Source organism: Curtobacterium luteum (assembly GCF_014646995.1).
In the GTDB taxonomy this organism is placed as follows: domain Bacteria; phylum Actinomycetota; class Actinomycetes; order Actinomycetales; family Microbacteriaceae; genus Curtobacterium; species Curtobacterium luteum.
The window spans coordinates 1-113,327 of record NZ_BMOI01000007.1 but is presented as its reverse complement, the minus strand read 5'-3'; the positions used below and the strand labels follow the sequence as shown (position 1 = coordinate 113,327).

Genomic DNA, 113,327 nt, shown 5'->3' with positions numbered 1-113,327 from the left:
CGACCTTCACGATGGTCAGCCACTTCGGCACACCCAGAGCGTACGAGGCTTCGCGGAGCTCCATCGGGACGATCTTCAGCACCTCTTCGGTGGAGCGCACGACGATCGGGATCATCAGCACGCTCAGGGCGATCGAGCCGACGAGGCCGAAGCGGGCGCCGGGGCCGAGGAAGAGGGCGAAGAGCGAGTAGGCGAACAGACCCGCGACGATCGAGGGGATGCCCGTCATGACGTCGACGAAGAACGTGATGCCCTTCGCGAGCGCGCCCTTGCCGTACTCGACGAGGTAGATCGAGGTGAGCAGGCCGATCGGCACCGAGATGAGGGCCGCGAACAGCGTGATCTCGAGCGTGCCGACGAGCGCGTGCACGGCGCCGCCGCCCTCCGAGATGACGCCGCGCATCGAGTACGAGAAGAACTCCGCGTCGAAACGCGCGAGGCCGTCGGCGAGGACCGTCCAGAGCAGGGAGACCAGCGGCAGCACCGCGATCACGAACGCCGTGACGACGAGCGAGGTGACGAGGCGGTCGACCGCCTTGCGGCCACCTTCGACGATCCGCGAGACGACCACGATGAGGACGTCGAACAGGACCGTGCCGAGGAACAGCGCGGCGACGACGTTGAAGTCCTTCACGGCACCGCCGGCGTTGAGCAGCGCGAAGACGGCGATCAGCGCGACCCACGAGCCGATGAGGAGCAGCCACGGCACCGACTTGTGGAGCTTGCCGTTGGCGTAGGCGTTGCCGGCCATGCCGGACTGACGGAGGGCGAGGGACATCGGGCCGTACCTCTCAGCTCACTCGCTTGCGGACGATGTACCGCGCGAGCATGTTGATGACCAGGGTGATGACGAAGAGGACCAGGCCCGACGCGACGAGGGCGTTCAGGGCGGTGCCGGAGGCCTCGGCGAACTGCAGGGCGATGTTCGCGGCGATGGTCGAGGGGTTGAGCGACGTGAGCACTTGGAGGGTCACGTTCGTCGACACCGACAGCACGAGGGCAACGGCCATCGTCTCGCCGAGCGCACGACCCAGGCCGAGCATGATCGCGGACACGATGCCGGACTTCGCGAACGGCAGGACGGACAGGCGGATCATCTCCCACCGGGTCGCGCCGAGGGCCAGGGCGGCCTCCTCGTTCAGGGTCGGCGCCTGCAGGAAGATCTCGCGCATGACGGCGGTCATGATCGGGATCGCCATCACGGCGAGCACGATCGACGCCGTGAGGATGGTGCGGCCGGTGCCGGTCACCTGTCCGGAGAAGAGCGGGAACCAACCGAAGTACGTGTTGAGGAAGACGTAGAACGGCTTCACGAACGGCGCGAGGACGACGATGCCCCACAGGCCGTAGACGACCGACGGCACCGCTGCCAGCAGGTCGACGACGTAGCCGAGCACCGGGGCGAGCCGCCGCGGTGCGTAGTGCGAGATGAAGAGCGCGATGCCGAGCGCCAGCGGGACGGAGATCACGAGCGCGATGAGCGCGGACCACACCGTGCCGAAGACGAGCGGGCCGACGTAGTCCCAGAAGTTGGCGGAACCGTTCGGCAGCGTGCCGGCCTTGGCGACGAGCGCCGGGATGCTCTGCCAGACGAGGAACGCGGCGACGAGCACGAGGACGACGAGGATGAGGCCGCCGGAGATGACCGAGGCGGCGGAGAACACCCGGTCGCCGATGCGGACGACGGCCTTGGGCTTCGGGATGACGGTGGCCCCTTCGCGGGCCGGTGCGGTCGTCATGGGACTCCTGTCGGAGGATCGCCCGGGAACGGGAGAGCGGGGGAGGTGGGGAGGTGGTGCCGTGACGGGCGAGTGCCCGGACGCCGGTCGAGATGGGTGGGACCGGCGTCCGGGCGCTCAGCGGGCGTTACTTGATGGAGGCGACGGCCTTCGCGGCCTTCTCCGAGAGGTCGCTCGAGAGGGCGGCCGACTTGGCCTCCTTCGCGGCGGCGTCCTGCGCGTCCTTCGACACGACGTAGTCGAGGTAGCCCTTCACGAGCTCACCCGTCGCCGAGTCCTTGTACTCCTGGCACGCGATGGCGTAGGAGACGAGCACCAGCGGCCACGCGTTGTCGGCGGTGTCGGTGCGGTTGATGTCGATCGCGAGGTCGTTGTCCGCGCGGCCCGAGACCGTCTCGGAGTCCGCGACGACGGTGGCGGCACCCTCGGCCGAGATCGTGGTGGCCTTGTCGCCGACCATGAGCTTCGCCTTGTCGAGCGAGCCCGCGCCCGAGTCGTCGATGTAGGTGATGGCGTTCGAGGCGCTGGCCATCGAGGAGGCGACACCCGAGGTCTTCGCGGCGGCGTCACCGACCTGGTACGGGAAGGTCTGGCTCGGCTCCTTGCCCCAGACGTCCTTCGCGTTCGCGTCGAGGTACTCGGAGAAGTTCTCGGTCGTGCCCGAGTCGTCCGAGCGGTGCACGACGGTGATGTTCGCGTCGGGGAGCGAGGCGTCCTTGTTCAGGTCCTTGATCTCCGAGTCGTTCCACTTGGTGATCTTGCCGGAGAAGATGCCCGCGATGGTCTTCGCGTCGAGCGTGAGGTCCTTGACGCCGTCGACCTTGTAGGCGATCGCGATCGGGGAGATGTAGACCGGGATGTCGATGGCCTTGGAGTCCGCGGCGCACTTGGCGAACGAGCCCGAGAGCTCGTCGTCCGAGAGGGCGGCGTCGGAGCCGGCGAAGTCGGCGGCACCCGAGATGAAGTTCTTGCGGCCGGCGCCCGAGCCGTCGGGCGAGTAGTTGACCGTGACGCCGGAAGCGACGTTCTGGAACCCGGCGGTCCACGTGGCCTGCGCGGTCTGCTGCGCGGACGAGCCCGAGCCGGTCAGGGTGCCGGAGAGCTTCGAGTAGTCCGTGCCCGAGCTCGACGAGCCGGAGGCGTTGTCGCCCGCGCCGCCCTCGTTCGAGGCGCAGGAGGACAGCGCGACGGCGCCGACGATCGCGATCGCCGCGACCGTGCCGATTCGCTTGATGTTCACAGGGGTCCCTTCGGGAATGTCAGTGCAGGTGGGACCGCTGCGGGTCCCGCGGGCCGGTGCTGACCCGGGAGCGACTGTAGGGACGAGAGGTGACCCGGGAGGTGCCCGGGGGTGAACGGGAGGTGAACGAGGGCTTGCCCCGCTCGCGGCGCGTGGACGCGCAGGCCGGTGCGGGTGCAGGATCGGGCCACTGCGCCCGCGCGCGGCGCATGCGTTCGCATGCTCGGCGGTGTCGGCCGGGAGGCACGGATCACCGCCGCCGCGAGGCCTCCGGCGACGGGCCGGTCGGCCTGGGAAGGCGTTGTCCGAGGCCTACGAGGCGATGGTGTTCCGGTGCGTCTCGACGGCGACGAGCTTGCCGCCGGCGATGTGCATCACGGCGAAGTCGCCGACGGAGAGCATCGCTGCCCGACGGAGGTCGAAGTGTCGGCTGCCGTCGGCCGTCGCGCCGGCGATGCGGGCGATGATGTCGGGCAGGACGGGCCCGTGCGAGCACAGGACGGTCGACTTCGCCTTGTCGACCCGACGCAGCACGACGCCCTTGACGTTGGCGGCGCCGCGGTCGTGGGCGTCCTGGCTGATGTCCGGGGTCGACGAGACGCCGACCTTCGTCCGTGCGGAGAGGGGCTCGACGGTCGCGAGGCACCGCGCCGCCGTGCTCGAGACGATCTTCTTCGGGCCGAACGCCGCGACCGGTGCGACGACCGCCCGGGCCTGCGAGCGGCCGACCGGCAGCAGTGGCCGGGTGGCGTCCGGTCCGTCCCAGTCCGAGCCGGGGACGGTCTTCGCGTGCCGGAGTGCGATGAGGGCGAAGGTCTTGTGCTCGCCGGCGGCGGCGCGGTCGGCGAACCGGTCGAGGACCTCGACGTCGCGCTCGTAGGTCAGCCGGCCGCGGGCGTCGTCGATCGACACCCACTCGACCGCGGCGACCTCGTCGTTCGGCCGGAACGTCCCGGCGCGTTCGAACTCCTTGTTCGACACCCGGGCGGACCAGTAGTGCACGACCTTGTCGCGGCCGTTCGGCAGGACGTACTCGGCGGTGCCGAGCGGCGCCCCGAGGTGGACCCGGTAGCCGGTCTCCTCGTCGATCTCGCGGACCGCGGTCGTCGGGACGCTCTCGCCCGGGTCGACCTTGCCCTTCGGGAAGGAGACGTCGTGGTGGTGCCCGCGGTGGATGAGCAGCACGAGCGGCCGCCCGTCCTGCTCACGCCAGACGACGGCTCCGGCTGCGACGACGGGACCCGCGGGACCGCCGCTCACCGAGTGGAGCGCTTCCGGGCCGAGATCTTGCGCATGAGGACATTCTGCACGTCCGCGAGGGGGCGCCCGTCCGCATCGGTCGAGTGGCGTGTCCACTCGCCGTCGGACTCCAGGTGCCACGAGCTCGTCGTGTCGGCCATCGCGAGGTCGAACATGTCCTGGACCTCGGCCACGTGGGCGGGGTCGGACAGGCGCACGAGGGCCTCGACGCGCCGGTCGAGGTTGCGGTGCATCATGTCCGCGGAGCCGATGAACACGACCGGGTCGCCGTCGTTGTGGAACGCGAACGCCCGCGAGTGCTCGAGGTACCGGCCGACGACGCTCCGGACCCGGATGGTCTCCGAGACGCCTTCCATCCCCGGCTTGAGCGAGCAGATGCCGCGCACCCAGACGTCGACGGGCACGCCGGCCTGGCTGGCGAGGTACAGCGCGTCGATGATCTGCTCGTCGACCATCGAGTTGACCTTGATCCGGATGCCCGAGGGCTTGCCCGCGCGGGCGTTGTCGGCCTCGGCCTGGATGCGCTTGATCAGTCCCTTGCGCAGGTGCAGCGGGGCGACGAGCAGCCGCTTGAACTTCTTCTCGATGGCGTAGCCGGACAGCTCGTTGAAGAGGCGGGTCAGGTCCTTGCCCACGGTGTCGTCGGCGGTGAACAGGCCCATGTCCTCGTAGATGCGCGAGGTCTTGGGGTTGTAGTTGCCGGTGCCGATGTGGCTGTAGTGCCGGAGCGTCCCGCCTTCCTGACGGATGACGAGGACGAGCTTCGAGTGCGTCTTCAGCCCGACGAGGCCGTAGACGACGTGCACGCCGGCCTTCTCGAGCTTGCGCGCCCAGCCGATGTTGTTCTGCTCGTCGAAGCGCGCCTTGATCTCGACGAGGGCGAGCACCTGCTTGCCTGCGGCGGCGGCGTCGATGAGGGCCTCGACGATGGGGCTGTCGCCCGAGGTGCGGTAGAGCGTCTGCTTGATCGCGAGGACGTTCGGGTCGGCAGCCGCCTGTTCGAGGAACGCCTGCACGCTCGTCGCGAAGGACTCGTACGGGTGGTGCACGAGGACGTCCGACCGGCCGATCGCCCGGAACAGGTCCGGCTTCGTGTTCGGCTCGCCCGGCTGGAACTGCACGGGCGTGGTCGGCACGTGCTTGGGGTAGTGCAGGTCCGGTCGGCTGATCTTCGCGATCTCGAACAGGCCGCCGAGGTCGAGCGGCGACGGGAGGCGGTAGACCTCTTGCTCCGTGATGTCGAGCTCGCGGACGAGCAGGTCGAGCGTCACCGGGTCCATGTCCTCGGTGATCTCGAGGCGGATGGGCGGTCCGAACCGACGGCGGAGGAGCTCGCGCTCGAGGGCCTGGATGAGGTTCTCGGCCTCGTCCTCCTCGATCTCGACGTCCTCGTTTCGGGTCACGCGGAACACGTGGTGCTCGAGCACCTCCATCCCGGGGAAGAGGTCGTCGAGGTGGTTCGCGATGAGGTCCTCGAGCGGGATGTACCGCTGCCGCCCGGAGCCGTCGTCGGGCAGGGCGATGAACCGCGAGAAGTTCTGCGGGACCTTGAGGCGCGCGAACTCCTGCCGCTGCGACTTCGGGTTCCGCACCCGCACGGCCAGGTTGAGCGACAGCCCCGAGATGTAGGGGAACGGGTGTGCCGGGTCGACCGCGAGCGGCATGAGCACCGGGAAGATCTGCTCGTTGAAGTACTCGCGCATGCGCAGCCGGTCGGCTTCGTCGAGGTCGGACCAGTGCTCGATGTGGATGCCCGCGGCGTCGAGGTCGGGCTTCAGCGAGTCGATGAACGCCGCTGCGTGGCGGTCCTGCAGCTCGTGGGCCTTCTGGGCGATGTCGCGGAGGACGTCGCTCGGGGCGCGCCCGACGTTCGTCGGCACGGCGATGCCGGTGTCGATGCGGCGCTTGAGCCCGGCGACGCGGACCATGAAGAACTCGTCGAGGTTGGACGCGAAGATGGCGAGGAAGTTCGCCCGCTCCAGCAGCGGCTGCATGCGGTCCTCACCGAGCTCGAGCACCCGCTGGTTGAACCGGAGCCAGCTGAGCTCGCGGTCGAAGTAGCGGTCCGAGGGCAGCGACTCGTGTTCCACCTCGACGACCTCGTCGAAGTCGTCGAGGTCCGGTGCGACGGATTCGCCGTCGAGCTGCGGTTCGGTGTCCATGCCCACATCCTGCCACCCGCGGCCTCCGCGACGAGGGCCGTTCGTGACGGCTGTGGAAACGCGGCGTGAACGGACCCGCTGTGCAGGGGTCAGGCGGCCGCGTACTGGACGTCGATCGCGTGCTGCGTGAACCCGGACCGCCGGTAGAGCGCCAGCGCGGGCTCGTTGTCGCCCTCGACGTACAGCGCGGCGGCGGTGAGGCCGCGCCCGACCAGTCGCCCCCACCCGGCGCGCATGAGCACCCCGCCGAGTCCCTGTCCTTGCAGGTCGGGCCGGACGGCCACGGCGTAGAACTCGCCCGTGCCGTCCTCGACCTTGAGCCAGCAGGACCCGGCGAGCCGGCCGGTCGCATCCCGCACGAGCAGGAGGTCGTCCCCGGAGAACCAGGGGTCGGCCTCGCGGGCACGGAGGTCGTCGAGCGTCATCCGGCCCTGCTCGGGGTGGTGCGCGAAGGCGGCGGCGTTGAGTTCGAGCCAGGCGGCCTCGTCCTCCGGGTCACCGGCCCGGAACGCCGCGAGCGAGGAGCCGTCCGGCAGCGCCACGTCCGGCGCGACCGACGGCACCGGCGCCCGGAGCTGGAGCAGCGTGCGGACGGCACGCCAGCCGAACCGCGCCGCGAGCGCCCGTGCAGCCGGGTGGTCCCCGTGCGCCCACGCGAGCCGCGGAGCACGCGACGACGCGCCGGGCGCCCCGTCGCCCAGGGCGAGCGCCTGCGTGACGAGGGCGGTCCCGAGGCCGCGCCCACGGGCCTCCAGGGCGACCGCCACCTCGAGTTCCCCGTCGCGCACGACGGCGACCCCGTGCTCGTCGCCGAGCACCGTCGCGCGCCCGGCTCGGACGTCCACCAGCGTCTGGTCGGAGAACGGCCGTGGCTCGCCCGCGACCGTGAACGCGTCGAGCGCGATCGTCACTGTCCGGCCAGTCGCTCGGCCTCGTCCTCGTAGACGTTGAAGCGGTAGCCGACGTTCCGGACCGTGCCGATGAGCGACTCGAGGTCACCGAGCTTGGCGCGGAGCCGTCGCACGTGCACGTCGACCGTGCGCGTGCCGCCGAAGTAGTCGTAGCCCCAGACCTCGCTGAGCAGCTGCTCGCGGGTGAACACGCGCGAGGGATGCGTCGCGAAGAAGCGGAGGAGCTCGAACTCCTTGAAGGTGAGGTCGAGCGGCCGTCCGCGGACCTTCGCCGAGTAGCTGGCCTCGTCGATGACGACGCCGGACGCCTGGATCTTGGTGCTGGCCGGCTGCTTCGCCGCACGTCCGGCGGCGAGCCGGATGCGGGCGTCGACCTCGGCCGGACCGGCCGACTCGAGCACGACGTCGTCCACGTTCCACTCGCTGTTCACCGCGGTCAGGCCGCCCTCGGTGACGACGAGGACGATCGGCGTCGGCGACCCGCTGGTGACGAGGATCTTGCACAGGGCCTTGGCGCCGACGAGGTCGACCCGGGCGTCGACGAAGACCAGGTCGCTCTGCGGCGCGTTCACGAGCTGCGCCGCCTCGGCGGGGACGTGGCGGATCCGGTGGCTCAGGAGACCGAGGCTCGGCAGGACGTCGCCGGGCGCGGCCGAGGTGAGTACCAGGAGCTGGGCCACAGGACCTCCAGAGCGTGGGGGACGACGTGGACACATCCTAGTGATGCTCGGGAAGCGGCCCGCCGTCCGGGCGGACGGTGCGCCCGCGGATGCGGACGCGGCCGCGGACGCTGGCGCGGTACCCAGCGGGCGCGGGCGGCCCGGCCCGCGACCGGGCCCGCCCCACCGCCGCCCCGCCCGGCGCCCGGACACCCTCTGTCATGATGGGGCGCGTGACCGAGCCCGTGCCGCCCGCCGACCAGCGTCGCCTCAAGCTGACGTCCGTGCTCCCCGTGTGGCTGCTCGCGGTCGTCGGCGCCGTCCTCGTGATCACGCTCGCGCAGAAGGACTCGTTCGCCTGGCTCCTCCTCGTCTTCGTGCTCTGCGTGCTCGTCAGCTTCGTGCTGCAGCTCATCACGGCGACGAAGGACGGCCTGGTCGAACGGATCAGCATCGCCTCGTCCGGCGCGTTCGTCGTCGTGCTCGTCACCGCCGTGGTGCTCCTGGCGCGTTGAGCCGCGCCGCGTAGACTCGGGGCATGGATTCGCTGCTTGCGCTCGAGCTCTTCTACGTGGGCCTCCTCGGCTTGGCGTCGCTCGCGATCGCGTTCATCTCGGTGACCGTCGTCGTGAAGCTGTTCAAGGGTCAGCGTTGATCGAACTGCCGGAGGGCCTCGCACCCGAACTCGTGCCGCTGTCCTGGCTCGTCGGCGTCTGGGAGGGCACCGGCGTCGTCGAGTACCCCGTCGGCGACGAGGACGAGCCCCGGAAGTACGACTTCGGCCAGCGCGTGAGCTTCAGCCACGACGGCCTGCCCTACCTCAACTACTCGTCCACGACGTGGCTGCTCGACGACGAGCACACCCCGCTCGCGGCCGAGATGGGCTACTGGCGGCTCGACCGGCCGCACGAGCCCGGCGACCGCGGCCCGGCGATGCTCCTGGGCGACGGGCCGACCCCGTTCAGCACGACCCAGAGCGTCGAGACCCTGCGCAACGCGACCGACGGCTTCGACGTCGAGGCGGCGATCGTGCACCCGACGGGCGTGAACGAGCTCTACGTCGGACGGGTGGCGAAGGGTCGGATCGACCTCGCGACCGACACCGTCGTGCGCTCGCCGAACGCGAAGGAGTACTCCGCGGCGACGCGGCTGTACGGCCTCGTCGAGGGCAAGCTGTTCTGGGCGTGGGACATCGCGGCGCTCGGACGGGAGCTGACCTCGCACGCCTCGGGGCAGCTCGCGAAGGTCGACTGATGCCGACGCCGTTCGCGTCGCGGCCGGGCTTCGTGGCCGCCGACACGGGTGTGGCCGCGCACTACGGCAACCCGCTCGCCGAGCAGCGACTCCTCGATCGGGGTCGCGCGGTCGTCGAACTCGGGCTCGGCGTCGTGACCGTCACCGGCCCCGACCGGCTCTCGTGGCTCAACTCGATCACCTCGCAGCTCCTGCTCGGTCTCGTGCCCGGGGTCTCCAGGGAGACGCTCGTCCTGGACGCCTCCGGCCGGGTCGAGCACGCCGCCCGCGTCGTCGACGACGGCACGGCCACCTGGTTGCTCACCGAGCCCGCCGACGCCGCGCCGCTCGCCGCGTGGCTCGACACGATGCGGTTCATGCTGCGCGTCGAGGTCGCCGACCGCTCCGCCGACTTCGTCACCCTCGGTCGGTTCGACGGTGCCGTCGGCCCCGCCGACGCGGCGGTCGAGTGGGTCGACCCGTGGTCGGAGGTCGCGCCCGGCGGTTGGGGCTACGCCGCCCTGGAGGCCCACCCCGCGTCCGACTGGACCCTCCGGATCGCGGTGGTCGAGCCCGGCACCGCGGCCGCGATCGCTGCGTCCGACGTGGCCGCCGCGGGCCTCCTCGCGTACGAAGCCCTGCGGATCGCCGCCTGGCGTCCGTCGCTCTCCGACGTCGACGAGCGCACGATCCCGCACGAGCTCGACTGGCTCCGGTCCGCCGTGCACCTGTCGAAGGGCTGCTACCGCGGTCAGGAGACGGTCGCGAAGGTCCACAACCTAGGGCACCCGCCGCGTCGTGCGGTGCTGCTCCACCTCGACGGGTCGGACGCGGTGCTGCCGGTGCCGGGGACGCCGGTGCTGCTCGGGGAGAACGAGGTCGGCCGTCTCGCCGCCTCGGCCGTGCACCACGAGCTCGGGCCGATCGGGCTCGCGGTCGTGAAGCGGTCCCTCGACCCGGACGCGACGCTGACCCTGCACGCGGACGACGTGGTCGTGACCGCGGCGCAGCAGGTCATCGTGCCGCCGGGTGCCGGGGCGACGGCGAACGTGCCGCGGCTGCCACGGCTCGGCGCGGTCCGCCGCTCGTAGCGCGCCGACGCCCGCGGTGGCTCGCGCGCTCGGCCGCTGAGCCGCTCGGCCGCTCGGTGCGGGGTTTCCCACACGGTGCGGCGTTGCAACCTCGCACCGTGTGGACAACGTCGCACCGTGCGACGTCGCACCGTGCGACGTCCCACCGTGCGACGTCCCCACCGTGCGACCTCGCACCGCGCGACGCGGGCGACCCCGGCGTCAGTCGGCCGGGGCCACGGCCTCCCACGGGACGGTGAGCTCGCCGAGGCGCCACCGCGAGCCCCCGTGCAGCACCGGCCAGCCGCGGTCCCGCAGGCCCCCGACGGCCGCGAGCCACCGCTGCCTCGGGCCGTAGGTGCCGAGCGGTGCCGCGACCGCCCAGGCCAGGTCGAGGTCGCGGAGGAAGTCGTTCACGCGTTCCCCGGGGACGTTCCGGTGGATGAGCGCCTTCGGCAGTCGTTCCGCCACCACCGAGGGCACCTCGAGCCCGGCCAACCGGAGCGACACCGTGAAGGTCCGCGGCGCGACGTCGTCGAGCGTCACCCACGAGGCCACCCGTCCGACCTCGTTGCACGTGCCCTCGACGAGCGCGCCGCCGGGCTGCAGGCGGTCCTGCATGATCCGCCAGGAGTCGACGACGGCCGACTCGTCGTACTGCCGCAGGACGTTGAACGCCCGGATCACCGCGGGACGACGACCCCCTGGCGTCGGGGTCTCGAAGCCGCCGAGCCGGAAGGTCACACCGTCCCGCGTGCCGGCGTTCGCGAGCGCCACCCGCTCGGGTTCGATCTCGATGCCGGTCACCTCGACGTCCGGGCGGACGCGGGCGAGCCGGTCGCGCATCTCGAGCGTCGTGGTCGGGCGGGCGCCGTACCCGACGTCGGCCACGAGCGGGTCGGCGGTCCGGCGGAGGACCGGGAGCGCGGCGATCCACCGGTCGACGCGGCGGAGCCGGTTGACCCCGGTCGTCCCGCGCGTGACGTTCCCGATGGGCATGGCCCCAGGGTAGCGAGGCGCACCCGCTCGGTAGACTCGGGTGCATGACCTCCACGCTCGTCCTGCTCCGTCACGGCAACAGTGACTGGAACCAGAAGAACCTGTTCACCGGTTGGGTCGACGTCCGACTCAGCGAGCTGGGCGAGAAGGAGGCGAAGCGCGCCGGCGAGCTCATCGCCGGGTCGGGCATCGTGCCGGACGTCCTGTACACCTCGCTCCTGACCCGCGCGATCCAGACCGCCGACATCGCCCTGCTCGAGGCCGACCTCGCCTGGCTCCCGGTGAAGCGCGACTGGCGGCTCAACGAGCGCCACTACGGCGACCTGCAGGGCAAGGACAAGGCCCAGACGCTCGAGCAGTACGGCGAGCAGCAGTTCATGGAGTGGCGTCGCTCGTTCGACGTGCCGCCGCCCCCCATCGCCGACGACGCCGAGTGGTCGCAGGCCGGGGACCGCCGCTACGCCGACCTCGGCGACCAGCTGCCCCGCACCGAGTCGCTCAAGCTCGTGATCGACCGTCTCCTGCCGTACTGGGAGTCGGACATCACGAAGGACCTCGCCGCCGGCAAGACCGTCCTCGTCACCGCGCACGGCAACTCGCTCCGCGCGCTCGTCAAGCACCTCGACGGCATCTCCGACGACGACATCGCCGGGCTCAACATCCCGACGGGCATCCCGCTCGTGTACGAGCTCGACGACGACTTCCGTCCGACGAAGCCCTCGTACTACCTCGACCCCGAGGCCGCCGCGGCGGGTGCCGCTGCCGTCGCCGCCCAGGGCGCCAAGAAGTAGCACCCCGTCCCACGACGAACGCCTCGCCGACACCGGCGGGGCGTTCGTGCGTCAGACGAAGTGCGCGGCGATCTCCTGCACGAGGGCGCCGACGTCGTAGGGCTTCGCGGTGTCGACCCGGACGACCGGGGCGCCGGGCAGGCCGACCGGCCCCGCCGTGGGACCGTGCTCGTCCCAGAACGCGAGCACCGAGGCGAGGTCGCCGTGCACGTCGTGCCGGACCGGGAGCGTGCCCGGCTCGTAGCGCTCCCGCAGCCGCTCGTCGGCGGTCGCGCGGTCGACGTCGCACCACACCTCGACGACGCGAGGGGACCCTGCGGAGGCGAGCCCTGCCTCCAGGAGGGCGCGGTCACGTGACGGGAGCCAGACGGCGTCGAGGACGACCCCGTTCTCGACGGCCCGCGCCATCGACCACATCGTGTCCATCGCGATCGCGCCGAGGTCGCGCGAGGCGATCATCGGGCCGGCGATGTCGGCCAAGGGCTCCTTGATCCGGTCCTTCGACAGGAACGGGCAGCCGAGGACCTCCGCGAGGGCGGCGCCCACGGTGCTCTTGCCCGAACCGGGCATCCCGTTGACGACGATCGCGACCTGAGCCATGCCACGATCCTCCCGTCCGAGCGGGGAGACCGCAAAACGGGAGTCGGCCCGCACCACGCGTACGCGCGGTGCGGGCCGACTCCCGTCGTGCAGTGCCGACTCAGGCCGGGGAGACCGTCACCGAGGACGCGCCTGCCCAGTCGCCCGTCGCCAGGTACTCGACCTTCTTCGCGATCGAGACCGCGTGGTCGGCGAAGCGCTCGTGGTAGCGGGACGCCAGGGTCGCGTCGACCGTGTCGATCGGGTTGCCCTTCCACGTCTCGCCGAGCACGAAGTCGAAGACGCTCGCGTGGAGCTCGTCGACGGCGTCGTCCTCGTCGCGGATCTCCGCCGAGAGCGCGATGTCCTCGGTCGCGAGCAGGCGCGTCAGCTTCTGCGCCATGGCGACGTCGTGGGCGCCCATCTTCTTGAACGTGCCGCGGAGGCCCTTCGGCACGACCTTCTCCGGGAAGCGCTGGCGGGCGAGCTGCGCGATGTGCTCGGCCATGTCGCCCATGCGCTCGAGCGAGGAGCTGACCCGGAGCGCGGTCACGACGACGCGGAGGTCGCGGGCCACGGGGGCCTGGCGAGCGAGGATGTCGATCGCGATCTCGTCGAGGCTGTTCGCGGCCTCGTCGATCTTCGCGTCGTCCGCGATGACCTCCTCGGCGAGGGCGACGTCGGAGTCGCTGAACGCCTGGGTGGCGCGGGTGATGGCGGACTCGACGAGCCCGGCGATCTCGGTCAGTCGCTCCTGGACGTCCTGGAGCTCCTGCTGGAAGACTTCGCGCATGGGGGCGTGCCTCTCTCTGCGGTACCGGACGAGTGTCGTCACCCGAGGTGAACGAACGGTGACGTGCGGTTGAACGTCTCGTCGGACGGCGCCGGAACCGCGCGGGAGGGCGGTGAACGGTGTCCGAACCGCGCGTGACCATCCCTACACTGGCGCCATGGACAACGCGTGGCTCGTGCCACTGTCGATGCTCCTCGGCGGGGTGTTCGGCGCGGGCGTCGTGGTGCTGATCATCACCGCCGAGCGCACGGCGCGTGCAGCCGACGTCGCGGAGCGGACGCTCCCGGACGGTGTGGCAGCGGTGATCGCCACGATGCACAACCCCGCCGTGGTCGTCGACCCCTCGAACACCGTCGTGGCCGCCTCGCCGCAGGCGCTCACGGTCGGCCTGGTCGTGCGCCGACGGCTCGTGCACAAGGAACTCCGCGACCTCGTGGACCGGGTACGCGCGAGCGGGGAGATGGGCTCCGAGGACATGGAGCTGCCCCGCGGCCGACGCGGTGAGCTGATCGGCTACCTGAGCTTCCGGGCCGCGCAGCTCGGCAACCGGTACGTCCTCGTCACCGCGGACGACCTCACCGAGAGCCGGCGCATCGACGAGGTCCGGCGGGACTTCGTCGCGAACATCTCCCACGAGCTGAAGACCCCGATCGGCGCGATCGGCCTGCTGTCCGAGACGCTCGTGGCCGCGGCGGACTCGCCCGAGCACGTGCGGAAGTTCGCCGCCCAGCTCGTCACCGAGTCGGAGCGGCTCGGGGCGCTCACGAAGGACATCATCGAGCTGTCCCGTCTGCAGTCCGTCGACGCGCTCGAGTCCAGCGAGGAGACGTCGATCGACCGCATCGTGCAGGCCGCCGTCGACGCCAACGAGGTCGTCGCCAGCGCCCGCGACATCGACATCGTCCGCGCGAAGAAGACGAAGCTCATGGTGATGGGCGACCCGGGCCTGCTGCAGGTGGCGGTGTCGAACCTCATCGCCAACGCCGTGAAGTACTCGCCGGACGGCACCCGTGTCGGCGTGGGCGTCCGCAGCACGAAGGGCTTCGTGGAGATCGCCGTCACCGACCAGGGCGTCGGCATCCCGGAGGCCGACCTCGACCGCGTGTTCGAACGGTTCTACCGCGTGGACCCCGCCCGGTCGCGGGCCACCGGCGGTACCGGCCTCGGGCTCGCCATCGTCAAGCACGTCGTCGGCAACCACGGCGGCGACGTGCGCGTGTGGTCGCAGCCCGGCAAGGGCTCGACCTTCACCATCCGCCTGCCCGAGGCGGACACCGACCTGACCACCGCACTCGAAGAGCAACTGGAAGAGCAGCCATCGTGACCAAGATCCTCATCGTCGACGACGAGCCGGCCCTGAGCGAGCCCCTGGAGTTCCTGCTGCAGCGCGAGGGGTACGAGACCTCCGTCGCTGCCGACGGCGTGACGGCGCTGTCGAAGTTCGACGCGGAGAACCCCGACCTCGTGCTGCTCGACCTGATGCTGCCGGGGCTGTCCGGCACCGAGGTCTGCCGGCAGATCCGGACCCGGTCGAACGCACCGATCATCATGCTCACGGCGAAGGACTCCGAGGTGGACATCGTGGTCGGGCTCGAACTCGGCGCCGACGACTACGTCACGAAGCCGTACTCGACCCGGGAACTCCTCGCGCGCATCCGAGCCGTGCTCCGTCGTCGGACCGAGGACGACCCGGGCGACTCCGGCATCCTCCAGGCCGGCGGCATCCGGATGGACGTGGAGCGCCACACGGTGTCGGTCGACGGTTCCGAGACGCCGATGCCCCTCAAGGAGTTCGAGCTCCTGGAGCTGCTCCTCCGCAACGCCGGTCGGGTGCTCACGCGCGGGCAGCTCATCGACCGGGTGTGGGGCTCCGACTACTTCGGGGACACCAAGACCCTCGACGTGCACATCAAGCGGCTCCGGTCGAAGATCGAGCGGGTGCCGAGTGCGCCGGAGATCCTCGTCACGGTCCGCGGCCTCGGATACCGCATCGAGGCGTAGCCGCAACGCACCGGAGGCGCGGTGCCGGTCTCGGGGACCGGCGCCGCGCCTCCAGGCGGTTGCGTCGTGCGCTGCGCGCTGTGCGCTACGGGTTGATCGGGGTGTCCGTCGCGTCGCCGGTCGCCTCGCCGGTGGCCTCGCCGCTGGTCGTCTCGCCGCTGGGGGTCTCGGACGCCGCGGGCGTCGGGGCGAGCGTCGTGTACTCCTCCTGCGAGGTGGTCAGGACCGGCACGTTGAGCGAGACGCCCTCGGAGCCCGAGTACGAGAAGTAGACCTTGACGAGCGAGCCCGGCGTGACGTCGGCCTGCTCGAACACGACGTCGTCGCCGGCGGCCGGGGTCGTGCCCTGGGTGCGGTCGCCGTTCGTCTCGGCGCCGCGCGTCGGGGTCGGCGTCGACGCGGCGCTCGGGGCGGCCAGGTCGACGCGGGAGTTCGCCGGCACGTCGACGGTCTGGGTGTCGCCACCGACCTCGATCGAGAGCGTGGCGTCGTCCGAGTCGGAGCTGTTCACGAGCGTGCCGATGAACCGAGCCTGCTCGCCGTCGTCCGAGATGAGCAGCGCGTTCCGGATGTCGATCGAGCCCGTGCGGCCGTTGACGCCGTCGGTGACCTGCTGGATCTCCGCCGTGCCGACCGGCGAGACGAACTCGCAGCCGGTGGCGCCGAGCGCGATGGTTGCCGCAACGGCGACGGACACGAGTACCCGAGCTCGCAAGAGAATCCTCCGGAAGATCACGTTTGGGGACCGGACGGTCCGACCCCATCCTAGCGATCACCTGGGAGGGCGAGTGCCCAGCGGCCCCATACCCGAACACCCCTTGTGGTAAACTGGGCGTCTCGGAACGGAGCCTGATACATGCAATTCGAGGTCGGCGAGACCGTGGTCTACCCCCATCACGGGGCGGCAACCATCTCTGAAGTGAAGACGCGCGTCATCAAGGGCGAGGAAAAGGTCTACCTGAAGCTGCGTGTGACGCAGGGTGACCTGACGATCGAGGTCCCGGCGGACAACGTCGACCTGGTCGGCGTGCGCGACGTGATCGGCAAGGAAGGGCTCGACAAGGTGTTCGAGGTCCTCCGCGCACCGTTCACCGAGGAACCCACCAACTGGTCGCGCCGGTACAAGGCGAACCTCGAGAAGCTCGCCTCCGGCGACGTGATCAAGGTCTCCGAGGTCGTCCGCGACCTCTGGCGCCGCGACCAGGACCGCGGGCTCTCCGCGGGCGAGAAGCGCATGCTCGCGAAGGCCCGGCAGATCCTGATCTCCGAACTCGCGCTGGCCGAGAAGACCGACGAGGACAAGGCATCGACCGTCCTCGACGAGGTCCTCGCCTCCTAGCGCGTCCGGACCACTGGACACCACGACGACCGCTCTGCTCCCCTCCGGGGTGAGCAGGGCGGTCGTCGTCGTCGCGGCCGGGTCCGGGACGCGCCTGGGCATCGGCACGGCGAAGGCGTTCGTGCCGGTCGCCGGCTCGCTCATGCTCGCGCGTGCCCTCGAGCCGCTCTTCACCCTGGCGCTGCCGACCCTCGTCGTGGTGGTCGCCCCTGCGGACCGCCTCGACGAGTGCCGTCAGGTGGTCGCCACGGCCGCCGGGGCCGCGGTGCCGTACACGGCGGTCGTCCCGGGAGGCACGGATCGCCACGCGTCGGTACAGGCCGGCCTGGCAGCGCTGCCCGACTCCGTCGACGTCGTGCTGGTGCACGACGCCGCACGCTGCCTGACGCCCGCGTCGCAGTTCGAGCGCGTGTTCGACGCCGTGGAGACGTCGGGTGACGGCGTCGTCCCGGCGCTGCCGGTCGTGGACACCGTGAAGCGCGTCGACGGAGACGTCGTGCGCGAGACGGTCGACCGCTCGGCGCTCGTCGGTGTCCAGACCCCGCAGGGCTTCCCGCTCGCGGCGCTCCGGCAGGCGTACGCGGTCTCGGCGCGGTCCGAGACCGACGACGCCGGGGTGTTCCAGGCGGCCGGACGCACGGTCCGGTCCGTCCCGGGCGACGCGGACGCGTTCAAGGTCACCACCCGCTGGGACCTCGGCCGGGCCGAGTCGATCGTCCGGGCACGGAACGGCGCCGACGGCCCCGCCGTGCGGATCGGCCTCGGGGTCGACGTGCACGCGTTCGACGCGGGGTCACCGTGCCGCGTCGGGCTGCTCGACTTCCCGGGCGAACCCGGCCTCTCGGGGCACAGCGACGGCGACGCGGTGGCGCACGCCGTGTGCGACGCCCTGCTCTCCGCCGGCGGCCTGGGCGACATCGGCGGCCGCTTCGGCACCGCCGACCCGCGGTACGCCGGAGCCGCCGGAGGCGTCTTCGTGCGGGGTGCGGTGTCGCTGCTCGCCGAGGCCGGACTCGCACCCGTGTCCGTGACCGTGCAGGTCGTCGGGAACCGCCCGCGCATCGGCGCTCGGCGCACGGAGATGCAGGACGCACTGGCCGCCGTCGTCGGAGCGCCGGTCGCGGTGTCCGGCACGACCACCGACGGCCTCGGGTTCACCGGCCGCGGGGAGGGGCTCGCGGCGATCGCGACCGCCGTCGTCCGGCCGGTCTGACGGACCGCGGCACCGGCCGCGCCCTAGTCTTGGAGCGTGACCGTTCGCCTCTACGACTCCCGCGCCGCCGCCGTCGTCGACCTCGTGCCCCTGGTCGACGGACACGTGAGCGTCTACGTCTGTGGTCCCACGGTGCAGTCGTCGCCGCACATCGGCCACCTGCGCTCGGCGCTCGTCTACGACGTCTGGCGTCGGTGGCTGACGTACCGCGGCTACTCGGTCACCCTCGTCCGGAACGTCACCGACATCGACGACAAGGTGCTCGACCTGGCCGCGGGCACCGACGAGGCGTGGTTCGCCCGTGCGTACCGCGTCGAGCTCGAGTTCACGGCCGCCTACCGCGCGCTCGGGATCCTGCCGCCGACCTACGAACCCCGGGCGACCGCGAGCGTGCCGCAGATGCACGAGATCATCGAGCGCCTGATCGAGCGCGGCCACGCCTACGCCGCACAGGACGGCTCCGGGGACGTCTACTTCGACACCGGCAGCTGGGAGTCCTACGGCACCCTCACCCGGCAGCGCCGCGAGGACATGGTCGACGCTGCCGACGCCGACCCCCGCGGCAAGCGGGACCCGCGCGACTTCGCGCTCTGGAAGGGCCGCAAGACCGGCGAGCCCGACACCGCCGTGTGGGACAGCCCGTGGGGTCCCGGTCGACCGGGCTGGCACATCGAGTGCTCGGCGATGAGCCGGCGCTACCTCGGTCCGGCGTTCGACATCCACGGTGGCGGCCTCGACCTCCGGTTCCCGCACCACGAGAACGAGCTCGCGCAGTCGACCGCCGCTGGTGACGCGTTCGCGACGTACTGGCTGCACAACGGACTCGTGACCGTCGACGGTCAGAAGATGTCGAAGTCGCTCGGCAACTCGATCTTCGCGGCGGACTTCCTCGGTTCCGCGCGACCCGAGGTCGTGCGGTACTTCCTCGGCGCGGCGCACTACCGCTCGTCGATCGACCACCACGCCGGCTCCCTGGCCGAGGCCGAGGCGGCGTACGACCGCATCGAGGGCTTCCTGACCCGTGCGGAACCCCGGCTCGAGGGGATCCCGCTCCGCGACGCCCCCGCCGTCCCCGAGACCTTCGCGGCCGCGATGGACGACGACCTCTCGGTGCCCCAGGCGCTCGCCGTGCTGCACGAGACGGTCCGCGCCGGGAACGCCGCCCTCGACGCCGACGATGCGGAAGCGCTCGGTCTCGCGTACCATCAGGTGGCCGCGATGGTGGAGGTGCTCGGCATCGACCCGCGAGCGGCCCACTGGTCGAGCGGCGGTCAGGACCCCTCGGCCGCCCCGCTCGCAGCCCTCGTCGAACGCCTCGTGCAGGAGCGCGCCGACGCCCGGGCCGCACGGGACTTCGCGACGGCCGACCGCGTGCGTGACGACCTCGCCGCCGCGGGCATCACCATCGAGGACACCGCAGCGGGTACACGCTGGAGCATCGCCTGACCACGGCCGTGCCGAACAGGAGCTGAGCATGAAGAACGTTTCCGGGAGCAAGAAGGGCCGTCCGGGCGCCGTCCGGTCCGGCCGCAAGGGCAACAAGCAGGTCGGCTCCGGCGGACAGGGCGCCCAGGCGCTCGAGGGGCGCAAGCCCACCCCGAAGGCCGAGGACCGTCCGTACCACCCGGCCGGCAAGCGCAAGGCCGCCAAGGAGCGGCTCGAGGCGGCCCGTGGTCGTCACGGTGCCTCGAGCGCCCCGCAGCAGCGGACCGGTCGTCCGCCGCAGCGCAAGAGCGACGACTCCGAGCTCGTCACCGGGCGCAACTCCGTGCTCGAGGCGCTGCGCACGAAGACGCCGTCGACGACGCTCTACATCGCGTCCCGCATCGAGGTCGACGACCGCGTCAAGGAGATCCTCGCGCTCGCCAACCACCGCGGCGTGCCCATCATCGAGCTGATGCGGCCGGAGCTGGACCGCATCACCGGGCACGACAGCGTGCACCAGGGCGTCGCGCTCAAGGTCCCCGCGTACGAGTACGCGGTGTCCGAGGACATCGTCGAGCGGGCGTTCGCGAAGGACGAGGTCCCGCTCATGGTCGCCCTCGACGGCATCACCGACCCGCGCAACCTCGGTGCCATCATCCGCTCCACCGCGGCGTTCGGCGGGCACGGCGTCATCGTGCCCCAGCGTCGTTCGGTCGGTGTGACCGCGAGCGCGTGGAAGACCTCCGCCGGTGCCGCGGCCCGCACCCCGGTCGCGATGGCGCCGAACCTGACCCAGACGCTCAAGTCGCTCAAGTCGATGGGGCTGTTCGTCCTCGGGCTCGACGGCGACGGCGACGTGGAGCTCGACGGCCTCGAGCTCGCCGACCGCCCGATCGTGATCGTCGTCGGCTCGGAGGGCAAGGGGCTGTCGCGCCTGGTCACCGAGACCTGCGACGCCATCGTGTCGATCCCGATCTCGAGCGCGACCGAGTCGCTCAACGCGGGCATCGCGGCGAGCGTGACCCTGTGGGAGGTCGCGCGGCGTCGTCGCGCCGCGTAGCGACCCGCACGGAGCCGGCGGGGTCACGACACGTCGGATGCTGCCCGCCGCACGGTCGCGAATCGTCGCTGCGCCACCCCGCAGGCGACGGTTCGTGACCGGCGGACGTGCGTCTGTCGGGGTGTTGCGACCGCTCGACGTCCGACATCACCACCGGCGGTGGAGGCGTGGCGGTCCGGACGGCCGGCGCCGGTCTCCGGGACGCCCCCCGGGCCTCCAAGGCGGTCGCACTCCCGAACCCCTCGGGTCACGACCCGTCGGCCGGTGTCGGTCGTGTGGTCACGAGGCGTGCGCTGAGCGACGCCGCAGGCGACGGTCGTGAGCGGTCCGCGGCCACCCGGCGGGGTGCCGTGACCGACCGGGGACCGCGTCAGACGCCCGCGCGCCAGTCCTCGACGTCCTCGTCCGCGTCGACGTCGTCGTCGAGCGCGACGGGCAGCGTCATCGAGGAGGTCGGCGGGTTGATGAGCAGCCGCTCGTCCCGCCGGTGCCGCAGCACGTCGTTGATGTAGGCGGTCGTGGCCTCGGGCAGCGACACCGACCGTTCCTCGGCCTGCGACATGAACCAGCGGTGTTCGAGCAGCTCGTGGAAGACCTCGGCGGGCTCCAGCCGTCCGCGGAGGTCCCGCGGGATCGACCGGACGACGGGCTCGAACACCCGCGAGACCCACTCGTGCGCGACCATCTCCTCGTCGAGGGCCTCGCGGCCGTTGCGTGCACGGTACGAGTCGAGGTCGTTGAGCAGGCGCCGGGCCTGGTTCTCACCGGCGTCGAGACCGGTGAGGCGGAGCAGCCGTCGCTGGTGGTGCCCGGCGTCCACCACCTTGGGCTGGATGCGCACCTGCGAACCGCCCTCGGTCGTGTGGATCGAGAGCTCCTCGATGTCGAAGCCGAGGGCGTTGAGCCGCTCGACCCGGTCGTTGATGCGCCAGCGCTCCTTGATGTCGAACTGCTCGGTACCCGTCAGCTCCTTCCAGAGCGTCCGGTACTGCGCCACGATCCGGTTCGAGACGTCGACCGCGTCGGCGTTCTCGTCGAGGCGACCACCGGCCTCGAGGTCCAGCAGCTCGCCGGCGATGTTGACGCGGGCGACCTCGAGGTCGTTCTCGCGCTGCCCGTTCGACAGGCCGCCGGGGTAGAGCTTGCCGGTCTCGGCGTCGACGAGGTACGCGGCGAAGGCCCCGGCGTCGCGGCGGAAGAGCGTGTTCGAGAGCGAGACGTCGCCCCAGTAGAACCCGATGACGTGCAGGCGCACGAGCAGCAGGGCGAGGGCGTCGACGAGTCGGGTCGCGGTCTCCGGGCGGAGCGTCTGGGAGTAGAGCGCGCGGTACGGCAGCGAGAAGCGGAGGTGCCGGGTGACGAGCACCGGGTGCAGGGGTTCGCCGTCCGCGTCGACGCGGTTCGTGATGACCGCGACCGGGTCCACGCACGGGACGTCCATGCGCTGCAGCGTGCGGAGCATCTCGTACTCGGCGCGCGCGACCTCTTCCCCGGTCTCCTTCACCGCGGCGACGTACCCGCTGAGGTGCACGAAACGCACCAGGTGTCGCGAGATGCCCTTCGGCAGCGCGACGATCACGTCGTCCGGCCAGTCCTCGAGCGGTTGGTCCCACGGCAGGTCGAGGAGGCCCGGGTCGACGGTGGCTGCGGTGATGGCGAGGGAGTCGGGCACGGTTGGCTCCTGGTCGTGCGGTGGCTGCGTCGGTTCGGCGGGCTGCGTCGGTCCCGCAGACTGCGTCGGTCCGGCACTGCGTCGGTCCGGCACGTTGCGTCGGTCGCGCAGTCTGCTTCCGTTCGGCAGTCTGACAGACGGGAGGCGCGGTGCCAGCTGGCACCGCGCCTCCTGTTCGTCTGTTCCAGCGTCAGGCGCTGACGACGGCCTTGTCGTCGAGGCGGTCGCCCGACTCGGTGTCGAAGGCGTGGACGTGGCCCTGCTTCGGCGAGATGACGATCGTGTCGCCGATCGAGGGGTGCGAACGACCGTCGACGCGCGCGACGATGTCGGTGCGCTGGCCGTTCACGTCGGCGTGACCGTACAGGTAGCCGTCGGCGCCGAGCTCCTCGACGACGTCGACCGTGACCGGCAGCCCTTCACCCGAGCTCGAGACGATGACGTCCTCGGGGCGGATGCCGACCGTGATGTTGCCGGAGCGGGCGTTCGACAGCGTGTCGCGGTCGATCGGGTGGTTCAGCGTGCCGAACTTGATGCCACCCTCGACCACGTCGGCCGGCAGCAGGTTCATGGCCGGCGAGCCGATGAAGCCGGCGACGAACACGTTGTTCGGCTTCTCGTAGAGGTCGCGCGGGGAGCCGACCTGCTGGAGGATGCCGTCCTTGAGCACCGCGATGCGGTCACCCATGGTGAGGGCCTCGGTCTGGTCGTGCGTGACGTAGACCGTGGTGACACCGAGGCGGCGCTGCAGCGAGGCGATCTGGGTGCGGGTCTGGACGCGGAGCTTGGCGTCGAGGTTCGACAGCGGCTCGTCCATGAGGAACACCTGCGGCTGACGGACGATCGCGCGGCCCATCGCGACGCGCTGACGCTGACCACCGGAGAGCGCCTTCGGCTTGCGGCCGAGGTACTGCTCGAGGTCGAGGAGCTTCGCAGCCTCCTGCACGCGGGTGGCGCGCTCTTCCTTGCCGACACCGGCGATCTTGAGCGCGAAGCCCATGTTCTCGGCGACGGTCATGTGCGGGTACAGCGCGTAGTTCTGGAAGACCATCGCGATGTCGCGGTCCTTCGGCGGGACGTCGGTGACGTCGCGCTCGCCGATGCGGATCGCGCCGGAGTTGACCTCCTCGAGCCCCGCGAGCATGCGGAGCGAGGTCGACTTGCCACAGCCCGACGGGCCGACGAGGACGAGGAACTCGCCGTCGGCGACGTCCAGGTCGAGGGAGTCGACCGCGGGGCGGGTGCCCCCGGGGTAGAGACGGGTTGCCTTGTCGTAGGTGACGGACGCCATGAGCGTTCGATCCTTCCTTCACCGGCAGGTACGTGCCGGACGATCCGTAGTGAAGCGGTTGCCCGTGGGGGCCCCGGATGGTCGCCGTCGACCATCGGTGCTCATACAACACGACTTCCCCGTGGAGCGCCAGTGGTTCCCGGCTGGTTGGGTGGTTCCCAGAGCAGCCCACTACAATCGCCGGGTCCGTCCGCCGAGTGGGGACGCGGAGCGTGCGGACACCCGATCAGGAGGACTCCACACCGATGACCAACCGCCCCGAGGGTGACGCCCGCCCCGAGCGTGCAGCCGCTGATCGTGCCGCGCGGGCAGCCGCCGGTCGGAACCACCGCCGCGAGGCTGCCCGGCAGCGCGCGCAGCGGCACCGCACCCGGCAGAAGCGTCGGCAGCGCGGGACGAGGCTCGGCATCCAGATCGGCATCGGCGTCGTGCTCCTCGCCGCGGCCACCATCGTCACGCTCGTCCTCGTCGATTCGGCACGGCCGGCAGGCCCCGGGCCGTCGAACATGTCGCAGGGCGGCATCACGATCGGGCAGGGCCTGAAGGCGCAGACCACCGGCGCCACCCCGTCCGCATCGTCGTCGGACGGCTCCGGCACGGTGCACATCACGACCTACATCGACTACCTCTGCCCGACGTGCGGGCAGTTCGAGAAGGCGAACGGCGAGTACATCCAGGGCCTCGTCGACTCCGGTGCCGCCACGGTCGACATCCACCCGGTGGCGATCCTGGCGAACCGCTCGCAGGGCACGAAGTACTCGCTCCGGGCCGCGAACGCGGCCGCGTGCGTCGCGGACCGTTCGCCGGACCAGTTCTTCGCGTTCAACACCGCCCTGTTCGCCGAGCAGCCCGAGGAGGGCACCGCGGGCCTCAGCGACGCCGACCTCGTGAGCGTCGTCCGCAGCGTCGACGGCGTGCGCGACCAGCGGGCGATCGCCGACTGCATCCGCGACCAGACCTACGCGCGCTGGGTGACCGAGCGCACGAACGACGTCTCCGACGGGAAGATCCCGGGGACCGACCTGACGAGCTTCCCGGGCACGCCGCTCGTGCTCGTGAACGGGCAGCAGTACCAGCTCACCGACCCGATCACGAACGACGACTTCCGGACGTTCGTGCTCAGCGCGGCCGGGTCGACCGACGCCACCGCGACGCCGACCCCGACGCCGACGCCGACCCCGTCGGCCAGCGCCAGCTCCGACTGACCGCCGGGCTCAGCGGGCCGAACCAGGCACGGTCAGAGGGCCGAGCCGGGCACGCTGAGGGTGTCGCACGACGTCGCGCCCTGCTGGTAGCCGCGGAGGAACCACCGCTGGCGCTGCTCGCTCGACCCGTGCGTGAACGAGTCGGGGTCCACCGAGCCGGTCGCCCGCCGCTGGATGCTGTCGTCGCCCACGGCGCTCGCCGCGGACAGCGCGTCGTCGATCTGTGACCGGGTGATCGGCTCGAAGAAGGTCTGCCCGTTCGCGTCCTCGGTGTTCGCAGCATCGCCGACCCAAGCGCCCGCGTAGCAGTCGGCTTGGAGCTCGACGCGGACACTGCCCGAGGTCGCGCCGGTGCCCGACCGGTCCGTGTCGGCGAACGTGCCCTGCAGCTGCTGCACGTGGTGGCCCCACTCGTGCGCGACGACGTACATCTGCGCGAGCGGTCCGCCCGACGACCCGTACCGCGACTGGAGCTCGTCGTAGAACGACGTGTCGACGTACAGCGCGCGGTCCGGCGGGCAGTAGAACGGCCCGGTCGCGGACGACGCCGTCCCGCAGCCCGTGTCGGTCGAGTCCTGGAAGAGGTAGAAGTCCGGCCTCGTGTACGAGGCCCCGAGCTTCGGCGCCTCCGCCGACCAGTAGGCGTCGAGCGACTCGGCGGCCCCCTCCATCCGGCACTCCACCGAAGCGTTCGCGTCCCGGCCGGTCCGGCACTCGGGCGCGGCGTCCACGGTGTCGCCGCCCTGCTGGATCGTCGTGACGCCGCTGCCGTCGCCGAGCACCCCGGACAGGTCCACCCCGGTGAACTGCGCGATCAGGAACACCACGATCGCGCCGACACCGAGCGCCCCGCCACCCACCGCGGCCGTGCGCCCGCGCCGCTTGACCCTGCCGCCGGACAGCTGCGAGTCGTCGTTGAACGTCATGCCCCGAATGTACGGACGGCGGCAGCGCGGTGCTCACACCGGGCGGGGTGCGCCCACTGGGCGGGCATCGAGGGGTCGCGAGCAGCATGGCGGCATGGCCGACCTCGACGAACAGCACCCCCTCTTCCTCCTCGCGATGGACCAGCGGTCCTCGCTCCTGGAGCACACCTACGGCGACGATTCCGGCGAGCCCGCCGACGAGGCCGACGCCGAACGCGTCCGGGCCGGCAAGCAGCTCGTCTACCGCGGTCTCCTCGGCGCCCTCGCCGCCGGGGCGTCACGGGACCGGACCGGCGTCCTCGTGGACGAGCGGTACGGCGCCGACGTCGCCCGGCTCGTCCGGGAGGCAGGGCTCCAGCTCGCCATGCCGATCGAGCGCTCCGGCCGCGACTGGTTCGAGCTCGAGTACGGCGACGACTGGACCGCGCACGTCGACGCGTTCGACCCCGACTTCGTGAAGGTCCTCGTCCGGGACAACCCCGCGTTCGACGCCGACGACCGTGCGGCGCAGGCGGAGCGTCTCGCCGAGGTCTCCCGCACCCTGCACGGGGCCGGTCGGGCGTTCCTGGTCGAGCTGCTCGTGCCGGGCACCGACGAACAGCAGGCAGCCGCGGACGACTACGACCGCGACGTTCGCCCCGGGCTCGTCGTCGAGGTCGTCGGGTACCTGCAGGAGCACGGCGTCGAGCCGGACGTGTGGAAGCTCGAGGGTCTCGACCGCTCCGAGGACGCCGAGCGCGTCGTCGCCGCGGTCCGGGCCGGTGGGCGCGACGGCGTGCAGTGCATCGTGCTCGGACGGGACGCCCCCGAGGAGCAGCTCGACCACTGGCTCCGGGTCGCGGCGCCGGTCGACGGCTTCGTCGGCTTCGCCATCGGCCGGAGCAACTGGCAGGACGCGCTCGACGACGTCGTGCAGCAAGGGCTCGACCACGAGGCGGCCGAGCGGCTCATCGCGGCGAACTACCGGCACTTCGTCGACACCTGGCTCGAGGCTCGCCCCGACGTGGTGCACGGAGTGGACGCCGGCGCCTCCTGACCGTCCGGGTCAGGTACGGACCAGTGGCTCCACGGTCGCGAGGTCCGCGGCGATCCCGACGTCGACGAGCTCGATCCGGCCGGCGAGGGTCGCGGCGGGGCCGACCAACAGCCCTGCCTTGACCCCGCCGAAGGTGACGGTCACGTCGGCGTGCAGCACGTGCTCGTCCGCGACACCGCCCGTGTCGACGTCGATGCCGCTCGGCACGTCGACGGCCACGACGAACGGGGCCCGCTGGTCGCGGGCGAGTTCCCGCAGCGCGTCCACGACCTCGCGGGCGGGGGAGCGCAGGGGACCGGACGCCCCGATGCCCAGGATCCCGTCGAGCACGAGGTCGGCGTCGAGCGCCGCCTCCGCGGCGACCGCCGCGAGGCGGCCGCCCTCGTCCGGCACCGCGGCGCGCAGGATGTCCGCAGCACCCGCGTCCGTCCCGGTGGGTCCGCTGTCACCGGGACCGGCCAGGGCCCACGCCGCCGGTTCCGGAGCGACGCGCCAGCGGCGGTCCGGCCGTGCCGGTGGGGCGAGGCGCGCCCCCGGCGTCCAGCGCCGCTGCCAGGCCCGCCTCGTGGACCCGTGAGCCGACGCGCAGCACCGCCACGCGCCTCCCGGCCGACGCCAGCCGCGCACCCGCGAACAGCGCGTCACCGCCGTTGTCGCCGCTCCCGACCAGCAGCAGGACCGAACCCGGTCCGTCACCCGGTCGCACGGCGGGGTCGTCGAGGAGGTCCGCGACGACCCGGGCGAGCCCGTCGGCCGCGCGCTGCATGAGGGGTTCGCCCGCGTCGAGGTGCGGCCGCTCCGCCGCCCGGATCTGGTCCGCTCCGTAGCCGTCCATGGCGACCACAGTGCCCCGCTAGCCTGGGGTCGCCATGTCACTCGTCCCCGAAGCGCCCCGTCCCCGTGCAGTGATGTCCCCGGACGGCCTCCCGATCGCCACGTACGACTTCGGGGACCCGGACGCTCCGGTCGTCGTCGCGGTGCACGGGTTCGCGTCCGGCGCCCTGCTCAACTGGCACGCGTCGGGCTGGACCCGCGACCTGCTCCGCGCCGGGTACCGCGTCGTCGCGCTCGACCAGCGCGGGCACGGCGCGTCCGCGAAGCCGCACGACCCCGACGCGTACTCGATGGAGCTCCTCGTCGCGGACGTCGTCAGTGTCATCGACACCTACCTGCTCGACGACGTCGCCTACCTCGGCTACTCGCTCGGGGCACGCGTCGGCTGGCACACCGCCGAGCAGCTGCCCGACCGGGTCTCCCGGGCCGTGTTCGGCGGCATCCCGGACGCCGACCCGATGCGTCGCGTCGCGGTCGACCAGGCGAAGGCGTTCCTCGCGGACGGCACCCCGATCGAGGACCGCGTGACGAACGGGTACCTCACGATGGCGTCGGGCGTCGAGGGGAACGACCTCCGGGCCCTCGTCGCGATGGTCGAGGGGATGCGGGACAGCATCGAGCCGACGCCGGCGAACGCCCCGTCGCAGCCGCTGCTCATGGCGGCGGGCAGCGAGGACGGCATCAAGGACAGCGCGGTGCGGCTCGCTGCGGCAGCACCGGACGCGCGGTTCTTCGAGATCCCGGGGCGCAACCACTTCAACGCCCCGACGTCGCGGGACTTCCGGCAGGCGGCGATCGCGTTCCTGTCCGAGGGCCGCTGACAGGTACTCGTGGATCCCCTCGGTCCACGCGCTCCGGGCGTAGCGTCCCGGCCATGGACTACAGACTCCTCGGCAACAGCGGGACATCGGTGTCGACGCTGACCCTCGGCACCATGACGTTCGGCAGCGAAGCCGACGAACCCACCTCCCACCAGATGCTCGACACGTTCGTCGCGGCCGGCGGCACGCTCGTCGACACCGCCGACGTGTACTCGGGCAACGAGTCCGAGCGCATCATCGGGCGCTGGCTCACGGCGCACCCCACCGAGGCGCAGCAGGTCGTCCTCGCGACCAAGGGCCGCTTCCCCCAGGGCGACGGGCCGAACGACGTCGGTCTCTCCCGCCGCCACCTCTCCCGCGCGCTCGACGCCTCGCTCGACCGGCTCGGCGTCGAGACGATCGACCTGTACCAGATGCACGCGTGGGACGCCCTCACCCCGATCGAGGAGACCCTGCGCTTCCTCGACGACGCCGTGTCCGCCGGCAAGATCGGGTCCTACGGGTTCTCGAACTACCTCGGCTACCAGATCACCAAGGCCGTGTACGAGGCCCGCGGCCACGGGTGGGCGCCGCCCGTGACGCTCCAGCCGCAGTACAACCTCCTCGTCCGCGACATCGAGCACGAGGTCGTCCCCGCCTGCCTCGACGCCGGCATCGGCCTGCTGCCGTGGTCGCCCCTCGCCGGCGGTTGGCTGTCCGGGAAGTACCAGCGCGACGAGGCCCCGACCGGCGCGACCCGCCTCGGCGAGAACCCGCAGCGCGGCATGGAGGCCTGGGAAGCCCGCAACGGCGACGAGCGCACCTGGGCCGTCCTCGACGCGGTGTCCGCCGTCGCCGACGCGCACGGCGCCTCGAAGTCGCAGGTCGCCCTCGCCTGGCTGCTCGCCCAGCCCGCCGTCACGAGCGTCATCCTCGGCGCCCGGACGGTCTCGCAGCTCGAGGACAACCTCGGTGCCGCCGACCTCGTCCTCGACGAGTCCGAACTCCGCAGGCTGACCGATGCCAGCGCTCCCCGGATCGACGACTACCCGTACGGAACCGCAGGTGTGGCGCAGCGCGAACGGAAGATCACGGGAGGCCGCTGACCGCCCGCTGCGACGTCCATGCGGAAAGCCGCGCAATCGGCACGCGAGTGTGGACTTCCGTTTCGGTGCGGTGTCATCCTCTTCTCACGACCGGCTGGTTACCGTGTCGAGCGATGAGGAACACCCCCTGATCCGTGTTCCACGTACGCCGGAGGCCCGGGCGATCACTCGCCCGGGCCTCCGTCTTCCCGGCGATCACGCGCGGCCAGCATCGTCGGTGCAGAGGGCCGGCAGCGGGACTCGAACCCGCAACCCCCGTATTACAAGTACGGTGCGCTACCAATTGCGCCATGCCGGCTGACGCGCCCACTCTAGCGGGACGCGTCGGGACTCACTCGGACGCCGAGAAGTTCAGCGACAGCGAGTTCATGCAGTAGCGGTCGCCGGTCGGCGTGCCGAACCCGTCCGGGAACACGTGCCCCAGGTGGGACCCGCAGTTCGCGCAGCGGACCTCGGTGCGCTGCATCCCGAGCGAGTTGTCCTCGATGAGCTGCACGGCCTCGGGCCGCACCGACTCGTAGAACGACGGCCAGCCGCAGCCGGAGTCGAACTTCGTCCCGCTCTTGAACAGCTCCGCGCCGCACGCCGCACACGTGTAGACGCCGGCGCGCTCCTCGTCGAGGAGCTCACCGGTCCACGGCCGCTCGGTGCCGGCTTGACGCAGGACGGCGTACTGGTCCGGGGAGAGCTCCTCGCGCCACTGGGCGTCGGACTTGTCGACGTTGTATGCCATGTGTTCCTCCTGCTCCTGTCGCCGCTGTGGACGGCCACCTTCAGTAAACTCGCGCCGATGTCCGAGCATTCCGTGCACCGCGCCCGCTGGGGCCGTCTGACGACGGACGAACTGTACGGCATCGTGGTGCTCCGGAACCGCGTCTTCGCCCTCGAGCAGCGGGTCACCGCCGAGGACTTCGACGGCCGTGACCGCCACGCGGACACCGAGCACTGGTGGTTCGGAACCGACACCCGAGCGGTGGGGTACCTCCGGCTGGTCCGACCCGCCCCTGGCGAGCCGCACCCGGACGGCGCCGTCCCGCCGGCGTGGGTGATCGGCCGGGTCGCGACGGACCCGGCGCACCGCGGGCGGGGGATCGCCGGGCGCCTCGTCGCCGCGGTCCTCGACGAGCACGGCGACGAGCCCTTCGTGCTGCACGCCCAGGAGTACGTCGCCGGACTGTACGAGCGTCACGGCTTCGTCCGGTTCGGCGAGCCCTACGAGGAGGCCGGCATCCGGCACGTGGGGATGCACCGGCCGTGACCACCCGTGACCGCTACAGCGCGTACGCGGACCGCATCGCCGGGGTGTCCCCGACGTACGCCGCGTGGGCACGGTCACTCGACGACGGCCTCGTCGCGCTCCTCGACGAGGTCCCCGAGCAGCAGCGGCAGCCGGAGCTGGTCTTCGCGGTCGCCCGGCGGCTGGGCGCCGACCCGACGGATCCGGACGCGCTCCGCGCACTCGGCCGGGAGGCACGACCCGCCCTGGTCGAGCATCTCCGGTCCGCCACGGTGCAGGCCAACGACCCACGTCGGCTCGCCCCGGTCGTCCCGCTCGTCGCGGCGCTGGCCGCGCGGATCGGGCGTCCGCTCGGCCTCGTGGACGCGGGTGCCGCGGCGGGGCTCTGCTCGATCCCGGACCGCGTGACGCTCGACTACGTCGTCCCCGGACGGCCCGACGGCGCCGAGCTCCGCGCCCCCGGGCGCGCACCGCGGCCCGGTGTGCGGGGCCGCGACATCCGTGCGGGGGCGCGGTCCGACCGAGTCCGGATGCACACCGCCGTCGGAACTCCCGCCGTCGACATCGTCGCCGAGGCCACCGGGACGGTCCCGGCGCCGGCGGACCGCCCGATCGTCATCGGCGCGCGGGTCGCACTCGACCCGAACCCGATCGACCTCGCCGCGCCGGGCGCGTTCGACCGACTCGTCGAGGCCGTTCCGCCCGAGGCGACGGACCGCACCGCCCTGATGCGCGAGGCGGCGTCGGCGGCGCTCGCCGTGCCTCCCGTCCGGCTGCGGGGGAGCCTGCCCGGTGACCTGGACCGCGCACTCGACCACCTGCCGGTCCACTGCGAACCGGTGGTGCTGACCACGGGGACGCTCGTGTACGTGCCTGGCGCGGACCGGCAGCGCGTCGTCGACCGCATCGAGGAGCGTGGCGTGCACTGGATCGCGCTGGAGCGCACCGGCATCCTGTCCGGCGTCGCGGCGACGCTGCCCGCCGGCGTCGGCCCGGCCGACCCGGACGCGTTCGCGACGGCCTCGCTGGACGGCGTGGCCATGGCCGTCTCGGACCCGTTCGGCACCCGGGTGCGGTGGCTCCGCGACCCGAACCTGTGACCCGGGTTCGCGACAGTCCAGCACCGTGCCAGGGTCCGGCAGGACCGCACCCCTACGATGACCGAGACCCGTGCCCAGCCCCGCGATCGGACCCGCAGTGACCGCCACCCCCGCAGACGCGCTCAGCGAGCTCGACCTGCACGTGCTCACCTTCGAGCACGACCGCGCGCGGCACGACCGGACCAAGGAAGCGGAGATCCGGGTCGAGTTCGACATGTCGCCCGCGCGCTACTACCAGGTGCTCGACCGCGTGATCGACTCACCGGCGGCGCTCGCGTACGACCCGCAGCTGGTCACCCGGCTGCAACGACTCCGGCACGCCCGTGTCACGGCGCGGGCGGGGCGCAGCTTCGCGCTCCCCGGAGGCGCACCAGAACCCCGCGAAGAGGACCGATGACCGAGAGATTCCCCCGAGACCGGTTCGACGACGTCACCGACGGGCCGCGCGTCGGCGCGCACCGCGGCCCCCAGCGTCGGGGCCGCGGCTGGATCGTCTTCGCGTGGGCTGCGCTCGCCACGGGGGTCCTCGTCGGGATCGGCGTGCTCGCGCTCGGGCTCGCGACCGGTGGGGACTCCTTCGACAGCACGTCGGGCACCACCACCACGTCGTCGCCGACGGCTTCCGCGTCGGGCCGGCCGTCCTCGTCGCCGTCCTCGTCCTCGTCGTCCTCGTCCTCCGCCGGCACCGGATCGTCCTCCGGTGCCACCGCGGCGACGCCGGCGCAGCAGGGCACCACCACGGTCGTCGTGCTCAACGGCACGAACACGACCGGCCTCGCCGGTCGCGCGAGCACCGCGCTCAGCGGCGCCGGGTGGAGGATCACCTCGACGGGCGACGCCGGGACCACCGGGACGACCCAGACGATCGTCTACTACCGTTCGGCCGCGTCCGCCGCGGTCGCGCAGGGCATCGCGAAGTCGCTCGGGACGACCGCGGTACAGCAGTCCGCGGCCTTCCCGAACGCCGACGTGAGCGTCGTCCTGGGGGCCGACTACACCGGCTGACACGCATTCCGGCGTGCATTCGTGACGAACGTGTTTCCGGCTCGTTGCAATTGCACGGAACGGGCGTGAAACAACGTCACACCCCTTGTCGAAACCGATTCCGTGCGCGAGAGTCGCTGGCGAGGTGCCGCACCGACGGCGCCGCCGATCGCAGCAGCACCACCGCAGGGAGCAACAATCATGGCCAACGGAACGGTCAAGTGGTTCAACGCCGAGAAGGGCTTCGGCTTCATCACCGTCGATGGGGGTGGCCAGGACGTGTTCGTGCACTACTCGGCCATCGACATGTCGGGCTGCAAGGTCCTCGAGGAGGGGCAGGCGGTCACGTTCGACGTCGGCACCGGCTCGAAGGGTCCGCAGGCAGAGAGCGTCCGCCCCGCCTGAACCACTGCACTCCGCAGAACGCGCCGTCCCCGCCGGGGGCGGCGCGTTCGTCGTGTGGTGTGGGGCCCGCGTGACGGGGCATGACCCGGGAAGACGAGCCGAGCCTCCCGGCTGTGTTGCACTCGCACCCGCCGAGTGCCAGAATCGGCGTTGGCACTCGCTCACGCTGAGTGCCAGCACGACCCCCATGACGACGTCCGGGAGGGACGAGAAACTCACATGGCTAAGATCATTGCTTTCGACGAGGAGGCCCGTCGCGGCCTCGAGCGCGGCCTGAACACCCTGGCCGACGCCGTGAAGGTGACGCTCGGCCCGCGCGGCCGCAACGTCGTCCTCGAGAAGAAGTGGGGCGCCCCCACGATCACGAACGACGGTGTCTCCATCGCCAAGGAGATCGAGCTCGACGACCCGTACGAGAAGATCGGCGCCGAGCTCGTCAAGGAGGTCGCGAAGAAGACCGACGACGTCGCCGGTGACGGTACGACGACCGCGACCGTGCTCGCCCAGGCGCTCGTCCGCGAGGGCCTCCGCAACGTCGCCGCCGGTGCCGACCCCGTGTCGCTCAAGCGCGGCATCGAGAAGGCCGTCGCCGCCGTCTCCGACCAGCTCCTCGCCAACGCGAAGGACATCGAGACCAAGGACCAGATCGCCGCGACCGCGTCGATCTCGGCCGCCGACACCACCATCGGCGAGCTCATCGCCGAGGCGATCGACAAGGTCGGCAAGGAAGGCGTCGTCACCGTCGAGGAGTCGAACACCTTCGGCACCGAGCTCGAGCTCACCGAGGGCATGCGCTTCGACAAGGGCTACCTGTCGCAGTACTTCGTCACGGACCCGGAGCGCCAGGAGGCCGTCTTCGAGGACCCGTACATCCTCATCGTCAACTCGAAGATCTCGAACATCAAGGACCTGCTCCCGGTCGTCGACAAGGTGATCCAGGCGGGCAAGCAGCTCCTCATCATCGCCGAGGACGTCGACGGCGAAGCCCTCGCGACCCTCGTCGTGAACAAGATCCGCGGCATCTTCAAGTCCGTCGCCGTCAAGGCCCCGGGCTTCGGCGACCGCCGCAAGGCCATGCTGCAGGACATCGCGATCCTCACCGGCGGCCAGGTCATCTCGGAAGAGGTCGGCCTCAAGCTCGAGAACGCGACGCTCGACCTGCTGGGCAAGGCCCGCAAGGTGATCATCACCAAGGACGAGACCACGATCATCGAGGGCGCCGGCGACGACGAGCAGATCGCGGGCCGCGTCCGTCAGATCCGCTCCGAGATCGAGGCGACCGACTCCGACTACGACCGCGAGAAGCTCCAGGAGCGCCTCGCGAAGCTCGCCGGTGGCGTGGCGGTCATCAAGGCCGGTGCCGCGACCGAGGTCGAGCTCAAGGAGCGCAAACACCGCATCGAGGACGCCGTCCGCAACGCGAAGGCCGCTGTCGAGGAGGGCATCGTCGCCGGTGGTGGCGTCGCCCTCATCCAGGCGTCCGTCGCGCTCGACTCGCTCTCCCTCGAGGGTGACGAGGCGACCGGTGCGAACATCGTCCGCGTCGCGATCGACGCGCCGCTCAAGCAGATCGCGCTGAACGCCGGTCTCGAGCCGGGCGTCGTCGCCGCCAAGGTCCGCGAGCTCGAGTCGGGTCACGGCCTCAACGCCGCGACCGGCGAGTACGTCGACCTCGTCGCCGCGGGCATCATCGACCCGGCCAAGGTCACGCGCTCGGCGCTGCAGAACGCTGCGTCGATCGCCGGTCTGTTCCTCACGACCGAGGTCGTCGTCGCCGACAAGCCCGAGAAGGCCCCGGCCATGCCGGCCGGCGACCCCACGGGTGGCATGGACTTCTGATCCGGTCCTGACACGGAAGGGCCCCGCACGCAAGCGCGTGCGGGGCCCTTCCGCGTGCGGGGGGGGGGGCGGCGTGCGGCGCGGGCGGGCCGTGGCGGCCGCGTGCGAGCGGCGGAAGGTCACGACACCCCGTACGCCTTCCGCCGTCGGTCACGAAGTGTCGGTATCGCGCGCCCCGAGAGACTGTTCGTGACCGAGCGACACGATCCACCCGGGGAGTCGTGACCCCGTGCTGGCGGCCAGAACTCGGGCACCAAGCAGTCTGGCTCCTGCACATCCCTGAGAAGCACGGTCGTTCTCCACATCGGGAGGCACGCACGCTCGACTGGTCGGCGAACTCGTGAGCATCGGAACATGCGCCGAGCTCGACAACTCCCACCAGAATTCGATGCGACAGTCTTCCGCACCGGTGACGCCCTCGCCGCGGGCGTGAACAGTGAACGTCTCCGGCGATCAGACCTCGAGCGGCCGACTCGGGGTGTCCGCGCGCCCGCCGGCTCCGACGACTTCGTATCGGCGATCGCGATCGTCATGCGAGACGATCAGCACTTCAGCCACGTCACCGCGGCACGACTGTGGGGTGCTCCGCTCCCGCGCGCGGCGCAGGACGATCGGCGCGTGCACGTGACGACCGTCGGGACCCTCCGGATGCGGCGCCCCGGTGTCGTCGCGCATCGAGCTGTGTCCGCGGAGGTGCGTGTTCTGAACGGCCTCCGTCTGAGCGCTCCCGCGTCCGCGTGGTTCGAGTGTGCTGGCGTGATCGATCGCATGGCGCTGGTCGCGGTCGGCGATCACATGGTCGGACGAGCGGGCTTGGCCACGATCGACGACCTCCGACGCGCGATCCGTCCGGGGAGCCCGCACGCTGTCGCGGCTCGACGTGCGGTCGAACTGGTGCGGGTGGGCTGCGAGTCGCCGATGGAGACATGGATGCGGATCGCTGTCATCGATGCAGGCTTCCCCGAGCCGGAACTCAACATCGACGTGCACGACGCCACGGGTGCTTTCCTCGGACGAGTCGACCTCGCCTGGCCGCGACTCAGGATCGCGCTCGAGTACGACGGCGAGCATCATCGCGAGCGGGACGTCTTCCAGCACGATCAGCGGCGGGACAACGGGTTCGTCGTGAACGACTGGACCGTCATCCACGCGACGGCGGCCGATGCGGTCCGGCCCGCGGTGTTGTTCGAACGACTACGGCAGGCGTTCGTCGCGAAGGGTGCCGCCCTGTGATCGAGATCGCTTGCCGTTCTGCAGCGGTCACGACGCACCGCGTGGCAGCGGGCAGGAGGTCACGTTCGGTCGCTTCGGCTCATCCACAGCGACGATTCGTGACCGCGCGGCGGTTCGGCGCGGGGTGTCGTGACCGCTCGGGCGGCGGTGCCGGCAGCGCGGCGCCGCGCCGGCAGCGGGCGGCGGCAGCGCGGCCGCGGCAGCGCAGCGCGGCAGCGCGTCAGGCGGCGGGGGCGGCGTCCTCGGGCGCCGGGGGCTTCCAGTCGCGGGGGAGCAGGGGGAGCCACACCCGGAAGGTGGCGCCGCCGCCCTCGGTGTCGAACACCTCGACCGACCCGTGGTGCGCCTGCACGATGCCCGACACGATCGCGAGCCCCAGCCCAGAGCCGCCGGTGTCCCGCGCCCGCGAGGTGTCCGCCCGCCAGAACCGCTGGAAGATCTTGTCGCGGAGCTGCGGGGGGATGCCCTCCCCGTGGTCGATGACGTCGATGTTCGCCATCCCGCGCTCCTCGTCGACCCCGATGCCGAGCTCGATGGGGTCGTCCGACGGCGTGAAGCGCATCGCGTTGCCCATGAGGTTGGTGACGACCTGCCGGATCTTGTTCTCCTCGGCGAGGACGATCGGCGGGCGCTTCGGCAGCACGACCGTGGGCAGCGGTGTCGTCTCGTCGCTCGGTGCCGCGTCGAAGCTCATGGCCCGGCTGCGTCGAGCCCGGAGTCGCGCGATCGTCTGGCGGGAGAACGCGATCGGACCGGTCGTGTTCGCGGAGCTCGGCCCCGAGGCCTCCGGGACCTCCCCGGTCTCCCCGAACGGCGAGCCCGGGGACGTGGGTGCCGGCCGGACCACCTGCGGCACGCTCTCGCCGGTCACGCTGTCCTCGACGAGCACCTGGATCTCGCGGTCGGGGTTCGACGCCATGGTGTCGAGTGCCGAGTCGCGGGCGATCGACACGAGGTCGACCGGACCGAGCTCCAGCGGCTTCGACTCGTCGATGCGCGCGAGCTGCAGGAGGTCCTGCACGAGGAGCCCCATGCGCTGGGCCTCCTTCTCGATGCGCTCCATCGCCTGCGCCACGTCCTCTTCCTTGCGGAGGGCGCCCATGCGGTACAGCTCGGCGTACCCGCGGAGGGACACCAGGGGCGTCCGGAGCTCGTGCGAGGCGTCCCCGACGAACCGACGCATCTGGTCGATCGTGCGCTCGCGGTCCTCGAACGCGGTGTCGATGCGCTCGAGCATGGCGTTCAGGGAGCGGTTGAGACGCCCGACCTCGGTGTTCGGGGTGTCCGCCTCGAGGCGCTGGTTGAAGTCGCCGGCCGCGAAGCGCGCAGCGGTGTCCTCGACGTCGCGCAAGGGGTCGAACGTCGCGGTGACGAGCAGGCGCGTGAGCATCGCGCCGAGCAGGATCACCGCGATGCCGAAGAACAGGAAGATGACCGTGAAGCGGAGGATCGTCTGGTCTGCCGTGGCGCTCGACACCGCCACGAGCACGTAGCCGGTGTTCGTGACGCCGTCCGAGCGGTTCTGCAGCGACGCCGGGATGACCTGCGCGCGCCACTCGTGGTCGTGTTGGGCGTCGTAGAGGGTGATGCGGTCCGAGCTCTGCGCGGCCCGGGCGAGCTCCGACCCGGTGATCGCCGGCCGGCTCGACGCCTTCGTCTGGCAGATCTGGTTGCCGGAGTCGTCGAACGCGGCCACGTACACGCTCTGCGACAGCACGACCGAGACCTTGCAGTACTGCTCGCCGTCGCTGATGTTCTGACCCTCGAGCTGCTCCGTCGTCTGCTTGACGCTGTTGTCGAGCTGGAGCATGAGGTAGGTCGAGAGCACGGTCATCGTGCCGAGCCCCGCGACGAGCAGCCCGAGCGCGACCAGGAGCACCGTGATCCCGGTGATCTTGGTGCGGAGGGAGATCCCGTCCCACCAGCGGCTCATTCGCGTGTGCATGCTGCCCCAACGATAGACAGCGACCGCCCGGTGAAACCGGACGGCCGCCGTGAAGAACTGCGCCTACGAGGCCTTGGCTGCCTTGAGCATGTAGCCGAACCCGCGCTTGGTCTGGATGACCGGCTCGGCCGAGTACTGGTCGAGCTTGCGGCGGAGGTACGAGATGTAGGACTCGACGATGCCCGCGTCGCCGTTGAAGTCGTACTCCCACACGTGGTCGAGGATCTGCGCCTTGGAGAGCACCCGGTTCGGGTTGAGCATGAGGTAGCGGAGCAGCTTGAACTCGGTCGGCGAGAGCTCGATCTGCGCGTCGCCGATCGTGACCTCGTGCGTGTCCTGGTCCATGGTGAGCTCGCCGGCGCGGATGATCGCGTCCTCTTCGTCGTTCATGGTGCGACGGAGGATGGCCTTGATCCGGGCGACGATCTCGTCGAGCGAGAACGGCTTGGTGACGTAGTCGTCGCCGCCGACCGTGAGGCCGGTGATCTTGTCCTCGGTGTCGTCCTTCGCGGTGAGGAACAGGATCGGCGAGGTGTAGCCTGACGAGCGGAGGCGCTTGGTGACGCCGAAGCCGTTCATGTCCGGGAGCATGACGTCGAGGATGATGAGGTCCGGCTCTTCCTCGAGCACGGCGGAGATGGCCTGCGCACCGTTGCCCACGGCACGCACGGCGAAACCGGCGAAGCGCAGGGAGGTCGTCAGCAGGTCGCGGATGTTCGGCTCGTCATCGACGATCAGGATCTTGGGGCCATCGCTCATGAGCCCATCTTCTGACCGTTCCTTGTGGCTTTGCTGTGAGCGGTGCGTACGTGAGCACGGGGCGGCCTGGAGGCGCGGTGCGGGCTCGCACCGCGCCTCCGGGCCGTCGATCGATCGCCGTCGCGACGTGGCCGCTACGCGGCCGCAGCGACCTGGTCGGCGTCGAGGATCGTGTACGAGTAGCCCTGCTCGGCGAGGAACCGCTGTCGGTTCTGCGCGAAGTCCTGGTCGACGGTGTCCCGCGTGACGAGCGTGTAGAACGACGCAGGCAGGCCGTCCTTGTTCGGCCGGAGGAGTCGCCCGAGGCGCTGTGCCTCTTCCTGCCGGGAGCCGAACGGCCCCGACACCTGGATCGCCACCGTCGCATCGGGCAGGTCGACCGAGAAGTTCGCCACCTTCGACACGACGAGCACGTCGATCGCCCCGGTGCGGAACGCCTGGAAGAGCCGCTCGCGCTCGTCGACCGGGGTCGCTCCGGTGATCTCGGCCGCGTCCAGGGACTCGGCGAGCGAGTCGAGCTGGTCGATGTACTGGCCGATCACGAGGATCTGCTCGCCGCGGTGCTTCTCGATGAGCTCACGGACGACCGGGGTCTTCGCCGGGGTCGTCGCGGCGAGCCGGTACCGCTCGTCGTCGCCGGACGCCGCGTACTCAAGCCGATCGCCGTGCGGGAGGTCGATGCGCACCTCGAAGCACGAGGCGGGGGAGATGTAGCCCTGCGCCTCGATCTCCTTCCACGGGGCGTCGTACCGCTTCGGGCCGATGAGCGAGAAGACGTCGCCCTCCCGCCCGTCCTCGCGGACGAGGGTGGCGGTCAGCCCGAGGCGGCGGCGGGCCTGCAGGTCCGCGGTCAGCTTGAACACCGGCGCGGGCAGCAGGTGGACCTCGTCGTACACGATGAGGCCCCAGTCGAGGGCGTCGAGCAGCGACAGGTGGGTGTACTCGCCCTTCCGGCGCGCGGTGAGGATCTGGTAGGTCGCGATCGTGACCGGGCGGATCTCCTTCACCGAGCCGGAGTACTCGCCGATCTCGTCCTCGGTGAGGGTGGTGCGGCGGAGCAGCTCCGAGCGCCACTGCCGCGCCGACACGGTGTTCGTGACGAGGATGAGCGTGGTGGCCTTGACGGTCGCCATCGCCCCGGCGCCGACCAGCGTCTTGCCGGCACCACAGGGGAGCACGACGACGCCGGAGCCCTGCGCGAAGAACGTGTCGACCGCCTGCTCCTGGTACGGCCGCAGGTGCCAGTCGGCGGTCTCGAGGTCGATCGCGTGCGGCTGCCCGGGGGTGTAGCCGGCGAGGTCCTCCGCGGGCCAGCCGAGCTTCACGAGCTCCTGCTTCACCTGTCCGCGGGCCCACGGTTGCAGCTCGATCTCGTTCGGGGAGCGCTGGTCGCCGAGGAGCGGCTTGATGCGCTTGGACCGGGTGACCTCGGCGAGGATCGTCGGGTCGGTCGCCGTGAGGAGCAACATCGGCTGGCGCTCGAGCTCCTCGCCCGGGGAGTTCGCGATCGCCGGGGCGTCCGGTCGTTCCTCGCGGCGGATGACGAGTCGCCCGTACCGCGAGACGGTGTCGCGGATGTCGACCGTGACGCTCTGCGGGACCGGGAACTTCGCGAACCGCTCGAGCGTGTCGATCATCGCCTCGGCGTCGTGTCCGGCCGCGCGGGCGTTCCACAGGCCGAGCCGGGTGATCCGGTACGTGTGCACGTGTTCGGGCGCGCGTTCGAGCTCCGCGAAGACGGCGAGTTCGTGGCGCGCGTCCTCCGCGTCGGGGTGCGCGACCTCGAGGAGCACCGTGCGGTCGCTCTGCACGATCAGCGGTCCGTTCATGACGGATCAGCCTAGGCGCTCCGCCTGCGCGCCGGCCGGGGTGTGGATCAGGCGTCGCTCTCCACAGCCACGACGAGGGAGAGCGGCAGGGTCCGTTCGACGTCGACCGTCGTGTCCTTGCCGCGGACCCGACCGGCGGCCACCGACGTCGGCACGATCGAGAACGGTCTTTCCGTCCCGTCCGGCATGCGCACCGTGAGCCGGATCGGGGTTCGGCCGCGGACCGCGAGGTCGATCTGGCGACCGAGCCACTCCTGCTCGGGCTCGCCCTCCGCGCGCTCGGTGGTGAGGCGGAGCCGCTCCACGAGCGCCCGTGCGGCGTCACGCGGGTCGCGTCCAGCTGCGCGGCGGACGGGAGGCGCGGCCGCCACGGTCGCCTGGGCTGCGGTCGTCAGCACGGCCGGGTACCGGGCGTCGCGGAGCGCCGTGTGCACCACCTGCGCCGGGTAGCGGGTGGTCAGCGTGGTGAGGTCGGGCCGGTCCCACGACATCTGCCGGAGCTCGGCGTCCACGCCGATCAGGTCGAGCTGGTCGGCGGTGCCGCGGACGACGGAACCGACGCCGCCCACGCCGAGGTCGACCACGATGCTGCCGTCCCGTTCGGCCACCTGGTCGACGAGGTAGGCGAGCGGCTGCGGCACGCCGGACACGGAGAGCCGCTCGAGGCTCCCCAGCACGGCGTCGCGGTCGAGGCCGGCCCGGAACGCCCGGGCGAGCGACTCCTCCGAGATCCGGTACCGCGCGGCGAGCCCGGGCGCCTCGAGCGTCGCGACGGCGCGCAGCTCGGCGTCGTCGGCCGGGGCGAGCGGACCCGGCGCGATCACGGTGAGGTCGTGCTGCAGGTACACCCCGGGGACGGTCTCGGGCAGGTCGGCGGCAGCCCGAGCGCCGGCGTCCGGAGCGTCGGTCAGCAGCGCGGCGCCGGTCGTGGTGAGCGTGCCGTCGACCGCGAGTCCGAGCACTGCGCCCGTGCCGGCGACGGTGAGGAGCTCGGCGTCGAGCCACCGCGCCCCGGCCGGGTACGCCCAGCGGCCGGTCGCGACGAGGTCGTGCCAGTCGGGCCCGGCCAGCTCGAGGACCTCGCCCACGGCGGGGTCGAGCGAGGCGCGCCAGGCGGCGACCATCGTGGTCCACCGGTCCGGCCACGGTGCGACGAGCCAGGCGCGGCCCGGTCCGGACACGCTCCACGTGCCCTGGTCGAGCGACGCCAGACCCGTGCGCCGGAGGAGCGCCAGTCGGTCCGGCACCACCTCGGGTGCGGTGCCGAGGCGTTCGCCCAGCGTCTTCGCGAGCGGGGTGCCGATCCCGCCCTTGACGAGCTCGCGGACCTCGCCCGCGTCGACGGCGTGGAGGAGCTCGGCGAGCACGGTCATCGTCGAGAAGGCGTGCTCCGCCCCGGTCGCGCGTGCCGCGTCGTCGTCGACGGGTGCCGCGGGGCGGGCGGGTGGCGTGCCTCCAGGCCGGTCGGCCGCGTCCACGACGTCCGGGTGGGCCGCGAGGCGGTCCGTCACCGCGTCGTCCACGCCGCCGTCCGCGTCCGCGAGACCGAGTTCGACCGCGGGGGCGAGCGCCGCCGGGGCACCGCCGTCGCGCAGCGCGAGGAGGGCCGCACGGGGCAGGTGCTCGATGGCCGCGTCGACCGCGTCGTCGGTGCGGAGCGCCTCCGCCAGGTCGAAGAAGTCGGCGACGTGTTGCGGACCGGACTCGGCGAGGGCCGCCGCGGGCAGGCGACGGGCGACGACGAGCCGTTCGAGGGCGTCGTCGGGCATCGCCCGGAGCCGGGCGGCGAGGTCGGCGGTGGTCGTCATCGTCCGTCCGCTCCGTGCCGGGTCCGGGATCTCAGCGAGACGTCCGGTTCTCGCGGGCCCGACGCGTCCAGACGACGCCGAGGAGCACGAACAGGAGCAGCATGCCGATCGGCAGACCGACCAGCGGGATCGCCATGACGACGGGCCACGGCATCGACGCTCCCGCGCTGGGAACCGTGAGCCACATCACGATCACGGCGGCGAGGCACAGGAAGGCTGCGATGAAGATGCCCCCGACCATGAACCCGAGCACGCGTTCGGTACGGTTGAACGTCACCGAGGGGTCCGCTGCGGCGCGGGGGATCCCGGTGGATCGGGTCGGCTTGGCCATCGACCCAGGATATCCGACGCACCACGGCCGTTCCACGACCACGAGGAGTCCACGCATGCCCACCGGCAAGGTCAAGTTCTACGACGACCAGAAGGGGTTCGGGTTCATCACCGGCGACGACGGTGACCAGGTCTTCCTGCACGCGTCCTCGCTGCCGGACGGCGTCACCACGGTGAAGGCCGGCTCGCGGCTCGAGTACGGCGTGGTCCAGGGCAAGAAGGGCTCGCAGGCGCTGTCCGTGCGGCTCCTCGACCCGCAGCCGTCGCTCGCGAAGATGTCCCGCCGCTCGGCCGACGACATGGCCGTGATCGTCGAGGACCTCGTGAAGGAGCTCGACCGCATCAGCGGTGACCTCCGGCACGGTCGCTACCCGAAGAACGGCGAGCGCCTCGCCGCGATCCTCCGTCACGTCGCCGACCAGTTGGACGCCTGATGCCCACGCACGAGTACGAGCGCCTGGCGCGCACCGCCCTGCTCGAGGTCACGCCCGACTCGACCGTCGGCGCGTTCGTCGACGCCGTGGACGAGGGCGACGACACGGTCTCGCTCCGCTTCGCCAACCGCATGCCGGGCTACCCCGGCTGGCGCTGGACCGTCTCGGTGGCGAAGATCGGCGAGGACGACCCGACGGTGCTCGAGGTCGAGCTCATGCCCGGCGACGGCTCGCTCGTCGCGCCGGAGTGGGTGCCGTGGTCCGAGCGCCTGGCGGAGTACCGCGCGGCGCAGGAGTCCGACGGGCCCGAGGACGACGACGACGCGGACGACGACGAGTCGGACGACGACGACCTCGACGAGGACGCCGACTACGACGACCCGGACGACGACGAAGCGGACGACGACGAGTCGGACGACGATGACGACGACTTCGACGCCGACGAGGACGACCTCAGCGAGTCGGACGACGACGACCTCGACGGCGTGGACGTCGACGAGCTCGACGACACGGCCGACGAGGACGAGCCGGAGCCGGAGCCGGAGCCGGTCGTACCGCCGCGCGCGCGGCGGCGTCGGGCGCAGCGGGTCCACCCCGTCGACCCGCACGAGGACCTCGAGGTCGACCGGCTCGACGCGAGCGAGGTCGACCCGGACCACCACCGGTCCTGACCGGACCGGCAACGGACTGGAGGCGCGGTGCCAGCTGGCACCGCGCCTCCCGTCCGTTCGTGCGTCAGCGCGGCAGCTCGCCCACCACGTACTCGATCGCCTTGGTGAGCTGCGCGACGTCGCCCGGCTCGATCGCTGTGAAGGTCGCGATGCGCAGCTGGTTGCGCCCGAGCTTCCGGTACGGCTCGGTGTCGACGATGCCGTTGGCGCGGAGCGTCACGGCCACGGCCTTCGCGTCGACCGCGTCGTCGAGGTCGATCGTCGCGACCACCTGCGACCGGTGCGACGGCTCGCTCACGAACGGCGTCGCGAAGTCGACCGAGGCCGCCCAGTCGTAGACCGTCCCCGAGGACTGCTTCGTCCGGGCGTCGGCCCAGGCGATGCCGCCCGACTCGTTGATCCAGCGGACCTGGTCGTCCAGGAGCAGCAGGGTCGCGAGCGCCGGGGTGTTCAGCGTCTGGTTCAACCGGGAGTTGTCGACGGCGTTCTGCAGCGACAGGAACTCCGGGATGTACCGGTCGCTCGCGGCGATGCGCTCCACCCGCTCGATCGCGGCGGGGGAGAACAGCGCGAGCCAGAGCCCGCCGTCCGAGGCGAAGTTCTTCTGCGGGGCGAAGTAGTACACGTCCGTGGCCTCGACGTCGAACGCGGCACCGCCGGCGGCGCTCGTCGCGTCGACCACCGTCAGCGCGCCGGGGTCGCCGTCCGCGCGGACCACGGGTGCCATGACGCCGGTCGAGGTCTCGTTGTGCGGGTAGGCGTAGACGTCGACGCCCTCGACCGGCTCGAGCGCGGCGAGCGACCCGCCCGGCGCCTCGACGACGTGCGGTGCCTCGAGCCACGGAGCGGCAGCGGCCTTGGCGAACTTCGACCCGAACTCGCCGAACGACAGGTTCTCGGCGCGACGCTCGATCAGCCCGAACGCGGCGGCGTCCCAGAACGCGGTCGACCCGCCGTTGCCGAGGACGACCTCGTAGCCGTCGGGCACCTGGAAGAGGTCGGCGATGCCCTGCCGGACGCTGCCGACGAGGTCCTTGACGGGCTTCTGCCGGTGGGAGGTCCCGAGGATCGTCGCTCCCCGCGTCACGAGGGACTCGAGCTGTGCGCCACGGATCTTGGACGGGCCGCAGCCGAAGCGTCCGTCGGTCGGGAGGAGGTCGGCTGGGATGACGATGTCTGCCATGGAGCGATCCTACCGGCGCGGTATCCCAGGGCATTCCTTGACCCGTGCAAGCGTTGGTCCCTCCGTGTCACCGTGAACAAGTAGGGTGGCTGGACCCGGACATGAGAGGCGGACCGTGACCGATCTCGTCGACACCACGGAGATGTACCTGCGCACCATCCTCGACCTCGAGGAAGAAGCGATCATCCCGCTGCGCGCCCGTATCTCGGAGCGCCTCGGCCACTCGGGTCCCACGGTCTCGCAGACCATCGCCCGCATGGAGCGCGACGGCCTCGTGGTCGTCTCGGGTGACCGCCACCTCGAGCTCACGACCGAGGGACGGTCCCGCGCGACGCACGTCATGCGGAAGCACCGGCTCGCCGAGCGGCTGCTCTCCGACGTCATCGGGCTCGACTGGGCGTTCGTCCACGACGAGGCCTGCCGTTGGGAGCACGTCATGAGCGAACAGGTGGAGGTCCGGCTGCTCGAGATGCTCGGCAACCCGACCGAGTCGCCGTACGGCAACCCGATCCCCGGTCTCGCCGAGATCGGCGGCCCCGACGCCGGCGGCTTCCTCGACGGCGTGCAGAACATCGTCGCCGCGACGGAGGGCACCGACGCGGTCGCCACGGGCACGATCCGACGCCTGGGTGAGCCCGTCCAGTTCGAGCCCGAACTCCTGCACCAGCTGCGCACCGCCGGGGTGATGCCCGGTCGGGTCGCGAGCGTGCAGCGCGCCGGCGCCTACGTGGCCGTCCGCGTCGACGGCGAGGACTCCGGCATCGAGCTGCCGAGCGAGGTCGCGCAGCACGTGTACATCGAGCGCAGCGACGGCTGATCGGAACTCGTGTTTACCGATTCGTTACAAAGGGGCGGTTTCGTCTCGACAAGGTAACGACGGCCACGTACACTCGTCGAGTCCCCGGGCTGACACCGAACCCGGGAACCCGTGGCAGGACGTCTCGAGCCCGTCTCCTGCCTCGATCGGAAACGATGACGAACGGATGGGGTTCCACGGTCCGGCCACTGCCGGACGGTGGTGACGAGGCGCCGGAGACACCACCCTTGACGCTGAACGGTTCCGCCGCGGACGACCAGACCGCGAACCCGACGAACACCGCTGACGCCCTCGCCACCCGACGGTCGACCCGCGCCGCTGCCGCCCCGCAGCCGACGCGCCGTGCTGCTGCCCCGCAGTCGGTCAAGACCGCCCCGCTCCCCGGCGGCCGTCGTGCCGCCCAAGAGGCTGCTCGTGCCGACCGCGCGAAGGCCAGCTCGAGCGCCCGCAAGCGCCGCTTCCTCGCCCCGGTCGTCCTGACCGTCGCCGCCGGGATGTTCGGCACCATGGCCGTCCCCGCCGCGTTCGCCTCCACCCAGCAGCCCGCCGACGCCGCGGCCGCCGCCCAGCGGCAGGCGCGCACGACCGGCGAGCAGAACTTCTCGGTGTCCGACGCCGTCGCCCTCGCCGGTACCAGCCGCGACGGATTCGGCGCCACCGCCCAGTCGACGCTCGACGCCGAGGCGGACCAGAAGGCCGAGGCCGAGGCTGCCGCGTCGGCCGCCGCCGAAGCAGCCGCTGCCGCGAAGCAGGCCGCCGCGACGGAGAAGGCCCGCGCCGCGACCGCCTCGCAGTACGCCTCCTACTCCGGCCCGAGTGCTGCCGACTACGTCGCGAGCTCGACCGCCGCGGACACGCCGTTCTCCCTGCCCGCCGTGGTCGCCACCGCGAAGCAGTACATCGGCACCCCCTACGTCTTCGGCGGCGCCGACCCGTCGGGCTTCGACTGCTCGGGCTACGTCATGTTCGTGTACGCGCAGTACGGCATCAACCTCGCCCACTCGGTCCCGCTCCAGGACCAGGCCGGCACCACGATCCCCGAGTCCGAGGCGCAGCCCGGCGACGTCGTCATCTTCAACAACGAGGCGCACGACGGCTTCTACATGGGCAACGGCATGATCATGGACGCGCCGAAGCCCGGCGGGTCCGTCTCGATCCGTCCGATCTGGACCAGCGACTACCACATCGTCCGCTTCGGGATCTGACGCCGGCGCACGCTCCGCTGGACCCCACCCCGGGCGACGCCCGTGCGTCGAACCCGTGAACATCGCCGGAACCGGCCCGCACACCCTCGTGCCGGGCCGGTTTCCGACGTATCCTGACGCTGCACCGGCCCTTCGGCTGCGAGCAGGGAGACCTCATGTCAGCGTTCCGCACGACCCGCACCATGGGTCGGCGCGCGCACGTCGACATATGGTCGACCACCGCCTGCGTGCACGAGCACGCCCCGTCATGACGAGAGCACTGCCCATCCGGGTGGTGCTCTTCGTGGTTCCGGGGCCGTGCGCGCGAGCGACGGTCACCTGCGCGACGCCCTGGTCTGGCGCACCCGCACCGCCTGGAAGCCGTCCAGGCACGTCGGAAGGGAACCCATGCGCACTCTCGTCCTCAACGCCGGTTACGAGCCCCTCGCGGTGATCTCGTTCCGACGGGCCCTCGTGCTGGTCATGAACCAGAAGGCCGCCATCGTCGCCGCCGACCTCGACCACCCGGTGACGGGGTCGACGTCGACCTACGACCGTCCGTCCGTCATCGTCCTCACGCGGTACGTGCGCATCCCGCACTCCAGACTCGTGCCCGTCTCGCGTCGCGGTGTCCTTCGCCGTGACGCCAACCGCTGCGCCTACTGCGACCGGCACGCCACCACGATCGACCACGTCCAGCCGAAGTCCCGCGGCGGGCAGGACTCGTGGGAGAACCTCGTCGCCTGCTGCCTGGCGTGCAACAACACCAAGGGCGACCGCACCCCGCAGGAGATGGGGTGGCACTTGCGCTTCCGACCGAAGGCACCGCACGGGGCATCGTGGGTGGTGCGCGGCATCGAGCGGCCGCAGGCCGACTGGGACGAGTTCCTGATGGCCGCGTAGCGGCGGACGCTGCTGTCGCAGCAGACGGACGGGAGGCGCGGTGCGGGCTGGCACCGCGCCTCCCGTCCGCCGTGTGGCGACTGCCGCTAGAGTGGTCGCGCCAGCCTCTGTAGCTCAATGGAAGAGCAGTTCCGTCCTAAGGAAACGGTTGGGGGTTCGAGTCCCTCCAGGGGCACCACCAGCACCAGGGTCAGTGTCAGGCGGCGGCTCGCTCGGCCTCGGGCCGACGGCGCATCGCAGGGGAACCGACCTCGGGCCCGCGGTACACCATGTCCATCGCGCCGATGCTCTCGCCCGGCGGGACGATCGCGTCGATCCTGTCGAGCACCTCGTCGGAGAGCACCACGTCCATCCCGGCCAGGGTGTCCTCGAGCTGCTCCATCGTGCGGGGCCCGGCGATCGCCGACGTCACCCCCGGGTGCGCGATCGTGAACGCCATCGCCAGGTGCGTCAGCCGGATGCCGGTCTCGTCGGCCAAGGCGATCAGCTGCTCGATCGCGGCCAGTCGTCGTTCATCGCGGAAGTGCCGCATGCCGGTGCCCGCGCGGAACTCGTCGTTCGCCTGCCCGGCACGGTACCGGCCGGTGAGCGAGCCGCCCGCGAGGGGGCTGTAGACGAGCGTCCCCATGCCGTACCGCTGGGCGACGGGGAGGACCTCGCGCTCGATCTCGCGATCGAGGATCGAGTAGTTCGGCTGCTCCGTGCGGAACCGCTCGAACCCCCGCCGGTCGGACGTCCACTGTGCTTCGACGATCTCGGATCCGCGCATCGACGAGCTGCCGATCGCGCGGACCTTGCCCTGCCGGACGAGGTCGGTGAGCGCCGAGAGGGTCTCGTCGATGTCCGTCGCCGGGTCGGGGCGGTGCAGCTGGTAGAGGTCGATGTGGTCGGTGCGGAGGTTCCGGAGTGACCGCTCGACGGCCTGGACGATCCACCGGCGCGAGGCTCCGCGGTGGTTCACGTCGTCGTCCACCGGCCCGTGGAACTTCGTGGCGAGCACGACCTGGTCGCGTCGTCCGGCGAGTGCTTCGCCGACGACCTCCTCGGAGTCGCCGTAGCGGTCCGCGGTGTCGATGACGTTGATGCCGGCGTCGAGTGCCCGGTGGATGATCCGGACGCCCTCGCTCCGGTCGGGGTTGCCGAACCGGCCCAGCATCATGGCGCCGAGTGCGTAGGGCGTCACCGTGATGCCGGTGCGCCCGAGTGTGCGGTACTGCATGGCGGTCTCCTGTAGTCTCGTATCCGGAACGATGTTCCGCTGACGACCGCAACCATACGGAACATTGTTCCACTTACGCAAGGGGTGTGCTGTGCCGACCGCCGAACCGCGTCGCCTCCGGGCCGACGCCCGCCAGAACGTCGACGCGATCCTGCACGCTGCCCGCACGGTGTTCGCCCGCTCCGGCGTCGACGCTCCCGTGCGCGAGGTGGCGGCGGAGGCCGGTGTCGGCGTCGGCACGCTCTACCGGCACTTCCCGCAGCGCGCGGACCTCGTCGCCGCGGTCTTCACCTCGGAGATCGACGACACGGCCGCCGAGGCCGACCGGCTGCGCGCCGAGTACCCGCCGGGGGAGGCCCTCGACCGCTGGGTCACCCGGTTCACGCGGTTCGTGGCGACGAAGCAGGGGCTCTCGGCGGCGCTGCACTCCGGCGACCCGGCGTTCGACGCCCTGCCCGGGTACTTCGTCGACCGGCTCGGGCACGTGGTGCGGGAGCTCCTCGACGCGGCGATCGCCACGGGGGAGGTCCGCAGCGACGTCGACGCGGTCGAGCTCCTGCAGGCGATCGGCGACCTCAGCCACCGAGTGCCCGCGGCCGACGGCGCGCCGAACCCGATGGTGCGTGTGCTCCTCGACGGGCTCCGGGTCCGCCGTGACTGAGGGACCGTGCAGCAACCCGGGACCGGGTTCGCGATCGCCCTAGTCTGGCCCGATGGGGAACAACGGACGGCGCCGTGGGGGCGCGATCGGTGTGGTCGTCCTGGTGGGCTACCTGGTGTTGCGCTTCGGCTTCCTGGCGTACCGGGAGCACGAGGAGGGGATGAGCACCGAGGGCATCGTGCTGAGCCTGCTCGGGTTCGCAGCACTCGCCTTCGTGATCGTCGAGTTGGTCAACCTCGGCTACCACGCACACACCCGGCGTCGTGAGCAGGCCCTGGCCGCCCGGCACCCGGGAGCGCACCTCGTCCCGGTGCTCCTGAGCAGGGACCTCGGCAAGCAGATCGCCTGGGCGGCCGGCGCGCTCGGGCTGCCGCAGACGGCGGTGCCCCGGCGCGGGTACGCCACGCTCGTCGCGGACGGCAACGGCATCGGGCTCTACTCCGGTGGGTCCACGCCGACGCTCCTGCTCGGCATCCCGCGTCCCGCGCTCGTCTCGGTGGCGAGCGGGGACGCGAAGGCCGTCGGTCGGTACGCGTTCGGCCGCGTGGACGCGATCCGGGTGCTCGCGGGCGACCCGAACGCGCCGGTGTCCTTCGACGTCCCCGCCTACCGGGTCGTGTTCGGGTTCCCGAAGCACCTGCGCGGCGAGGAGCTCCACCAGGTCGTCCGGACCGTCGCGTCCGCGGTCGGCGTCTCGGTCGCGACCCAGCCGCCGCTGCGCTGAGCGCCGGGCGCACCGCAGACCGCGCAGCCGATCACGCAGCGCCCCGCGCCCACGGGTGCACCGTCCGACGGGAGGCCCGTGGCGGCGCCGTCCCGCGCCTCCCGTCCGGTGGCCGGGTCGCCGTCTCGACGACGCGCGCCGGGGCGATGCTGCCGCCTATGCCGCACCGTTCACCCGCGCCCCCCGAACGGGGGTATCGCCAGGTGCACGGTGATGCCTTGTAGGTTGTTCAGGAACGCGGACCAACCACCCGCGCTCAGTCCTCAGCACGACGGCGTCGCCGTGCTCACCCGAGGGGGATCAGGGATGGACCGGAACGACTCCGCGACCGCGCACAGCGCGCGCTCCAGCGTGAGCGCCGGCATCCCGCTCCCCGTCCACGGGGGTGACGCCTTCCGGTAGCCCGTCCGCGCGCAGCTCGACGCGCACACGTGACTCCGGGACCGCCCAACCAGCGGTCTCGTCGGATCCCCGGACCAACCGACCGGGGATGGATCAGCGGCGGAGGGATCCGCCGGAGGAAGAGGCACAATGCCATCCACAGCAACACGCTTCGCGCTGCGCGCGGGCGCCACGGCCACCGTGGCCGCGGTCATCATCGGCGGTGCGGCGCTCCCCGCGAACGCCGCCGCCACCGACGCCACCCAGGCCGAGGGCCGACTGCTCGCGGGCAGCGGCACCGTCGACCTCGACACGATCGCGGCGCTCGCCGGGTCCTACGCGGCGACCGCTCCCGGCGGCCCGGCCGACGGCGGGTCGAACCCGCTCGACCTCACCGTCCTGAACGGCATCGGTGTGAACGCGCCGAACGGCATCCAGCTGCTCGGGTCCAACGGCCTCGTGGACGTGGGGGTCGCCGGGCAGTACTCCGCGACCTCCACGACCGACGCCGTCGCATCCGCCGGAGCGATCACCGGCGACGGGGCGATCCAGGTCGGCGCGCCGGGCACCGGTGCGAGCGTGGACCTCACGCCGCTGATCGACGGGCTCGACCTCGACGGTGTCGTCAGCGACGCCTCGGTCGACCTCGGCGCACTGTCCGCCCGGGCCGAGGCGACCCGCACCTTCGACGGCGCCGACGTCACGACCGACTACCAGGTGGCAAGCGCCGACGTGTCCGTGGTGAGCCCCGCGGTCGCCGCGCTCGTCGGTCAGCTCGACACGGCCCTGGACGCCTCGAGCACCACACTCGAAGCCGCGCTGAGCGCCGACGGCGTGACGGCCGGCCTCACGGGCGCGGTCGCCGACGACCTCGCCGACGCGCTGGGCATCGTCCCCGGGATCACGGTCGGCGACACGACGGCCACCGTCACGGCGGACGTCGACCTCGCACAGGCGGTGTCCTCGGTCACCGCGGCCCCGCTCACCTCCGGCGCGGTCACGATCGACCTCTCGACCGGGACGGTCACGATCGACCTCGCCGACCTCTACACGCTGAACGACCTCGCGCCGAACACGCGCCTCCTCGCCAGCGAGACGATCAACGCGCAGATCGAGGCGTCGATCGCGGACATCCTGACGAACCAGGTGCCCGCCCTGCTGACGACCGCGCTGACCGACGCCCTCGACGCGGCGACGGTATCCGTGGACATCAGCACCGACGCGACGGTCGTCCTCGCGACTGCCGGGCTCGACATCACCGTGGACACCACGGTCGGCGCGCTGCTCGGGACGTCGACGACCGACCCCGAGGTCGCGATCACCGGGACCGGCGCGCTCGAGGCCCTGGACACGCTCGGTCTCACGGCCGCCCTGGACGCGGTCGTGACGGACGGGGTGCTCCCGGCGATCACCACGGTGGTCGGCGGTGCGGTCCCCGAGGACTTCGTGTCCGACACGGTCGCCGCGCTCCTCACCGCGCTCGAGGACGTCGTCACCGCACTGGACCCGCTGCTCGACGCGCTGAACCAGCTCGTGGCGATCACGATCAACTCGCAGACCGCCCCGGCGTTCAGCGACCCGGACGGCGACGCGACCGGCGCCACCACGGTGCGCGCGGTGCGCATCGCGCTCCTCCCCGCCCTGGACGCGGCGACGGTGGACATCGCGACCGCGACCGTCCAGGCCGACCCGTTCGCCGGGATCGCCATCACGGACCCCGAGGACGGCAGCTCCACCACCGTCCCGACCGCCGACGGCACCACGGACGTCCCGGTGACGGGCACCGCGGAGCCCGGCTCGGACGTCGACGTCACGCTCGACGGCGACGACGCGGGCACGCAGTCGACGGTCACGGACGAGGACGGCACGTGGACCGTGACGTTCCCGGACGTCGCCGTCGGTGACCACGAGGCCGTCGCGGTGGAGACCATCGGCGGGCTCACCAGCGACCCGGACTCGGTGACCTTCGTGGTCGCCGCAGCCCCGGTCGACCCGACGGACCCGACGGACCCGACGGACCCGACGGACCCGACGGACCCGGGCACCCCGGGCGGCCCCGGTGACGGCGGCGCCGGCGGCCCCGGCACCGGCGGCGGTGCGGGTACCGGTCCCGGTGGATCGCTCGCCTACACCGGCGCGGAGCTCCTGCCGATCATGGTGATCGCCGGCCTGCTGCTCGCCGCGGGCGGCGGCACGCTCCTCGCACGCCGGCTGCGCCACACGGCCTGACCGACGTCCGACCCGCGTGGGTGCCGGTCGGGGGACCGGCACCCACGCCCTCCCGGGAGGCGGCGTGTTCGGGTCGCCGCCTCCCACGCCGGTGTGGCGGGGCGTGCATCGTCACCACGCCCGCGACGGTGCGGCGGTGACCACGTCACCGCCGCACCGGCGCACCGCCCCGGAACTCCGGTCCGCCCTGCGCCCCCGCACGCCGGCACGCCGGTCCGGCCGACGCCCCGGCACGGCGGTCCGGCCGGCACCACGACACGACCCCGGCCTCGTCGTCGGCCACCTCGTCGCACCATCGAACCGCACCCGTGAGGAGCACCGTGCACGACCACGACACCCACCCGCTCGACCGCCACGTCGGGCCGCCCCACGTCGAACGCTTCCGACTGACACGCGAGCCGTCCGAGACACTGTCGGTCGTCTGCACGTGCGCGATCGGCGCCGACCACGAGAACACCATCCACCCCGGCCGGACGACCCCTGTCCGCTGAGGGCGGTCCGGGGGGATACTGGCAGCGTGCGTGAACTCCAAGCAGAAATCGCGGCGGACCTCGACGTCCAGCCGACCATCGACCCGCAGCAGGAGATCGACCGCCGGGTCGGGTTCCTGCGCGACTACCTGCTGACCACCGGCGCGAAGGGCTACCTCCTCGCGATCAGCGGCGGACAGGACTCCACCCTCGCCGGCAAGCTCACCCAGCTCGCCGTCGAGTCCCTGCGTGCCGACGAGCACGACGCGACGTTCACCACCGTGCGGATGCCGTACCGGGTGCAGGCCGACGAGGAGGACGCGCAGCTCGCACTGCAGTTCATCGGCGCCGAGCCCGGCATCACGGTGAACATCGAGCACGGCGTCGACGGCGTCGTGCAGGACACCCTGGCGTCCGGCGTCGAGCTGAGCGACTTCGTGAAGGGCAACGTCAAGGCCCGGATGCGGATGGTCGCGCAGTACGCGGTCGCCGGGCAGCGCGGGCTCCTCGTCGTCGGGACCGACCACGCCGCCGAGGCCGTGACCGGCTTCTTCACGAAGTACGGCGACGGCGGCGTCGACCTCACCCCGCTCACCGGGCTCACGAAGAGCCAGGGCCGGCAGGTCCTCGAGCACCTCGGCGCGCCGGCGCGCCTCTACGAGAAGGCCCCGACCGCGGACCTCCTCGACGACCTCCCCGGCCAGACCGACGAGGCCAACCTCGGGCTGACCTACGCCGAGATCGACGCCTACCTGCAGGGGCACGACGTGCCGGACGAGGTCGCGGAGGCGATCGAGTCCCGGTACCGCGCGACCGCGCACAAGCGCGCGGTACCGGCGACCCCCTTCGACGACTGGTGGCGCGCCACGGTCGACGCGCGCTAGACGCGCCCACGTGACGGACGGGAGGCGCGGTGCCAGCTGGCACCGTGCCTCCCGTCCGTCGGTGCCGACCAGTAGGCTGAGCGGACAGAACAACACATGCGGAACCTCGGTCCGGCACCCGCCGAGCGGATCCGCGAGGGGGAGCCATGGAAGTCCTGTTCGCACTCGGAGCGGTCCCGCTGGTCATCGTGGGCGTCGTCGTCGTCGCGGTCGTCGCGCTCGTCTACGCCAAGCTCGTCTACCGCAACGCCGGCGCCGACGAAGCGCTCATCATCACCGGCAAACGGTCGCGCAAGGTGAAGAACGCCGACGGCACCGAGACCGTCGAGTCCGGCATCAAGGTCGTCCTCGGCGCCGGCGTGCTCGTCCGACCGTTCTTCGAGCGCGTCGCGAAGCTGTCCCTCAGCTCGCGGGCCATCGACATCAACGTGAACGCGCAGGACTCCCGCGGCGTCACCATCGACGTCGAAGCGGTGGCGCTCGTCAAGGTCGGCGAAGCCGACGCGTCCATCCGGGCCGCGGCGCAGCGATTCCTCGGCCAGGAGAAGAAGATCGACGACTTCGCACGGGAGGTCTTGTCGGGTTCGCTCCGCGCCTCGATCGGTGCCACCGACGTGTCGACCATCATCCGCAACCGCGACCAGCTGACGGTCGCCGTGCTCGACGTCGCGAAGGACTCGCTGCACAGCCAGGGGCTCGACGTCGACTCGTTCGAGATCAAGGGCATCTCGGACCGCAACGAGTACATCAGCGACCTCGGCCGCGCCGAGCGCGCGCGGGTGCGGCTCGAGGCCGAGAACGCGGAGGCGCAGGCCGACCGTGAGGCCCGTGAAGCCCGCGCCCGCGCCGACCAGGCGATCGCCGAGGCCGAGAACGCGCTCGCGATCCGACGGGCAGCGCTCCAGCTCGACTCCGACCGCGCCGCGGCCGAGGCCGCCGCCGCCGGTCCGCTCGCCCACGCCCGTGCCGCGCAGGGCGTCGTGGAGCAGGAGCAGCTGACCGCGCAGAAGCGTGCGGAGCTCCGCCGCGCCGAACTCGAGTCGGAGGTCACCGCCGTGGCCGAGGCTGCTGCGCGCAAGACCCGCCTCGAGGCCGAAGCTGCCGCCGGTGCCCAGGTCGAGACCGCACGTGCGCAGGCGGAGGCCCGACGCATCTCCGCCGAGGCCGTCGCGGCGGAAGCGAAGGCCGAAGCGGACGCCCGCAAGCTCGCCGCCGACGCCTCCCGAGCCGAGGGCGAAGCAGCGGCCGACGCGATCCGCGCCAAGGGTCAGGCGGAGGCCGACGCGACGAAGGCCCAGGCCGACGCGCTGGCGCAGCACTCCGAGGCCGTCCTCCGGGTCAAGGCCATCGAGACGCTGCCGAGCATCGCCCGCGAGCTCGCCGCTCCGATGAGCAACATCGACAAGCTGACCGTGGTCTCCTCCGACGGTGCCGGGTCGCTGTCGAAGAGCGTGGTGAGCCAGTTCAGCGAGGTCGACGCGCTGCTCGGCACGACCGCTGGCTTCACGCTGAGCGACATCGTGAAGAGCCCCACGACGGGTCAGGCCGCAGCTCGGGCCGTGGCACGCGAACAGGAGACCGCGGCCGCCGAGTGAGCCGCGCGCCGACGGGCGCGGTGGGGTTCAGGCCTCGCCGCGCCCCTCGTCGTCCGAGCGGTCGCGCTGCTGGTGACCGGCGTCCTCGCGCTGCTGGTGGTCGGCGTCCTCGCGGTGGCGCTCCCGGTGGTCGGCGTCTTCGCGCTCCTGCGACAGGCGCTGCTGTTGGACCACGCTCCGGGCCGCCCCCGCGAGCACGTCGTCCACGCTCCGGTCCGACCGGGCCGCGAGGGCCCCGCCGAGACCGGCCGTGAGCGTGCCCCCGGCGGAGGCGAGGCGTTCCACGACCTCCTCCTGCCGGTCCGTCAGCGGTTCGTCGACCATGCTGTCGACGGTCTCGCGGATGTTTTGCTCGCTCGCGTCGAGGGAAGCGTCGTCGCCGGCGTGCAGCGCTGCTGCCTCACCGACGACGACGAGCCCGAGGCGTGCGGCGTCGTCTTCGGGACGGGTGGCCTGGTGCTCGTCGGTCATGGCGTGGACGGTACGCCCCGGGGTGCGCCGACCCTGGGTGCGTCGTCCCCCTCGGCGCCCGCACCGTCGTGCTGCGCCCAGCGTCGCAGGACCCACTCGGCGGCGGCGACGCCCTCCCGGCGCTGGAACCCACGGATCGTCGGCATGTTCGGTGGAGCCGGACGCGCCGCCTTCTCGAGGAAGAGCCCCGCCAGCGCGGCGAGCACGGCGTCGACCGCCGCGGCGTCGACGCCCTCGAACACCGGGTGGGTGAGCAGGTGGTGGTCGACGTCGTCGTCCTCGCCCCGGACGAGGACGTCGAGGAGGTAGGTGAGCGGGTCCAGCCAGTGCGCACCGACGCCCGCCCACGGCCAGTCGACGATCCACACCCGCCGCTCGCGGTCGACCAGCAGGTTGTCCGCGCGGCAGTCGGCGTGCACGAGGTGGTCACCGTCGACGAGGGCGACGGCCCCGCGGGCGGCGTCCGCGAGCCGCTCCGCGGCGGCTGCGACGGCGGACGGGACGACGCTCGGCAGGCCGGTGGTGAGCATCCGGTCCCACGCGCCGAACTCGTCGCCGAGTTCGTCCGTCATCCGGGGGAGGGACGCGAGTACGCCCGTCGCACGTGGCAGGGTGGCGAGCGCGTCGAGCACCGTCGTGGTGTCGCGCCCGTCCCGGTCGGCTCCGGGGTGGTGGCCGTCGACGTCGTCGAGGACGAGCGCCACCCATTCGTCGCCGTCGTGCACCTCGTCGAACACGGCGACGAGCCCGGGGGACCGCACACCCGGCGGGATCGCGCCCACCACGCGCGCCTCTCGACGGTGCAGGTCGATGCCGTCGCCGTTCCGCGACCGAGCGAGGGCCTTCACGAACGCGCGACGCCGGTCGGTGGTGACGACACGGTCGGCGCTGCCGGGAGACCACCCGGACGCCTGGCTCTCGGTCTGCACGACCGGAGCGCCGAGTGCGTCCTCGATCCGCGCGCGCAGGCTGCTCGGGATCTCGTGCCAGGTCATCCGCCCCATGCCGTCACGCTAGCTGAGAAGCCGTACACAGACGGTGCATGATGGCAAACATGCATTGGTAGCAAAGGTGCTGAGGGTGTAAAGTTGCGTGGTCTGCAAGTTTGAGAGTTGGGAACCGCATGTCCACTGCCACCGCACCGGTCGAGGTGCAGCGCGGGCGGCAGGTCGCGTCGGCGTCTGCGCCGGCGAAGCCGATCATGTCGCACCGGCAGATCCTCCTCGTCATCTACGGCCTGATGGCGGGCATGTTCCTGTCGTCGCTCGACCAGACGATCGTCGGCACGGCGATCCGCACCATCGGTGACGACCTGCACGGGCTCGACCAGCAGGCCTGGGTGACCACCGCGTACCTCATCGCGTCGACCATCTCGACGCCGATCTACGGCAAGCTCTCCGACGTGTTCGGTCGGCGGCCGCTCTACATCTTCGGCATCGCGGTGTTCATCCTCGGGTCACTGCTGTCCACCCTGTCGACGTCGATGATCATGCTCGCCGCCTTCCGTGCGTTCCAGGGCATCGGTGCCGGGGCGCTCATGTCCCTCCCGCTCGCGATCATGGGCGACATCCTCGCCCCCCGCGAGCGTGCGAAGTACCAGGGGTACTTCCTCGCCGTGTTCGGCATCTCGTCCGTGATCGGCCCGCTCATCGGCGGCCTGTTCTCGGGCGCGGACCAGATCCTGTGGATCACCGGCTGGCGCTGGGTCTTCCTCGTGAACGTGCCGATCGGCGTCGGCGCGCTGATCATGGTGATCGCGTTCCTGCACCTGCCGAAGTTCGGCGACGCCACGGCGAAGCCGCGCATCGACTGGTGGGGCGCCACGTCGGTGATCGTCACCCTCGTGCCGCTGCTCCTCGTTGCCGAGCAGGGCCGCACCTGGGGCTGGGGCTCGGTCGGCGCCATCGCCTGCTACGTGCTCGGCGGCGTCGGACTCGTCGCGTTCCTGGCGATCGAGTCGCTCATGAAGGACGACGCGATCATCCCGCTGAAGCTGTTCCGCTCCGGCGTCTTCTCGATGGCCACCGGCCTGGGCTTCCTCGTCGGCTTCGCGATGTTCGGCGCCATGCTGACCATTCCGCTCTACCTGCAGATCGTCACCGGGCTGACCCCCACCGAGTCCGGCTTCGCCACGCTCCCGATGATCGGCGGTCTGATGATCGCGTCGATCGCCTCGGGGCAGATCGTCGCCCGCACCGGCAAGTACCGGATCTTCCCGGTGATCGGCACCGCGCTGGTCTCCCTCGGGTACGTCGTCCTGACGTTCATGACGATCGACAAGCCGCTCTGGTTCCTCATGATCGGCATGTTCCTCATCGGGCTCGGCCTCGGTCAGCTCATGCAGAGCATCACCCTGGCGTCGCAGAACTCGGTGCAGCCCCGGGACATGGGTGTGGCGACGTCGTCGGCCACGTTCTTCCGCCAGATCGGCGGCACACTCGGCACCGCGGTGCTGCTCTCCGTGCTGTTCTCGATCATGCCGACGAACATCCTGCACGCCACCGCGGACAAGGCGAACCTGTCGTCCGCGCTCGACGCCGCCCTGAACCCGACCGTCGCGTCGGCGAAGGCGAACCAGGGCGTCATGGACCAGATCTGGAACCCGATCATCGAGCCGGTCCAGAAGTCCGTGCAACAGCAGCTGGACACGGCGTCCGCCGACGCGAAGGGCGCCGCCGACGCCGCGGTCACGAAGCAGGTGACCGCGGCCGTCCAGCAGCAGGTCGCCGCGGGCGCGGTGCCCGCCGCCGCAGCGCAGCAGGTCGTCGACCAGCAGGTCGCCGCGGCCACCCCCGCCGCCGAGCAGCAGGCCCTCGCCGCCGTCGCGGACGAGGCGCACGCCACCGTCCAGGACGGCACCGTCTCCGTCGACTGGTCGAACGCCTCCCAGCGCTCGTACTGGGTCGACCAGCTCACCCCGAAGCTCTCCAGCACGATCGAGGACCGGGCGGACGCGAACAGCTCGAGCAGCAGCTCCGAGACGAGCGACACCTCGTACCTCAACGGCGCGGACGCAGCCCTCACGCGGCCGTTCATGACCGGGTTCAACACGTCGGCCGTGACCGTCTACTGGGTGGGCTTCGCGGTGATCCTCCTCGCCTTCGTCCTCAGCTGGTTCTTCAAGGCGCCGCCGCTCCGGAAGAGCTCGGCGCTCCAGGAGCAGGCCGACACGGCGGGCACCGCGGACGACCTCGAGCTCCAGGCGGTCGCTGCCGCGGACACCATGGGCTCGCCGACCGCTCCGACCACCGGGTCGATCCGTGTCCAGCACGGCCGTTCGGGCGACTGAGCCGACCGGAGCCGCTCGCACTCCCGCGGGCGGCCCCGGCCCCGTCGTCGCCGGACCCGAGTGCGGGCTCCGCGAGCGGAAGAAGCAGCAGACGCGCGCCGCGATCCACGGCGCCGCGCTCGACCTCGTCACCGCGCACGGGCTGGCCGGCGTCACCGTCGAGGAGATCTGCGGGGCGGCGGGCGTCTTGTCCCGCACGTTCTTCAACTACTTCCCGTCGAAGGGTCACGCGGCGCTGGGCCTGCCCGCCACGACCGTCCCGGCCGAGGCCCGTGCGGCCTTCACCGCCGCTCGGGGTCCCCTCGTCGCGGACCTGTGCGAGCTCGTCGTCAGCACCGTGACCCTGCCGGAGGACCGCCGGCGCATGAAGGCCCTCGTGGAGGCCCGGCCGGAGATGGTCCCGACGATGCTCCAGTGGATGGCGGACGCCCGGGTCGAGATCGTGGCGGCGGCGACGGAGCGCGCGGACGACGGGCGCGCGCGGACCGCGGTCACGCTCGTGATGGCGGCGATGATCGAGGTCGCGCACAGGTTCGCGGTGACGTCGCAGGAGGACCTCGCCGAGCGGCTGCGCACCGTGGTGTCCGAGATGGGCAGGCTGGCCGCGGGGTGACCCGTGGGCCAGGCGGTCACCAGCCCGACGCGGACGGGAGGCACGGTGCGCGTCCGACGCGCACCGTGCCTCCCGTGTGTGTTGCTCGCTGGTGCCCCTAGCGGGTGCGGGCGCCCCGACCGGCGAACCGCGTGTAGATGAAGAGCACGATGATGGCGCCGATGATCGACCCGATGATGCCGGCCGGCTGGAAGAAGCCACCCGAGGCGTCGTGGTTGAAGATCAGGTAGCCGAGGAAGCCCCCGACGAACGACCCGACGATGCCGAGGATGATCGTCATGAGGATGCCGATGTTCTGCTTGCCGGGGGTGACCAGACGCGCGACCGCGCCGGCGATGAGTCCGATGACGATCAGGCTGATGATGAGACCGAGCACGATGTGCCTCCTTGTGTGGGGTTCGTCCCGCTCGGTGGGGTACCGAGGTGGATTCAGCACCAGACACAACACCCCGGTGGATCAGCGCGCTCCCAGGAACGCCGATCAGCCCGACGGACGCCCGGCTCAGACGATCCCGGAGGCCTCCAGCTCGCCACGCAGCTCCGCGTCGGACGGCTCCACGAAGTGCTTCCCGTTCGGGAGCACGACCACGGGGATGTTCTTCCGTCCGCTGATCGCCTCGGCACGATCGGCCGCCGACAGGTCCGCCTCGACGTCGACGTAGTCGTAGTCGATCCCGAGCCCGTCGAGCAGCGCCTTCGAGCGCCGGCAGTCGCGGCACCAGTCAGCGCCGAACATGGTCACCTTGTCGAACGTCGTCTCAGCCATGCGGGGTACGACGCCGGGCGCCTCCCGTACATTCCCGAGCCGCACCGGGCCGGGCGGAGCACCATCGGAGCATGAGCCTCCACGTCGCCGCGGTCCACCCCCACCACCGTCACGGGTGGTGGTGGAAGACGCTGCTCTCCGGGTTCCTCCTCTGGGTCGTCACGATCGTCGTGACCGTGGTGACGCAGAACACGAACCTCGTCCCGACGATCATCCTGCTCGGGAGCTTCCTCGTCCCCTTCACCGTCGTCCTCTTCGTGATCGAGCGCGTGACCGGCACGATCAGCACGATGCAGCTCGTCACGGCGTTCTTCGTCGGCGGCATCCTCGGCGTGCTCGGCGCCTCGCTGCTCGAGGCGAACCTGCGGCAGGACGCGCTGCTGTACATCGCGGTCGGCTTCGTCGAGGAGTTCGTCAAGGGCGTGCTGCTCGTCGTCGTCGCCTGGCGGGTCCGGCCGAAGTCGGCACGGCAGGGTGCACTCCTCGGCGCCACGGTCGGTGCGGGCTTCGCGGCGTTCGAGTCCGCCGGCTACGCCTTCAACGCGGCGATCACCTCGCGGGGCATCGACCTCGTCTCGCTGCTCCAGACCGAGGTGGTGCGGGCGATCCTCTCCCCGGTCGGGCACGTGCTCTGGACGGCGATCCTCGGGGCGGTCCTGTTCGGTGCCGCCCGCGGCGGGGTGCGGCTGCGCTGGTCGTGGACGGTGCTCGTGGCCTACGTCGGGGTGTCGCTCCTGCACGGCCTCTGGGACAGCAACTCGACGTTGGCGACGCTGCTCGCCTTCGTGTTCACCGGGACGCCCTTCTCCGCCGCGCGTGGGCAGTTCGTGCCCGCGGACGTCGCGACGCTCTCGACGACCCTCTACGTCGTGGGCCTCGCCGTGGTGACCGCGATCGGCGTCTCCGTGCTCGTGAGCGTCCTCGTGCGGCACCGGCGGACCGACCGGGCGCTCGCCGCTGCCGTCAAGGCCGATCCGCAGCGCGTCGCGCCACCCGCATGGCTCGTCGGCGTGGACGACGCCGGTACCGACAGTTCCACCTGGGAGCGGACGCCACCTCCGCACGCGCACTGACCCGCCCCCCCCGGCACCGACCCGGACGCAGCACCGGCCCGTCGCCCCCGCGCTCTACGATGTCCCCATGCCGCAGCGACCCGACCCCGCCCGGGCCGCCTGGGCCTCCGCCGCGGTCCGTCGCTTCGCCGCGGCCACGAACCTGCTCGTCGCCGCACGCCGGTTCCGCATCGTGGGAGGCGACCCAGCCGACGTCGCCGTGCTCCACGCCCTGCTGACCGGTCTCGGCGCCCGGCCGGCGGGAGAACAGGAACCCGTCGACCACCTCTGGTGCCTCGGCGACCCGGCCGAGACCACGCCCGCGATCGAACGCGAGGCCGACCGACCCCGCGGTGCCGCGCTCGTCGTGGTCGACGCCGGCCGCCACGTCCCCGCCGTCGATGAGGACGCCTTCGGGCCGGTCGCCCCCGTCCGGCCCGGCGTGCTCGGGGTCCCGCTGCTGTCCGACGACGTGCACCTGGTGTCGACCGGGCGCGACCCGGAGACCGATCCCGCCGCCGAGGCCCGCGTCCGCTGGGCACGCCGCTGGATGCCCGTGTGCCGCTCGGTCGCCGGCGAGCTCGGGGCCGGCGGGCTCCTCCGCGGCAGCCGGATCGCGGTCGCCATGGTGCTCGAGCCGAAGACCGCGGTGCTCGCCCTGCTGCTCCGCGACGCCGGGGCCGAGGTCGTCGTCTACGCCCACGGCGACGAGACCGACGACGCCGTCGCCGATGTCCTGCGCGCTGCCGGCCTGCGGGTCTTCGCCCGCGCGGGCGTGACCCTCGCGGAGCAGAAGGAGCTCGCGCTGGCGATGCTCGACACGGCGCCGCACATCGTCCTCGACGACGGCGCGCACGTCATCCGGCTCGTGCACCAGGAGCGCCCGGACCTCCTCCCGACGATGCTCGGAGCCGCGGAGGAGACCACGAGCGGCCTCCGACCCCTGCGCGCGATGGCCGAGCGCGGCACCCTCGGGATCCCGGTCGTCGCCGTGAACGACGCCCGCACCAAGACCTTCTTCGACAACCGGTACGGCACCGGACAGTCCACCGTGTTCGCGACGCTCGACCTGGTCGACCGGCTCGCGTCCGGCGCGCACCGGGTCCGCCCGGGAGGCACGGCCGTCGTCGCCGGGTTCGGTCCGGTCGGCGAGGGGGTCGCGATGGTCCTCCGCGCGCTCGGCTTCGGGGTCGTGGTCGCCGAGACCGACCCGGTCCGCTCGCTGCAGGCCGTCTTCGCCGGCCACGCCGTCGCACCGCTGGTCGACGCCGTCCGCGACGCCGACCTCGTGGTCAGCGCGACCGGTGTGCGGGACACGATCTCGCTCGAGGTCCTCCGGGCGGCCGCGGCGGGCGCGGTCGTGTCGGTCGCGGGCGGCGTCGAGCAGGAGGTCGCGGTCGACGACGCCCTCGCCGCCGGAGCCGTCCCGACCGCCGAGGCCGCGGCGGTCGAGCACTTCACGTTCCCGGACGGGCACCACGTCGTCGTGCTCGACCGCGGCGGCTGCATCAACGTCACCGCCGCCGAGGGCAACCCGGTGGAGATCATGGACCTCTCCTTCGCGGCGCAGCTCGGCGCCGTGCGGATGCTCCTCGAGCGGGGCGACGAGCTCGACCGTGGCGTCGTGCCGATCGACCCCGCGGTGGACGACGCGACCGCCCGCGCGGCGCTCGCCGCGTTCGGGAGCCGAGCCGCGCCTCCCGGCCGTGTCGCCGAGCAGCCGGCGGACCGCGAGCCCGACGTCCGGACGCACCGCTTCGGGGACCCGTCGTGAGCGGCGTCGTCGTCCACGCAGCCCGGGTCGTCGTCCCGATGACGGCGCCGCCGATCGCGGACGGCGCCGTCGCGGTCCGCGACGGCCGGATCCTCCACGTCGGCGACCGCACGTGGGTCGTCGACCAACTGTCGGCGAACGGTGTGCCGTTCACCGAGCGACGGTGGCGCGGCGCGCTCCTGCCCGGCCTCGTCAACGCACACACCCACCTGCAGTACACCGGCATGGCCAGTGTCGGCCGCGGTCAGTACGGGGGGTTCGAGGACTGGGCCGCAGCGTTCAACACCGACTACGCCCAGCCGCACGACTGGGCCGCCGAAGCCGCGGCGGGGGCACGGGCATCGCTGGCCGCCGGTGTCACGAGCGTCGCGGACGTGGTGACGGACATCGAGGCCGCCACCGCGCTCGAGGACCACGGACTCGGCGGGATCGCCTACTGGGAGGTGATGGACTGGGAGAACGCGGCCTGGCAGGAGCACGGGCGCAACCAGGTGCTCGGCGAGCTCGCCCGCATCCCGGCGGCGCCCGGCGCGGGGTTGTCCCCGCACGCCCCGTACTCGCTCGAGGTCGCGCCGCTCCTGGAACTGCCGGACATCGTGCGGCAGCGCGGACTCCGCCTGCACCTGCACCTCGGCGAGGCCGCGTTCGAGGGGGAGCGGACCGCGCTCGAACCCGTCCCCGGGTTCGACGGCGTCGTCGGCGTGGGGCACGGAGCGGACTGGCACCTCGCGAACGTGCCGTCCTTCCGCGCGATGCGGGCCCTGGGCTTCGGCGCGAGCGCGACCTCGTTCGTCGACCGGCTCGGCGTGCTCGGGCCGGACTGCCACATCGCGCACGGGGTGTACATGACCGCGGCCGACCGGGCACTGCTGCGCGCCCGGGGCGCGGCCGTCGCGCTCTGCCCGAGGTCGAACGCGGTCATCGGACTCGACCCGCCGCCCGTCGCCGACTACCTCCGCGAGGGCAGCCCGATCGCCATCGGCACCGACTCGCTGTCCTCGTCGCCGTCGCTCGACCTGATGGCCGACGTCACCGCGCTCCACCGCATCGCCCGCGCGCAGGGGTACCGCGGCCACGACCTGCACGAGCGGCTCCTCGCGGCGGCGACCCTCGGCGGCGCCCACGCGATGGGGCTGGCGGTCGGGCCGGACCGCACCGGGCACCTCGCCGTCGGTTCACGGGCGGACCTCGCGGTCTTCGACGTCGACGCGCGCACGGTGCCGGACGCGCTCGCCGAACTGGTGGAGGACGGCTCCGGACGGGCCGTCGCCACGATCGTGCGCGGTCGGGTCCGGGCGCTGGACGGCGCCGTCGTCGAGCCGGCCACGTCGCACGACTCCCGATCGTCCGGTCGCTCGTCCGGTCCCTCGCCCGACCCGTCGTCCGACCATCCGTCAGGCCGGTCGCCCGACCCGTCGTCCCGCCCGTCGTCCGCCCACCTGGAGGAACCCGCATGACCGAGACCGCACCCCGACCCGGCATGGCCGCCCGACGCACCGTGGACGGCGAGCTCGTCGAGTGGCTCGACGTCCCGAAGCGCGCCGTGGCCCTCGGCATGGAACCGCACCCCGAGGGCGGCTGGTACGTCCGGACGTGGACCTCGCCGGCGACGGTGTCGACCCCGGCCGGTGACCGTCCCGCGGCCACGCTCATCCACTTCCTGCTCCCGCCGGGCGAGGCCTCGGCCTGGCACCGCGTGGTCAACGACGAGATCTGGATGTGGCACGGGCCCGACGCGGTGGAGCTCCAGCTCGGGGGCGACGGGGACGAGCCGGTGCCCGGCGCGACGATCACGCTCGGACCCGATGCCGGGCGCGACCGGGTGAACGACGCGCAGGCGTTCGTCCGCGGTGGTGTCTGGCAGCGGACGCTCCCGCAGGACGGCGAGGTGCTGCTGAGCTGCCTCGTGTCGCCCGGGTTCTCGTTCGAGGACTTCTCGCTGGCCGACTGAGGCGGCTCGCGGCGGCGGCCGGCCGGCAGCGACGCGCCTCGCGGCCCCGCCGGCAGCATTGCCGGGGCGGGTGACGGACGCCGTTGTCCGCCACCCGCCGCCGGAGCAACGTGCTGCGGGACCGATCATGCACGAAGAACACGCCGGCGAGGCCGTCGTGACCGATTCGTGTCCATCGATTGCGGCTTTCGCACCGAGCCGCATCCGGCTCGGACCCGGATCGCTTCCGGCCCGGACCCGTCTCGCATCCGGCTCCCGTCCGCCACCGTGACGGTGCGGGTCGCGCTGACTCGCGGTGGTGTACCAGTTCCGCGTACGATCTGATCGCCCCCACCCCTCGAGCGAAGGCCCGCCCGTGACCCGATCCCTCCGCCTCACCCTCGCCGTCGCCACCGCAGCCGTCGCCGCGCTCGCCCTGAGCGCCTGCTCGGCCGGCAGCAGCAGCGCCGACGGCACCGTCACGGACGGCAAGCTGACGATCGCGACCGGCCAGCCGGCGTACGCGCCGTGGGTGGAGGACGACAAGCCGCAGTCCGGCAAGGGGTTCGAGGCCGCCGTCGCCTACGCGGTCGCGAAGGAGATGGGCTACGCGAAGTCCGACGTCGTCTGGAAGCGCAGCACGTTCGACAGTGCGATCGCACCGGGCCCGAAGGACTGGGACCTCAACATCCAGCAGTTCTCGATCGACGTCAAGCGCAAGAAGGCGGTCGACATGTCGACCGCGTACTACACGACGACCCAGGCCGTCGTGACGACGAAGTCCTCGAAGGCCGCCGACGCCACCACGATCAGCGCCCTGAAGCAGGACGCGATCGGCGTCGCGGCGGGGTCGACGAGCATCCAGAGCGTCAAGGACGTCCTCGGCGTCACCCCGCAGGTGTTCAACTCGAACGACGACGCGGTGCTCGCCCTCGAGTCCGGCCAGATCGACGCGATCATCACCGACCTGCCGACCGCGTTCTACATGGCGTCCGCGCAGCTCGACGACGGCACGGTCTCAGCCCAGTTCCCGGCCGACGGCTCGGGCGACCAGTTCGGCTTCGTGCTGCCGAAGGGCTCCGCACTGACGAGCAAGGTCGACACCGCGCTCGGGAAGCTCGAGGACGACGGCACCCTGGAGCGCCTGCAGACGAAGTGGCTCTCGTCCGAGACCGGCACCCCGGTCCTGAAGTAGCGCGCGTGACCGTCCCCGCAGGCGCCGGCACCCCCGTGGTCGCCGGTGCGCCGAGTCAGGTGGAGCTGGAGCGGCGCCGGTACCGCCGGCAGCGCGGACGCCGCTCGACCGCCGTGTCGATCGTGTCGACGCTCGTCGTCGTGGCGCTGCTCTACTTCGGTGTGGTCAACACCCCGGGCTGGGCCGCCGTCCAGCAGTCGTTCTTCGACCCGCAGACCGCCGTCGAGTCGTTCCCCGCGATCCTCGCCGGACTGTGGCTGAACGTCCGGATCCTGTTCTTCGCGAGCATCGGCGTCGCGGTGTTCGGCACGCTCCTCGCCGTCGTCCGGGGCCTGCGGAGCCCGGTGTTCTTCCCGCTCCGGGTACTGGCGACCGGGTACACGGACCTGTTCCGCGGGCTCCCGCTCATCATCGTGCTGTACCTCGTGGGCTACGGCATCCCCGGACTCGGGGTGTTCCCACGGCTCCCCGCGGAGTTCTGGGGCACGATCGCGATCGTGCTGACGTACTCGTCGTACGTCGCGGAGGTCCTGCGCGCCGGCATGGAGGCGGTGCACCCCTCGCAGCGCCTCGCCGCCCGGTCGCTCGGCCTCTCGCACGCGAAGACCCTGCGTCTCGTCGTGCTGCCGCAGGCGATCCGCAAGGTCACCCCAGCGCTCATGAACGACTTCGTCTCGATGCAGAAGGACGTCGGGCTGGTCTCGATCCTCGGCGCCGTCGACGCGGTCCGGTCGGCGCAGATCGCGCAAGCGGAGAGCTACAACTTCACGCCGTACTTCGTCGCGGGTCTGCTGTTCGTGGTCATCAGCCTGCCGCTGATCCGGGTCACCGACGCGATCGCGCGCCGGCAGCAGCAGCGCGAGCAGATCGGGGGCACGGTGTGAGCGACGTCGCACGGAACGGTGGCAGCGGGGCGGGCGCGGGTCGCGCCTCCAGGCAGGACGACGGCCAGGAGGCACGGCGCAAGCCGCCGACGTCGGCTCCGGTCCTGGAGCTGCGCGGCCTGCGCAAGTCGTTCGGCGAGCACGAGGTCCTCCGCGGCATCGACCTGACGGTGCACCGCCACGAGGTCATCTGCGTCATCGGGGCGTCCGGCTCCGGGAAGTCGACGCTCCTCAAGACGGTGAACCTCCTCGAGGGGATCGACGACGGCGAGGTCCTGCTCCAGGGCACCGACATCGCCGACCCGCGGACCGACGTCGACGCCACGCGTGCGCGGATCGGTGTCGTCTTCCAGCAGTTCAACCTCTTCCCGCACATGAGCGTGCTCGACAACGTGACCCTCGCGTCGCGGCGGGTGCACGGCATCGGACGGGCTGAAGCCGAGGCGACGGCGAAGCGCCTGCTCGACCGCATCGGCCTCGCGGACTTCGCCGGCGCCTACCCGGACCGGCTCTCCGGTGGCCAGCAGCAGCGCGTCGCGATCGTCCGGGCCATCGCCTCCGACCCCGAGCTGCTCCTGCTCGACGAGGTCACGAGCGCCCTCGACCCGATGCTCGTCGGGGAGGTGCTCGACCTCGTCACCGAGCTGAAGCGACAGGGCTCGACGATCCTGATGACGACGCACGAGATGTCCTTCGCGCGGAACGTGGCCGACCGGATCGTGTTCCTGCACCGGGGCGAGGTCGTCGAGCAGGGCGCACCGGCCGACGTCCTCGACCGTCCGACGCACCCGGCGCTCGTCGAGTTCCTCGCCCGCGTGCACGCCTGACCCCGGACGGCACGGTCCGCACCGCACGCGATCCGTTCGTGCGAGGCGGTGCCGTTCGCTTCCGCACCGCACGCGATCCGTTCGTGCGAGGCGGTGCCGTTCGCTTCCGCACAACCAAAGTCGTCCCGAACCGCGGGGCGCCGTGGTTCGGGACGACTTTGGTTGTGCGCTGAGAGTGCCGGCGTGCCGGTGCGGCGGGGGCGAGTGGAGCGTCCGGGGCGGGTTCCGGGAGTGCGCGCAGCGCGACCTGCCGGTCAGGGCGTCAGTAGCACCTTGCCGATGAGCTCGCCGTCGGCCATCCGGCGGTGTCCCTCCGCGGCCTCGGCGAGCGGCAGGACCGAGTCCACGACCGGACGGACGCGACCGTCCTCGACGAACGGCCAGACGTCGGCGCGGACGGCGGCGACGATCGCGGCCTTCTCGTCGAGCGGTCGGGCGCGCAGGGTCGTCGCGCTGATCGTCGCGCGCTTCGCCATCATCGCGCCGAGGTCGAGTTCGCCGACCCGGCCGCTGCTCGACGAGATCACCGCGACGTGCCCGTTCGGCGCGAGGGCTTCGAGGTTCCGACCGAGGTAGTCGGCACCCACGACGTCGAGCACCACGTCGACGCCGCGACCGCCGGTGTACTCGCGGACGGCGGCGACGAAGTCCTCGGTGCGATGGTCGATCGCGAGGTCCGCGCCGAGGTCCCGTGACGCCTGGACCTTCCGTGCGCCACCGCTCGTCGTGATCACCGTCGCGCCGAGGGCCTTGGCCCACAGGACGGCATGCGAGCCCATCCCGCCGGTCCCGCCGTGCACGAGGAGGGTCTGCCCAGGACGGAGTCCGGCCAGCATCCCGACGTTCGAGAACACCGTGCAGGCGGCTTCGGGCAGCGCAGCCGCGGAGACGAGGTCGAGCGACTCCGGCACGGGCAGCACCTGCGTCGCCGGCACGACCGCGAGGGAGGCGTAGCCGCCCCCGGCCAGCAGAGCGCAGACGCGGTCGCCGACCGACCAGTCGGTGACGCCGGGCCCGAGTGCGCGGACGGTGCCCGAGACCTCCAGCCCGAGGATCGGGGAAGCGCCGGGCGGCGGCGGGTAGTTCCCGGCGACCTGCTGGCGGTCGGCGTTGTTCACCCCGGCGGCAGCGACCTCGACGAGGACCTCGCCGGCACCGGGCTCCGGGTCGGGGAGGTCGCGCAGGGTCAGGGTGCCGTCGTCGTGGGAGATCGCTCGCATGTCCTCGACGGTACGCCCCCGCACATCCACTACTGGCGCCGAACACATGACATCTGATATGTTTATGTTGTCCGACTCCAGGAGGTCCTGTGTCCCGTTCCGTCCGAGCATTCTGGTGGTCCCCCCGCCGCGATCCCCGCGTCCTCGCGCACGAACTCCGGGACCACGCCTCCGGGTGGGCTCGGCTCGCCCTCGCACGCGGACCGGTCCTCACGAACCACGGCGACGAGCTGTCCGCCGTGGTCCTGCGGGAGGTGCTCGGCCGACCCGTGCGCTGGGCTCCGCTCGGCCGCGAGGACGTCGTCGCCGTCGGGAGTGCGATGATCCCGTACCTCACCCGCCGGGGCCGGGGGATGATCTGGGGGACGGGGCTGCACACGCCGGAGCTCCCGGCCGACGTGCCGAGCGACTTCCGGGAGCGCGTCCTCGCCGTGCGTGGGCCGCTCGCCCGTGCCGCACTCGGTCTCGACGAGCGCACACCGCTCGGCGACCCGGGACTGGTCGTCCGTGCACTGCGCCCTGGGCTGCCGGACAACCGTCGCCGTGGCACGGTCCTCATCACGCACTTCACCTCGCACGCCGATCAGAGCGACCGCGCGGCGATCCGGGCCCTCCGTGCCGCCGGGATGCGTGTCCTCTCTCCGACCCTCACTCCCGACGAGATGCTCCGAGAGATCGGGTCCGCCGAACACGTCGTGAGCGCGGGCATGCACGGTGTCATCCTCGCTCACGCCCTTCGGACCCCGGCCACGCTCGTCTCGCTCCACGCAGCGCTGCCCTCGTCACCCTCGTTCAAGTACCACGACTACCACCACTCGGTCGGACTCGAAGCACGCGCGACCCACTGGAGCGCACTGCTCGGCGCCGAGGGGCGGCGGGCGGCCCACTCGGCGGGTGCGGCCGACGTCGTCCGCGCCGACCGGACCATCGACTCCCTCGTCGCCGGGCTGTTCGCAGCCGCTGCACCGCTCCGGTCGTCCTGACCGCGCCGCGCCCGACGGCACTCGCGTCCAGACCGCGCCGGTACGCTCGGACGCGGTCCGCACCCACGGGGGCGTGCGGACGTCGAAGGGGGAAACGCAGCATGCGCAAGCACATCACGACCATCACGACCGCGGTGATCGCCGTCACACTCCTCGCCGGCTGCTCCGGCGGTGGGTCGGGGGACGGGGGCGGTGGGGCGGCGACGGACACCGCCGCCACGAAGACCGCGCAGGCAGCGCCGTCGCAGACGAAGCAGGAAGCGTGCGACCAACTCGAGGACGCACTGCGGTCGTTCGTCAGCGAGCAGATGTCCACGTCGGCACCGGCTGACCCGAAGAGTCGCGCCGAGGTCGTCGACGGCTTCACCGACCGGATCGACGCCGCACTCCCGAAGGTCGGCAACGCCGAGGTCAAGACCGACTTCGAGGCGTTCACGAAGGCGGCGAAGGGCTACGCGGACGCGCTCGAGAGCAGCGGCAGCACGACGTCCGACGCGGTCACGGCCGCAGAAACGAAGGTCCAGCAGTCCCTCACCGCGATCTCGGCGGACTGCCCCGCGAAGTGAGACGCGGGGCCGACGACGCACAGCATCGTCGACCCCGCGCCCGGATCGGGATCGGTCAGGCTGCCGGCTGTGCGGCGTCGAGCCGTGCGACCTCCTCGGGTCGCAGCTTCACCGTCGCGGCGGTCACCGAGTCCAGGATCGACTGCGGTCGCGACGCCCCGGGGATCGGGATCACCACGTCGCTCTTCGCCAACTCCCACGCGAGTGCGACGACCTGCGGGCTCACCCCGTGGTCCCGGGCGACGGTCGCGAAGTCCTCGGAGGCGGTGCCGAGGTCAGCCGCGTTCGTGATGCCGCCGAGCGGACTCCAGGGCAGGAACGCGATGCCGAGTTCGTCGCACAGTTCGAGCTCCGGCTCGCTCGACCGGAAGCGCGGCGAGTACTGGTTCTGGACCGAGACCAGTCGGCCGCCGAGGACCTCGTTGGCGGTCCTGATCTGGTCGGGGTCGGCGTTCGAGATGCCCGCCATCCGGATCACGCCCTCGTCGAGGAGGTCCGCGAGGGCACCGACCGAGTCCGCGTACGGGACGGCGGGGTCCGGACGGTGGAACTGGTACAGGCCGATCGCCTCGACGCCGAGGCGCTTCGCCGATGCCTTCGCCGCCTCCTTGAGGTACTCCGGGTTGCCGTTCTGCGCCCAGGCACCGGGCTCGGGGCGCAGGTGGCCGCCCTTCGTCGCGATGAGGACGTCGTCGGTCGCGCCGTGGAACTCGCGGACCGCCTTGGCGATGAGGGACTCGTTGTGGCCGACCTCGTCGTGCGCGGCGAGGTGGTAGGCGTCGGCGGTGTCGATGAGGGTGACGCCGGCCTCGAGCGCGGCGTGGATCGTGGCGACCGCCTGGCGCTCGTCGGGTCGGCCCTCGATGGACATCGGCATGCCGCCGAGGCCGATCGCGCTGACGGACTGGTCTCCGATGACTCGTTGCTTCATCGGCCCAGCATGCTCCGGGACTCCGGCTGCGCGTCCAGCGCATGCTCGGCGCGGTGACCGATCGCTTAGGGCAGCCACAGCGACGACAGGGGGACCCTGGATGTGCCGTCCGCACGCTGGTCGGATGACCACTCCAGCGCCGCACGCGTCCCCGAGCGTGCTCACCGGACCCTCGACCGGACCCTCGACCGGACCACGGACACCCCGCGGCCGACGGCGGCTGGTCGTCGACGGCCTCGTCCGACTCGTCCGGGGTCGCAGTACCACCGCCGCGTGGGAGCGTCCGGCGTTCCTCGGGCTCCTGCTCCTGACCGGCGTGCTCTACATGGTGAACCTCGGGGTGAACGGATGGGCCAACGCGTTCTACTCGGCGGCCGTGCAGGCCGGGAGCCAGAGCTGGGAGGCCTTCTTCTACGGGTCGTCGGACGCGGCGAACGCGATCACCGTCGACAAGCCCCCGGCGTTCCTCTGGGTGATCGGCATCTCCGTGCGCCTGTTCGGGCTGAACTCCTGGGCGATCCTCGTGCCGCAGGCCCTGATGGGTGTGGCGTCGGTGGCGATCCTGTACCGGACCGTGCGGCGGCGCTTCTCGGCGGGGTCCGCCCTCGTCGCCGGGGCGGTGCTCGCGACCACACCGGTCGCGACCCTGATGTTCCGCTACGACAACCCGGACGCGCTCCTCGTGCTGCTCACCGTCGGGGCGATCGCGCTGACGCTCCGCGGGGTCGAGTCCGGCCGGATGCGGTGGGTGGTCTGGGCCGGGGTGCTCATCGGGTTCGGCTTCCTGACGAAGCAGCTCCAGGCGTTCCTCGTCCTGCCCCCGCTGGTCGGGGTGTACCTCGTCGCGTCGCCCCGTCCGTTCGCCCGCCGCCTCGGTCACCTGGTGGCGGCAGCCGTCGCGGTCGTCGTGTCGGCGGGGTGGTGGGTCGCCATCGTCGAGCTCGTCCCGGCATGGGCGCGACCGTACGTGGGCGGGTCCCAGACGAACAGCTTCCTCGAGCTCACGTTCGGCTACAACGGGCTCGGTCGGGTCACGGGCGACGAGACCGGCAGCGTCGTCCCGGGTGGTGGCACCACGACGGGAGCGGGTTCCTGGGGGTCGACCGGGCTGACCCGGTTGTTCGGCTCCGAGTTCGCCTCGCAGATCACCTGGCTCCTGCCGACGGCGCTGGTGCTGCTCGTCGTCTCGCTCGTCCTCGTGGGCCTGCGCCGACGCACCGACCCACGTCTGGCGACGGTCCTGGTGCTCGGGGGGTCGCTCCTCGTCACGGGCCTCGTGTTCAGCTTCATGGGCGGGATCTTCCATCCGTACTACACGGTCGCGCTCGCTCCGTACATCGCCGGCCTGGTCGGCATCGGCGCAGGGCTCCTCCGGGCCCGCAGCGGAGCGTTGGCCTGGCGCATCGTGGCCGCGGTCGTCGTGGCGGGCACCGGGGCGTGGGCGTTCGAGCTGCTCGCGGACGTGTCGTCCTGGCAGCCGTGGATCCGCTGGGTCGTCCTCGCCGCGACGGCCGTCGGGACGGTCCTCGTGCTCCTGCCGCCGCGGGGCAGGCTCCGCTCCGGGGCGACGGTCGCGGTGGTCCTCGTGGCCGCGCTCCTCGGACCGACGGCCTTCTCGGTGCAGACGACGACGGTCGCGCACACCGGGGCACTGCCGTCGGCTGGTCCCCAGACCACCCGGACCGGCCCCGGTGGCGGCGGCCCCAGAGGGCAGGCGGGCGGCACGGGCGGCCAGGCGGGCGGCCCGGGCAACCAGGGGGGTGGACAGGGCAACGCGGCCGGGCCGGGGAACGCCTCGAACGGCAGTGCCACCACGACCGGCGGACAGGCCGGCGCGCCGGGAGCCACGGCCGGCGGTCAGGCCGCAGCGCCCGGTGGAGGCGGCCCTTCCCTCCTCGGTGGTTCCACCGCGGTGTCGGACGAGGTCGTGTCCCTGCTGACCGCCGACTCCGGCGAGTACACCTGGGTGGCCGCGACGGTCGGGTCGAACAGCGCGGCGAGCTACCAGTTGGCCAGCCGCGACCCGGTGATGGCCATCGGCGGGTACAACGGCACCGACCCGGCTCCGACGCTCGCCGCGTTCAAGGCCCTCGTCGCCGCGGGCAAGGTGCACTGGTTCATCGCGGGGTCCACCGGCGGGGGCACCAGCAGCTCGGGGACGAGCGCCGAGCAGATCACGGCGTGGGTCACCGCCCACTTCGCGTCCCGGTCGGTGGACGGCGTCACCCTCTACGACCTGACGAGCGCGTCGTGACCGCCCGGACTGCCCAGCACGGGTCCAACCTCGGGGGCGGGTCAGGATCCGGGGCCGCCGAGCAGCGGGGCGTCGGGCGCGGCGGTGCTCCGGGACGTCGCGCCGACCGAGCGGCGGCCCGCGCCGAACCGGCTCCGACGACCAGCACCTCGGCGATCGTGGTGCTCGGCTACGACTGAGCCGCCGAGGCGTCGGTGCAGGACGACGTCCTCGTTGTCGCACGACAGCGGCGACGTCGTGTCATAGCGGCACGGCCGCCGGAGCACGGCCGCCGGCGCACCGCAGCGGCACCGCCGCCGGAGCAGCCACCGCGATCAGCGCCGCGCCCACCCCGGCGCGTGCTCCGGCAACGGCCCGAACGCGATCCCGCGCGCGTACAGCCCGCGCACCGGGGGCACGTACCGCGCGAGCAGCACCGGCAGCAACGGCGGCCCGTCCTGCAACCGCCCGGCGAACGCCCGCTCGAACACGACCCGGTGCAGCACCGCCTGCGCTGCCTGGACGACCACCGCGGGCGGCGTGCGGCGGCGCTGCACCCGAGCGAGGTCGTGGTCGAGTGCGGCACCACGCCGACCTGCCCGCAGCGCCGGCGCGAGCACGGCCGCGGTCGCGACGGCGTCCTGGACGGCGAGGTTGATGCCGACCCCGCCCGCCGGGGACATCGCGTGCGCGGCGTCCCCGATGCAGAGCAGGCCCGGTCGCCACCACCGCCGCAGCCGGTCCATCCGGACGTCGAGCACGTGCACGTCGTCCATCGAGCTGATGGCGCCCACCCGGTCCGCGAAGTCCGGCCGGAGTCGTGCGACGCGGACACGGAACGCCTCCACGCCCTCGGCCCGGAGCCGCGCGTCCGAACCCTTCGTCGCGAAGTAGGCGACCTGGTGGTAGTCCGGCCGCGGGAAGCTCAGCAGCACGTCGTGCCCGGTGAAGGCGGGGACGAGCGCGCTCGCCGTGTCGCCCTCGTGCCGCGGCAGCCGGAACCACCACGTGTCGAACGGCACCGGGGTCGCGACGGGACGGAGTCCGGCAGCGGCCCGGAGCGTCGAGCCCCGTCCGTCGCAGGCGACCACCACGTCGGCCCGCAGTTCGGTGCGCTCGCCGGGGTCGCTGCCGTCGTCGTGCCGTGGAGCGAGGTGCACCCCGGTCACCACGCCGTTCTCCACGATCAGCCCGGTCGCGGCCGCACCCATCGTGATCGCGAACGACGGCTCCGCCCGGGCCGCGGTGACGAGCATGTCGAGGAGGTCCCACTGCGGCACCATCGCGACGTGGTCGTACGGCGGGGTCAGCCGGGAGAAGTCGCCGAGCAGGAGCCGGGAGCCGTCGGGCATCGGCAGCGAGAAGTCGTCGAGGCGGGACTGCGGCAGCGCCCGGAACGCGTCGCCGAGCCCGAGTTCGTCGAGCAGCCGGATGGTGGAAGCGTGGACGGTGTCGCCCCGGAAGTCACGGTTGAAGTCGTCGTGGCGTTCGACGACCTCGACGTCGAGGCCGGCGCGAGCGAGCAGCAGCCCGAGGACGACGCCCGCGGGGCCGCCGCCCACCACCGCCGCGGTGGTCCGCCGTGTGGTCACCATGGTGCGGACGCTACGCCCGGCGACGGACACCCGGCCGGGAGGCGCGGTGCCGTCCCGGTGCGCCGGCTGCGGCCCGTCAGGCGGTCCCGACGGACGAGGACCCGGTCGTCGCGTCGGCGGCCTGCGTGAACACGACCCCGCCCCAGGTGAGGCAGGCGACCGCGAGGACGAACCCGATCGCGGCGATCCACCAGGAGGACCGTCGTCGGAGCCAGGCACGGACCGCGAGCACGACCGTCAGGACGCCGACGACGAAGGACCCGCCGACCGCGATCGCCACGCCCCCGACGTAGCCGCCCGGGGTGCAGCCGGACGCGGCGTCGCAGGACACCGTCGCCGAGACCACCGCGATCACGCCGACGACCGCCGCGACGACGGTCATCAGGGCGCCGAACGCGAGCAGGAGCACCGTCGACACCCGGTCGGCGATGCGTCCCGCGGGGAACAGGGTCGTCCCGCCACGCTCCCACGTCGCGGCGCGCTGCTGCTCGCCGGGAGTGGGCGCCGGCGGCCCTCCGGGCACGTTCGACCAGGTCATGGCACCAGTCCTACCGCGCCTCGACGCCGAACGCCTGGGCGAGCTTCTGGATCTTCTGCGCCCGGCCGAGGCGCGGCAGGTCCGAACCGTCGCGGATGACGCGGCCGCGGGCCTCGAAGTCGTCGAGGAAGTCCTGTGCCCACGCGACGTCCGTCGGGGTGGGGGAGATGACCTCGTTGATGACGGGGAGCTGCTCGGTGTCGAGGCTGAGCTTGCCCGTCAGGCCGAGCGACACCGCGATCTGCGACTGCTCGCGGAGGATGGCGTGTGCCGACCCGACGGTCGGGCCGTCGATCGGGCCTGGGAGGTCCCCGACGCGCGAGGCGACGACGAGCCGGGACCGCGGGTACGCCATCGCGAGGGTGTCCGCACTCGTGCCGGTGTCGCGGCGGTAGTCGCCGGAGCCGAAGGCGAGCCGGAACGCCCCCTGTGCCTTCGCGATGCTCGTCGCCTCCTCGATGCCGAGTGCCGACTCGACGAGTGCGATCACCGGGGTCTGCCCGCCGAGCCGGTGCCACGTGTCGGTGACCTGTGCGGGCGACTCGGTCTTCGCGAGCATGACGCCCTGCAGCCCGGGGAGCCCTCGGAGCTCCTCGACGTCGTCGGCCCAGAAGTCGGTCGTGACGTCGTTGATGCGCACCCAGGCCTCGCCGCCGCCCGCGAGCCAGGCGGCCACGGTCGCACGGGCACCCGGCTTCGCCGCGGGGTCGACCGCGTCCTCGATGTCGAGGATGATCTGGTCCGCCCGCGACCGCTGCGCCCGGTCGAACCGGTCCGCGTGGTTGCCGGAGACGAGGAGCCACGACCTCGAGATGTCCGGAGCCACCACCCGACGACGGGACGGAGCGGGGGCGTGCGGAGCGGTTCGGTCGTCGATGGCCATGTCCACGTTGGTACCACACCGTGACCTCCGGCCCGCGTGTCTCGGGCGGTGAATCCGGAAACCTCCGGTTCATTGCAGGAGGCTGGGTCCGGTTCCGCCTACAGTGTCCGATGTGTGGCGAGCGGACAGGGTGACCGACGGTGGGGACGACGTGAACGACGACGTCCCCGTCGAGGGTGCCGACGCGCGCCCGCAGGACGAGCAGCAGGAGTCGGACGCGGCACCCGGGCATGACCGGGCGGCGCCCGGGCGTGACGGCCGGACGACCGGTGTCGGTCGACCCGTCGAGGGAGCCGACGCGGACGCGCCGGACCGGACCCTCCGACCGGAACTGCAGCTCACGAGCCCGCAGGCGATCAGTCTCGGCGATCCGCGCCTCCAGGCCGGCAACGCGGCGGAGCCCGCGTGGGACGCGTGGCGGAAGCAGCTCACCGGGGTCGGCGGGACCAGCCCGCTCACGCACTTCTCCGACCACCCGCGCGCACGCATCGAGCTGTCGACGACGCACCCGGGCGGTCTCGCACAGTTCATCACGGGCAAGACGACCCTCCTGTCGAGCCTGATCCGCGACGAGGTCGCCCTCCGCGCAGCCCGCATCGCCGCCGCGCACGTCGAGGCGAAGGGCACCGAGCTCGCGACGGTGCGCGGCATCGACGCCGTGAAGCTCGGCATCGGCATGGCCGACTGGAAGCACGGCGACGAGCAGTTCCGCGGTCCGGTGCTGCTCCGACCGCTCGCGATCCGCCGTCACGGGCGCGACTTCGAGGTCCGGCTGCTCGGTGAGCCCGTGCTCAACCCGGGCCTGGCCGACGCGCTCCACGAGCAGTACGGCGTCATCCTCGATGCGCAGTCCTTCGTGGCGCTGGCGCAGCAGGACGGCTCGTTCACGCCGAACCCCGTCATCGACCGGCTCCGCGGCCTGACTGCGCACATCCCGGGCTTCTCCGTGCACGCCCGGCTCGTCGTGTCGACGTTCGCCGAGGTCGCCACCGGCATGGTCGAGGACACCGGCGACCTGTCGCACCCGGTGCTCGACGCCCTCGCCGGCAACCCGAGCGCGAAGTGGCAGGTCGAGCAGTCCTACCGGCCGGTCGAGCAGACGCCGTCCGACGAGCGCAGCCCCGAGACGGACACCCTCCTCCTCGACGCCGACGACGAGCAGGAGAACGTGATCGCCCAGATCACGGCCGGCAACTCGATCGTGGTGAAGACCCTGCCGGGCACCGGTGGCACGCAGACGATCGTCAACGCGCTCGGCGGCCTCGTCGCCGCGAACAAGCGCGTGCTCGTGGTGAGCCCGCGCCGCGCGACCCTGCGCGGGATCGCCGCCCGCTTCGGCGAGGTGCAGCTGCCCGGGGTCGCGGTCACGCCGGCGACGCTGCGCCGCGACGTCGTCCGGGGCATCGCGCGCAACGAGAAGGCCCAGCGCCCGAACCTCCGCGAGGTCGACGACGCGCTCGTCCGGCTCCGCAAGGTCCTCATCGACTACCGCGGTGCGCTCACGCGCGTCGACCCGTCGTTCCGGGTGTCCGTGCTCGACTGCCTGGTCGAGCTCTCGCGACTCTCGCTCCTGCCGGTGCCGCCGTCGACGACCGCCAGGCTGTCGAAGGCGTCGGTCGCGTCGATGGTGGAGGGGCGCTCCCGCGTCGCCGAGACCATGGTCAGCGCGGCGAACCTGGGCGAGTTCCGCTACGGCCCCGACGACTCGCCCTGGTACGGCGCGAAGTTCGCCTCGAGCGACGGTGCGCAGCGGGCGCACAAGACCGCGAAGGACCTCGACACCGACGGCCTGCCGACGCTGCTCCGCCGCGCGCACGACCTCGTCGCGACCACCCACATGCGGCAGTTCACGACGATCAACGAGCTGGGCATCTACCTCCGCCTGCTCACCGAGATCCGGGACACCCTCGACCGCTTCCTGCCCGTCGTCTTCGACCGCTCGGTGTCCGAGCTCGTCGCCGCGACCGCCCCGCGCGGCGAGGGCGCACCCATGTCGTCGACCAACCGCCGGCGCCTGAAGAAGCTCGCGCGCGAGTACGTCCGCCCGGGCGTGCACGTGTCCGACCTGCACGAGGCCCTGACCCGCGTGCAGCAGCAGCGCGTCCTCTGGCAGCGGTACGTCGCGGCCGGCGTGAACCCCGAGGTGCCTACGGGCATCGCCGACGTGCAGGTGCTCTTCTCGAACGTGGTCGAGGACCTCGCGCGCCTCGACGAGCCCCTGGGGCGCACCGCCCGCGAGGACCAGCTCGCGAACCTCCCGGTCGACCAGCTCGTCCCGACGGTCCACGAGCTCGCCGCCGAGTCCGACGTCCTGCACAACCTGCAGGAGCGGACCGAGCTCATGCAGACACTCCGCGACCTGCAGCTCGAGCCGCTCATCACCGACCTCGCGAACCGGCACGTGCCGGACACCCAGGTGCCCGCCGAGCTGGAGCTCGCGTGGTGGCAGTCCGCCCTCGAGTCGATGCTCGAGTCGGACCGGGCGCTCCTCGGCGCGAACACCGACATGCTCGACCGGGTGGAGGCCGACTTCCGACTCGTCGACGACGCCCACGCGGCCGGCGTCTCGCAGGGCCTCGCGTGGCAGCTCGCCGAGAACTGGAAGGTCGGACTCGTCGACTGGCCGGACGAGGCCAGCGCGCTGAAGACGCAGCTCAAGGACGGCGCGATCACCTCGCGGCTGCTGCAGGACTCGGCCCCGCACCTGTCCCGGTCGATCGCGCCCGTGTGGCTCGCGAGCCCGTACGAGGTAGCCGAGATCGCCGACACGATGCCGTTCGACACGGTGATCCTCGTCGACGCCGGTGCGGTGACGATCGCCGAGACGGTCGGTGCGGTCCGCCGTGCCCGCCAGACGGTCGTGTTCGGTGACCCGGTGACGCAGACCCCCTCGCCGTTCCGGATCGCCGTGGACCCCGACCACCGTGCGCTCCAGGTCGACGAGCAGACCCTCGATGCCTTCCACGCCGACTCGGCGCTGGCGAAGCTGTCGACCCTCCTGCCGACGCTGTCGCTCACCCGCTCGTACCGGGCCGGTGGCGAGGACCTCGCCGAGCTCGTGAACCGCCGCTTCTACGGCGGCAGGATCGAGTCGCTGCCCTGGGCCGGTTCGTTCCTCGGGCACGGATCGATCGCGCTCGACTACGTGAGCGACGGCAAGGCCGTGCCGGACCCCGACTCCGGCGCCGTCGAGAGCGTCGACGCCGAAGTGGACCGCGTCGTGCGGCTCGTCATGGAGCACGCGCGCACCCGCCCCACCGAGTCGCTCATGGTCATCACCGCGTCCGCGAAGCACGCCGTCCGCGTCGAGCAGGCCGTGCTCACCGCGGCCCAGGGGCACAAGGACCTCACCGAGTTCGTCATCGGCGACCGCGCCGAGCCGTTCATCGTCGCCACCCTCGAGCAGTCGGTCGCGCAGAGCCGCGACCGGGTGGTCTTCTCGATCGGCTACGGCCGGACCCCGCACGGTCGTGTCCTCCGCGACTTCGGTCCGCTCGGGAAGCCCGGCGGGGAGCGCCTGCTCGCGGTCGCGATGACCCGCGCCCGCCGATCGATGGTCATCGTCACGTGCTTCCAGCCGTCGGACATCGAGGCCGAGCGGATGGGCCACGGCACCGTCGCGCTCGCGGAGATCCTCGCCGAGGTGCGTGCCCGCACCAGCGCCGAGTACGTGCCGGACGACTCCGACCCGCTGCTCGTGGACCTCGCCCGCCGGCTCGAGATGCGCGGCATCCCGGTCGCGCTCGGCCACCGCGGCAAGCTCGGGCTCGTCGCGGCCCACGGCGGGGTGTGCGTCACCATCGAGACCGACGCATCGCTCGTGAAGGGCTCGCTGCGCGAGTCGCTGCGGCTCCGGCCCGAGGTGCTCCGGCGGCTCGGGTGGCACTACGTGCGCGTGCACGCGTTCCAGCTGTTCTCCGACCCGGACCGGGTGGCCGACACCGTTGCAGCGGTGCTCGGCGTCGACCGCGGTGCCACGCAGGAGATCTCGATCCCACCGATCCCCGCCCGCCGATGAGCCGTCGGGCGAGCCGGCCCGCGGGGCCGGTCACGCCCGGGACGGACCAACTGGTGGGGGCGTGGACGCGAGCCGACGACGTGTCGGCTGCCGCGCCTCCCGTCCGTCCCGCGGCCACCGCGGACGACGCGACCGACGAGCAGCCGGGAGGCACGCCCCGCCGCCGCAGGCGCGTCACCACCCAGCCGGTGCCGGGCTACGACCCGGCCGCGCCGCCGGAACCGGCGCGGCACCGCGACGGGGAGAACGACGAGCAGCTCCGACGGGACGTCCCACCGCACTGGTGAGGCCGGGTAGCCTTGCACGCGATGACTGACACCGCGCGACAGCGCCCCGACTGGCAGACGTGGCCGAACCTCATCACGCTGTTCCGCCTGCTGCTGATCCCGGTGTTCGTCGGGCTCGTCGTCGCCCGTCACCCCGGCTGGGCCCTCGTGTCGCTCGTCGTCATCGGGGTGAGCGACTGGGCGGACGGCTTCATCGCCCGCCGCTACGACCAGGGCTCGAAGCTCGGCAAGGCCATCGACCCCGTCGCCGACCGGCTCGCGATCATCGCGATCGTACTGGCACTCGTCCTCACCGGGCTGCTGCCGCTGTTCGTCGTGATCGTCGTCGTCGCGGTCGACCTGGTGCTCGTCGTGCTCTCGAGCGTGCTGTTCCACGGCAACCCGGACCTCGACGTCACGTGGACGGGCAAGATCCGCTCGGCGCTGCTCTTCGTCGGCCTGCCCGTGCTGCTGTTCTCGGCGGTGCACACCGTGGACGAGAACGCGCCGTGGGTGCGAACCGTCGCCCTCGTGTTCGTGTACCTCGGGACCGTCGGGCACGTGCTCGCGGGGGCGCAGTACGCCGTCGCGATGGTCCGGAAGCGCCGCGCGGCCGCCGCAGCCTGAGCCGCCGCGCGGCGGGCGCGAGGCGGCTCGACGGGCGGGTACGCGCCTCGGTGCCGTTCGTCTGCGCACAACCAAAGTCCGTCCGAACCACGTGCAAGGGTGGTTCGGACGGACTTTGGTTGTGCGGTGCGGTGCGGTGCGGTGCGGAGCGGTGCAGTGCTCCGCAGGCGCACCCGCTACAGCTTGGTCGAGCCGGCGATCCCCTGGCCCTCGGGAGCGTCGGACGGCGCCACGTGGGCTCCGCCGCCGGCCGGCAGCGCGGCACCGCCCTGGGAACGGAGCAGGTCGCGGATCTCGAGCAGCACCTCGACGTCCGTCGGCGGGACGTCCTGCGGCGTCTGCTCCTCGTTCTTCTTGACCCGCTCGAACGCCACCTTCTTGAGGTGGTTCACCGGGAGGACGAGCGCGAAGTACACGACAGCCGCGACGATGACGAAGTTGATCACCGCGCCGATGACCGCGCCGAACAGGAGGGTCGCCGGCTTGCCCCCGGCCACGGTCGGGATGTCGACCTTGAGCGCGTCGTCGAGGCTCGACGCGTTGAACACCGCGCCGATCGCCGGGTTGATGATCGAGTTGACGATGACGGTGACGATCGCGGTGAACGCGGCGCCGATGACGACTGCGACGGCCAGGTCGATGACGTTGCCGCGGAGCAGGAACTCCTTGAAGCCCTTCACGTGGGCCTCCTTCCGGGTCGGGGTCGATGGACCCCAACGCTACCGAGGAGGGCGAGCGTTCGTCAGGACGCGGCCGGCTTCTTCGACTCGGACTTCGCCGGAGCGCTCGACGACGAGCCGGACGACGACGAGCCGGAGGAGCCGGACGACGACGAGCCGGAGGACCCGGACGACGACGAGCCGGACGACGACGAACCGGAGTCGGACGAACCGCCGCCGGAGCCACTGCCCGCAGGCTTCGCCCGCGAGTCCGTCCGGTAGAACCCGCCGCCGTTGAACGTCACGCCGACGGGCGAGAACACCTTGCGGAGCGCTCCGCCGCACACCGGGCACTCGGTGAGGGCGTCGTCCGAGAAGGACTGCTTGATGTCGAAGGCGTTGTCGCACTCGGTGCAGCGGTACGAGTAGGTGGGCACGCTAGCTCCGGAAGGTGATGATGCGCGACGGCGTGATGATGCCGTCGACGGGTTCGTCGTGGGGCTCGCGCGGGACCTCCTCGAGGTACTCCGCGTCGAAGATCACAGCATAGACGGGCGGACGGTTCGCCATGGACCCGAGGGTCTTGTCGTAGTAGCCGCGACCCCAGCCCATCCGGACGCCGTCGCGCCCGACCGCCGCAGCCGGGGCGAGGATCGCGTCGACGTCACCGAGCGCGAGCGGGGAGAGCACCTCGCCGACGACCTCCGGCATCCCGAACAGGCCCTCCCGCTCGGAGGCCCCGTCGCCGACCGCCCAGTCGAGCAGGCCGTCCTCGCGGGTGATCGGCAGGAGGACGCGGATGCCCCGCTCGTGCGCCCAGTCGAGGAACGGCCGGACGTCCGGCTCGTCGGGGGCGGAGAGGTACAGCGCGATGGACTCGACCTGCCGTTCCTCCACGAAGCGCTGGAGCGTCCCGGTGAGGGCGGCCCTGTCGGCGTCGCGTTCGGTGGTGGTCCTGGTGCGCCGTCGCTGCCGGAGCTCGGCCCGCAGCGCACGCTTCTCGACACCTCGGTCGGGGATCATGCCGGGGAGTCTACCGAGGGCCCCGTTGCGGCTTCCCGCCGCGGCGCGCGCGATGCCGTGTCCTCCACAGCGACGACATGTGCCTTCCATGGGTCGTCCGGTACGTTCACAGGCATGGGCTTCCAGATTTCGAAAGCCGTGATCCCCGCCGCCGGCCTGGGCACGCGCTTCCTCCCCGCCACCAAGGCGATGCCGAAGGAGATGCTCCCGGTCGTCGACAAGCCGGCCATCCAGTACGTGGTGGAGGAGGCCGTCGACGCCGGGCTGACCGACGTCCTGATGATCACGGGCCGCAACAAGAACGCGCTCGAGAACCACTTCGACCACGTCGCCGAGCTCGAGGAGACCCTGAAGAAGAAAGGCGACCACGAGAAGCTGCAGAAGGTGAACCAGTCCACGGACCTCGCCGACATGCACTACGTCCGCCAGGGCGACCCGCTCGGCCTCGGCCACGCGGTGCTCCGCGCCAAGATGCACGTCGGCCGTGAGCCGTTCGCCGTCCTCCTCGGCGACGACATCATCGACGCCCGCGACCCGCTGCTCAAGCGCATGATCGAGGTCCAGGGTCAGAAGAACGCCACCATCGTCGCGCTGCTCGAGGTCCCCGAGTCGCAGACCCACATGTACGGCATCGCGACGGTCGAGCCGACCGACACCGACGACGTCGTGAAGATCACCGGCCTGGTCGAGAAGCCCCCGCAGGGCGAAGCCCCCTCGAACCTCGCCATCATCGGCCGCTACGTCATCCGCCCCGAGGTCTTCGACGTCCTCGAGAAGCAGGAGCCCGGCAAGGGCGGCGAGATCCAGCTCACCGACGCCCTCATGAAGATGGCCGGCGCCGAGGAATGGACGGGCGGCGTGTACGGCGTCGTGTTCCGTGGACGTCGGTACGACACCGGTGACAAACTCGACTACATCAAGGCGATCGTGCAGCTCGCCTCGGACCGCGATGACCTCGGGCCGGACCTCAAGTCCTGGCTCAAGGAGTTCAACGCGGGCGAATAGTCGACCCGTCGCGGAACGGGTCCGGGGGATTCCCCCGGGCCCGTTCGGCGCATCCGGAGGAACCACACCGATGACGACGATCCCGACCCTGTCCCACGGGCGGGTCACCATCCGGCCGCTCCGGCTCCGGGACACTCGTGACCTCGACGTCGCCCTCGCCTCCAACCGCGGCTGGCTGCGGACGTGGGAGGCCACCAACCCCTCCGGTCACGTCTCGACCGATGTCCGCGGCAGCATCCGTGCCCTGCAGGCGAACGCCCGGGCCGGGCTCGGGCTCCCCTTCGCGATGGAGCTCGACGGTCGGTTCGTCGGCCAGCTCAACGTGTCCGGCATCACCTACGGGTCGCTCGCGAGCGCGTCGATCGGCTACTGGGTCGTCGAGGACGCCGCCGGACACAACGTCACCCCGATCTCGGTCGCCCTCGCCGTCGACCACTGCTTCCGGCAGGTCGGCGTGCACCGCATCGAGATCTGCATCCGCCCCGAGAACGCCCCGAGCCTCCGCGTCGTCGAGAAGCTCGGGTTCCGGTACGAGGGGCTCCGTCGTCGCTACATCCACATCAACGGTGACTGGCGCGACCACTTCTGCTTCGCGCTCGTCGCCGAGGAGGTCCGCGAGGGCGTCCTCGAGCGCTGGGTCCAGGGACGCGTCCCGCCGGGTGTCGGCAGCGTGCCGCTCGCCGCCCGCGACGAAGCCGCGATGCCGATCCACACCACACCCCGCCTCTGATCGGGTCGCCGCCGGTACACAGCCCGGTCTGGTCGGCCTGGAGGCACGGCTCGGCCCCGGCGGATTCGGCCACGACACGCGCAACACGCGTCCGGCAATCACGGACCGCGCGTTCCGCGGCCCCTACCGTTGGCGCATGGCAGGTATCGGCTCCTGGGGCGGCGGCATCGTGCTGCTCCTGGCCGCGGTGCTCTGGCTCGTCTACCTGATGCCCTCGTGGGCGGCGCGACGGCAGTACCTCGCCACCGAGCGGAACGCCATCCGACTGCAGCAGACCCTCCGGATCCTCGCGCAGACTGCCGAGCTGCCGGAAGAGGTCCGTGTCGAGATGAACGCGAAGTCCCTCGCCGAGGCGCAGCGGGTCGCCCGCTCCGAGGAGGCCAAGCGCACCGCGATCGTCCGCGCGCACGAGGCCGCCCGCCAGCGGGAGATCACGCGTCGACTCGCCGAGCAGGCGCCCGTGCTCGAGCGGGCCTCCAGCGTCCCGGCACTCACCGCGATGCGGATGCGCCGATCCCGACTCGGCGCGACGCTGCTCGGCACGCTCGGGCTGGTCGTCGCCCTCGTGGTCCTCGTGGCCGCGCCCGCACTCTGGCTCATCGCCGTGGCCGGACTCGTCGCCGCCGGTGGGTCCGCGGCCGTCCTCGCCCAACTGCACCAGGTCGCGAAAGCACGGAAGGCGCGTGCCGCAGCCGCCGTGCCGGACGCGAGCCGGGCCTCCCGGCCGACGACCGCGTGGGTCGACCCGGCACCGCCGCTCCCCACCGACGCACCGGCGGAGGCCGCGCGCGACCGGGGCTGGACACCGAACCACGTGCCGAAGCCGCTCTACGTCGAGCGCCCGGCCGCGCCGAAGGCGAGCCCGGAGTCGTCCGCGGCGCTGGCCGCGCGGCTCCGCGAGCGTGTCGCCGAGGCGAAGGCCGAGGCCGACGCGGAGGCAGCGGCCATCCGTGCGGGGGAGACCGACCCGTCGCTCGCGACCGTCTCACGGATGCGCCCCGACGTCGAGGAGGCCGCCGCGTCGTTGTCCTCGCACGACCAGGGTCGGCTCGCCGAACGTCTGGGGCTCCGTGCACCGGCGCCCGCACCTGCTTCCGCTTCTGCTTCCGCTTCCGCTTCCGCCGAGTCGGTATCCGAGGCGTCCGTCCCGGCCGCGCCCGTCGAGCCCGCTCCGCCGAGCAAGTGGGCGGGCATGGGCGTCATCGCGGAGGACGACTACCAGCAGGCCGACCTCGACGCGATCATGCGTCGGCGGCGCGCGGTCTGACGTCGGTGCGGCACGCCCGGACCGGCGCGGAGGATTTCTGTTCCCGAGGGCCGTGGTGCTAGGGTTGTCGAGTCCTTGGGGCTATGGCGCAGTTGGTAGCGCGTCTCGTTCGCAATGAGAAGGTCAGGGGTTCGAATCCCCTTAGCTCCACCAGACACGAAGGGCCACCCGATCGGGTGGCCCTTCGTCGTTGCTGCCGGGCGGCCACCCGCCGAGGGTCGTCCGTCGTTCTCCACAGGGGTGGTGCGTCGTGCAACGGGTGCCCCTAGACTCCCCGTGCGCACCGCTGCGCGATGAGGGCCGTCACCGGCCAGACCAGGGGGAGAACATGAATCGTCCACGCCGCTTCATGGCGACGCTCGCGGCCGCGGTGGCCGTCGCCGCCGGGCTCGTCGTCGCCGGCCCGACCGGGACCGCCTCCGCCGCGGTGACCCCGCTGGGCGTCGACATCTCCTGGCCGCAGTGCGACAGTCAGGTGCCGACCGACCAGGCGTTCGCGATCGTCGGAGTGAACGGGTCGCTCGGGAACCAGACGAACCCGTGCCTGGCCGAGCAGCTCGACTGGGCGTCGCAGTCGGTCGGGGGATCTACGCAGCCGAAGACGCAGCTGTACGTGCTGTTCGCGAACCCCGGTCTCAAGGCCTCCGTCTGGCCGACCTCGAACACCTACCAGGGAACGACGCCGACCAACCCGTTCGGGAAGTGCGCCACGAAGAGCGGGAAGAAGCAGCTGACGCTCGCCTGCTCGTACATGTACGGCTACGCCCGGGCATACGACGACGTGACCATCCGGGGTGCCGGACGACCGGCTGCGTACCGGTGGTGGATCGACGTCGAGACGGGCCTGTCGTACCAGTCCGACACCGCGCAGAACCGTGCGGCGATGCAGGGCATGATCACGGGTCTCAAGGCTGGCGGCGTCCGGACCATCGGCCTCTACTCGACCGTCTCGCAGTTCCGGACCATCGCCGGAACAGTGAAGTCGAACAGCCCGCTGTACGGCCGTTCGAACTGGATCGCGATCGGCAAGAGCACCGTCACGAAGGCGCGGAAGGCGTGCTCCGGTACCCCGCTGCCCGGCGGCAAGATCGCCATGGTCCAGGTCGAGGTGGCCTACGGATCGGGCACGATCGACCGGGACGTCTCCTGCAGCTGACGCGCTGACGGACGGGAGGCACGGTGCGGACCCGCACCGTGCCTCCCGTCCGTCATCCCGCGCGGCGCGCTGTCCGTCATCCCGCGCGGTGCGTCAACTCGGCATGCTCGCCATGAGCTCCCCGGCCTGTGCGAACACCGCGTGGATCGCGTTGGCGGCCTCCGTGAAGGCCCGGTTGCTCCGCGCCAGCCCGACCAACGTGCCCGTGACCATCGAGGGTCCCGAACTCTGCAGCAGGCGGACGACGGACCGGCCGTCCCGGGTCACCATCACCTGCACGTCGAGACGGGTGTGGAAGGAGCGGCCGCCCGCCCATGCCCGGAGGAGCAGCGTGAGCGCCAAGCTCCCGCGCGTGGCACGGAGCCCGCCCTGCTCGGCACCGTCGACCGCGTAGCCCAGACGGACGAGTGCGTCCGCGGTCCGGATTCGAGCCGTGCCGGGATCGCTGGCGACGAAGAAGTCGTGGCTCGCGGGCATGCGGGGTCCTCTCGATCGACTGCTCCTGGCTCGATCCTGCCGGTTCGCCGGGCGCGCAGCGGGGCACCGGGCCGTCGGTCGGGGGTGTCGCCTACCCTGGAGGTGTCATGACTGCCTCGTACACCCGCCGCACCCTGTTCTCGCTCGCCGGTGTCGCCGGTGTGGGACTCGCGGTCGCCGCATGCTCGTCCGGCGACCCGGCGAAGCCGTCCGCGACCGGGCGCTCGGGCGGCTCCGCGACACCGACCGCGAAGCCGAAGGCCTCCGGGGTCGAGCCGGCGCAGGTTCCCCTCGCCGGCGGGGTCACGGTGACGGTCAGCGGGGCCGGTCTCGCGGCCGTCAGGGGCGTGACCGTCGGCGGGATCGCAGCACGCGACGTCCGGGCCACCGCGACGAAGGTCACCTTCACCGCGCCGCACCAGGCGATGTACACCGCGGGTGACGCCGACGTTGCACTGTTCACCGAGTCGGTCGAGCCGTCCCCGTCCGTGAACCAGTCCTCCGACGGCAACGGCAGCAACGCCAACGACGGACAGTCCGGCGCGACGCAGGACTCCGCGGGTGCAACGCCGACGCCCACGACCGCGCCGACGCCGGACGCCTCCGCGGCGGTCGCGACGACCTCCCTGGCGTACGCGGCACTCACCGCGGTCGACCGGCAGCTCCAGTACGCGATGCGCTACTGGAAGGACTACAACCTCGCCGAGTACGGCACGATGAACCCGATCGGTGGCGACTGCGCCAACTACGTGAGCCAGACGCTCGTCGCCCGGGGCTGGGAGCAGCGCGACGACTGGTACAGCCGCGACGCCGGGGCCGCGCACTCCGCCACGTGGACGTACTGCCCGGCAATGGACCCGTGGCTGAGCGAGCACGCGTCGGAGTTCGGGCTCACCCGGCGATCGCTCGAGGAGCGCGACAAGGTGCGGGTCGGCGACATCGTGTTCTTCGACTGGAACGACAACGACTCGCCGGACCACACCACGATCGTGTCGGAGGTCTTCACCGAGCCGGACGGCACCGTGCGCATCAAGTCGGCGAGCCACAACCAGGACGGCCCGTACCGCGACCTCGACGAGATGATCACGGTGCAGCACCCGGGCGGCACGGCCTGGTTCCACACCTTCGACGCCTAACGGCAGGCTCATCGGCGGCTAGTCGGCAGACCGACGCGCGGCGCATCGTGCCTGCGCACAACCAAAGTCCGTCCGCACCGGGGAATCGCGTGGTTCGAACGGCCTTTGGTTGTGCGGACGCAGCCAGCACTGCGCACCGCACGGCATGCGCCCGCCGCGCGCCCGCCGCGCTTCCGCGGCCACCGCGCGCGGCGCATCGTGCCTGCGCACAACCAAAGTCCATCCGCACCGGGGAATCGCGTGGTTCGAACGGCCTTTGGTTGTGCGGACGCAGCCAGCACTGCGCACCGCACCGCCCTGCACCGCACCGCCCCGCCCGCCGCTGCGCCGTCAGGGGTACCCGAGGAACCAGAGCAGCACGACCGCGACCGGTTGCAGGCCCATCCCGACGACGAGCCACGTCACCGCCCGCCGCCGCGACCCCACGAACACGCCCGACCCGAGCAGCGGTGCGGTCGGCATGAGCAACCGCGGGAGTGACTGCTGCGGCAGGAACACCGCCACGAGGTACAGCGCGTACGCCGCCGTGAACGACCACACGTCGACGCCCAGCGCCCGCACGCTCCGCCGCCCCCAGAACCAGACGGCCCCGGCGAGCACCGCCACCACGAGCACGATCCCCGCCGGGCCGAGCCACGTCCCGGCCATGGTGAACCAGGGCGTCAACGGGACGAAGTGCTGGCGGCCCACGAACCCGACCCACCACGACAGCTCGGTGTCGAGGTACGCGTCGGGACGCCCGGTCACGCCGGAAGCGATCACCGGCCACGCCAGCCCCGCCGCCGCGACGAGCAACCCGGACACCACGACGACGACCCGGTCACGCCACCGGAAACGCGGCCCGTCCTGCACCCACCGCACGACGAGGTGCACCGCGAGGGCGACGGCGAGTGCCAGCACCCCGGGTTTCGTGAACGCCGCGACGACCCCGAGGGGCGCGACCACCCAGTACCGCCGGCGGACGAGCGCGAGGAGCGCCCCGAAGAGCAGCAGCAGGAACAGGCTCTCGGCGTAGGCGACCTGCAGCAGGAACCCCGTCGGCCCGAAGGCGAACAGCGCCGTCGCCCAGCGGGCCGCCCGGTCGTCGCGGACGGCCCGGACGAGCCGGTACAGGACGACGCACGCCCCGGCACCGGCTGCGGTCGCGACGAGGACCCCGGCCACCCAGAACGAGCCGCCGACGAGCGGCTCCACGGCACGGGCGACCCACGGGAACACCGGCAGGAACGCCCATGCGTTCGGCAGCACGTGCCCGGCCTCGTCGACCGGGATCGTCGCCGGGTAGCCGTGCTCGGCGATGGTGCGGTAGAACGACGCGTCCCACGAGCCGGAGAAGCTGAAGAACGACGGGTCGCGCCGGTACGACGCGAACGGCCAGCCGTTCGCGGTCGCGAGCGCGAAGAGCGTGCCGAGCAGCAGCGTGCTGAACGCACGCGATGCCAGCCACAGCAGGAGGGGAGCGGACCACGTGCTGGGGCGTGCCTCCAGGACGGATCGCAGCCGGGAGGCACGGCTCGCCTCCGCCACGTCGGTCACCGCACGATCCTCCCACGGCGCCGCGGCACGGTCGTCGCCGCCCGTCGGGCGTCCGCCGCCCGTCGGCCGCCCCCGCCCGCCGGGCGGCCGCGGTCACCGTCCGGTGACCGCCCGCCGGATCTGCTCGATCGGCACCTTCGGCGTGCGGTCGGCGTTCAGCAGTCCGTTCGTCTCCTGCATCGTGTCGGTGAGCTGCGTGTAGCACGAGCCGGCGAGGAACGTGCTGGCGCGGATCGCGTCGTAGAGCCCCGTGATGCGGGCGATCCAGTCGTCGCCGTCGGACGCCGACGTGTAGCCCCACCCGTCCTCCCGCTGGATCCCGGGCTGGTAGTTCACGCCGCCGAACTCGGTGAGCATCACGGGCTGCCCCTCGTCGACCGCCCCGCCGACGAGGATCCGCCGGTCCGCCGGACCCGTCCCGCGCAACAGGGCCGCGCGGGCGCCGTCGTCGGCGTAGGTGCGGGCCAGCACGGCGCCGTCGCCCTCGTAGTCGTGGATCGTGATGATGTCCGACGCGGGGTGCTCCCAGCCGTCGTTCGAGATCACGGGTCGGGTGGGGTCGAGCGCGCGGGCGACGTCGGCGAGCGCACGGGCGTACGCCTGCTGCGCGGGGTCGACGGCGATGTGCTGCACGCCCCAGCTCTCGTTCGCGGGCACCCAGGTCACGATCGACGGGTGGGAGGCATCGCGCTCGACGGCGTCCATCCACTCCCGCACGAGCCGCTGCACCGCGAGCGGGGAGAACGCGTACGCGCCGGGCATCTCGCCCCACACGAGCAGCCCGAGCTTGTCCGCCCACCAGAGGAAGCGCGGGTCCTCGACCTTCTGGTGGTTGCGCGCGGCGTTGAAGCCGAGCTCCTTGATGAGCTCGACCTCGCGGCGGAGGGCCGCACGCGACGGCGCGGCGAGGTGCGACTCGGGCCAGTAGCCCTGGTTGAGGACGCTGCGCACGTCGTACGAACGGCCGTTCAGCAGGAACGCCCCCTGCCCGGTGCCCGCCGTGCGGAGCCCGAAGTAGCTCGCGACCGCGTCCACCGCCGAGCCGTCGGCGTCGAGCAGGCTGACGGTGGCATCGACGAGCCGCGGGGTCTCGGGCGTCCAGACGAGCTCGTCCTCGGCCTGCCCGTTGGTCTGCCGGGTGATCGGCAGCACGACGTCGACCTCGCTGTCGATCGCGCTCGACCGTCCGACGTCCGGCAGGTTCGTCTCGACGGTGGCGAGGTGCTCCTCGGCCCACCGCGCCTCGACGCGGAGGCGCTCGCCGCCGGATCGGACGCCGGCGAGCCGGACGGTGAGCCGGACCGTGGCGTGGTCGACGTTCGTCCACCGCAGGGCCGCGATCGACACGGTCGGCACGGCTTCGAGCCAGACCGTCTGCCAGATGCCCGTGGTCCGGCGGTACCAGATGGCGTGCGGTTCCTCGTGCCAGTCCTGCTTGCCGCGGGGCTGCGTGACGTCGAGCGGGTCGTCCTCGGCCCGGACGACGAGGGTGTGCGCGGCTTCCGGGTCGGCCCCCAGCGCCTCGGTCACGTCGAACGAGAAGGGGGTGTGCCCGCCCTCGTGCTCGCCCACGAACTGCCCGTCGATCCAGACCCGAGCGCGGTGGTCGACCGCGCCGAAGTGCAGCACCAGACGCGGCTGCGACGGGGAGTACCCGGCCGCCGCGAGGTCGTCGGCCGTGAGTTCCCGCGCGTACCAGACGACGGGGTGGAAGCCCGGCTCGCCGATGCCCGAGGCGACCGACTCCGGCGGGAACGGCACGGTGATGTCCCGCGCGTCCGGGAACCCGCCACGCCACGCGGGGTCGTCCCCGTCGTTCCGGAACGACCACGTCCCGTCGAGGTCGGCCCATGCGGACCGCAGGAGTTGCGGGCGCGGGTACGTGCCGTCCTGCTCGGTCGCGACGGGGAGGGCGGTGGGGGCGGCGTCGTTGCCGGCGAGCGTGCTCATGCGTCCATGCTGGACCGTCGCGTACATCGTTGTAAAGAGGGCGCGGTCGAGGATCGGGAGCACGCCGCCTTCAGACGATGGCAGCGTCACGCGTCAGGACCATCACGTCCATGCGTCCCTGCTGCACGACCTCGCCGCGCTGGTTGCGCAGCGTGACCGTCCGTTCGACGATGCCCGTCGTCCCGGAGCTCGTCAGCCGCGTCGAGAGGATCTCCACCTCGCAGGTGACGGTGTCGCCGATGAACACCGGGGCGACGAAGCGCCACCGGTCGATGCCGAGCAGCGCCACGGCCGAGCCCTCGAAGACCCCGGTCCGCGCGATGAGCCCGAGGCACAGCGACGTGCCGAGCAGGCCGTGCACGATCCGCTGCCCGTAGCGGGTCCGTGCGGCGAACTCGACGTCGGTGTGCACCTGGTTGTTGTCGTTCGTCCACGAGGCGAAGGAGACGACGTCGGCCTCCGTGATCGTGCGCCCGGGGGTGGTGAAGGTCTGTCCGGCGGCGAGGTCCTCGAGGTAGTGCGGCACCGTGCCATCCTCGCACCGCACGGATCCACCCCGCCCACGGGCAGGAGCGGTCCCGGCACCGCGACTGCACCCCCGTCCCCCACCTCCCCAGCGCCGGGCGCGTAGCCTCCGCGGCATGAGCGACGCTCCGACCGACCACGACCTCGCCCCGTGGATCGCCGCACAGCGCTGGTACGCCGCCAAGGGCGGTTCGGGCCCGACCCTCCGGACGCTGTCGACCGATGACGACACCCGGCTGGTGCTCGACGACGCAGCCACGGGGGCGGTCCTCTACCAGGCACCCGTCGTGGTCCGGGACGGCACCGTGACCGACGCCACCGGCGACCTCGACTGGGTCCGCGGACTCGCCGCCCGGATCGACGCCGACCCGGAGTCGCTCCGACCGATCGGCACCGTGACGGCCGCCCGGGTGCTCTCCGGCGAGCAGTCGAACACCTCGGTCATCTGCGACACCGAGGCCGGCGAGCAGGTCATCGTGAAGGTGTTCCGCGTCCTGCACCACGGCGACAACCCCGACGTGACCACCCAGCTGGCCCTCTCGGCCGCGGGCAGCAGCCGGGTGCCGGCGGTGTACGGGGCGCTCCGGGGCAGCTGGCCGGACAGCGGGCGCCGGGAGGGCACCGCCTCCGGACACCTCGCCGTCGCGCAGGAGTTCCTGCCGGGGACCCGCGACGCCTGGCGCGTGGCCCTCGACGACGCCCGCGCCGGCGTGGCGTTCGCCGACGACGCGCGGCGGCTCGGGTCGGCGCTCGCCGAGGTGCACCGCACGCTGGCCGAGGTCCTGCCGACCACCCCGGCGACCGACGAGCGCCGTCGGGAGGCCCTCGCGACGATGCACGCCCGGCTCGCCGCGGCGGAGCGCGAGGCGCCCGCGGTGGCGGAGCACGCGGAGGCCGTCCGGGCCGTGTACGCACGCGCAGCCGAGGCCGTGTGGCCCGACCTGCAGCGCGTCCACGGCGACCTGCACCTCGGACAGGTGCTCGCCGTGCCGGGGGAGCGTGGCTGGGTCTTCCTGGACTTCGAGGGTGAGCCGCTCCGCCCCCTGACCGAACGCTCCGTCCCCGACGTCCCCCTGCGCGACGTCGCCGGGATGCTGCGGTCCTTCGACTACGTCGCCGGTGCGCTCGCCCGCGACGCCGACCCGGTCGACACCGGCACCTGGGCGCACGACGCGCGCGTGGCGTTCCTCGCCGGGTACGAGGAGGGGATCGACGCGGACCTCCACGCGCACCGCGAGGTCCTCGACGCGTTCGAGCTCGACAAGGCCGTGTACGAGGTCGTCTACGAGACGCGGAACCGCCCGGACTGGGTGGCCATCCCGCTGGCGGCCGTCTCGCGGCTCGCGGCGCGCAGCGCCGCCTGACGGGCCCGCGCGCACACCGTGGGCTGACGGGACCGCCCGCCCCGCGTGGGCTGCCGCGGCCACGTGACGGCCGGGAGGCCCGTGGCGGCGCCGCCACGGGCCTCCCGGCCGTCGTCGGGCCGCGTCCGCGACCCGCGGGTCAGTTGACGGGGCCGGTGTACTTCTCCCCGGGGCCCTTGCCCGGGGCGTCAGGGATCGACGAGGCCTCGCGGAACGCGAGCTGCACCGACCGGAGCCCGTCGCGCAGCGGCCGGGCGTGGTGGTCGCCGATCTCCGTCGCGGCCGCCGTGACCAGGCCGGCGAGCGCGGTGATGAGCTTCCGGGCCTCGTCGAGGTCGGTCTGCTCCTGGGGGTCGTCGGCCAGCCCGACCTTGACGGCGGCGGCGCTGAGCAGGTGCACCGCGACGGTGTTGATGAGCTCGACGGCCGGCACCTCGGCGATGTCGCGGGCCTCGTCGGCGCCGGTGGGCTCGTTCGGCGGGGTGTCGGTCACGGTGCTCCTCTGCTAGACTCTGTCGCGGCAGATGCATCCGTGCGCCTTCGGGCGGTCGGACTCATCGTGAAAGAGGAGTCTCTCCCACCCGCGGCCGTGCACCACCAGGCTACCGGGTCCCAACCGCTCCGCCGGCGTCCGCGCCGGTCGACCAGACCTGCGGGTCCGGTGTCGGGCGGCTGTCGAGCGGGTCGTGATCCGTGCGTCAGAACTCCTCTCTCGTGCCGTCGTCCAGGGCAGATGTCCCGGACGGCAGACCACCTGATTGAAGGAGCTCCGCATCACCGATCCCCGCACCAACGACCGAATCCGCGTTCCCGAGGTCCGACTCGTCGGCCCCCAGGGTGAGCAGGTCGGCGTTGTCCCGATCGCCATGGCCCTGCGTCTCGCGCAGGAAGCCGAACTGGATCTGGTCGAGGTCGCCCCGAACTCGAAGCCGCCCGTGGCCAAGATCATGGACTACGGCAAGTTCAAGTACGAGGCTGCGCAGAAGGCCAAGGAAGCGCGTCGCAACCAGGTGAACACGGACCTGAAGGAGGTCCGGTTCCGCCTGAAGATCGACAAGCACGACTACGAGACCAAGCGCAAGCGCGCCGAGGGCTTCCTCCTCGGTGGCGACAAGGTGAAGGCCATGATCCTCTTCCGTGGTCGCGAGCAGTCGCGTCCGGAGCAGGGCGTCCGCCTCCTGCAGCGGTTCGCCGAGGAGATCGCCGAGTTCGGCGTCGTCGAGTCCCGTCCGACCCAGGACGGCCGCAACATGACGATGATCATCGCTCCGCTGAAGAACAAGTCCGACGTCAAGGGCGAGCAGAACGCCAAGCGTGCTGCGCAGAAGGCCGAGCGTCGCGCATCGGAGCACGCTGCGAAGTCCGGCGACGAGACCCCCGCCGCCGGCTCCGAGCAGCAGGCCGCACCGGCCGAGTAGGTCCTCGCGACCGACCCCGCGCAGTGCGCACCACCGCAACGGCGCGGCCCCCAATCCCCATCCCACGGAAAGGCACCTCCATGCCCAAGCAGAAGACCCACTCCGGGTCGAAGAAGCGCTTCAAGGTCACCGGCAGCGGCAAGATCATGAAGCAGCAGGCCGGTATGCGTCACAACCTCGAGGTCAAGAGCGCCAAGCGCAAGGCCCGCCTCAACGAGGACCAGGTCCTCGCGAAGGCCGACGCGAAGAACGTCAAGAAGCTTCTCGGCCACTGAGCCGGCGGAACGTAAAGGAATAGATCAATGGCACGAGTAAAGAGGGCGGTCAACGCCGCCAAGAAGCGCCGCGTCGTTCTCGAGCGCGCCGAGGGCTACCGCGGTCAGCGTTCGCGTCTGTACCGCAAGGCGAAGGAGCAGGTCACCCACTCCCTCGTCTACGCCTACCGGGACCGTCACGTCAAGAAGGGCGAGTTCCGTCGCCTCTGGATCCAGCGCATCAACGCTGCGTCGCGTGCGAACGGCCTGACCTACAACCGCCTCATCCAGGGCCTCGGCCTCGCCGGTGTCGAGGTCGACCGTCGCATCCTCGCGGACCTCGCGGTGAACAACCCCGAGACGTTCGCGGCGCTCGTCGAGACCGCCAAGAAGGCCCTGCCGGCCGACACCTCGGCCCCGAAGGCCGCGTAGTCACGCCTGCTGCACCCGAAGCCCCCGTTCCGTCCGCGGAGCGGGGGCTTCGTCGCGTTCCTAGACTGGTGTCCGTGAGCGATCTCCTCGAGAACCCGAAGGCCGGCCGGGTCCGCGCCGTCGCAGCCCTGGCGAAGAAGGACGTCCGTGCCGACACCGGACTGTTCCTGCTCGAGGGGCCGCAGGCCGTGCGGGAGGCGCTCGAGTACCGCCCGGAGCTGCTCCGCGAGCTGTACGTCACGCCGACCGCGGCCGCCCGCTACGCGCTCGACGACGCGCCCGTCGACACCTGGTTCGTGACCGAGCAGGTACTCGACACGATGGCCGACACGGTGACGCCGCAGGGTGTCGTCGCCGTCTGCCAGCAGTTCCCGACGTCGGTCCGGGCGGTCTTCCCCGATCCCGGTGCAGACGGCCTGGAGGCGCGGGACGCGTCCGCCTCGGGAGGCTCGCTCCCCGGGTTGGTCGCGATCCTGGAGCAGGTGCGCGACCCCGGCAACGCCGGCACGATCATCCGCGCCGCGGACTCCGCCGGTGCCGACGCCGTGGTGCTCACCGGGCGTTCGGTGGACCCGTACAACCCGAAGGTCGTCCGCTCGACCACCGGGTCGCTGTTCCACGTGCCGGTGTCGGTCGGCGTGACCCTGGCCGACGCGGTCTCCCGGGCGAAAGCGCTCGGCTACACGGTGCTCGCCGCCGACGTGTCGGGCGACGACCTCCCGGCGGTCCGGGCGGACGGCATGCTCGACGGGCCGACGGCGTGGGTCTTCGGCAACGAGGCCCGCGGGCTGACCGACGAGGACCTCGCGCTCGTCGACCGCGCGGTGAAGGTGCCGATCTACGGGCAGGCCGAGTCGATGAACCTCGCGACCGCGGCCTCGGTGTGCCTGTACGAGAGCGCCTTCGCACAGCGGGCTGCCGCCTCCTCCACAGCCGGCTGACGGCCCGCGTCCCTCCACCGTCCGACGGGTACAGGACGGCGGTATCCCACGGGCCGGTAGGCTTGGGCCTCGTGTCAGAACACCTCGAGATCAGCGAACCGGCCGTCGCCGCCGCCGTGGACGCCGCCCTCGCGGCCGTCCGCGCCACGACGACCGTCGCCGAGCTGAAGCAGGCCAGGGCCGAGCACACCGGTGAGCAGTCGCCGCTCGCGCGCATGAACGCGTCGATGCGCAGCGTGCCGCCGGAGCAGAAGGCCGCAGCGGGCAAGCTCGTCGGACAGGCGCGCGGCACCGTGAACCAGGCGATCGCAGCGCAGGAGTCCGTCCTGGCCGTGGCCGAGGAGCGTGCGCGCCTCGAGTCCGAGCGCGTCGACGTCACCGCCCTGCCGTCCCGCCGCACCCCCGGGTCGCGCCACCCGCTCTCGCTGCTGAACGACGCCGTCGCCGACATCTTCGTCGGCATGGGGTGGGAGGTCGCAGAGGGCCCCGAGCTCGAGCACGAGTGGTTCAACTTCGACGCCCTGAACTTCGACCAGGACCACCCGGCGCGCGCCATGGCCGACACCGTCTTCGTCGAGCCGGTCGACCGCCACCTGCTCATGCGGACGCACACGTCGCCCGTGCAGGTCCGCTCCCTGCTGAGCCGCGACCTCCCGCTCTACGTCATCGCCCCCGGGCGCGTGTACCGGGCGGACGAACTCGACGCGACGCACCTGCCGGTCTTCACCCAGGTCGAGGGCATCGCGATCGACAAGGGCCTGACGATGGCGCACCTGCGCGGCACGCTCGAGCACTTCGCACGCCAGATGTTCGGCGCCGAAGCGCAGATCCGCCTGCGCCCGAACTACTTCCCGTTCACCGAGCCGAGTGCCGAGATGGACGTCTGGCAGCCGAACGCCAAGGGCGGCGCCCGGTGGGTCGAGTGGGGCGGCTGCGGCATGGTGAACCCGAACGTCCTGCGCGCCGCCGGCATCGACCCGGACGAGTACCAGGGCTTCGCCTTCGGCATGGGCATCGAGCGGACGCTGCAGTTCCGCAACGGCCTGAACGACATGCGTGACTTCCTCGAGGGCGACATCCGCTTCTCGCAGCAGTTCGGAACGGTGGTCTGATGCGCGTCCCACTCCGCTGGCTCGGCGAGTCCGTCGACCTCCCCGAGGACGTCACCCCCGAGCGCGTCCACGCGGCACTCGTGTCGGTGGGCTTCGAGGAAGAAGACGTCCACACCTACGACCTCACCGGGCCCATCGTCGTCGGTCGCGTCCTGTCGCTCGAGCCCGAGCCGCAGAAGAACGGCAAGACGATCAACTGGTGCCAGGTCGACGTCGGCGAGCCGGAGCCCCGCGGCATCGTCTGCGGTGCCCACAACTTCGTCGCGGGCGACCTCGTCGTCGTGACCCTCCCCGGAGCGGTGCTCCCCGGTCCGTTCCCGATCGCCGCCCGGAAGACCTACGGACACGTGTCCGACGGCATGATCGCCTCGGCGCGCGAACTCGGACTCGGTGACGAGCACGACGGCATCCTGCGCTTCGCCGACCTCGGCATGGAGCCGGAGGCGGGCGCCGACGCCATCGCCCTGCTCGGCCTCGACGACGCTGCGGTGGAGATCAACGTCACGCCGGACCGCGGCTACGCCCTGAGCATGCGCGGCGTCGCCCGCGAGTACGCCCACGCCACCGGCGCGAGCTTCCACGACCCGGCCGCGCGGGTCGCCCCACGCGATGCGGACGGCTTCTCCGTCACGATCGACGACCGGGCGCCGATCCGTGGTCGCCAGGGTGCGACCACCTTCGTGACCCGTGTCGTCCGCGGCATCGACCCGACCGTGAAGACACCGGCCTGGATGGTGTCACGGCTGGCGCTCGCAGGGGTGCGCTCGATCTCGCTGCCGGTCGACATCACCAACTACGTCATGTTCGAGCTCGGCCAGCCGCTCCACGGCTACGACCTCGCGAAGGTCGTCGGCGGGCTCGGCGTGCGCCGGGCGGCGGCGGGGGAGACCCTCGTCACGCTCGACGACGTCACCCGGAAGCTCGACCCGGAAGACCTCGTCATCACCGACAGCGACGGCCCGGTCGGCCTCGCCGGGGTGATGGGTGGGGCCCGGACCGAGATCAGCGCCACCACGACCGACGTCCTCATCGAGGCCGCGGTCTTCGACCAGGTGTCGATCGCCCGGACCGCCCGTCGCCACAAACTCCCGAGCGAGGCGTCCCGACGCTTCGAGCGCGGTGTCGACCCGCTCGTGTCCGAAGCCGCGGCGAACCGCGCCGTCGAGCTCCTGGTCGAGCTCGCCGGGGGCACGGCCGACGCGCTCGGCTCGACCGTCGTCGACACGACCCCGCGTCCCGCTGTCGCCATGCGGATCGGCCGTCCCGCCGAACTCATCGGCGTCGAGTACACCGACGCCGAGGTCGTCGACACCCTGCGCGCGATCGGTGCCACGGTGGACGTCGACGGTGGTCTGCTCTCGGTGACGCCGCCGACCTGGCGTCCGGACCTCGTCGACGACACCACGCTCGTCGAGGAGACCGCGCGCATCGTCGGCTACGGCCGGATCCCGAGCGTGCTCCCCGTGGCCCCGCCCGGACGCGGACTGACCGGACACCAGCGTGCCCGTCGCCGTGTCGCCGACGCCCTCGCGGCCGCCGGTCTGGTCGAGGTGGTCACCGCGCCGTTCGTGTCCGCCGCGACGCAGGCGGCCTACCCGGGCATCGACGGCGACGGCGGCCCGAGCGTCGTGCTCGCCAACGCCCTCGACAGCGAGCAGAACCGACTCCGCCGCAGCGGTCTGCCGGCGCTCGTCGACGTCGCACGGCGCAATGTGTCGCGTGGTCTGGTCGACGTCGCCGTGTACGAGACCTCCCGGGTCTTCCTGCCGGCGACCGACCACGAGCTCGGCACGGCCGACGTCCCGGCGGGCGCTTCGCTGCCCGACCGTGCGACCCTCGCCGCCCTGGACGCCTCGCTGCCGCCGCAGCCGTTCCACGTCTCGGCGCTCCTGACCGGCTCCCGGGTCCTGAAGCAGCCGGGCGTCGCCGCGGAGCCGTACGGCATCGCGGACGCGCTCGACGTCGCGCGCGAGATCGCGTGGGCGGTCGGTGTCGAGCTGACCGTGGCGCAGACGACGCACCCGTCCCTGCACCCGGGCCGCGCGGCGTCGCTCCTCGTCGGCGGTGCGGTCGTCGGCGTCGTCGGTGAGCTGCTGCCCGAGCTCAGCGACGCCGCGGTGCTCCCGCGCGTCGTCGCCGTGGTCGAGCTCGACCTCGACGCCCTGGTCGCCGCTGCACCGGAGCTCGTGTCGGTCGCACCGATCGAGTCGTACCCGGCCGCGACGCAGGACCTGTCCCTCGTGGTCGACGCCGGGGTCCCCGCCGGAGACGTCCTCGACGCCGTCCGGACTGGTGCCGGAGAGCTCCTGGAGTATGCTCGGCTCGTGGACGACTACCGGGGCACCGGCGTGGACGAGGGACAGAAGTCCCTGACGTTCGCGCTGCGCTTCCGTGCCACGGACCGCACGCTGACCGCTGCCGAGGCCTCCGAGGCCCGTGACGGCGCTGTCCGACGTGCCGGCGAGCGATTCGGGGCGACCCTGCGCGACTGATCCTCCAGGATCACCGCCCGGGGCCGCCGCCTCCGACTCTCTCGACGACCAGTCCGACCTAAGGTGGAATCCCATGTCCGTATCCGTCGCCGTGGCGGGAGCCTCCGGCTACGCGGGTGGTGAGCTCCTGCGCGTGCTCTCCGCCCATCCCGAGTTCGACGTCAGGACGGTGACGGCGTTCTCGAACGCCGGACAGCCGTTGGTCGCGACGCAGCCGCACCTGCGCTCGCTGGCCCACCTGACGCTCGTGGCGACGACGGCGGAGAACCTCCGCGGACACGACGTGGTGTTCCTGGCGCTGCCACACGGCCAGTCCGGTGCGATCACCGCCGAGCTCGGCGACGAAGCACTCGTCGTCGACTGCGGCGCGGACCACCGGCTGACCGACCCGGCCGCGTGGGAAGCCTTCTACGGCGGCGAGTACCACGGCGCGTGGACCTACGGCCTGCCGGAACTGCTGCACGCGGCCCCGAAGCCGGGGTCGGCGGAGGAGTGGCGCGACGAGGACGACATCCAGGCGCAGGGTCGGCAGCGGTCCGAACTCGTCGGCACGAAGCGGATCGCGGTGCCCGGCTGCAACGTGACGGCCGTCACGCTCGGCATCCAACCGGGGATCCAGGCCGGACTCGTCGAGTCGGACGACATCGTGGCCGTGCTGGCCGTCGGTCCGAGCGGCGCCGGCAAGAAGCTCGCGACGACCTACCTCGCCTCCGAGATCATGGGGTCCGCGAGCGCCTACGCCGTCGGTGGGACCCACCGGCACGTCCCCGAGATCCAGCAGAACCTCGGGGTCGCGGGCGCGGCGGACGTCACGATCTCCTTCACGCCGGTCCTCGTGCCGATGTCGCGGGGCATCCTCGCGACGACGACCGCCAAGCTCACGCCGGGCGTCAGCGCCCGCGACGTCCGCCTCGCGTGGGAGCAGGCGTACGCGGACGAGCCGTTCGTGCACCTCCTCCCCGAGGGCGAGTTCCCCCGGGTGGCGGACACCACCGGCGCGAACACCTGCCTGGTCGGCATCGCGGTCGACGAGGCCGCGGGCCGGGTCGTCGCGGTGAGCGCGCTCGACAACCTCGTGAAGGGCACCGCCGGGGCAGCGGTCCAGTCCACCAACATCGCCCTGGGCTTCCCCGAGACCCTGGGCCTGAGCGTGGACGGAGTCGCACCGTGACCGACGCGGACCAGCACGACGCGGACCAGCACGACGCGAGCCAGCACGACGCGAGCCAGCACGACGGAGCCGGGGCGGGCCTCCAGGCCGGGACGACCGCGCAGGGGGTCACCGCAGCAGCGGGGTTCCGTGCCGCGGGCGTCACCGCCGGACTCAAGACGAGCGGCAAGCCGGACGTGGCCCTCGTGGTCAACGACGGCCCCGAGGCGGCGGTCGCCGCCGTGTTCACGAGCAACCGCGCGCAGGCGCACCCCGTCATCTGGTCCCGCCAGGTCGTCGGCGACGGGATCGCGCGCGCCGTCGTCCTCAACTCGGGAGGCGCGAACTGCTTCACGGGTCCGTTCGGGTTCCAGACGACCCACCTCACGGCCGAGGCGGTCGCGGACGCGCTCGGCGTCGGTGCCGGCGACGTGGTCGTGTGCTCGACCGGGCTGATCGGGGTCGGCGACCAGACCTTCCGGGACAACGTCCTCAAGGGCGTCGGCCTCGCGTCCGCGGCGCTGTCCCCGACCGGTGGTCCAGACGCCGCGACGGCGATCATGACGACCGACACCAAGCCGAAGCAGTCCGTCGTGACGGAGGACGGCTGGACCGTCGGCGGCATGGCGAAGGGTGCGGGCATGCTCGCACCGGGTCTCGCGACGATGCTCGTCGTCATCACGACCGACGCGCTCCTCACGTCCGACGAACTCGACCAGGCGCTCCGCGCGGCGACCCGGGTGACCTTCGACCGCGTCGACTCGGACGGCTGCATGTCGACGAACGACACGGTCGTCCTGATGTCCTCCGGTGCGAGCGGCACCACGCCGGAGGTCGGCGACTTCCAGGAGGCCCTGACCGCCGTCTGCGCCGACCTCGCCAAGCAGCTCCAGCAGGACGCCGAGGGGGCGAGCCACGACATCGCGATCGAGGTCGTCGGTGCCGTGAGCGAGGACGACGCGGTCGCTGTGGGCCGGAGCGTCGCCCGCAACAACCTCTTCAAGGCCGCCGTGTTCGGGAACGACCCCAACTGGGGCCGGGTGCTCGCGGCGATCGGCACGACCGACGCCGAGTTCGACCCGTACGCGGTCGACGTCAGCATGAACGGCGTCCGGGTCTGCCACGCCGGCGCGCCGGACGAGCCGAGCGACGCCGTCGACCTGACCGGACGTGAGACCCACGTGCTCATCGACCTCGGGGTCGGACCGCACGCAGCCACGATCCTGACGAACGACCTCACGCACGACTACGTCCACGAGAACAGCGCGTACTCCAGCTGATGAGCGATCACGACCTGACCAAGGAAGAAGAGCACGAGCTCGCCGCCGTGAAGGCCGCGACGCTCATCGAGTCCCTGCCCTGGCTGAAACGGTTCTCGGGCAAGGTCGTCGTCGTCAAGTTCGGCGGCAACGCGATGATCAACGAGGACCTCAAGCGGGCGTTCGCGGAGGACATGGTCTACCTGCGCTACGCGGGCCTGCACCCGGTCGTCGTGCACGGCGGTGGGCCGCAGATCTCGGCCGCCCTCAAGGAGCAGGGCATCGAGTCCGAGTTCCGTGGCGGCTACCGGGTGACCACGACCGAGGCGATCACGGTCGTCCGTGACGTCCTGGCCGGCGAGGTCAACCGTGAGATCGTCGACCTCGTCAACGAGCACGGCGACGGCCTCGCGGTCGGCGTCTTCGGCGACGGCGGCTCGCTGTTCACCGGTGAGAAGAAGGGCGTCGTCGTCGACGGCGAGCACTGCGACCTCGGACACGTCGGCGACATCACGCACGTCGACCCGTCCGGGGTGCTCGCGGCGATCGAGGCCGGCCGGATCCCGGTCGTGTCGAGCATCGCGATCGACGACGCGCACCCCGACCAGGCGCTCAACGTGAACGCCGACGCCGCGGCCGGCGCACTCGCGATCGCCCTGAAGGCCGCGAAGCTGATGATGCTGACGGACGTCCCCGGGCTGTACCGCAACTGGCCGGACCGCGACTCCATCGTCGACCTCATCGCCGTCGAGGAACTGCGCGAACTCCTCCCGTCGCTCGAGTCGGGGATGATCCCGAAGATGACCGCGTGCCTCGACGCCGTGGTCGGCGGGGTCGGCGGGGCGACGATCATCGACGGCCGGATCCCGCACTCGATCCTCCTCGAGGTCTTCACACTTCGCGGTGCGGGCACCGAGGTGATCCCGGACCCGAGCCGCCGGACCGAGAACCAGATGACCCACGCGGAGATCGGCCGTCGGGTCGCAGCGTCGGCGTCGGCCAGCGCGGCGGGGCACGCCGTCACCACCGGCAAGCACGAAGCCACGATCGAGAAGGGGCACGAGCAGTGAGCACCGAGACGCAGACCCAGACCTGGAACGACCGGTTCGGGGCGTCGCTCATGCGATCCCTGACCCCGCCGAAGATCATGCTCGAGCGCGGGCAGGGCTGCCGCGTCTGGGACGTCGACGGCAACGAGTACCTCGACTTCCTCGCCGGCATCGCCGTCAACTCGCTCGGGCACGCGCACCCGGCCCTCGTCGACGCGGTGTCCGACCAGGCCGCGAAGCTCGTGCACGTCTCGAACTACTTCGCGACGCCGCCGCAGCTCGAGCTCGCCGAGCGGCTCAAGCGCATCACCGGGGCCGGCGACGCCGGTCGTGTGTACTTCGGCAACTCCGGCGCCGAGGCGAACGAGGCCGCGTTCAAGCTCGCGCGCCTGAACAAGGGCGCGGACGGCGGCAAGACCCGCATCCTCGCGCTCAAGCAGGGATTCCACGGCCGGACGATGGGAGCGCTCGCGCTCACCGGCAAGCCGGCCCTGCAGGAGGACTTCCTGCCGATGGTCCCCGGAGTCGAGCACGTCGACTCCACGGTCGAGGCGCTCGAGGCGGCGTTCGACGACCACGTGGCGGCGCTCATCCTCGAGCCGATCAAGGGCGAGGCCGGCGTGGTCGACCTCCCCGAGGGCTTCCTGCTCGCTGCTCGGCGCCTGACCGAGGAGCACGGGGCACTGCTGATCCTCGACGAGATCCAGACCGGCGTCGGGCGCACGGGCAACTGGTTCACCTACCAGGGCCACGGGTTCACGCCGGACGCCATCACGATCGCGAAGGGCATCGCGGGCGGCTTCCCGATCGGTGCCCTCGTGACCTTCGGATGGGCGTCCGACCTGTTCTCGGCCGGCCAGCACGGTTCGACCTTCGGCGGCAACCCGCTCGGCACCCGTGTCGCGAACGCCGTCCTCGAGGAGATCGAACGGGCCGACCTCGTCACCGGCGCGGTCGTCAAGGGCGAGCGGATCCGTGCGGGCATCGCGTCGCTCGGCTCCCCGCTCGTGGCGGAGGTCCGTGGCACGGGACTCCTGATCGGCGTGGGTCTGACCGCAGCGGTCGGCCCCGCCGTCAACCAGGCCGCCCTCGAGCGTGGCCTCATCATCAACGCACCGAACGAGTCGAGCCTGCGCATCGCGCCGCCGCTCATCGTGTCCGACGCCGAGATCGACGAGTTCGTGTCGATCCTCGGCGAGAGCCTCGCAGCGGTCGCGGCCGCGCAGGGCACCACCACCCAGGAGACCTCCGCATGACCCGCCACTTCCTCCGCGACGACGACCTGAGCCGGGCCGAGCAGTCCGCGATCCTCGACCTCGCGGCGCAGATGAAGGCCGACCGTTGGGGATCGAAGCCCCTCGCGGGCCCGCAGTCCGTCGCGGTGATCTTCGACAAGTCCTCGACACGGACCCGGGTGTCCTTCCACGTCGGCATCTCCGACCTCGGCGGCAGCCCGCTCGTCATCACGACGGCGAACAGCCAGCTCGGTGGCAAGGAGACCCCCTCGGACACCGCCCGGGTCCTGGAGCGCATGGTGTCGGCGATCGTCTGGCGCACCTACGCCCAGTCGGGCCTCGAGGAGATGGCCGCCGGCACGCGGGTCCCCGTCGTCAACGCCCTGTCGGACGACTTCCACCCGTGCCAGCTCCTCGCCGACCTCCTCACCATCCGAGAGCACCGCGGCACGCTCGCCGGGCAGACCGTGGCGTTCGTCGGCGACGGCGCCAGCAACATGGCGCAGTCCTACCTGCTCGCCGGCGCGACCGCGGGCATGCACGTCCGAGTCGCCGCACCCGAGTCCTTCGCGCCGGCGGCCCGGGTCGTCACCGACGCCGAGGACCGCGCAGCGCTGACCGGTGGTTCGGTCCTCGTCGTCACCGATCCGGTCGCCGCGGTGGCCGGCGCCGACGTCGTCGTCACCGACACGTGGGTGTCGATGGGCAAGGAGGACGAGAAGCAGGCACGGCTGGACACCTTCGCCGGGTACCGCGTGGACGACGAGCTGATGGCGCACGCCGCCGACGACGCCGTGTTCATGCACTGCCTGCCGGCCGACCGTGGCTACGAGGTCACGGCCGAGGTCATCGACGGCCCGCGCAGCATCATCTGGGACGAGGCAGAGAACCGCCTCCACGCCCAGAAGGCGCTCCTCGCCTGGCTCCTGGCCGCGAACGCAGCCGAACCGGCCGAGGCCACGGCCGAGCCGGCCACCACCAACTGACACCCCCACCCCAAGGAGAAACCACATGGCAGACCGCGTCGTACTGGCGTACTCCGGAGGCCTCGACACCTCCGTCGGCATCGGCTGGCTCAAGGACGCCACCGGCAAGGACGTCGTCGCACTGGCGGTCGACGTCGGCCAGGGCGGCGAGGACATGGACGCCATCCGTCAGCGCGCGCTCGACTGCGGCGCGGTGGAGTCGGTCGTCGTCGACGCGAAGGACGAGTTCGCCGACGACTACCTCGTGCCCGCCCTCAAGGCGAACGCGCTGTACCAGAAGCGCTACCCGCTCGTGTCCGCGCTGAGCCGCCCGCTCATCGCGAAGCACCTGGCCCTCACCGCGAAGCAGCTCGGCGCCGACAGCGTCGCGCACGGCTGCACCGGCAAGGGCAACGACCAGGTCCGCTTCGAGGCCGCGGTCGCCGCGATCGCGCCCGACCTGACGAGCGTCGCCCCGGTCCGCGACCTCGCGCTCACCCGCGACAAGGCGATCGTCTACGCGAACGAGCACAACCTGCCGATCGAGCAGTCGAAGAAGTCGCCGTACTCGGTCGACCAGAACGTCTGGGGCCGCGCGGTCGAGACCGGGTTCCTCGAGGACCCGTGGAACGCCCCGATCGAGGACCTCTACTCGTACACGCAGGACCCCACGGTCCCGCGGGACGCCGACGAGGTCACGATCACGTTCGAGCAGGGCGTCCCCGTCGCGATCGACGGACAGCGCTTCAGCGTGCTCCGCATCGTGCAGGAGCTCAACGCCCTCGCCGGCAAGCACGGAGTCGGCCGCATCGACGTCGTGGAGGACCGCCTCGTCGGCATCAAGTCGCGCGAGGTCTACGAGGCCCCGGCCGCGATCGCGCTGATCGCCGCGCACGAGGAGCTCGAGAGCCTCACCCTCGAGCGTGACGTCAACCGCTACAAGCGCGGCATCGAGTCCGAGTGGGCCGACCTGGTCTACGACGGCCTCTGGTTCGGGGGTCTCAAGCGCAGCCTCGACGCGTTCATCGACCACACCCAGCAGCACGTCTCCGGTGACATCCGCCTGCAGCTGCACGGCGGTCGCGCGACGGTCACGGGGCGCAAGTCGGAGCAGAGCCTCTACGACTTCGACCTCGCGACGTACGACACCGGCGACACGTTCGACCAGTCCCTGTCGAAGGGCTTCATCGAGCTGTGGTCGCTGCCGAGCAAGATCTCGGCACGCCGCGACGCCGCCAACTAGTCGCCCGCGGTGGGGCGGGACCGGTCGGTCCCGCCCCACCGCTGACCGGCCAGGAGGCACGACCCGCCACCGCGTCCGCCTGACCGCGGACCGGCCAGGAGGCACGACCCGCCACCGCGTCCGCCCCACCGCGGACCGGCCGGGAGGCACGACCCGCCCCCGCCACGCACCGCACGACCGCCGACACCCCAGCAGGACGACATGACCGACGCGACCCCGCCCGCCAAGACCGACGCCACCAACACCGGCGCCCTCTGGGGCGGCCGCTTCGCGGACGGCCCGAGCGCCGAGCTCGCCGCCCTCTCCAAGTCGACGCACTTCGACTGGCAGCTCGCGCCCTACGACATCGCCGGCTCCCGCGCGCACGCGCGCGCGCTCAACGCTGCCGGATACCTGACCGAGGACGAGCTGGAGCGGATGCTCGCGGGGCTCGATCGGCTGGCCGACGCCCACGCCACCGGCGAGTTGCAGCCGGACGACTCCGACGAGGACGTCCACGGTGCCCTCGAACGCCTGCTCATCGCCGACGTCGGACCCGAGCTCGGCGGCAAGCTCCGCGCGGGCCGGAGCCGCAACGACCAGATCGCCACGCTCGGCCGCATGCACATGCTCGACCACGCGCGGCGCATCGGGCACCTCGTCATCGACCTCGTGGACGCGCTCAGCCAGCAGGCGAACGAGCACCCCGGCGCGATCATGCCGGGCCGTACGCACCTGCAGCACGCGCAGCCCGTGCTCCTCGCACACCACCTGCTCGCCCACGCGTGGCCGCTCGTGCGCGACCTCGAGCGCCTCCGCGACTGGTCGACCCGCGCGAGCGTCAGCCCGTACGGTGCCGGTGCCCTCGCCGGCAGCTCGCTCGGGCTCGACCCGACGGCGATCGCCCTCGAGCTCGGCTTCGCCCGGCCCGCGGACAACTCGATCGACGCGACCGCCGGCCGTGACGTGGTGGCGGAGTTCGCCTTCGTCCTCGCGCAGATCGGCATCGACGTCTCGCGCCTCGCGGAGGAGGTCATCCTCTGGAACACGAAGGAGTTCGGCTTCGTCCGGCTCCACGACGCGTTCTCCACGGGGTCGAGCATCATGCCGCAGAAGAAGAACCCGGACATCGCCGAACTCGCCCGTGGCAAGTCCGGTCGACTGCTCGGCAACCTCACCGGCCTCCTCGCGACCTTCAAGGGCCTGCCCCTGGCGTACAACCGCGACCTGCAGGAGGACAAGGAGCCCGTCTTCGACTCGGTCGAGCAGCTCGAGGTCCTGCTGCCGGCCTTCACGGGCATGGTCGCGACGCTGACGTTCGACACCGAGCGCATGGCCGAGCTCGCGCCGCAGGGCTTCTCGCTCGCGACCGACGTGGCCGAGTGGCTCGTCCGCCAGGGCGTGCCCTTCCGCGACGCCCACGAGGTCTCCGGTGCTCTCGTCCGCCACTGCGAGGAGCGCGGCATCGAGCTCGACGACCCGACCGACGACGAGTACCGCGCGGTGTCCGAGCACCTCACGCCGGAAGTGCGTTCGGTCCTCACGATCGAGGGCAGTGTGGCATCCCGCTCCGGTGCCGGCGGGACCGCTCCCGACCGCGTCGCCGAGCAGCTGACCTCCCTGACGCAGCGCGTCCGCGAGCTGGCGGAGGGCGCGCCCTTCACGCGATGACGGACGCGATCCGGCGGCTCTTGGCGGAGCCGGCGCCCGTGTCCGCGCCGGCACTCCTCGGCGCGACCATCACCGGGCGCGGCGTCAGCATCCGGATCACCGAGGTCGAGGCCTACCACGGGCCCACCGATCCCGGCTCGCACGGACACCGGGGCATGACCGAGCGCAACCGCCACCTGTTCGGTCCGCCGGGGACGCTCTACGCCTACCGCTCGTACGGCATCCACACCTGCGTCAACGTCGTGAGCGGCCCCGAGGGCGTCTCGGGCGGGACGCTCCTGCGCGGCGGTGAGGTCGTCGACGGGCTGGCCACCGCGCGCCATCGTCGCGGCCCCCGACCCGCGGACGTCGCGCTCGCCCGCGGACCGGGGAACATCGGTGTGGCTCTGGGCGCCGCGCTCGGCACCGACGACGGCACGTCGCTCCTCGACGGGTCCGGCCCGTTCGTGCTCACCCTGGCACCCGGCCTGGAGGCACGGCTCGCTTCCGCCTCGCCGGCCGCGGTCGTCGAGGAACTCCTCGCCGAGACCGGCGTGGACGACGTCCCGCGCATCTCGCGCGGACCGCGCACCGGCGTCGGCGGCATCGCCGGCGGCGCGGGGTTCCCCTGGCGGTTCTGGCTGACCGGCGACCCGACGGTCTCGACGTACCGACGGCACAAGGGTGCCCTGGACTAGCGGGGGCGACCCGCGCCTCCCGGCCGCTACGATTGCCTGGTGTCCAGTGATACCGCGCTCGATGTCCTGACGCGCCAGCAGAACGATCCCACCTTCGCCTCGGTGTGGGACGAACTGCGCTGGCGTGGTCTGGTGCACGTCTCGACCGACGAGACCGCACTCAAGGAGGCCCTCGACGGCGAGCCGATCACGTACTACTGCGGCTTCGACCCGACCGCGCCGTCCTTGCACTGCGGCAACCTGCTGCAGCTGCTGACCCTGCGGCGGATCCAGCTCGCCGGGCACAAGCCCCTCGCGCTCGTGGGCGGTTCGACCGGGTTGATCGGGGACCCGCGGCCGACGGCCGAGCGCACGCTGAACACGCCCGAGACCGTCGCCGACTGGGTCGACCGGCTCCGCGCGCAGGTGTCGAGGTTTCTCAGCCCGGACGGCGAGAACGGCGTCCGGCTCGTGAACAACCTCGACTGGACGGCACCGCTGTCCGCGATCGACTTCCTCCGCGACATCGGCAAGTACTTCCGAGTCAACTCGATGCTCAAGAAGGACGCGGTCGCTGCGCGGCTCAACTCCGCTGCCGGCATCAGCTACACCGAGTTCAGCTACCAGATCCTGCAGGGCCTCGACTACCGCGAGCTCTTCCTGCAGTACGGGTGCACGCTGCAGACGGGTGGCTCCGACCAGTGGGGCAACCTGACCTCGGGGACGGAGCTCATCCGTCGCACCGAGGGGGCGTCCGTGCACGCGCTCGGGACCCCGCTGATCGTGAACTCCGACGGCACGAAGTTCGGCAAGAGCGAGGGCAACGCGATCTGGCTCGATGCGGACATGACGTCGCCCTACGCGTTCTACCAGTTCTGGCTCAACACCTCGGACGCCGACGTGGTCGAGCGGTTGCGGCAGTTCACGTTCCTGACGCGCGCCGAGATCGAGCGGTTGGAGCAGGCCGTCGCGGACGAACCCTTCCGACGTGAGGCCCAGCGGACCCTCGCGTTCGAGGTCACGGCGGTGGTCCACGGGGTCGAGGCCTCGCAGGCCGCGATCGACGCGGCGGCGGCACTGTTCGGCAACGGAGACCTGACGAGCCTCGACGAGCGGACCCTCCGGTCGGCGATCGCCGAGCTGCCGGGCTCCGCGACGCTGCCCGGCGACGCCGACGTGGCGAAGGCGCTCGTCGAGACCGGACTCGTGAAGTCGCTCGGGGAGGCCCGTCGTGCGGTCGACCAGGGCGGCGTGTCCGTGAACAACGTCCGGGTCGAGGACGCGGCCGCACGGCTGTCGGACCTCGCACTGCCCGGCGGAGTGGTCGTCCTCCGCCGCGGGAAGAAGACGCTCGCCGGCGTGACGCTGGCCTGATCGAGCTCGCTCGTCGACGCCCGGTTCCCCTGTGGCAGCCGGGCGTCGCTGCGTTCCGGGAGCCTGTGTTGCAGAACGCGACACGCCCGGGAAGTGCAGTGGGTTGGCGCTCCCCCCGGTCCGCACGTAGAGTTCTTACTCGTCACCCCAAAGGTGCGGCGGAGCGGCTGGAGCGAGAGCCCAGAGCCTGCCGGCCTCAAGCGGGACCATCCTCCACTGAAGTTCGAACCGGCCTTGCGCTGGATCGCTTCGACGCCTAGGATGACTACTCCACCGGTTCTCTCCCGATCAGGGATGAGCCACTGGGCCATCTGGTCCGACGCAGGTCACACGGCCTGACTGGTGGTCAAGCCAAGAACGAAAGCCTCTCTGGCGGAACCTCGTGTTCGGGGTCGAGTGGGGAGTGCGTCTGGTCCTTGAGAACTCAACAGCGTGCACAT

At 71.9% G+C, this 113,327-nt stretch carries 109 protein-coding genes and 3 tRNA genes (1 of these 112 running past the window's edge); 70 read left to right on the top strand and 42 right to left on the bottom strand.

Annotated elements, in window-relative coordinates:
* The 7 genes from pstA to IEY20_RS09565 all read right to left on the bottom strand — a co-directional run.
* Positions 1-778: the 5' portion of a phosphate ABC transporter permease PstA gene (pstA, locus tag IEY20_RS09595; protein ID WP_175327643.1), read on the bottom strand. Its footprint begins 308 nt before the window's first position; the window shows 778 of its 1,086 coding nt (coding positions 1-778); it begins with the start codon at positions 776-778; its stop codon lies off the left edge, out of view.
* Positions 779-791: 13 nt separating this feature from the next.
* A complete protein-coding gene (gene pstC, locus IEY20_RS09590) occupies positions 792-1,739 on the bottom strand; it encodes a phosphate ABC transporter permease subunit PstC (protein ID WP_022903430.1) in 948 nt (315 codons plus the stop codon).
* Positions 1,740-1,866: 127 nt separating this feature from the next.
* Positions 1,867-2,979, bottom strand: a complete 1,113-nt coding sequence (locus tag IEY20_RS09585) for a phosphate ABC transporter substrate-binding protein PstS (protein ID WP_022903431.1) — start codon at positions 2,977-2,979, stop codon at positions 1,867-1,869.
* A 312-nt stretch (positions 2,980-3,291) separates the two neighbouring features.
* Positions 3,292-4,239, bottom strand: coding sequence for an NUDIX hydrolase (locus IEY20_RS09580; RefSeq protein ID WP_175327644.1), 948 nt, complete (start codon positions 4,237-4,239; stop codon positions 3,292-3,294).
* Positions 4,236-6,401, bottom strand: a complete 2,166-nt coding sequence (locus tag IEY20_RS09575; protein WP_175327645.1) for an RNA degradosome polyphosphate kinase — start codon at positions 6,399-6,401, stop codon at positions 4,236-4,238. The genes IEY20_RS09580 and IEY20_RS09575 overlap by 4 nt, the downstream gene beginning before the upstream one ends.
* Before the next feature lie 89 nt (positions 6,402-6,490).
* Positions 6,491-7,312 (bottom strand): mycothiol synthase, encoded by an 822-nt coding sequence (gene mshD, locus IEY20_RS09570; RefSeq protein ID WP_175327646.1) that lies wholly within the window; start codon positions 7,310-7,312, stop codon positions 6,491-6,493.
* Positions 7,309-7,992, bottom strand: a complete 684-nt coding sequence (locus IEY20_RS09565) for a response regulator transcription factor (protein WP_022903435.1) — start codon at positions 7,990-7,992, stop codon at positions 7,309-7,311. Before IEY20_RS09565 ends, mshD begins: the two co-directional genes overlap by 4 nt.
* A 212-nt stretch (positions 7,993-8,204) precedes the next feature.
* Between IEY20_RS09565 and IEY20_RS09560 the strand changes: the two genes are divergently transcribed.
* From IEY20_RS09560 to ygfZ, 3 genes are all read left to right on the top strand, one after another.
* On the top strand, positions 8,205-8,486 hold the full coding sequence (locus tag IEY20_RS09560) for a hypothetical protein (RefSeq protein ID WP_148286137.1): 282 nt from the start codon (positions 8,205-8,207) through the stop codon (positions 8,484-8,486).
* Positions 8,487-8,622: 136 nt separating this feature from the next.
* Positions 8,623-9,225 (top strand): heme-binding beta-barrel domain-containing protein, encoded by a 603-nt coding sequence (locus tag IEY20_RS09555; protein WP_022903438.1) that lies wholly within the window; start codon positions 8,623-8,625, stop codon positions 9,223-9,225.
* Complete coding sequence (ygfZ, locus tag IEY20_RS09550; RefSeq protein WP_175327647.1) at positions 9,225-10,295, top strand: CAF17-like 4Fe-4S cluster assembly/insertion protein YgfZ; 1,071 nt, start codon at positions 9,225-9,227, stop codon at positions 10,293-10,295. Before IEY20_RS09555 ends, ygfZ begins: the two co-directional genes overlap by 1 nt.
* 201 nt (positions 10,296-10,496) lie before the next feature.
* On the opposite strand, the gene IEY20_RS09545 is transcribed toward ygfZ, so the two are convergent.
* Complete coding sequence (locus IEY20_RS09545; RefSeq protein ID WP_175327648.1) at positions 10,497-11,273, bottom strand: class I SAM-dependent methyltransferase; 777 nt, start codon at positions 11,271-11,273, stop codon at positions 10,497-10,499.
* Between the two features lie 44 nt (positions 11,274-11,317).
* On the opposite strand from IEY20_RS09545, the gene IEY20_RS09540 reads away from it, so the two are divergent.
* Positions 11,318-12,064, top strand: coding sequence for a phosphoglyceromutase (locus IEY20_RS09540; protein WP_022903441.1), 747 nt, complete (start codon positions 11,318-11,320; stop codon positions 12,062-12,064).
* A gap of 51 nt (positions 12,065-12,115) precedes the next feature.
* Here the strand turns inward: IEY20_RS09540 and IEY20_RS09535 are convergent, their stop codons facing one another.
* Positions 12,116-12,664 (bottom strand): P-loop nucleotide/nucleoside kinase family protein, encoded by a 549-nt coding sequence (locus tag IEY20_RS09535; RefSeq protein WP_022903442.1) that lies wholly within the window; start codon positions 12,662-12,664, stop codon positions 12,116-12,118.
* Between the two features lie 100 nt (positions 12,665-12,764).
* Positions 12,765-13,436, bottom strand: coding sequence for a phosphate signaling complex protein PhoU (phoU, locus tag IEY20_RS09530; RefSeq protein ID WP_022903443.1), 672 nt, complete (start codon positions 13,434-13,436; stop codon positions 12,765-12,767).
* 157 nt (positions 13,437-13,593) lie between these two features.
* Here phoU and IEY20_RS09525 point away from each other — a divergent pair, with 157 nt between their 5' ends.
* Together IEY20_RS09525 and IEY20_RS09520 are read left to right on the top strand one after the other, a co-directional pair.
* Positions 13,594-14,760: a sensor histidine kinase gene (locus tag IEY20_RS09525; RefSeq protein ID WP_022903444.1), complete on the top strand. Its 1,167-nt coding sequence runs from the start codon at positions 13,594-13,596 to the stop codon at positions 14,758-14,760.
* The gene (locus IEY20_RS09520) at positions 14,757-15,437 is read left to right on the top strand and encodes a response regulator (RefSeq protein WP_175327650.1); all 681 of its coding nucleotides are present in this window, start codon (positions 14,757-14,759) and stop codon (positions 15,435-15,437) included. The genes IEY20_RS09525 and IEY20_RS09520 overlap by 4 nt, the downstream gene beginning before the upstream one ends.
* A gap of 85 nt (positions 15,438-15,522) precedes the next feature.
* On the opposite strand, the gene IEY20_RS09515 is transcribed toward IEY20_RS09520, so the two are convergent.
* Positions 15,523-16,152 (bottom strand): hypothetical protein, encoded by a 630-nt coding sequence (locus tag IEY20_RS09515; protein ID WP_175327651.1) that lies wholly within the window; start codon positions 16,150-16,152, stop codon positions 15,523-15,525.
* A 141-nt stretch (positions 16,153-16,293) separates the two neighbouring features.
* Between IEY20_RS09515 and IEY20_RS09510 the strand changes: the two genes are divergently transcribed.
* From IEY20_RS09510 to rlmB, 4 genes are read left to right on the top strand one after another with little or no spacing between them, the layout of a single operon-like run.
* The gene (locus IEY20_RS09510) at positions 16,294-16,776 is read left to right on the top strand and encodes a CarD family transcriptional regulator (RefSeq protein WP_017888066.1); all 483 of its coding nucleotides are present in this window, start codon (positions 16,294-16,296) and stop codon (positions 16,774-16,776) included.
* 13 nt (positions 16,777-16,789) lie between these two features.
* Entirely contained in the window at positions 16,790-17,989 is a 1,200-nt protein-coding gene (ispD, locus tag IEY20_RS09505; protein WP_217504171.1) for a 2-C-methyl-D-erythritol 4-phosphate cytidylyltransferase, read from the top strand.
* 36 nt (positions 17,990-18,025) lie between these two features.
* On the top strand, positions 18,026-19,435 hold the full coding sequence (cysS, locus tag IEY20_RS09500) for a cysteine--tRNA ligase (RefSeq protein WP_175327653.1): 1,410 nt from the start codon (positions 18,026-18,028) through the stop codon (positions 19,433-19,435).
* Positions 19,436-19,463: 28 nt separating this feature from the next.
* Entirely contained in the window at positions 19,464-20,474 is a 1,011-nt protein-coding gene (gene rlmB / locus IEY20_RS09495; protein WP_058726170.1) for a 23S rRNA (guanosine(2251)-2'-O)-methyltransferase RlmB, read from the top strand.
* A 370-nt stretch (positions 20,475-20,844) separates the two neighbouring features.
* Here the strand turns inward: rlmB and IEY20_RS09490 are convergent, their stop codons facing one another.
* Together IEY20_RS09490 and IEY20_RS09485 are read right to left on the bottom strand one after the other, a co-directional pair.
* Positions 20,845-22,146 (bottom strand): DUF4032 domain-containing protein, encoded by a 1,302-nt coding sequence (locus IEY20_RS09490; protein ID WP_175327654.1) that lies wholly within the window; start codon positions 22,144-22,146, stop codon positions 20,845-20,847.
* Positions 22,147-22,336: 190 nt separating this feature from the next.
* Positions 22,337-23,437, bottom strand: a complete 1,101-nt coding sequence (locus IEY20_RS09485) for an ABC transporter ATP-binding protein (protein WP_022903451.1) — start codon at positions 23,435-23,437, stop codon at positions 22,337-22,339.
* A gap of 245 nt (positions 23,438-23,682) precedes the next feature.
* Here IEY20_RS09485 and IEY20_RS09480 point away from each other — a divergent pair, with 245 nt between their 5' ends.
* Positions 23,683-24,642, top strand: a complete 960-nt coding sequence (locus tag IEY20_RS09480; RefSeq protein WP_022903452.1) for a DsbA family protein — start codon at positions 23,683-23,685, stop codon at positions 24,640-24,642.
* 32 nt (positions 24,643-24,674) lie between these two features.
* On the opposite strand, the gene ypfJ is transcribed toward IEY20_RS09480, so the two are convergent.
* Complete coding sequence (gene ypfJ, locus IEY20_RS09475; protein WP_175327655.1) at positions 24,675-25,568, bottom strand: KPN_02809 family neutral zinc metallopeptidase; 894 nt, start codon at positions 25,566-25,568, stop codon at positions 24,675-24,677.
* A 94-nt stretch (positions 25,569-25,662) separates the two neighbouring features.
* Between ypfJ and IEY20_RS09470 the strand changes: the two genes are divergently transcribed.
* Positions 25,663-26,604 (top strand): 2-deoxy-5-keto-D-gluconate 6-phosphate aldolase domain-containing protein, encoded by a 942-nt coding sequence (locus IEY20_RS09470; RefSeq protein WP_175327656.1) that lies wholly within the window; start codon positions 25,663-25,665, stop codon positions 26,602-26,604.
* 9 nt (positions 26,605-26,613) lie between these two features.
* Here IEY20_RS09470 and IEY20_RS09465 read toward each other — a convergent pair whose 3' ends face one another.
* The gene (locus IEY20_RS09465; RefSeq protein ID WP_175327592.1) at positions 26,614-26,997 is read right to left on the bottom strand and encodes an NAD(P)H-hydrate epimerase; all 384 of its coding nucleotides are present in this window, start codon (positions 26,995-26,997) and stop codon (positions 26,614-26,616) included.
* Positions 26,998-27,049: 52 nt separating this feature from the next.
* Complete coding sequence (locus tag IEY20_RS09460) at positions 27,050-27,439, bottom strand: NAD(P)H-hydrate epimerase (protein ID WP_175327657.1); 390 nt, start codon at positions 27,437-27,439, stop codon at positions 27,050-27,052.
* 34 nt (positions 27,440-27,473) lie between these two features.
* Here IEY20_RS09460 and IEY20_RS09455 point away from each other — a divergent pair, with 34 nt between their 5' ends.
* On the top strand, positions 27,474-28,259 hold the full coding sequence (locus IEY20_RS09455) for an alpha/beta fold hydrolase (RefSeq protein WP_175327658.1): 786 nt from the start codon (positions 27,474-27,476) through the stop codon (positions 28,257-28,259).
* Positions 28,260-28,312: 53 nt separating this feature from the next.
* Positions 28,313-29,344: an aldo/keto reductase gene (locus IEY20_RS09450; protein ID WP_175327659.1), complete on the top strand. Its 1,032-nt coding sequence runs from the start codon at positions 28,313-28,315 to the stop codon at positions 29,342-29,344.
* Positions 29,345-29,569: 225 nt separating this feature from the next.
* Here IEY20_RS09450 and IEY20_RS09445 read toward each other — a convergent pair.
* Positions 29,570-29,642, bottom strand: a tRNA-Thr gene (locus tag IEY20_RS09445).
* A gap of 33 nt (positions 29,643-29,675) precedes the next feature.
* A complete protein-coding gene (gene msrB, locus IEY20_RS09440; protein ID WP_022903456.1) occupies positions 29,676-30,077 on the bottom strand; it encodes a peptide-methionine (R)-S-oxide reductase MsrB in 402 nt (133 codons plus the stop codon).
* 57 nt (positions 30,078-30,134) lie between these two features.
* On the opposite strand from msrB, the gene IEY20_RS09435 reads away from it, so the two are divergent.
* The 7 genes from IEY20_RS09435 (at position 30,135) to IEY20_RS09405 (ending at position 36,142) form a co-directional block, all read left to right on the top strand.
* The gene (locus tag IEY20_RS09435; RefSeq protein ID WP_175327660.1) at positions 30,135-30,602 is read left to right on the top strand and encodes a GNAT family N-acetyltransferase; all 468 of its coding nucleotides are present in this window, start codon (positions 30,135-30,137) and stop codon (positions 30,600-30,602) included.
* A complete protein-coding gene (locus tag IEY20_RS09430) occupies positions 30,599-31,681 on the top strand; it encodes a DUF2332 family protein (RefSeq protein ID WP_175327661.1) in 1,083 nt (360 codons plus the stop codon). Before IEY20_RS09435 ends, IEY20_RS09430 begins: the two co-directional genes overlap by 4 nt.
* Before the next feature lie 70 nt (positions 31,682-31,751).
* On the top strand, positions 31,752-32,078 hold the full coding sequence (locus IEY20_RS09425) for a DUF3263 domain-containing protein (RefSeq protein WP_042726578.1): 327 nt from the start codon (positions 31,752-31,754) through the stop codon (positions 32,076-32,078).
* Positions 32,075-32,686: a LytR C-terminal domain-containing protein gene (locus tag IEY20_RS09420; RefSeq protein ID WP_175327662.1), complete on the top strand. Its 612-nt coding sequence runs from the start codon at positions 32,075-32,077 to the stop codon at positions 32,684-32,686. The genes IEY20_RS09425 and IEY20_RS09420 overlap by 4 nt, the downstream gene beginning before the upstream one ends.
* Positions 32,687-32,866: 180 nt before the next feature.
* Entirely contained in the window at positions 32,867-33,070 is a 204-nt protein-coding gene (locus IEY20_RS09415; RefSeq protein ID WP_188889099.1) for a cold-shock protein, read from the top strand.
* A gap of 219 nt (positions 33,071-33,289) precedes the next feature.
* Positions 33,290-34,909, top strand: coding sequence for a chaperonin GroEL (groL, locus tag IEY20_RS09410; RefSeq protein ID WP_022903462.1), 1,620 nt, complete (start codon positions 33,290-33,292; stop codon positions 34,907-34,909).
* 756 nt (positions 34,910-35,665) lie between these two features.
* Entirely contained in the window at positions 35,666-36,142 is a 477-nt protein-coding gene (locus IEY20_RS09405) for a putative endonuclease domain-containing protein (RefSeq protein ID WP_175327663.1), read from the top strand.
* A 220-nt stretch (positions 36,143-36,362) separates the two neighbouring features.
* On the opposite strand, the gene IEY20_RS09400 is transcribed toward IEY20_RS09405, so the two are convergent.
* The 5 genes from IEY20_RS09400 to IEY20_RS09380 form a co-directional block, all read right to left on the bottom strand.
* Positions 36,363-38,087 (bottom strand): sensor histidine kinase, encoded by a 1,725-nt coding sequence (locus IEY20_RS09400; RefSeq protein ID WP_175327296.1) that lies wholly within the window; start codon positions 38,085-38,087, stop codon positions 36,363-36,365.
* Positions 38,088-38,150: 63 nt separating this feature from the next.
* Complete coding sequence (locus IEY20_RS09395) at positions 38,151-38,846, bottom strand: response regulator transcription factor (protein ID WP_022903465.1); 696 nt, start codon at positions 38,844-38,846, stop codon at positions 38,151-38,153.
* 134 nt (positions 38,847-38,980) lie between these two features.
* Positions 38,981-40,675 (bottom strand): DNA repair helicase XPB, encoded by a 1,695-nt coding sequence (locus IEY20_RS09390; RefSeq protein WP_188889098.1) that lies wholly within the window; start codon positions 40,673-40,675, stop codon positions 38,981-38,983.
* Positions 40,676-40,722: 47 nt separating this feature from the next.
* On the bottom strand, positions 40,723-42,483 hold the full coding sequence (locus tag IEY20_RS09385; protein ID WP_175327295.1) for a helicase-associated domain-containing protein: 1,761 nt from the start codon (positions 42,481-42,483) through the stop codon (positions 40,723-40,725).
* A gap of 31 nt (positions 42,484-42,514) precedes the next feature.
* Entirely contained in the window at positions 42,515-42,814 is a 300-nt protein-coding gene (locus tag IEY20_RS09380) for a hypothetical protein (RefSeq protein ID WP_175327294.1), read from the bottom strand.
* Positions 42,815-42,869: 55 nt separating this feature from the next.
* On the opposite strand from IEY20_RS09380, the gene IEY20_RS09375 reads away from it, so the two are divergent.
* The gene (locus tag IEY20_RS09375; protein WP_022903469.1) at positions 42,870-43,247 is read left to right on the top strand and encodes a cold-shock protein; all 378 of its coding nucleotides are present in this window, start codon (positions 42,870-42,872) and stop codon (positions 43,245-43,247) included.
* The gene (locus IEY20_RS09370; protein WP_175327293.1) at positions 43,247-43,918 is read left to right on the top strand and encodes a DUF3027 domain-containing protein; all 672 of its coding nucleotides are present in this window, start codon (positions 43,247-43,249) and stop codon (positions 43,916-43,918) included. Before IEY20_RS09375 ends, IEY20_RS09370 begins: the two co-directional genes overlap by 1 nt.
* Before the next feature lie 64 nt (positions 43,919-43,982).
* On the opposite strand, the gene serC is transcribed toward IEY20_RS09370, so the two are convergent.
* Positions 43,983-45,101 (bottom strand): phosphoserine transaminase, encoded by a 1,119-nt coding sequence (gene serC, locus IEY20_RS09365; RefSeq protein WP_175327292.1) that lies wholly within the window; start codon positions 45,099-45,101, stop codon positions 43,983-43,985.
* A gap of 115 nt (positions 45,102-45,216) precedes the next feature.
* Here serC and IEY20_RS09360 point away from each other — a divergent pair, with 115 nt between their 5' ends.
* The 4 genes from IEY20_RS09360 (at position 45,217) to IEY20_RS09345 (ending at position 48,183) form a co-directional block, all read left to right on the top strand.
* Complete coding sequence (locus IEY20_RS09360; protein WP_175327291.1) at positions 45,217-45,918, top strand: iron-dependent transcriptional repressor DtxR; 702 nt, start codon at positions 45,217-45,219, stop codon at positions 45,916-45,918.
* A 227-nt stretch (positions 45,919-46,145) separates the two neighbouring features.
* Positions 46,146-47,123 carry a C40 family peptidase gene (locus IEY20_RS17375; RefSeq protein WP_175327290.1) on the top strand — a complete coding sequence of 326 codons (978 nt, stop codon included), beginning with the start codon at positions 46,146-46,148 and terminating at the stop codon, positions 47,121-47,123.
* Positions 47,124-47,510: 387 nt separating this feature from the next.
* The gene (locus IEY20_RS09350) at positions 47,511-48,005 is read left to right on the top strand and encodes an HNH endonuclease (protein WP_022903474.1); all 495 of its coding nucleotides are present in this window, start codon (positions 47,511-47,513) and stop codon (positions 48,003-48,005) included.
* 103 nt (positions 48,006-48,108) lie between these two features.
* A tRNA-Arg gene (locus IEY20_RS09345) sits at positions 48,109-48,183 on the top strand.
* 18 nt (positions 48,184-48,201) lie between these two features.
* Here IEY20_RS09345 and IEY20_RS09340 read toward each other — a convergent pair.
* Entirely contained in the window at positions 48,202-49,224 is a 1,023-nt protein-coding gene (locus IEY20_RS09340; RefSeq protein WP_022903475.1) for an aldo/keto reductase, read from the bottom strand.
* A 91-nt stretch (positions 49,225-49,315) separates the two neighbouring features.
* Between IEY20_RS09340 and IEY20_RS09335 the strand changes: the two genes are divergently transcribed.
* The 6 genes from IEY20_RS09335 to IEY20_RS09310 all read left to right on the top strand — a co-directional run bounded on the left by IEY20_RS09335 (position 49,316) and on the right by IEY20_RS09310 (position 56,168).
* Positions 49,316-49,885, top strand: a complete 570-nt coding sequence (locus IEY20_RS09335; protein WP_204620578.1) for a TetR/AcrR family transcriptional regulator — start codon at positions 49,316-49,318, stop codon at positions 49,883-49,885.
* Positions 49,886-49,937: 52 nt separating this feature from the next.
* The gene (locus IEY20_RS09330; RefSeq protein ID WP_175327288.1) at positions 49,938-50,609 is read left to right on the top strand and encodes a hypothetical protein; all 672 of its coding nucleotides are present in this window, start codon (positions 49,938-49,940) and stop codon (positions 50,607-50,609) included.
* Positions 50,610-51,140: 531 nt separating this feature from the next.
* Positions 51,141-53,219 carry a choice-of-anchor G family protein gene (locus IEY20_RS09325; RefSeq protein WP_188889096.1) on the top strand — a complete coding sequence of 693 codons (2,079 nt, stop codon included), beginning with the start codon at positions 51,141-51,143 and terminating at the stop codon, positions 53,217-53,219.
* A 320-nt stretch (positions 53,220-53,539) separates the two neighbouring features.
* Positions 53,540-53,710 (top strand): hypothetical protein, encoded by a 171-nt coding sequence (locus tag IEY20_RS09320; RefSeq protein WP_175327286.1) that lies wholly within the window; start codon positions 53,540-53,542, stop codon positions 53,708-53,710.
* 26 nt (positions 53,711-53,736) lie between these two features.
* Positions 53,737-54,573, top strand: a complete 837-nt coding sequence (gene nadE, locus IEY20_RS09315) for an NAD(+) synthase (RefSeq protein ID WP_175327285.1) — start codon at positions 53,737-53,739, stop codon at positions 54,571-54,573.
* A gap of 146 nt (positions 54,574-54,719) precedes the next feature.
* Positions 54,720-56,168, top strand: a complete 1,449-nt coding sequence (locus IEY20_RS09310; RefSeq protein WP_175327284.1) for an SPFH domain-containing protein — start codon at positions 54,720-54,722, stop codon at positions 56,166-56,168.
* Between the two features lie 27 nt (positions 56,169-56,195).
* Here the strand turns inward: IEY20_RS09310 and IEY20_RS09305 are convergent, their stop codons facing one another.
* Positions 56,196-56,639, bottom strand: coding sequence for a hypothetical protein (locus IEY20_RS09305; protein WP_022903484.1), 444 nt, complete (start codon positions 56,637-56,639; stop codon positions 56,196-56,198).
* The gene (locus tag IEY20_RS09300) at positions 56,636-57,643 is read right to left on the bottom strand and encodes a phosphotransferase (protein WP_175327283.1); all 1,008 of its coding nucleotides are present in this window, start codon (positions 57,641-57,643) and stop codon (positions 56,636-56,638) included. The genes IEY20_RS09305 and IEY20_RS09300 overlap by 4 nt, the downstream gene beginning before the upstream one ends.
* Before the next feature lie 119 nt (positions 57,644-57,762).
* Here IEY20_RS09300 and IEY20_RS09295 point away from each other — a divergent pair, with 119 nt between their 5' ends.
* On the top strand, positions 57,763-59,928 hold the full coding sequence (locus IEY20_RS09295; protein ID WP_188889094.1) for an MDR family MFS transporter: 2,166 nt from the start codon (positions 57,763-57,765) through the stop codon (positions 59,926-59,928).
* Positions 59,900-60,541, top strand: coding sequence for a TetR/AcrR family transcriptional regulator (locus tag IEY20_RS09290; RefSeq protein ID WP_188889092.1), 642 nt, complete (start codon positions 59,900-59,902; stop codon positions 60,539-60,541). The genes IEY20_RS09295 and IEY20_RS09290 overlap by 29 nt, the downstream gene beginning before the upstream one ends.
* A 97-nt stretch (positions 60,542-60,638) precedes the next feature.
* Here the strand turns inward: IEY20_RS09290 and IEY20_RS09285 are convergent, their stop codons facing one another.
* Both IEY20_RS09285 and IEY20_RS09280 read right to left on the bottom strand, forming a co-directional pair.
* Positions 60,639-60,917 (bottom strand): GlsB/YeaQ/YmgE family stress response membrane protein, encoded by a 279-nt coding sequence (locus tag IEY20_RS09285; protein WP_175327347.1) that lies wholly within the window; start codon positions 60,915-60,917, stop codon positions 60,639-60,641.
* 126 nt (positions 60,918-61,043) lie between these two features.
* Entirely contained in the window at positions 61,044-61,307 is a 264-nt protein-coding gene (locus IEY20_RS09280; RefSeq protein ID WP_022903488.1) for a glutaredoxin family protein, read from the bottom strand.
* Between the two features lie 71 nt (positions 61,308-61,378).
* Here IEY20_RS09280 and IEY20_RS09275 point away from each other — a divergent pair, with 71 nt between their 5' ends.
* The 7 genes from IEY20_RS09275 to IEY20_RS09245 all read left to right on the top strand — a co-directional run bounded on the left by IEY20_RS09275 (position 61,379) and on the right by IEY20_RS09245 (position 68,969).
* On the top strand, positions 61,379-62,380 hold the full coding sequence (locus IEY20_RS09275; RefSeq protein WP_188889090.1) for a PrsW family intramembrane metalloprotease: 1,002 nt from the start codon (positions 61,379-61,381) through the stop codon (positions 62,378-62,380).
* Between the two features lie 67 nt (positions 62,381-62,447).
* A complete protein-coding gene (locus IEY20_RS09270; protein WP_175327345.1) occupies positions 62,448-64,133 on the top strand; it encodes an adenosylhomocysteinase in 1,686 nt (561 codons plus the stop codon).
* Positions 64,130-65,590, top strand: a complete 1,461-nt coding sequence (locus tag IEY20_RS09265; protein ID WP_188889088.1) for an amidohydrolase family protein — start codon at positions 64,130-64,132, stop codon at positions 65,588-65,590. The genes IEY20_RS09270 and IEY20_RS09265 overlap by 4 nt, the downstream gene beginning before the upstream one ends.
* The gene (locus tag IEY20_RS09260) at positions 65,587-66,084 is read left to right on the top strand and encodes a cupin domain-containing protein (protein ID WP_229727974.1); all 498 of its coding nucleotides are present in this window, start codon (positions 65,587-65,589) and stop codon (positions 66,082-66,084) included. Before IEY20_RS09265 ends, IEY20_RS09260 begins: the two co-directional genes overlap by 4 nt.
* A 355-nt stretch (positions 66,085-66,439) precedes the next feature.
* Positions 66,440-67,258: an ABC transporter substrate-binding protein gene (locus tag IEY20_RS09255; RefSeq protein WP_175327344.1), complete on the top strand. Its 819-nt coding sequence runs from the start codon at positions 66,440-66,442 to the stop codon at positions 67,256-67,258.
* Between the two features lie 5 nt (positions 67,259-67,263).
* Entirely contained in the window at positions 67,264-68,142 is an 879-nt protein-coding gene (locus IEY20_RS09250; RefSeq protein ID WP_022903494.1) for an amino acid ABC transporter permease, read from the top strand.
* 104 nt (positions 68,143-68,246) lie between these two features.
* On the top strand, positions 68,247-68,969 hold the full coding sequence (locus IEY20_RS09245) for an amino acid ABC transporter ATP-binding protein (protein WP_042726586.1): 723 nt from the start codon (positions 68,247-68,249) through the stop codon (positions 68,967-68,969).
* Between the two features lie 254 nt (positions 68,970-69,223).
* Here the strand turns inward: IEY20_RS09245 and IEY20_RS09240 are convergent, their stop codons facing one another.
* Positions 69,224-70,189, bottom strand: coding sequence for an NAD(P)H-quinone oxidoreductase (locus IEY20_RS09240; protein WP_175327343.1), 966 nt, complete (start codon positions 70,187-70,189; stop codon positions 69,224-69,226).
* Between the two features lie 89 nt (positions 70,190-70,278).
* On the opposite strand from IEY20_RS09240, the gene IEY20_RS09235 reads away from it, so the two are divergent.
* Positions 70,279-71,172 carry a polysaccharide pyruvyl transferase family protein gene (locus tag IEY20_RS09235; RefSeq protein WP_175327342.1) on the top strand — a complete coding sequence of 298 codons (894 nt, stop codon included), beginning with the start codon at positions 70,279-70,281 and terminating at the stop codon, positions 71,170-71,172.
* A gap of 101 nt (positions 71,173-71,273) precedes the next feature.
* On the top strand, positions 71,274-71,738 hold the full coding sequence (locus IEY20_RS09230; RefSeq protein ID WP_022903498.1) for a hypothetical protein: 465 nt from the start codon (positions 71,274-71,276) through the stop codon (positions 71,736-71,738).
* 55 nt (positions 71,739-71,793) lie between these two features.
* Here IEY20_RS09230 and IEY20_RS09225 read toward each other — a convergent pair whose 3' ends face one another.
* Entirely contained in the window at positions 71,794-72,669 is an 876-nt protein-coding gene (locus IEY20_RS09225; RefSeq protein ID WP_175327341.1) for an aldo/keto reductase, read from the bottom strand.
* Between the two features lie 124 nt (positions 72,670-72,793).
* On the opposite strand from IEY20_RS09225, the gene IEY20_RS09220 reads away from it, so the two are divergent.
* The gene (locus tag IEY20_RS09220; RefSeq protein ID WP_175327340.1) at positions 72,794-74,923 is read left to right on the top strand and encodes a glycosyltransferase family 39 protein; all 2,130 of its coding nucleotides are present in this window, start codon (positions 72,794-72,796) and stop codon (positions 74,921-74,923) included.
* On the top strand, positions 74,920-75,102 hold the full coding sequence (locus IEY20_RS09215; RefSeq protein WP_022903501.1) for a hypothetical protein: 183 nt from the start codon (positions 74,920-74,922) through the stop codon (positions 75,100-75,102). Before IEY20_RS09220 ends, IEY20_RS09215 begins: the two co-directional genes overlap by 4 nt.
* A 135-nt stretch (positions 75,103-75,237) precedes the next feature.
* Here IEY20_RS09215 and IEY20_RS09210 read toward each other — a convergent pair whose 3' ends face one another.
* The 3 genes from IEY20_RS09210 to IEY20_RS09200 all read right to left on the bottom strand — a co-directional run bounded on the left by IEY20_RS09210 (position 75,238) and on the right by IEY20_RS09200 (position 77,918).
* Positions 75,238-76,497 (bottom strand): FAD-dependent oxidoreductase, encoded by a 1,260-nt coding sequence (locus IEY20_RS09210; RefSeq protein WP_175327339.1) that lies wholly within the window; start codon positions 76,495-76,497, stop codon positions 75,238-75,240.
* Between the two features lie 76 nt (positions 76,498-76,573).
* Positions 76,574-77,035 carry a DUF6264 family protein gene (locus tag IEY20_RS09205; protein WP_175327338.1) on the bottom strand — a complete coding sequence of 154 codons (462 nt, stop codon included), beginning with the start codon at positions 77,033-77,035 and terminating at the stop codon, positions 76,574-76,576.
* 10 nt (positions 77,036-77,045) lie between these two features.
* Complete coding sequence (locus tag IEY20_RS09200; protein ID WP_188889081.1) at positions 77,046-77,918, bottom strand: HpcH/HpaI aldolase/citrate lyase family protein; 873 nt, start codon at positions 77,916-77,918, stop codon at positions 77,046-77,048.
* A 331-nt stretch (positions 77,919-78,249) separates the two neighbouring features.
* Between IEY20_RS09200 and IEY20_RS09195 the strand changes: the two genes are divergently transcribed.
* Both IEY20_RS09195 and IEY20_RS09190 read left to right on the top strand, forming a co-directional pair.
* Positions 78,250-81,936, top strand: coding sequence for an ATPase AAA (locus IEY20_RS09195; RefSeq protein WP_042726587.1), 3,687 nt, complete (start codon positions 78,250-78,252; stop codon positions 81,934-81,936).
* 308 nt (positions 81,937-82,244) lie between these two features.
* A complete protein-coding gene (locus tag IEY20_RS09190) occupies positions 82,245-82,829 on the top strand; it encodes a CDP-alcohol phosphatidyltransferase family protein (RefSeq protein WP_022903507.1) in 585 nt (194 codons plus the stop codon).
* Between the two features lie 176 nt (positions 82,830-83,005).
* Here the strand turns inward: IEY20_RS09190 and mscL are convergent, their stop codons facing one another.
* From mscL to IEY20_RS09175, 3 genes are all read right to left on the bottom strand, one after another.
* The gene (gene mscL / locus IEY20_RS09185) at positions 83,006-83,509 is read right to left on the bottom strand and encodes a large conductance mechanosensitive channel protein MscL (RefSeq protein WP_188889079.1); all 504 of its coding nucleotides are present in this window, start codon (positions 83,507-83,509) and stop codon (positions 83,006-83,008) included.
* A gap of 62 nt (positions 83,510-83,571) precedes the next feature.
* On the bottom strand, positions 83,572-83,925 hold the full coding sequence (locus IEY20_RS09180) for an FmdB family zinc ribbon protein (protein ID WP_175327335.1): 354 nt from the start codon (positions 83,923-83,925) through the stop codon (positions 83,572-83,574).
* Between the two features lies 1 nt (position 83,926).
* The gene (locus tag IEY20_RS09175) at positions 83,927-84,511 is read right to left on the bottom strand and encodes a 5-formyltetrahydrofolate cyclo-ligase (RefSeq protein WP_175327334.1); all 585 of its coding nucleotides are present in this window, start codon (positions 84,509-84,511) and stop codon (positions 83,927-83,929) included.
* A 114-nt stretch (positions 84,512-84,625) separates the two neighbouring features.
* On the opposite strand from IEY20_RS09175, the gene galU reads away from it, so the two are divergent.
* The 5 genes from galU to IEY20_RS09150 all read left to right on the top strand — a co-directional run bounded on the left by galU (position 84,626) and on the right by IEY20_RS09150 (position 88,669).
* On the top strand, positions 84,626-85,516 hold the full coding sequence (gene galU, locus IEY20_RS09170; protein WP_031273395.1) for a UTP--glucose-1-phosphate uridylyltransferase GalU: 891 nt from the start codon (positions 84,626-84,628) through the stop codon (positions 85,514-85,516).
* Positions 85,517-85,586: 70 nt separating this feature from the next.
* Complete coding sequence (locus IEY20_RS09165) at positions 85,587-86,246, top strand: GNAT family N-acetyltransferase (RefSeq protein ID WP_175327333.1); 660 nt, start codon at positions 85,587-85,589, stop codon at positions 86,244-86,246.
* A gap of 136 nt (positions 86,247-86,382) precedes the next feature.
* On the top strand, positions 86,383-87,513 hold the full coding sequence (locus tag IEY20_RS09160) for a hypothetical protein (RefSeq protein ID WP_188889077.1): 1,131 nt from the start codon (positions 86,383-86,385) through the stop codon (positions 87,511-87,513).
* A gap of 77 nt (positions 87,514-87,590) precedes the next feature.
* Positions 87,591-87,666 (top strand) — tRNA-Ala (locus tag IEY20_RS09155).
* 175 nt (positions 87,667-87,841) lie between these two features.
* Positions 87,842-88,669 carry a hypothetical protein gene (locus IEY20_RS09150; RefSeq protein ID WP_031273398.1) on the top strand — a complete coding sequence of 276 codons (828 nt, stop codon included), beginning with the start codon at positions 87,842-87,844 and terminating at the stop codon, positions 88,667-88,669.
* A 93-nt stretch (positions 88,670-88,762) separates the two neighbouring features.
* Here IEY20_RS09150 and IEY20_RS09145 read toward each other — a convergent pair whose 3' ends face one another.
* Positions 88,763-89,146 carry a hypothetical protein gene (locus IEY20_RS09145; protein ID WP_175327331.1) on the bottom strand — a complete coding sequence of 128 codons (384 nt, stop codon included), beginning with the start codon at positions 89,144-89,146 and terminating at the stop codon, positions 88,763-88,765.
* A 107-nt stretch (positions 89,147-89,253) separates the two neighbouring features.
* On the opposite strand from IEY20_RS09145, the gene IEY20_RS09140 reads away from it, so the two are divergent.
* A complete protein-coding gene (locus tag IEY20_RS09140; protein ID WP_022903513.1) occupies positions 89,254-90,282 on the top strand; it encodes an amidase domain-containing protein in 1,029 nt (342 codons plus the stop codon).
* Positions 90,283-90,612: 330 nt separating this feature from the next.
* Here the strand turns inward: IEY20_RS09140 and IEY20_RS09135 are convergent, their stop codons facing one another.
* The 3 genes from IEY20_RS09135 to IEY20_RS09125 all read right to left on the bottom strand — a co-directional run bounded on the left by IEY20_RS09135 (position 90,613) and on the right by IEY20_RS09125 (position 94,294).
* Positions 90,613-91,818 carry a mannosyltransferase family protein gene (locus tag IEY20_RS09135; RefSeq protein ID WP_175327330.1) on the bottom strand — a complete coding sequence of 402 codons (1,206 nt, stop codon included), beginning with the start codon at positions 91,816-91,818 and terminating at the stop codon, positions 90,613-90,615.
* Positions 91,819-91,911: 93 nt separating this feature from the next.
* A complete protein-coding gene (locus tag IEY20_RS09130; RefSeq protein ID WP_175327329.1) occupies positions 91,912-93,768 on the bottom strand; it encodes a glycoside hydrolase family 2 protein in 1,857 nt (618 codons plus the stop codon).
* A gap of 70 nt (positions 93,769-93,838) precedes the next feature.
* A complete protein-coding gene (locus tag IEY20_RS09125) occupies positions 93,839-94,294 on the bottom strand; it encodes a MaoC/PaaZ C-terminal domain-containing protein (RefSeq protein ID WP_175327328.1) in 456 nt (151 codons plus the stop codon).
* A gap of 115 nt (positions 94,295-94,409) precedes the next feature.
* Here IEY20_RS09125 and IEY20_RS09120 point away from each other — a divergent pair, with 115 nt between their 5' ends.
* Positions 94,410-95,657 carry a phosphotransferase gene (locus tag IEY20_RS09120; protein WP_188889075.1) on the top strand — a complete coding sequence of 416 codons (1,248 nt, stop codon included), beginning with the start codon at positions 94,410-94,412 and terminating at the stop codon, positions 95,655-95,657.
* A gap of 139 nt (positions 95,658-95,796) precedes the next feature.
* Here the strand turns inward: IEY20_RS09120 and IEY20_RS09115 are convergent, their stop codons facing one another.
* Positions 95,797-96,150 carry a DUF1844 domain-containing protein gene (locus tag IEY20_RS09115; RefSeq protein WP_058726113.1) on the bottom strand — a complete coding sequence of 118 codons (354 nt, stop codon included), beginning with the start codon at positions 96,148-96,150 and terminating at the stop codon, positions 95,797-95,799.
* A gap of 265 nt (positions 96,151-96,415) precedes the next feature.
* Between IEY20_RS09115 and infC the strand changes: the two genes are divergently transcribed.
* From infC to tyrS, 15 genes are all read left to right on the top strand, one after another.
* Positions 96,416-97,075, top strand: coding sequence for a translation initiation factor IF-3 (infC, locus tag IEY20_RS09110; RefSeq protein ID WP_022903518.1), 660 nt, complete (start codon positions 96,416-96,418; stop codon positions 97,073-97,075).
* Positions 97,076-97,155: 80 nt separating this feature from the next.
* Positions 97,156-97,350 carry a 50S ribosomal protein L35 gene (gene rpmI, locus IEY20_RS09105; protein ID WP_022903519.1) on the top strand — a complete coding sequence of 65 codons (195 nt, stop codon included), beginning with the start codon at positions 97,156-97,158 and terminating at the stop codon, positions 97,348-97,350.
* A gap of 27 nt (positions 97,351-97,377) precedes the next feature.
* Positions 97,378-97,761, top strand: coding sequence for a 50S ribosomal protein L20 (gene rplT / locus IEY20_RS09100; RefSeq protein WP_175327326.1), 384 nt, complete (start codon positions 97,378-97,380; stop codon positions 97,759-97,761).
* 74 nt (positions 97,762-97,835) lie between these two features.
* Positions 97,836-98,702, top strand: coding sequence for a TrmH family RNA methyltransferase (locus tag IEY20_RS09095; protein WP_175327325.1), 867 nt, complete (start codon positions 97,836-97,838; stop codon positions 98,700-98,702).
* Positions 98,703-98,773: 71 nt separating this feature from the next.
* Positions 98,774-99,814 (top strand): phenylalanine--tRNA ligase subunit alpha, encoded by a 1,041-nt coding sequence (gene pheS, locus IEY20_RS09090; protein ID WP_031273410.1) that lies wholly within the window; start codon positions 98,774-98,776, stop codon positions 99,812-99,814.
* Complete coding sequence (gene pheT, locus IEY20_RS09085) at positions 99,814-102,306, top strand: phenylalanine--tRNA ligase subunit beta (RefSeq protein WP_188889073.1); 2,493 nt, start codon at positions 99,814-99,816, stop codon at positions 102,304-102,306. Before pheS ends, pheT begins: the two co-directional genes overlap by 1 nt.
* Positions 102,307-102,379: 73 nt before the next feature.
* A complete protein-coding gene (locus tag IEY20_RS09080; RefSeq protein WP_175327323.1) occupies positions 102,380-103,477 on the top strand; it encodes an N-acetyl-gamma-glutamyl-phosphate reductase in 1,098 nt (365 codons plus the stop codon).
* The gene (gene argJ / locus IEY20_RS09075) at positions 103,474-104,736 is read left to right on the top strand and encodes a bifunctional glutamate N-acetyltransferase/amino-acid acetyltransferase ArgJ (RefSeq protein ID WP_229727971.1); all 1,263 of its coding nucleotides are present in this window, start codon (positions 103,474-103,476) and stop codon (positions 104,734-104,736) included. The genes IEY20_RS09080 and argJ overlap by 4 nt, the downstream gene beginning before the upstream one ends.
* Positions 104,736-105,785 (top strand): acetylglutamate kinase, encoded by a 1,050-nt coding sequence (gene argB / locus IEY20_RS09070; RefSeq protein WP_175327322.1) that lies wholly within the window; start codon positions 104,736-104,738, stop codon positions 105,783-105,785. Before argJ ends, argB begins: the two co-directional genes overlap by 1 nt.
* Positions 105,782-107,020 (top strand): acetylornithine transaminase, encoded by a 1,239-nt coding sequence (locus IEY20_RS09065; RefSeq protein WP_022903527.1) that lies wholly within the window; start codon positions 105,782-105,784, stop codon positions 107,018-107,020. Before argB ends, IEY20_RS09065 begins: the two co-directional genes overlap by 4 nt.
* A complete protein-coding gene (gene argF / locus IEY20_RS09060) occupies positions 107,017-107,985 on the top strand; it encodes an ornithine carbamoyltransferase (protein WP_175327321.1) in 969 nt (322 codons plus the stop codon). Before IEY20_RS09065 ends, argF begins: the two co-directional genes overlap by 4 nt.
* 25 nt (positions 107,986-108,010) lie before the next feature.
* Positions 108,011-109,207, top strand: coding sequence for an argininosuccinate synthase (locus tag IEY20_RS09055; RefSeq protein ID WP_022903529.1), 1,197 nt, complete (start codon positions 108,011-108,013; stop codon positions 109,205-109,207).
* A 201-nt stretch (positions 109,208-109,408) separates the two neighbouring features.
* The gene (gene argH, locus IEY20_RS09050) at positions 109,409-110,857 is read left to right on the top strand and encodes an argininosuccinate lyase (protein ID WP_022903530.1); all 1,449 of its coding nucleotides are present in this window, start codon (positions 109,409-109,411) and stop codon (positions 110,855-110,857) included.
* Positions 110,854-111,534, top strand: coding sequence for a DNA-3-methyladenine glycosylase (locus IEY20_RS09045; protein WP_175327320.1), 681 nt, complete (start codon positions 110,854-110,856; stop codon positions 111,532-111,534). Before argH ends, IEY20_RS09045 begins: the two co-directional genes overlap by 4 nt.
* A gap of 39 nt (positions 111,535-111,573) precedes the next feature.
* On the top strand, positions 111,574-112,887 hold the full coding sequence (gene tyrS, locus IEY20_RS09040) for a tyrosine--tRNA ligase (RefSeq protein ID WP_372379029.1): 1,314 nt from the start codon (positions 111,574-111,576) through the stop codon (positions 112,885-112,887).
* The last annotated feature ends 440 nt before the right edge of the window (positions 112,888-113,327 follow it).

Excerpts from the sequence above, each read along its gene's own strand:
- IEY20_RS09150 (WP_031273398.1), top strand. The coding sequence starts at position 87,842 with ATGAATCGTCCACGCCGCTTCATGGCGACGCTCGCGGCCGCGGTGGCC.
- IEY20_RS09045 (WP_175327320.1), top strand. The coding sequence starts at position 110,854 with ATGACGGACGCGATCCGGCGGCTCTTGGCGGAGCCGGCGCCCGTGTCC.
- IEY20_RS09055 (WP_022903529.1), top strand. The coding sequence starts at position 108,011 with ATGGCAGACCGCGTCGTACTGGCGTACTCCGGAGGCCTCGACACCTCC.
- IEY20_RS09370 (WP_175327293.1), top strand. The coding sequence starts at position 43,247 with ATGCCCACGCACGAGTACGAGCGCCTGGCGCGCACCGCCCTGCTCGAG.
- IEY20_RS09480 (WP_022903452.1), top strand. The coding sequence starts at position 23,683 with ATGACCAACCGCCCCGAGGGTGACGCCCGCCCCGAGCGTGCAGCCGCT.
- phoU (WP_022903443.1), bottom strand. The coding sequence starts at position 13,436 with ATGCGCGAAGTCTTCCAGCAGGAGCTCCAGGACGTCCAGGAGCGACTG.
- IEY20_RS09200 (WP_188889081.1), bottom strand. The coding sequence starts at position 77,918 with ATGGCCATCGACGACCGAACCGCTCCGCACGCCCCCGCTCCGTCCCGT.
- IEY20_RS09385 (WP_175327295.1), bottom strand. The coding sequence starts at position 42,483 with ATGACGACCACCGCCGACCTCGCCGCCCGGCTCCGGGCGATGCCCGAC.
- IEY20_RS09435 (WP_175327660.1), top strand. The coding sequence starts at position 30,135 with ATGTCCGAGCATTCCGTGCACCGCGCCCGCTGGGGCCGTCTGACGACG.
- IEY20_RS09270 (WP_175327345.1), top strand. The coding sequence starts at position 62,448 with ATGCCGCAGCGACCCGACCCCGCCCGGGCCGCCTGGGCCTCCGCCGCG.
- IEY20_RS09205 (WP_175327338.1), bottom strand. The coding sequence starts at position 77,035 with ATGACCTGGTCGAACGTGCCCGGAGGGCCGCCGGCGCCCACTCCCGGC.
- IEY20_RS09120 (WP_188889075.1), top strand. The coding sequence starts at position 94,410 with ATGAGCGACGCTCCGACCGACCACGACCTCGCCCCGTGGATCGCCGCA.
- argF (WP_175327321.1), top strand. The coding sequence starts at position 107,017 with ATGACCCGCCACTTCCTCCGCGACGACGACCTGAGCCGGGCCGAGCAG.
- IEY20_RS09165 (WP_175327333.1), top strand. The coding sequence starts at position 85,587 with ATGACGACGATCCCGACCCTGTCCCACGGGCGGGTCACCATCCGGCCG.
- IEY20_RS09280 (WP_022903488.1), bottom strand. The coding sequence starts at position 61,307 with ATGGCTGAGACGACGTTCGACAAGGTGACCATGTTCGGCGCTGACTGG.
- IEY20_RS09420 (WP_175327662.1), top strand. The coding sequence starts at position 32,075 with ATGACCGAGAGATTCCCCCGAGACCGGTTCGACGACGTCACCGACGGG.
- IEY20_RS09330 (WP_175327288.1), top strand. The coding sequence starts at position 49,938 with ATGGGGAACAACGGACGGCGCCGTGGGGGCGCGATCGGTGTGGTCGTC.
- pheT (WP_188889073.1), top strand. The coding sequence starts at position 99,814 with ATGCGCGTCCCACTCCGCTGGCTCGGCGAGTCCGTCGACCTCCCCGAG.
- IEY20_RS09295 (WP_188889094.1), top strand. The coding sequence starts at position 57,763 with ATGTCCACTGCCACCGCACCGGTCGAGGTGCAGCGCGGGCGGCAGGTC.
- IEY20_RS09130 (WP_175327329.1), bottom strand. The coding sequence starts at position 93,768 with ATGAGCACGCTCGCCGGCAACGACGCCGCCCCCACCGCCCTCCCCGTC.
- IEY20_RS09400 (WP_175327296.1), bottom strand. The coding sequence starts at position 38,087 with ATGCACACGCGAATGAGCCGCTGGTGGGACGGGATCTCCCTCCGCACC.
- IEY20_RS09230 (WP_022903498.1), top strand. The coding sequence starts at position 71,274 with ATGCGCAAGCACATCACGACCATCACGACCGCGGTGATCGCCGTCACA.
- galU (WP_031273395.1), top strand. The coding sequence starts at position 84,626 with ATGGGCTTCCAGATTTCGAAAGCCGTGATCCCCGCCGCCGGCCTGGGC.
- IEY20_RS09525 (WP_022903444.1), top strand. The coding sequence starts at position 13,594 with ATGGACAACGCGTGGCTCGTGCCACTGTCGATGCTCCTCGGCGGGGTG.
- IEY20_RS09145 (WP_175327331.1), bottom strand. The coding sequence starts at position 89,146 with ATGCCCGCGAGCCACGACTTCTTCGTCGCCAGCGATCCCGGCACGGCT.
- IEY20_RS09190 (WP_022903507.1), top strand. The coding sequence starts at position 82,245 with ATGACTGACACCGCGCGACAGCGCCCCGACTGGCAGACGTGGCCGAAC.
- IEY20_RS09535 (WP_022903442.1), bottom strand. The coding sequence starts at position 12,664 with ATGGCTCAGGTCGCGATCGTCGTCAACGGGATGCCCGGTTCGGGCAAG.
- argH (WP_022903530.1), top strand. The coding sequence starts at position 109,409 with ATGACCGACGCGACCCCGCCCGCCAAGACCGACGCCACCAACACCGGC.
- IEY20_RS09545 (WP_175327648.1), bottom strand. The coding sequence starts at position 11,273 with ATGCCCATCGGGAACGTCACGCGCGGGACGACCGGGGTCAACCGGCTC.
- pstC (WP_022903430.1), bottom strand. The coding sequence starts at position 1,739 with ATGACGACCGCACCGGCCCGCGAAGGGGCCACCGTCATCCCGAAGCCC.
- ypfJ (WP_175327655.1), bottom strand. The coding sequence starts at position 25,568 with ATGACGTTCAACGACGACTCGCAGCTGTCCGGCGGCAGGGTCAAGCGG.
- IEY20_RS09160 (WP_188889077.1), top strand. The coding sequence starts at position 86,383 with ATGGCAGGTATCGGCTCCTGGGGCGGCGGCATCGTGCTGCTCCTGGCC.
- IEY20_RS09305 (WP_022903484.1), bottom strand. The coding sequence starts at position 56,639 with ATGACCGACGAGCACCAGGCCACCCGTCCCGAAGACGACGCCGCACGC.
- argB (WP_175327322.1), top strand. The coding sequence starts at position 104,736 with ATGAGCGATCACGACCTGACCAAGGAAGAAGAGCACGAGCTCGCCGCC.
- rpmI (WP_022903519.1), top strand. The coding sequence starts at position 97,156 with ATGCCCAAGCAGAAGACCCACTCCGGGTCGAAGAAGCGCTTCAAGGTC.
- IEY20_RS09340 (WP_022903475.1), bottom strand. The coding sequence starts at position 49,224 with ATGCAGTACCGCACACTCGGGCGCACCGGCATCACGGTGACGCCCTAC.
- IEY20_RS09375 (WP_022903469.1), top strand. The coding sequence starts at position 42,870 with ATGCCCACCGGCAAGGTCAAGTTCTACGACGACCAGAAGGGGTTCGGG.
- IEY20_RS09210 (WP_175327339.1), bottom strand. The coding sequence starts at position 76,497 with ATGGTGACCACACGGCGGACCACCGCGGCGGTGGTGGGCGGCGGCCCC.
- IEY20_RS09380 (WP_175327294.1), bottom strand. The coding sequence starts at position 42,814 with ATGGCCAAGCCGACCCGATCCACCGGGATCCCCCGCGCCGCAGCGGAC.
- IEY20_RS09225 (WP_175327341.1), bottom strand. The coding sequence starts at position 72,669 with ATGAAGCAACGAGTCATCGGAGACCAGTCCGTCAGCGCGATCGGCCTC.
- IEY20_RS09390 (WP_188889098.1), bottom strand. The coding sequence starts at position 40,675 with ATGAACGGACCGCTGATCGTGCAGAGCGACCGCACGGTGCTCCTCGAG.
- IEY20_RS09080 (WP_175327323.1), top strand. The coding sequence starts at position 102,380 with ATGTCCGTATCCGTCGCCGTGGCGGGAGCCTCCGGCTACGCGGGTGGT.
- IEY20_RS09140 (WP_022903513.1), top strand. The coding sequence starts at position 89,254 with ATGACTGCCTCGTACACCCGCCGCACCCTGTTCTCGCTCGCCGGTGTC.
- IEY20_RS09310 (WP_175327284.1), top strand. The coding sequence starts at position 54,720 with ATGGAAGTCCTGTTCGCACTCGGAGCGGTCCCGCTGGTCATCGTGGGC.
- serC (WP_175327292.1), bottom strand. The coding sequence starts at position 45,101 with ATGGCAGACATCGTCATCCCAGCCGACCTCCTCCCGACCGACGGACGC.
- IEY20_RS09325 (WP_188889096.1), top strand. The coding sequence starts at position 51,141 with ATGCCATCCACAGCAACACGCTTCGCGCTGCGCGCGGGCGCCACGGCC.
- IEY20_RS09350 (WP_022903474.1), top strand. The coding sequence starts at position 47,511 with ATGCGCACTCTCGTCCTCAACGCCGGTTACGAGCCCCTCGCGGTGATC.
- IEY20_RS09275 (WP_188889090.1), top strand. The coding sequence starts at position 61,379 with ATGAGCCTCCACGTCGCCGCGGTCCACCCCCACCACCGTCACGGGTGG.
- IEY20_RS09395 (WP_022903465.1), bottom strand. The coding sequence starts at position 38,846 with ATGAGCGATGGCCCCAAGATCCTGATCGTCGATGACGAGCCGAACATC.
- msrB (WP_022903456.1), bottom strand. The coding sequence starts at position 30,077 with ATGGCATACAACGTCGACAAGTCCGACGCCCAGTGGCGCGAGGAGCTC.
- rplT (WP_175327326.1), top strand. The coding sequence starts at position 97,378 with ATGGCACGAGTAAAGAGGGCGGTCAACGCCGCCAAGAAGCGCCGCGTC.
- IEY20_RS09240 (WP_175327343.1), bottom strand. The coding sequence starts at position 70,189 with ATGCGAGCGATCTCCCACGACGACGGCACCCTGACCCTGCGCGACCTC.
- IEY20_RS09510 (WP_017888066.1), top strand. The coding sequence starts at position 16,294 with ATGCAATTCGAGGTCGGCGAGACCGTGGTCTACCCCCATCACGGGGCG.
- IEY20_RS09470 (WP_175327656.1), top strand. The coding sequence starts at position 25,663 with ATGGCCGACCTCGACGAACAGCACCCCCTCTTCCTCCTCGCGATGGAC.
- IEY20_RS09220 (WP_175327340.1), top strand. The coding sequence starts at position 72,794 with ATGACCACTCCAGCGCCGCACGCGTCCCCGAGCGTGCTCACCGGACCC.
- IEY20_RS09485 (WP_022903451.1), bottom strand. The coding sequence starts at position 23,437 with ATGGCGTCCGTCACCTACGACAAGGCAACCCGTCTCTACCCCGGGGGC.
- IEY20_RS09450 (WP_175327659.1), top strand. The coding sequence starts at position 28,313 with ATGGACTACAGACTCCTCGGCAACAGCGGGACATCGGTGTCGACGCTG.
- groL (WP_022903462.1), top strand. The coding sequence starts at position 33,290 with ATGGCTAAGATCATTGCTTTCGACGAGGAGGCCCGTCGCGGCCTCGAG.
- rlmB (WP_058726170.1), top strand. The coding sequence starts at position 19,464 with ATGAAGAACGTTTCCGGGAGCAAGAAGGGCCGTCCGGGCGCCGTCCGG.
- IEY20_RS09175 (WP_175327334.1), bottom strand. The coding sequence starts at position 84,511 with ATGATCCCCGACCGAGGTGTCGAGAAGCGTGCGCTGCGGGCCGAGCTC.
- IEY20_RS09575 (WP_175327645.1), bottom strand. The coding sequence starts at position 6,401 with ATGGACACCGAACCGCAGCTCGACGGCGAATCCGTCGCACCGGACCTC.
- IEY20_RS09540 (WP_022903441.1), top strand. The coding sequence starts at position 11,318 with ATGACCTCCACGCTCGTCCTGCTCCGTCACGGCAACAGTGACTGGAAC.
- IEY20_RS09260 (WP_229727974.1), top strand. The coding sequence starts at position 65,587 with ATGACCGAGACCGCACCCCGACCCGGCATGGCCGCCCGACGCACCGTG.
- ygfZ (WP_175327647.1), top strand. The coding sequence starts at position 9,225 with ATGCCGACGCCGTTCGCGTCGCGGCCGGGCTTCGTGGCCGCCGACACG.
- IEY20_RS09300 (WP_175327283.1), bottom strand. The coding sequence starts at position 57,643 with ATGGGGCGGATGACCTGGCACGAGATCCCGAGCAGCCTGCGCGCGCGG.
- IEY20_RS09455 (WP_175327658.1), top strand. The coding sequence starts at position 27,474 with ATGTCACTCGTCCCCGAAGCGCCCCGTCCCCGTGCAGTGATGTCCCCG.
- IEY20_RS09415 (WP_188889099.1), top strand. The coding sequence starts at position 32,867 with ATGGCCAACGGAACGGTCAAGTGGTTCAACGCCGAGAAGGGCTTCGGC.
- IEY20_RS09460 (WP_175327657.1), bottom strand. The coding sequence starts at position 27,439 with ATGGACGGCTACGGAGCGGACCAGATCCGGGCGGCGGAGCGGCCGCAC.